The following is a 115343-nucleotide window of genomic DNA, read 5'->3' on the forward strand; positions in this document are numbered from 1 at the left end:
CTCGCCAGCCTCGACCAGTCCCTGACCCGGATGGGCCTGGACTACGTCGATGTCTTCTACTCCCACCGCTTCGACCCGGACACGCCTCTCGAGGAGACCATGGGCGCGCTGGACTCCGCGGTGCGGCAGGGCAAGGCGCTCTACGCGGGCCTGTCCAACTACCCGCCCGAGGCCATCGAGCGGGCGGCCGCCATCCTCAAGGACCTGCGCACTCCGTACCTGATCAACCAGCACCCGTACTCCATCCTCCAGCGCGGGGTGGAGGGCGGGGTGCTGGAGGCCTCCGCGCAGGCGGGCGTCGGCGTCATCGCCTTCTCGCCGCTCGCCCAGGGACAGCTCACCGACCGCTACCTCGACGGGGTGCCCGCCGACTCCCGCATGGCGGTCGGCCACTTCCTCAAGCGCGAGGTGCTCACCGAGCAGCGGCTCACCCTGCTGCACGCCCTCAACAAGCTCGCCGAGGGCCGTGGCCAGACCCTTGCCCAGATGGCGCTGGCCTGGGTGCTGCGCGACCCGCGCGTGGTGTCCGTGCTGATCGGCGCGAGCAGCGTCGTCCAGCTGGAGCAGAACGTGGCGGTGCTCGACTCGCCCGCCTTCACCGACGCCGAACTGGCCGAGATCGACCGGCTCTCGGCGGAGAACGGCGTCGAGATCCCCTGACCAACCCCGGCCGGCGTCCCTCAGCCGGCCGGCCGTCGCAGGTACGTGGCCCCGGGCTCGCCGAGCCCGGCGGTCCACTCCTCGACCAGCCCGACCAGCGCCTCCCGCCGGTCCTCGTGCAGATAGTGGCCGCACCCCGGCCACGCCTCGACGCGGGAGTACGGGTGGGTGAGCGCGGCGCGCTCCCAGTCGGCCGCCGCCCGGGTCGAGTACACGCCCAGCACCGGGCAGCGGCGGCGCGCCAGATACGCCCGCGCCGCCGCCCGCGCCCCGAAGGCGTCCGGCGCCAGATACATCCCGTGGCGGCAGCGGGCGAGCACCTCCGGGTCCATCGCCGCCATCAGCCGCTCATGGCGCGCCCGCACCTCGGGCGGGGTGTGCGGCCCGAAGGCCCCGCGGACGAACCGCACCGCCCACCCGGTCCCCTCGGCGCGCAGCGCCTCCTGCTCGGCGGGCAGCCGGGCCATCTCCGCCTCGTCCGCGCCGTACGCCGGGTCCAGCACCACCACCGCCCGTACGAGGGCGGGGTGCTCGACGGCCAGCGCGGTGACGGCCTGCCCGCCCATCGAGTGGCCGACGGCGACGACCGGACCGGTGGCCAGGCGGTGCAGCAGGGCAGCGAGGTCGGCGGCGAAGTCGCGCGGCCCGTAAGCCCCGCCGCCGGGCGCGGGGGAGCGGCCGTGGCCGCGCAGGTCCGGGGCGAGCACCCGGTGCCGGCGCGACCACGCGGCCAGATGCGGTGCCCACTCCCCGGCGTCACCGCCCCAGCCGTGCACCAGCAGCAGCGGGGGAGCGCCCGTACCGCCCTCGTCGCAGTGGAGCGGCACGGCGGACGGGCGCGTGGTCATGCTGGTTTCCTCCCGGTCGCGGACGGCTGCGCCAGATCCTGCCAGAAAGCGCTTTCCCCCGCGTCTTCGGGGAAACCTGCGGGGAAGCTCGCCTCCTTGCCGGTGCCGTCGGTTCAGCGGCCGGTGAAGTGCGGGGCGCGCTTGTCGAGAAACGCCCGCATCCCCTCGGACCGGTCCTCGGTGGCGAACAGGGCGTGGAACGTCCGCCGTTCGAACAGCAGCCCCTCACGCAACCCCACCTCCAGGGCCCGCTCCACCGACTCCCGGGCGGCCCTGACCGCCAACCTGCCGTACGACGCGATGGCGGCGGCCGCCTCGGCCGCCTCCTCCATAAGCCGGTCGTCCGGCACGACGCGGGAGACCAGACCGCAGAGCTCGGCCTCCTGGGCGTCCATCGTCCGGCCGGTGAGGATCAGGTCCATCGCCTTGGCCTTGCCCACCAGCCTCGTCAGCCGCTGGGTGCCGCCGATGCCCGGGATCACCCCCAGTTTGATCTCCGGCTGGCCGAACACCGCGGACTCGCCCGCGAGGATCAGATCGCACATCATGGCCAGTTCGCAGCCGCCGCCGAGCGCATAGCCGCGGACCGCGGCGAGCTTCGGGGTGCGCAGCGCGGCGAAACCCTCCCAGCCCGCGAAGAAATCCTCCTCGGACATCTCGACGAAGGACTTGGCCGCCATCTCCTTGATGTCGGCGCCCGCCGCGAAGGCCCGCTCGGACCCGGTGATCACGAAGCAGCCGATGTCCGGGTCGAGGTCCAGGGGTGACAGCGCCGCGACCAGCTCGGTCATCAGCTCGCTGTTCAGCGCGTTGAGCACGGTGGGGCGGTGCAGCCGCGCGATGACCACGCGCCCGTGTTGCTCGATCTTGATGAGCTCCATGATGTCTCCCTACGAGTCCCAGATGGCGCCGTACGCGGGGATCCCGCGGCGCTCCATGCCATGGACGACCTGCCAGGTCAGCTTCTTGTTGGAGATGCAGATCACGGCCTCCGCCCCGAAGTCGGTATACGCGGCGTAGGCCAGCGCGACCATGTCGGGCTTGCCGTGCTCGGAGGTGTCCCAGATGAGCGCGTCGGGCTGGACCGCGAGGATCTCGTCGACCAGCCGGTCGCCGTAGGTCCTGCGCGGATCGCGGGTCGCCCAGACCAGGCGGGCCGGGACCTCGCGGGCCAGCAGATGGGGCAGACAGGGACCGATGCCGCTGCCGGTGGCCACATAGACCACCTTGGTGAACAGGGTCTCGATGTTGGCCACGCCCGCAGTGGTGATGCCCTTGACCCAGAGATGGGAAGGCGCGTCGTCGATGAACTTCCCCGTCCAGTCCCCGGCGCGGGAGACGGTGAGGCGGAACCCCGTCTCGCCGGGGGCTGGCACATTGGCGAACGAGTGCCACTCCAGCAGCGGGTTGCGGCTGATGGCCGTGGACGACCCGGCGAACGGTGTCACGCCGTGGTCGAAGCGGACGAGCGCCACATGCGAGGAGGGGCGCTCGATGGCCACCGGCACCCGGCGCAGCCGCAGCCACGGCAGGGCGACACTGAAGGTCAGCACGGCCACGGTCCACAGCTCGGGAGCCGTCAGCAGGGCGGCCGCGGCGGAGGTGCCACCCCGCTCGTCGAGCGTGGTCAGCACGGTCTGCGCCCACAGCAGCGCGAGCGCCGCCCAGCCGCCGAAGCGGTGTGCCTTCTCGAAGTGGTCGTGGAACCGAGCCCGGAAGGGCGGCAGCGCGGTGGCCACGATGGCCGCCAGCAGCCCCAGCAGCGCGTACGAGACGGCGACCGTGGCGGCCGGAGCCCCGTGCCGGGTGAGCGAGCCGACCAGGGCCAGAAACCACAGCGTGCCCGCGGTGGCCCCGCCGACGTGCAGCCCCCCGAAGTGGTAGACCTTGGCCAGCGTCCAGCGGATCCGCAGCGGCCAGCTGGTGGGCGCCGCGGTGGCGAGCCGGAACAGCAGATTGATGACGTACTGCTGGCGGACCACGATCGCCAGCAGGAAATTCGCGAGGGAGGCACGGGAGAGGGTCCGCGGCCCGAGCCCCCCGTCCGTGTGGCAGGCGAGGAACACCAGATTGACCGCCCACACCAGCTCGATCAGCCGGTTGTAGTGCATCAGGCGTGGATGCTTGAGGATCCGCCGCGGCAGCGATGTCGGCGGCGGCAGCGCCACCTTCGCCCGGGGCGCCGGGGCCACGGTGCGGGCGGGGGTCACGACGCCACCTCGCCACTCGCCCGAAGTTCGGCGGCCAGCCGCAGCAGGGCCGCCTTGTCGACCTTCCCACGGCTGGTGAGCGGCAGCGCCGCCATCGGGTGCACCGCCCGCGGCACGCAGTAGTAGGGGAGCGCGGCGGCCACGGCCCGCCGCGCCGCCTCGGGGTCGAGATGGGCGGGCGAGACGAAGGACACCAGGCCGGTGTCGTCCGGCTTCAGCGTCACCGCGCGGGCGCAGCCGGGCAGGGACTCCAGCACCGCCGACACCGAGTCCAGTTCCACGCGGAACCCCCGCACCTTCACCTGGTCGTCGGTCCGGCCCAGGTGTTCCAGCTCCCCGTCGGGTGTCCAGCGGCCCAGGTCGCGGGTGCGGAACATCATCCGGCCCCCGCCCAGGAAGGGGTCGGGCACATAGCGCTCGGCGTTCAGCGCGGGGTTGCGCAGGTACCCGGCCGACACCCCGTCACCGCCGGCCCACATCTCCCCCGGCTCGCCGATGGCACAGGGCCGCCGGTCCGCGTCGAGGACGTACACGGTGTTGTTGGGGGTCGGGCGGCCGATGGTCAGGCGCAGCGCGGCGGGGTCGTGGCGCTGCATGGTGTTCACGATGGTGGTCTCGGTCGGCCCGCACGCGTTGTAGAAGGTGCAGAAGCGGGCCCACCGGTCGGCGAGCCGGCGCGGGCACGGCTCTCCGGCCACGGCCGCCACCTTCACCTGCGGGCACTGGTCGGGGTCGACCCGGCTCAGCACGGTCGGGGTCGCGATGACCACGTCCACCCGCCGCACGGTCTCGGCGATGTCCTTGCCGCGGATGACCAGCGTGGCGCCGTGGCTCAGGCAGCCCAGGATCTCCCACGCGGCCATGTCGAACGCCACATTGAGGATCTGGCTCACCCGCGTCCCGGGGCGCATGCCGAGGTCGCCGGGTTCGGTCAGCAGGATGTTGCAGACGTTCCGGTGGGTGACGGTGACCCCGTTGGGGCGCCCCGTGGTGCCGGAGGTGAAGAGCACATAGCAGCCGTCGTCGCCCCGGACCGGGCGGGCGGGCCGGAACGCGAGGGTGTCCCGGCCGTCTCCCAAGGGCTTTGAGTACTGCAAAGGTTCCAGGGGCTCCAGGGGTTCGGCCAGCACGGTGTCGATCGCGACGAGGACGTGGCCGTCGGGCACCGGGATCCGGTCCGCGAAGCCGGACGTCGTCAGGATCACGCGGGCCTGGGCGGTGCGGATGACGTGGTCCAGCTGGGCGCGGGGGGTCAGCCCGGCGTCCTGCGGTACATACGCGGCTCCGGCCTTCAGCGTGGCCAGCAGGCCGACCAGCATGGGGAGGGAACGCCGCACGCACAACGCGACGTGGTGGCCGGGGCGCACGCCGAGCCGGGCCAGGTGCCCGGCCAGCCGGTTCGCCTGCCGGTCCAGCTCGCCGTAGGTGATGGTCGCGCCGAGGTGTTCGGCCGCGACGGCGAATGGGTCGGTGGCGGCGTGCCACTCGAAGGCGTGGTGGACACCGGCCCAGGGCACGGCCGCCACCGGCCCTCGGCCGAACCGCTGGAAGAGGTGGCGGTCCTCCTCGGACAGCTCGTGCAGCGGGTGTGCCGACCAGGCCGGTGCCGCGGCCCGTTCGCTCGGTTCCTGGTGGGTCGTTTCCGGGTGCATGATGTCGATTCCCTCCGCGGTGATGGGGCCCAACCGCCGGTGTGCGCGATCGTGTCCGGGCATGGGGGCGCGCCGATCGGCGCACCAAGCGGGGTGTTCGGTATTTCGATCAGCGTTCGACTGAACGTGCCGGGACGTGCCAGGACTGGCGGGTGTGGGGGAGAAGTGCGACGAGCCCCGTGTGTCGAAGAGTCGGCGCTCCGGCGCTGAGCGGTTTGCGCGGGGCCCGGCCCGGGTCACACGGGCATCGTGTGGCACAGGTGCATCAGCCGTCTCTCTTGTTGAGAGCTTAAGGACCTGGCGGGTGGCTGCGGAAGACGGCTGACAGGCGCAAGTCGGCCAGGATCCCACTAGAGTCCGGCGGCGCCAAATGGTAGGGCTTGCGGTGTTGATGCCGACCTGACGGCGGCGCGAGCGCGGGTGCGGACGAGGAACCGATCGATGGCTGGGCCGGTGCGCGTGGCCGAGACTGGTCACCTCCCCGGCGAGGGTTACGGTTGCGTCCCATGAGCGGCGAGACGGGCTTGCGGGAGCGCAAGAAGCAGCGGATGTACCGGACGATCTCCGAAACGGCGATCTCCCTGTTTCTGAAACGGGGCTTCGACCAGGTCTCCGTCGCCGATGTGGCCGCCGCGGCCGAGGTGTCCAAGCCCACCTTGTTCCGGTACTTCCCGACGAAGGAGGACCTGGTGCTGCACCGCTTCGCCGACCACGAGGACGAGGCGGGCCGGGTGGTCCGGGGCCGCCCGGCGGAGCAGTCGCCCCTGGCCGCGCTGCACCAGCACTTCCTGGCGGGGCTGGAGCGGCGCGATCCGATCACCGGCCTGAGCGACGAGGCGGGCGTCCTGGCGTTCCACCGGCTGCTGTACGGGACCCCCAGCCTGGTGGCCCGCCTGTTCGAGTACACCAGCAGATCGGAGGAGGCGCTGACCTTGGCGCTGAACGCGGCCGGCGGACCGGATGACCTCACGGCGCCGGACGACCTCACGGCGCCGGACGACCTCACGCCGCGCCTCGCGGCGGGTCAGATCATCGCGGTCCAGCGGATCCTCGCCCTGGACAACTGGCGCCGGATCGAGGGCGGCGCGAGCGCGGAGGAGGTCTACCCGGGCGCGGTGGCCGCCGCCGACCGCGCGTTCGCCATGCTGCGATCGGGGCTCGCCCCGTACGCCGGATAGGATGAGCCGTCTCAGCCGCGCGCCCACGAGTCGCCGCACGCACCATCGCAACGGAATCACTGCAACGGAGTCGCAACCTTGGCCACCAGGCGGATCCCGGTCGTACTCGTCACTGGTTTCCTGGGCTCTGGAAAGACCACCATGCTCAACCACCTGTTGCGCGGCAGCGTGGACACCCGCATCGGCGTCATCGTCAACGACTTCGGAAGCATCAACATCGACGCGATGGCCGTCGCCGGCCAGGTCGACTCCATGATCCCGATCGAGAACGGCTGTCTGTGCTGTGCCGCGGACTCCTCCGAGATGGACGGGATGCTGGACCGGCTCACCGAGCCGTCGCTGGCCATCGACGTCATCGTGATCGAGGCGAGCGGCCTGGCCGAGCCGCAGAGCATGATCCGTACGCTGCTCTCCAGCGAGAACGAGCACATCGTGTACGGCGGACTGGTCGAGGTCGTCGACGCCGTGGAGTTCGAGAACACCCGCGAGCGCCACCCGGAGCTCGACCGGCATGTGGGGGCCGCCGACGCGGTGGTGCTCAACAAGGCCGACCGGGTCCGGGCGCCGGAGCGCACCCGGGTGCTGGAGGTGCTCGCCCGTATCGCCCCGGGTGTCCCCGTCGTCACCGCCGAACACGGGCGCGTCGACCCCGGCTTCCTCTTCGACCGCGGCCCCGGCGCGCCGAGCGAGGAGCGGTTCCACCAGCTCTCGTTCGCCGAGGTGTGCACGGACGGGCACGACTGGGACGAACACCTCCACGCCGCGTACCAGAGCGCGGAGTTCACCGCCGACCGGCCGCTGGATCCGCGCCGGTTCATGGCATTCCTCGACGGCCGGCCGGCCGGGCTCTACCGGATGAAGGGGTTCATCCACTTCGCCGCCCCCGGGCACGGCCAGAAGTTCGCCCTGCACGCGGTCGGCTCCTACCTCCGCTTCCACCCGTCGGACTGGGCGCGCGCCGAGGCGAGGACGACACAGCTGGTGATGATCGGCGCCGGGATCGACGCCGACGCCCTCACCAAGGAGCTGGCGGACTGCGTGGCCGCCGCCCCGGAAACCGTCGGCGACCACCACATGATGGGCGTCCTGCGGTACGTGCGGACCGAGGAGGGTGCCGGCGACGCCCAGGGGTACGTGGCGGACGAGGAGTAATCCGTAGGACGGTGGTGCACAACCGTCATGGCGGGTCACAGGTCCTGTTGTGTGTACGTGGGGTTAACCCCGAACCAACAGCAGGAGGATTTGTGCGTCATCGCTCCCTCTCCAGCATTGTGCGCTGCGCGACGGTGGCCGCGCTCGTGACCGCCCCCGCCTTACTGTCGGCCCCGGCCGCCGGCGCCGCCGAGCCGCAGGCCGCGAGAGGCTCCTCCCTCGCCCATGTCACGCCGCGGGCCGACTTCGACAAGGACGGTTATCCGGACCTCGTCGTCTCGGCCCCGGCCGCGACGGTGGGCGGCAAGGCCAAGGCGGGGTATGTCGCGGTCGTCTACGGCTCGGCCGCCGGCGCGGACACCGCCCGTCGGCAGGTCATCAGCCGGGCGACCGCAGGCGTCCCCGGCGACCCGGCCGCCGGGGCCTGGTTCGGCTTCCGCACGGTCGCCCGGGACCTGGACGGCGACGGCTACACCGACCTGGCCGTGCAGTCCTCCGGCTCGCCCGTCACCGTCCTGTGGGGCTCGGCGGGCGGGCTGACGGGCGGCACCGCGCTGCCCGACTCGACCAGCACCAGCCGCGCAAGCCTGACCGGTGGCGACTTCAACGGCGACGGCCACGCCGACCTGGTCGCGGAAGGCACCGGCGAGAGCGAACTGCGCGTCCTGTACGGCCCGTTCACCCGCCAGGGCGCGGCGGCCACCGCGAACACCCTGAACACGGGCCGTACCTTCGGCCCGACCGACATGATCGCAGGCGACATCAACGGCGACGGCTCCGACGACCTGGTCACCACCCATGCCTTCGAGGAGATGTCCGAGCCGAGCCTGTACTGGAAGGGCGGCGCGAGCGGCCTGGGCTCGGCGCCGACCCGGATCGACCACGCCGCCGTCGGCACCATCGGCGACGTCGACAAGGACGGCTACGCCGACCTGATCATCCGTACCGTGCCCGGCAACGTGGTGGAGAACCTGCCGTACGACCACGGCACCATCAAGGTCCTCTACGGCTCGGCGGGCGGCCCGGGCGTCACCCGCACCAAGGTCATCGACCAGAACACCGCAGGTGTGCCGGGGGTGAACGAGGACGGCGATCAGTTCGGCTACTCGCTCAGCGCCGGTGACGTCAACGGCGACGGATACGCGGACGTCGCGGTCGGCATTCCGTACGAGGACCTGGACGGTGGCAAGGACGCGGGCAGCACCGTGCAGCTCTACGGCGCCGCGGGCGGTCTGAGCGGCACCGGCGCCCAGGCGTTCACCCAGGACACCGCGGGCGTCCCGGGTGCCGCGGAGGCCGACGACCACTTCGGCGCGGCCGTGCGGCTCCAGGACACCGACGGTGACGGCAAGGCCGACCTGGCCGCCGGCGCCCCCGATGAGGACGGCACATACTCCTCGAGCGGTGCGGCCTGGGTGCTGCGCGGCGGCACAGGCGGGCTGACCACCACCGGCGTCGTCTCCTTCGGGCCGAACGCGCTGGGCGCGCCCGAGGCGGGCGCCGAACTGGGCCGCGACTTCGCGCGCTAGCCGACGGGGCGGGCGCACGCCCGAAGGCCGGGGCGCGGGCGCCGCGGGACACGCGGCGCCCGCCCCCAGTGCCTCAGGGCCTCAGGCCGATTCCCGGATCACGAGTTCGGTGGGGAGGATCACCCCGGACGGCTCCTCGCCGCCGATCTGCGCCAGCAGCACCCGTACCATCTCGGCGGTGATCCGCTCCCACGGCTGGCGGATCGTGGTCAGGCCGGGGCTGGTGGCCAGTGCCGCGGGGGAGTCGTCGAACCCGGCCACGGCGACGTCCTGCGGCACCCGCCGCCCGATCCGCCGCAGCGCGGCCAGCACGCCCTGGGCCATCAGGTCCGAGGCGACGAAGACGGCGTCCAGGTCCGGCGCCCGCGCCAGCAGCTCGGCCGCCGCCCGCTCGCCGCCGGCGCGGCTGTAGTCGCCGGAGACCACCAGCTCCTCGTCCGCCGCCAGGCCCGCCTCCGCGAGCTCCTCGCGGTATCCGGCGAGCCGCTCGACGCCGCCGGGGGTGTCCAGCGGGCCGGTGACGGTCGCTATGCGACGGCGGCCGCTGTCCAGCAGATGGCGCACCATGTCCCGGGCTCCGGCCCGGTCGTCGGCGGCGACGTAGGCGATCCCCAGGCCCTGGACCAGCGGTTTGCCGCATGCCACCAGCGGCACCCCGGCCTTGCGCAGCCGCGTGGCGAGCGGGTCGCCGGAGTGGCTGGAGACCAGCAGCACCCCGTCGACATGGCCGCCGGTGAGGAAGCGCATGATCCGCCGCCGCTCCGGCTCGTCGCTCGCGCTCATCAGCAGCAGCGTGATGTCGTGCCCGGCCAGCGCCTGGGTGCAGCCGCGCAGCAGCACACTGAAGTTGGGGTCTTCGAAGAACCGCTCCTGGGGCTCGGTGAGCAGGAAGGCCACCGAGTCCGACCGGCCGGTGATCAACGAGCGGGCATGCCGGTTGACGACATAGCCGGTCCTGCGGATGGCGGCGTTGACCGCCTCCAGCGCCGCCGGGCTCACGTAGTGCCCGCCGTTGAGGACGCGTGAGACGGTGCCGCGCGAGACCCCGGCCTCGCGCGCCACGTCATGGATGGTCGGCGGCCGTCGGCGGCCGGGGGTGCTGTTGCCGGTGCGGCTCATGCGCCTTCGTTCTCTCCAGACATCGCTTCGTCGATCAGGACTTTACGGCCCCGGAGAGCAGATCCAGACTCCAGAACCGCTGGATGACCAGGAACAGCGCGATGAGCGGGATGATCGCCAACAGGGCTCCGGTGATGACGAGGGTGTACAGGGCCGGGGTGGCGGCGCCCTGCCGCAGCAGGGTGAAGAGCCCCAGGGTGACCGGGAACTTCTCGTCGTCGCCCAGCATGATGTAGGGCAGCAGGAAGTTGTTCCAGATGGTGACGAACTGGAAGAGGAAGACGGTGACCAGGCCGGGCCGCATCATCGGCAGCGCCACCGAGCGGAATATCCGCCACTCTCCCGCGCCGTCCATCCGCCCCGCCTCGACCATCTCGGCCGGGACGGCCGCGGACGCGTAGATCCGTGCCAGATAGACCCCGTACGGCGACAGGATGTTCGGCAGCAGCACCGACAGATAGGTGTCGGCCATGTCGGCCTTGGCCAGCAGCAGGTACTGCGGCACGGCGAGGATCACCGGGGGCATCAGCACACCGGTCAGCAGGACGTTGAAGATGGCCTCGCGACCGCGGAAGCGGTAGCGCGCCAGGGCATAGCCGGACAGGGCGGAGACGGCGCAGGACAGCAGCGCGCCGAGCCCCGCGTACAGCAGCGAGTTGGCCATCCACGTCCAGTACACGCCGTCGCGGTACGCGGACAGGTCGGCGATGTTGTCCGCGAATCCGGTGCCCGGCAGGAAGGTGAAGGTGGAGAAGAGTTCGTGTCCGCTCTTGGTGGAGGCGACCACGACCCAGCCGACCGGCAGCAGGCAGTAGACGGCGCCGAGCAGCAGCACGGCGGTGGGGATCCAGGAGGCGCGGCCGCGGACGGCCGTGGTGGTGCTCATCGGAGGCCTCCCTGGCCGGTGCGGGCGTTCGCGACCCTGAGGAATCCGAAGGACAGGACGAGGGTGACGACCGCGATGATCACCGAGGTCGCGGCGGCCGCGTACACATCGCCCTCGACGAAGGCCTTCTGATGGACCTCCATCAGGGGGCTCCAGGTGGTGGAGACCGAGTTGGTGAGCGGCTTGAGGGTGGTCGGTTCGTTGAACACCTGCATGGTGGCGATGATCGAGAAGAAGAAGGTGAGCACCAGCGACGGGATCACCATGGGGATCTTGATGCGCAGCGCGATCTGGAGCTGGGAGCACCCGTCGAGCCGCGCCGCCTCGTAGATCTCGGCGGGTATGGACCGCAGCGAGGTGTAGATCACGATCATGTTGAAGCCGGTGCCGCCCCACACCGCGATATTGGACAGGGACGCATAGAGCCCGCCGCCGTCCAGCAACTCGGGCCGCGGCAGCCCCGCCTTGTCGAGCAGATAGTGGAACGGGCTCACATCGGGCAGGTAGAGGAACCCCCACAGCAGCGCGGCGACCACGCCGGGGATCGCGTACGGAAGGAAGATCGCCAGCCGTGAGAAGCCGCGCAGCAGGGTGTCCTTGCGGCCTCGCCGGTCGGCGTCGAGCAGCAGCGCGAACAGCAGGGCGAGTCCCAGCATCGTGGGCACGACGATCAGGCCGTATCCGAGGACACGCCGGGCGCCGTCGAGCAACTCCGGGTCGTGCAGCGCGTCGGTGTAGTTGGAAAGACCGGCCCACACCTCGTCGCGGGCGCCCTTGCCGAGGCCCAGACCCTTGACGTCGACCTTGCGGAGGCTGAGGTAGAAGGCGTAGCCGATGGGCAGCGCGAACAGGCCTGCGAAGAGGAGGATCGCGGGAAGGAGGAAGACATAGGGGGCGCGGCGCGGACCTTGCCCCGTGGGGCGCAGGGTCACTCGGCGACCTCGAAGCCGTGCTTCTTCAGGTCGGTGACGGTGGCCCGCTGCATGGCCGTCAGCGCGGCGCCGAAGTCGGACTTGTTCTTGGCGGCCTTGCCGAAGTTGTCGTTGAAGGACGCGTATGCGACGTTGACGTTCGGCCCCCAGGCGGCGGGCGCGATGCCCTCGGTGATCTTGGCGGCCTTGGCGTAGAAGTCGGGCTGGTTGGGGAAGAAGTCGGGCGCCTTCTTCAGCGCGTCGCCGCTCTGCGCGGTGGTGGCGGCCGGGTAGACGTTGCTCTCCTTCACCAGCGCGGCGACCGCCTTCGGGTCGGTGTTGAGCCACTTCGCGAACTTCGCGGCGGCGTCCTTGTGCGCGCTGTCGCCTGTGACGGCGGTGGAGGAGCCGCCCCAGCTGCCGGTCCAGTTCGAGCCCTTGCTCCACTGGGGGAGGGGCGCCATGGCCCACTTGCCCTGGGTGTCGGGGGCCGCGGTCTTGAGGGTGCCGGGGGCCCACACCGCGCTGACCCAGGCGATCTGCTTGCCGGTGTTGAGGGCCTTGTTCCAGGCCGGGGTGTACATCGGCTGGTTGTCGATGGCCCCCTCCTTGACCAGGCCGCCCCAGAAGCCGGCGACCTTGCGGGTGGCGGCGCCGTCGATGGCCACCTTCCACTTGTCGCCCTGGGTGGTCCACCAGCTGGCGCCGGCCTGCTGGGCGAGGCCCGCGAAGAGCCCGGAGTCATTGGCGGAGAAGGTGGTGAGCGCCTTGTCCGGGGCCTTCTCCTTGAGCTTGCGGGCGGTGGCCGCGAACTCCTCCCAGGTGGTGGGGACCGTGAGGCCGTATTGCTGGAACAGGTCCTTGCGGTAGTACAGCATCATCGGCCCGGAGTCCTGGGGCAGGGCGTAGACCGCGTCCGAGCCGAGGGTGACCTGGCGCCAGACGCCCGCTGTGAACTCGCCCTCGGCGTCGCCCACCTGGCCGGATATGTCGGCCAGCACATCGTTGCTGACCAGGGTCGGGAGCGCCTGGTACTCGGCCTGCACCAGGTCCGGGGCTCTGTGCGCCTTGGCGGCCGTGATGATCTTGGTGACGAGGTCGTCGCCGGACGCCTGCTTCTTGACGGTCACTTTGATGTCCGGGTGCTCCTTGTTCCAGATCGCCGCGACCTTGTCGAGGCCGGGCGCCCAGGCCCAGTACGTCAGCTCGACCGGACCGTCCGAGTCCGCCGAGTCGTCGGACGAACCGCAGCCGGTGAGCAGGGCGGTGGCCGACAAGGCGGCCGCGACCGATACCGCGACGACGCGAAGGTTGACCGTGCGATGGTTCACGAGTTCCTCCCTGGCGATCTGTGAGCGTTCACAGTAGAGAAACATGGATGACGCTTGTCAACGGTCGGGGCCATGCGGTTATCTGGCAGCGTCCGCTGGCATGTGGTCTGTGCACGTTCCCAGTGATTCCCAGGAGTTCCGATGGCTGGCCTCGCCTACGGCGGCGACTACAACCCCGAGCAGTGGCCCGAGTCCCTCTGGCCCGAGGACATCCGGCTGATGCGCGAGGCCGGGGTGACCATGGTCAGCGTCGGCATCTTCTCCTGGGCGCTGCTGGAACCCGAGCCCGGACGCTATGACTTCGGCTGGCTGGACCGGCTGCTCGCCCTGCTCCACGAGGCAGGTATCGCCGTCGACCTCGGCACCCCCACCGTGGCCCCGCCCGCCTGGTTCTACCGTGCCCACCGCGAGGCGCTGCCGGTCAGCCGGGAGGGCGTGCGCTATGAATTCGGCTCACGCGGCGCCATCTGCCACAGCTCGCCTGCCTACCGCCGGGCCGCGGCCGCCATCACCGAACAGCTCGCCCGGCGCTACGGCGACCACCCCGCGCTCGCCCTGTGGCACGTGCACAACGAGTACGGAGTGCCGGTCAACGCCTGCTACTGCGACACCTGCGCGGACGGCTTCCGCCACTGGCTGCGCGAGCGCTACGCCACCCTGGACGCGGTCAACGACGCCTGGGGCACCGCCTTCTGGGGCCAGCGCTACGGCACCTTCGAGCAGATCAACCCCCCGCGCGCCACCCCCACCGTCGCCAACCCCGCCCAGCTGCTGGACTACGCGCGCTTCGCCGACGCCACCCTGCGCGCCAACTTCACCGCCGAGCGCGACCTCCTGCACCGGCTGTCCCCCGGCATCCCGGTCACCACCAACTTCATGACCGCGCTCAGCCAGTGCGACTCGGTCGACTACTGGGCCTGGGGCCGCGAGGTCGACCTGGTCACCAACGACCACTATCTGATCACCGACGGCCGCCGCACCCATGTCAACCTCGCCATGGCCGCCGACCTGACCCGCTCCGTCGCCGGCGGCGCGCCCTGGCTGCTGCTCGAACACGCCACCAGCGGCGTCAGCTGGCAGCCGCGCAACCCCGCCAAGCGGCCCGGGGAGATGGCCCGCAACAGCCTGGGGCATGTGGCCCGCGGCTCCGAGGGCGCCCTGTTCTTCCAATGGCGCCAGTCACGGCGCGGCGCCGAGAAGTTCCACTCGGCGATGCTGCCGCACGCCGGCACCGACAGCCGCGTATGGCGCGAGGTCGTGGCGCTCGGGGCCGACCTGGAGAAGCTGGGCGAGCTGCGGGGCAGCCGCACGGTCGCCGACGCGGCGATGGTCTGGGACTGGCAGTCCTGGTGGGCGCAGCGGCTGGAGTGGCGGCCGAGCGAGGACCTGGACGCCCGCGAACGCGCCGACAGCTTCTACGAGGTCCTCTACGACCGCCACCTCACCGTCGACTTCGCCCACCCGGAAGCCGACCTGAACCGCTATCCGCTCGTCGTCGTGCCCGCCCTCTACCTCGCCACCACCCGCACCGGGGAGAACCTGCGCGCGTACGTCGAGGGCGGCGGCACCCTCGTCGTCTCCTGCTTCTCCGGCATCGTCGACGAACACGACGCCGTCCACCCCGGCCCCTACCCCGGCGCGCTGCGCGACGTCCTGGGACTTACGGTCGAGGAGTTCTCGCCGCTCGCCGAGGGCGGGCAGGTGCGCCTCACCGGGCCCGGCGGGGCCGAGCTCACCGGCGACGTCTGGTCCGAGATCGTGGTGGAGCGCGGCGCCGAGACCGTATGGACCTACGCCGACGGCCTCGCCGCCGGGCACCCCGCCGTCACCCGCCACCGGCTCGGCCGGGGCATCGCCTGGTACCTCTCCACCCGGCTCGCCCCCCACGACCTGGCGACCCTGCTCGCCCCCGTCTGCGCCGACGCGGGCCTGGGGGACCGCCCCGACCTGCCCCGCGATGTGGAGGTGGTGCACCGCACCGGTGACTTGGGCAGCTACCTCTTCGCGATCAACCACGGCGACACCGACGCCAAGGTGCCCCACCCCACGCCCGGCACCGAACTGCTCACCGGCGAGCGCAGCGCCGGACACCTCGCGGTGCCCGCGGGCGCCGTCCGCGTGCTGCGCCTGGACGGCTGAACGACCGCAACTCCGTTCATTCCCCTCCCTCCCGCTCAGTCTCGGCGCGCTCCAACGCGCGGGCTTCCCTCGTCACTGCTCGCTCCTCCGTCGCTGCGCGGCTCCTCAGTCCAGCCCGCACAGCGCGTCAAGACACGCTCATGCCCCCACTCGCCCATTGTCGAAGGGACTCGACGATGCACGACACCCGGAGCACCACCCGCACCCTGCTGCGAGCCGCCGCGCTCCCCGCCCTCGGCGCGCTGCTGCTGACCGCGCTCCCCGCGCCGGCCGCGCACGCCGCGAGCACCCTGGCCAACACCGGATTCGAGGCCGACGGCACCGGCACCGCCACCCCGTCCGGCTGGAGCACCTACTCCGCCGCCGGCAACAACAACGCGTCCTACACCGAGTCCGGCGGCCACAGCGGCGGCTACCGGCTGTCCCACTGGTCCTCCTCGGCCTACCAGGTGCAGACCTACCAGTACCTGTCCGGCCTCGCGAACGGCACCTACACCCTCAGTGCCTGGGTGCGCTCCAGCGGCGGGCAGAGCGCGGCGTACCTCGCCCTGCGCGACTGCGGCGGCGCCGAGCAGCGCACCGATCTGCCGCCCACCCCGAACGGCGCGTGGATCCGCCTGGTCACCTCGGTCACGGTCACCGGCGGCCAGTGCACCATCAGCCTCAACTCCGACGCGCACGCGGGGGAGTGGGCCAACCTGGACGACCTCACCTTCACTCGAGGCGGCACAGGTCTCGCGGTCAAGGGCGGGGACGTGTCCACCCTCGCCAAGAACGAGGCGTTCGGCGCCACCTACCGTTCCGCGAACGGCACCAGCGGCGACGCCCTGGCCATCCTGCGCGCCTCCGGCATGAACTGCGCGCGGCTGAAGGTATGGGTGAACCCGGCCGACGGCTACAACACCAAAACCAGGGTGCTGGCCATGGCCAAGCGCGCCAAGGCCCAGGGCATGAAGCTCCTGGTCGACTTCCACTACTCCGACACCTGGGCCGACCCCGGCAAGCAGACCAAGCCCGCCGCCTGGGCGGGGCACGACTACAGCCGGCTGAAGCAGGACGTGTACGACCACACCTACGACGTCCTCAGCGCACTCAAGGCGCAGGGCACGACGGCCGACATGGTCCAGATCGGCAATGAGATCAACGGCGGCATGCTCTGGCCCGAGGGCTCCACCAGCAACTTCTCCCAGCTCGCCGGGCTGCTCACCTCCGGTGCGAACGCCGCCAAGGCCGTCTCGTCCGACACCAGGGTCGCGCTGCATCTCGCGAAGGGCGGGGACAACGCGGGCACCAGGTGGTGGTTCGACCAGGCGGTCGCGCAGAAGGTGCCGTTCGACGTCATCGCCCTGTCGTACTACGGCTACTGGCACGGCCCGCTGTCCGACCTTCAGGCCAACCTGGACGACGTGGCGGCCCGCTACGGCAAGCCCGTGCTGGTCGCCGAGACCGCCTACGCCCACACCCTCGCAGGCGACGACGGCCTGGCGAACAACGTCGCCACCGCCGACCAGCTCGTCGACGGCTACCCGGCCACCCCCGCCGGCCAGGCCGCCAACCTCCGCGATGTGATGAACGTGGTGGAGGCGGTGCCGGGCGGCCGGGGCCTCGGCGTCGTCTACTGGGAGCCGGCCTGGACCGCGGTCAAGGGCAGCGGCTGGGACCCCGCCGACCCCAACTCCGGCAACGCCTGGGAGAACCAGGCCCTGTTCGACTACGGCGACAAGGCCCTGCCCGCGATGAGCTGGTTCGGCCACCGCTGACGAGACTGAGCGGGGAGGAGGGGAAGCTCCCCCGCCCGTGTGCCGCCGGATATGTTGACGGACGCTCATGTTTACCCGACGGTAGGTTCATGGCGACCACAGTGACGCACGGGATGAGGGCTCGTCTTCGAACGGGCCGCGCACGACTGCTCGGGGCGGCCGCCCTGCTGCTCATGGCGGCCGTCGCCGCCCCGGGCGGCACGGCGGCCGCCGCCGAGCCGCCCTGGTCCGACGGCCCGGCCGCGGACCGGATCTCCGTCCAGGGCGGCCGGTTCACCGACGGCCACGGGCGCGAGGTCGTGCTGCGCGGATTCAATGTCTCCGGCGAGGTCAAGCTGGCGGAGAAGGGCGGCCTGCCCTTCGCCGACACCGCCGACGCCCGGAAGTCCGCCCAGGCCATGCGCGGCCTCACCGGCGCCAACTCCGTCCGCTTCCTGCTGTCCTGGGCCCACGCCGAGCCCGAGCCCGGCAAGGTCGACGAGGAGTATCTGCGGAAGGCCACCGAGCAGATACGCGCCTTCCTGGACGCCGGGATACGGATCTACCCCGACTTCCACCAGGACCTCTACTCCCGCCACCTGTTCGACAAGGACAGCTGGTACTCCGGCGACGGCGCGCCCGCATGGGTCGTCAAGGCCGGCGGCTACGCCAAGGAGTCCTGCGGCATCTGCGTCCACTGGGGCCAGAACATCACCCAGAACCCGGCCGTCCAGGACGCCACCCGCGACTTCTGGAAGAACCGCGCCCTGGAGACCTCCGCCGGGACGGTCCGGGTCCAGGACGCCTTCCTGGCCACCGCAGAGAAGACGATGGCCTACCTCGCCCGCCACCTGACCGCCGACGAGTTCGCCCGCGTCGTCGGCTTCGACCCGTACAACGAGCCGTACGCGGGCCGCTACGACGACGGCCAGTCCAGCCGCGCCTGGGAGAAGGACGTCCTGTGGCCGTTCTATGAGAGGTTCCGGGCTCGCATGGACGCCGCGGGCTGGGACGACAAGCCCGCCTTCGTGGAACCCAACCTGTTCTGGAACTCCAACATCGACTTCCAGCGCCACGAGGGCGGCCTGCTCGACGCCGGCGCCATCGGCTCCCGCTATGTGTTCAACACCCACTTCTACGACCAGAAGGCCATCTCCGGCATCTTCATGCCCGGCAAGGCCCAGGACGGCCAGTACGCCACCGACTTCGCCACCGTGCGCGACCGCGCCTCGGCGCTCGGCACCACGGCCGTCGTCAGCGAGTACGGACACCCGCTGACCGGCTTCACCTCCGACAAGGCGCCGACCGTGGTCAAGGGCCTGTACCAGGCGCTGGACTCCCGGCTCAGCGGCGCCACCTGGTGGAGCCGGGCCGCCGCCTCCGGCCCGGTCCTCTCCGCCAACCAGTGGCAGTGGGACCTGTACAACGGGCGCCACCACGAGGCGATGAACGGCAACCCCGACAAGATCCTCACCGCCGGCGACGCCTGGAACGACGAGGACCTCTCGGCCGTCCGGCTCGACGACTCGGGAGCGGCCGTGCTCCGCCAGGACGCCCGGCTCCTGGACCGCCTCTACCCGAGCGCGGTCGCGGGCCGCACCCTCGCCTTCACCTTCGAGGACCGCTCGCGCGACGGCTCCACCACCCTGAGCTGGGACCGTGTCCCCAGCAGCCTGCCCAACGTGGCGCGGCTGGTGGGCTCGGGACGCTACGGAATGCTGGTGTGGCGCCAGAACGGCACCACCGAGGCCCCCACCGAACTGCACCTGCCCCGCGACTTCGACCCCGCCACCACCACCGTCGTCTCCGATCTGGGCACCGTCACCGGCCCGCCTGCCTACACCGCGCACGGGCACACCGCCGACCACCCCGTGGCCACCGCGGCGGAGAACGGCGGCACGGACGCCAGGCGGCTGCTGCTGTCCGCGCCGCCCGGCGCCGGAACCCTCCACTACGCGCTGGTCGCCGACGGCAGCGCCGCCCCCTCGGCCGAGCTGCGCGCCGCGGCACAGCGCGAGCTCAGCGGGTGGGCACAGGCCGCCGGCTTCCCGAACTGACCACCCCCACCAGCGCTGTCGGCGCTACCAGCGGCGGTGCACCTGGGCGCGGATCCGCCGGTCGTACAGATCACGGACCGCGTCCAGCGTGCCCCGCTCCAGCGCGGGCAGCGCCGCCGCCTCGGCGTTCGCCCGCGCCTGCTCGGGCGAGCGCGCCCCCGGGATGACCGAGGTCACCCCGGGCTGCTGGACGACCCACCGCAGGGCGGTCTGCGCGGCCGTCGCCCCCTCGGGCGCCAGCTCCCCGAACTCCACCGCCGCCTCGACGCCCGCCGCGAAGTCCACCCCCGAGAAGGTCTCGCCCTGGTCGAACTGCTCGCCGTGGCGGTTGTACGTGCGGTGGTCGTCCTCGGAGAACACCGTGTCCTTGGTGTACCGGCCGGACAGCAGACCGGACGCCAGCGGCACCCGCGCGATGATCCCCACCCCGGCCGCCGCGGCCGCGGGCAGCACCCGCTCCAGCGGCTTGAGCCGGAACGGATTGAGGATGATCTGCACGCTCGCCGTCCCCGGGCGCTCGATCGCCGCCAGCGCCTCCTCGCAGGTCTCCACGCTCACCCCGTACGCCGCGACACGCCCCCGCTCCACCAGTGTGTCCAGTGCGTCGAAGACGGCTTCGGCGGAGTGCACCGACGACGGCGGGCAGTGCAGCTGCACCAGATCCAGGGTGTCCACCCCGAGGTTGGCCCGCGAACGGTCCGTCCATGCCAGGAAGTTGTCCAGTGTGTAGTTCTCCGCGGCCTGCGGCATCAGCCGCCGCCCCATCTTGGTCGCCACGAAGATCCGCGCGTCCGGGCGGCCCTGGAGATAGCGCCCGATGAGCCGCTCGCTGCGCCCGTCCCCGTACACATCGGCGGTGTCGAAGAAGGTCACCCCCGACTCGACGGCCGCGTCCAGCACGGCCAGCGCGTCCTCCTCGCCGACCTCGCCCCAGCCCGCGCCCAGCTGCCAGGTCCCCAGCCCGACGACGGAGACTTTCCGGCCGATCCGGGCGAACTCCCGCTGCTCCATGATCCCTCTTTCTCCTGTGGTGCGGCTCACCGTACCCGCAGGTGTTCGGCGGCCACCACGCCGTACGGGCCCAGCGGCGCCAAGCCCCCTGGGTGCTCGGAAATACTTGTCAAGTACCTACAAAAACAATATTTGACCTGCGGCGATTGCTGTCGCGGTACCTGGCAAGTAGGCTGGGAGCATGTCAGCTCTCAACGTGGAATTCAGCGATCGGGAACTTGAGGACCTCCGCCAGATCGCCAAGGAGCGTGGCACCACGATGAAGGCCCTCGTCCGGGAGGCGACCGTCGCCGACATCGCCCGCCACCGTGCGCTGCAGGAGGGTGCTGAGGTCTTCCGGCGCTTCTTCGCGGACAACGCGCAGGCGTTCGCCGACGCGTTCCCCGACGACGAACACCGCCCCCACGACCCGGGACAGGCCGCCTGATCATGGTCCCGCTACTGCATATCGACGTCCCCTGGCTGCTGCAGCGCCATGAGGAGGTCATGCCCGAACAGCCCTCCATCTCCGACTTCTCCGGACTGGTCGCCGCCGTGGCCCGGCATCGCGTCGACCCGCCGCGCCTGGGTGTCGACCCGGACCCCGCGTGGCGCGCCGCGGCGCTGCTGCACACCATCGCGTTGCTCAGGCCACTTCCGGCGAGCAACGCGCGATTCGCCAGCGCCACGGCCGTCGCCTATATGCACGCCTCGGGCGAGGGCATCGATCCGCCGTACGGCGCGCTGATCGACCTGGTCCGCGACATCCTGTCCAGCAAGGCCGACGTCTACGACGCGGCGGGCCGCATCCGCTCCTGGCGGATCTGAGCACCGCGACCCGTCGTCAGTCGACGTCGTCGCGCGTGGTGCCGACCTTGAGGTCGTCGATGTAGTCGACCACCCTGCTGCCCTCGGCTCCGTACACGCCCCACTTGGGGTCGTTGCTGCTGTCCCAGGTGCGGCAGGCCCAGCGGGTGGAGCCGTCGCCGAAGGTCTGCTGCTTGCCGTTGAAGTAGAGCTCGACCCAGCCGCCCTTGGTGGCGTCCGACAGATGCAGCCCGATGGCGTAGTGGTTCCACTGGTTCGCCGAGACCGGGGCCGACCAGATCGTATGGACCTGATTGCCGGGCTGGCGCTGGATCACGGTGGCCCGGCCGCCGACCATCTTCAGCACCACGGGCCAGTTCTGGATGTGGTCGCCGTAGGACTTCCACTGGAAGTTGGCGTTGTTGTCGACGGTGCTGGAGAGCTTGCTGGACCAGCCGAACCAGTACGTCTTCCCGTTCTGGAAGGCGTACTTGGACCCGTCGACCTTGATGCCGTGGCTCTCGCAGCGGTTGCTGCCGCTCGGCTTGTCGTACTTCCACACCTTGCCGCGCTGGGAGTCCGTGGTGGCGGTGACGCTGCCGGGGGAGTCGCAGTTCATGAGCCCGTAGATGCCGGTGCCGGCGGAGGCGCCGGCGTCCCCGTCCCAGATGAACGCGGCGTCGGCGGGCCAGGCGAGCGCCAGAGCCGAGACCGCGGCGGCGACGGGTGCGGCGAACCAGAGCCTTGTGACACGTGGCGCGGAGCTGCGGGCAGGCATGCGACGCCTCCAGGGTCGGCCCCCGTTCGGTGGTGTGTGCCGGTGGACCGTACCGGATGGTCATGTACAGGTCCATACCTTTGCGGGTCAGCCGAGGTCGAACGCGTTGGGCAGCCCCAGCCGGTAGCGGGTCTCGTCGACGCGGCGCAGCGGCTCCAGCTCCGGCGGCTGGTACAGCGTCCAGATGGCGCACCGCGGGGCGCTCGAGCCCTCCGCGTCCAGGAGCGCGTTGACGGCCCGGCGCGCCGACTCGTTGGCGCCTTCCATCGTCGCCAGGTCGATGTCCGTGGCCACGTAGTCCCCGGCGAGGAAGAGATTGGGCACGGCGGTGGCGGCGGTGGGGCGGTTGTACCAGGTGCCGGCCGGGTGGATCAGGAGCTGCTCGCGGTTGGTGGGCGAGGGCCCGCCGAGCCCCCCGACGGCCGGGTCCATGAACCACGCGTGCACATCCGCGTCGCGCAGCACCGTCCGCCCGGTGTCGTGCAGGCTGTCCTTCAACTGCGCCCAGATCTCGCGGACGACCTCCTCGCGGGTGCACTGCTTGGCGGTCTTCCCGTACAGGATCCCCGGCTTGTCCCACTCGGAGACGATGGTGGACAGGCAGTCGGCGACCTGCCCGTCCCCGTAGTCGGCGGGGAAGTCGCGCCCCTTCCAGAACTGCGCCTGCCCGACGGCGGTGATCGACCAGGGCGAGTCCACGCAGTCCACATGCCCGTTCAGGATCGGGGTGGGGGTGCGCAGGTAGAACTGGACCCCGACCATCCAGTCCGTCCGCAGCCTGTCGCAGCGGGCCAGCTGCGGATCGGCGGCCCGCAGCGACGCGCCCCACGTGGCGCGGGCGTGTTCGACGGGCAGCGCGCTGAGGTAGTGGTCGGCGGTGGCGGTGTGGGTCGCGCCGGTGTCCGGGTCCTTCAGGCGCGCCCCGGTGATCCGCCCGCCCTCGTACGTCAGCTCCGTCACCTCGGCGCCGAGCTCGAACCGCACGCCCAGCGAGCGCAGCTGCGTCTCCCACGGATCGATCCACGCCTCGCTGGTCGGAGCGTTCAGCACCCGGTCCGGCTCTCCGTCGTGGCCCCGCGCGAGGACGTTGTACACGAACGCCTGGAGGATCCGGGCGACGGTGCGGGTGCTGGCCTCCTCCGCCTTGGTGGCGACGATGTTGCGGGTGATGCCGACGGCCAGCAGCCGCTGATAGTCGTGCGACATCTTCTCGGCCTTGACGAAGTCCCACCACGGCATCTGCTCCCACTGCCGCTCGCGGCGCAGGTCGCAGCTGGTCAAGTGGACCAGGACGCGGTTCGCGAAGTACGCGGTCTCGGTGGCGGGCAGGCCGAGCGCGGTGTCCAGGAACCCGATGAGGGTCTGCAGCAGCGCGTCGGGGGTGAGGGAGCCCGGGGCGGGCGGCGCGGTGAGGGTGCGGAACGGCAGCCGCAGATCCGGGGTGCCGCCGTTGCGGGCCAACAGTTCCTCGGTCGCGGCGACCAGGTTGTCCCGGCAGCCGCCCGCGTTGCCGGGGAAGGGGATCCGGCGCAGCGTGTCCGGGAGATTTCGGTAGAAACCCGGGAAAAAGCGGAATCCGTGCTCGCCCGGCAGGGCCCTGCGCCCGCCGCTCCCGGTGCCCGGCACGTCCATGCTGCGGGCCTTGCCGCCGAGGGTGCGGTTGCGCTCGTACACCGTGACCGCGAACCCCCGCTCGGCCAGCTCCTGTGCGGCGCTCAGCCCCGAGACCCCGCCGCCGAGCACGGCGACGGTGCGGGCCGCCTTGGGCGCGGCCGACGCGGGGGAGGCCATCGTGGTGCCCAGCGCGAGGGCGCCGCCGGTGGTTCCCGCCGTGGCCAGGAACTGACGCCGTGTCCTGCTGTCGTTCTCCATCGCGACTCGCGACTCCTCCCCTTGACCCCCATTTGGGCATGTCCGCGTCACGCTAGCGGGGGTGGTCGGAGGAGGGAAGACGGCCCGCGGCCGGGAAACCGTGCGGCGGGTCACCCGCGAGTGGCTCAGCGGAAGACGCCGGTGTGGCCCAGGGAGTAGCGGCCCGGCTGGGGAAAGACGGCCAGCCCGTGCGGGCCGCCGCCCACGGGGATCCGGGCCAGCAGTCGGCCGTCGCGGGTGGCGATCGCGTACACCTCGGAGTGGTAGCGGCCGGAGAGCCACAGCACCTTTCCGTCGGCGGAGACCCCGCCCATGTCGGGGCTGCCGCCGCCGGGCAGCCGCCAGCGCTCCACCAGCTTGCCGGTGGCGAACGACAGGACCGAGACGCTGCCCTCGCCGCGGTTGGTGATGTACATGTGGCGGGAGTCCCGGCTGACATACAGACCGTGGGCGCCCTGGCCGGTCGGCAGCAGTCGCGGGCGGGTGAAGGCGTCCCCGTCCAGCACCCACACCCCGTCGGCCACCATGTCGGCGATGTACCAGGTCCGGCCGTCCGGCGAGATCTTCACGTCCTGCGGCATGGCGCCCGCGAGCGGCAGCCGCTGCTGCCCGGTCACCTTCATCCGGACCGTGTCCACCTTCAGCAGCTCGCCGGAGAACTCGCAGGACACGATGAAGTAGCGGCCGTCGGGGGAGAAGTCCGCGTGGTTGACGCCGTAGCACGACACCGGCACCGACTTCACCACGTGCATGGTGTGCGCGTCCCGGAACACCAGGGCCCGGTCCATGGATGCCATCACCACCGCGTGCTTGCCGTCCGGGGTGAAGTAGAGGTTGTACGGGTCGTGGACGTCCACCGGGCGGCCGGCCTTCCCGGTGGCCGGGTCGATCGGGGTCAGGCTGTTGCCGAGGTCGTTGTTGACCCACAGCGTCTTCAGGTCCCAGGAGGGCACGACGTGCTGCGGCTGGCTGCCGACCTGGAGGGTGCGGATCACCTTGTACGTCTTGGGGTCGATGACGCTGACCGTGTTGGACAGCGTGTTCGGCACATACACCCGCGACGGGATCCCCTTGACCACCGGGGACAGCCTGCCCGGCCGGTCGGCCGCGTACAGGTCGTGCGGGTCCAGCGGCGGTGGCATCCCGGGCAGCAGCCGGGCGGCGTCGGCCTTCGAGGCGGCGGCCGACGGCGGTGCGCTGGTGGCCCGCGACGGCTTCTCGCGGGCCGGCCGCGCCTGCTCGTCGGAGGCGGCACACGCGGAAGCCGCGGCGCACGCCAGCAGCAGCGCCCCGGCCACCCGCAGCCGCACGGCCCGCCGCCGGGCGGGGGAGGGGCGCACCATGGTGAGCGGCAGGGCCCGCGGACCGCCGGCGCGCGGGGCGGTCGCCCCGCCTTCCGGGCGACACGGGCGGATCGGGCCACGGGCCACGGGATTCCTCCAGCGGTGGTGCGGGCGAAGACGCGGTGGGGGACGCGGCCGTGCCACAGGACGCGGCCTTCCGCTGCCCGGTACGGCCGCGGTGGCCGCTCTGCCCGGACCGGCCGGGCCGAGGCTCACACTGCCACCCCCATGGCCCCGCGGCGCGCCCCCGCACCCGACCGGGTGGCGGGCCTCCCCCGCGCGGGGGCACCGCCGGCGTCCGGCCCTCTTCCGTCGGCCCCCGTCGCGCGGCGTAGGATCACGCCCGGCAGCGGACGGGGCGCCGGAAGACAGCGGAGCACCGGGAGACAAAGGGGGCGGCATTGCGGTTCGGACTGCTGGGCACAGGCCACTGGGCGGCGGAAACCCAGGGCGCGGCCCTCGCCGCGCACCCCGAGGCGGAGCTGGCGGGCGTCTGGGGCCGCGACCCGGCCAAGGCGCGGGCGCTGGCCGACCGGTACGGCATCCGGGCCTACGACCGGGCCGACGAGCTGATCGCCGACGTCGAGGCGGTCGCCGTGGCCCTTCCGCCGGACATCCAGGGCGACCTGGCGCTGCGCGCCGCGCGCGCCGGACGCCATCTGCTGCTCGACAAGCCGCTCGCCTTCACCACCGAGGACGCCGATCGCGTGGTGGACGCCGTCGAGGAGCGCCGGCTCGCCTCCGTGGTGTTCTTCACCCGCCGCTTCGCCCAGCCCGTGGAGGACTTCCTCACCCGGGCCGCGGCCGACGGCGGCTGGGACGGCGGCCGGGCGACGGCCTTCGCCTCCATCTTCCGGCCCGGCAACCCCTACGGCCGCTCCGCGTGGCGGCGGGAGCGCGGCGGCCTGTGGGACGTCGGCCCACACGCCCTGTCCGTCCTGCTGCCCGTGCTGGGCCCGGTCGCGGAGGTCACCGCGGTCGGCGGACCGCGCGGGGCGGCGCATGTGCTGCTGCGCCACCGTTCGGGGGCGGTCGGCACGCTCGCGCTCACTCTGGACGCCCGGCCCGCCGCCGTCGCGCACACCTGCGACTTCTACGGCGAACAGGGCGTGGCCGCCGTCCCCGACGCGGGGATCAGCGCCGTCGAGGCGTTCACCGCCGCCGTCGACCGGCTGCTGCGCGGCGCCCGCACCGGCAGCGGCGACCCCTGCGACGTGCGGTTCGGCCGCGAGGTGGTGGCCATCCTGGAGGCCGCCGACGCCTCCCGCCGCACCGGCCGCACCATCACGCCACGCTGATCCCTTTTTTGAGGCTCGGTTCTCCCTCAGCTACCGCTGGCGGGGGCACCTCCCAGCGGTAGCTGGGGGCGCCCCCTCGCCGAGTCGCGGATTCGGCGCATACTCCGGCGACTGCTGGGGAACCGGGAGCCATGACCAAGCTCCGCCTTCCGGAGTCCGTCCGGGCCTGCCTGTTCGACCTCGACGGTGTGCTGACCCGCACCGCGGTGATCCACGCGGCGGCGTGGAAGGAGATGTTCGACGACTTCCTCCGGCGCCGCGACGGTCCCGCCTTCCGCCCCTTCGACAAGGTCGGCGACTACGACGAATACGTGGACGGGCGGCCTCGCGCCGACGGGGTGCGCACCTTCCTGGCGTCCCGGGGGATCGAGCTGCCCGAGGGGACGGACCAGGACCCGCCCGGCCTGGACACGGTGCACGGCCTCGGCACCCGCAAGAACGCCCTGGTCCTGGAGAAGATCAGGAAAGAGGGGGTCGAGGCGTACCCGGGGTCGGTCCGCTTCGTCGAGGCGGTCCGTGCCGCGGGCCTGCGCACCGCGGTCGTCTCCTCGAGCGCCAACTGCCGCGATGTCCTGATCTCCGCGAAAATAGAACATCTCTTCGAGGTCCGTATCGACGGCGTCGTCGCCGCCGAGCGCGGGCTGGCGGGCAAGCCGCACCCGGACACCTTCCTGGAAGCGGCCCGCGATCTGGGCGTCGCCCCCGCGGCCGCCGCGGTGTTCGAGGACGCCCTGGCGGGTATGGAAGCCGGCCGCGCCGGACACTTCGGTGATGTCGTGGGCGTCGACCGGGTCGGCCAGGCCGAGGCGCTGCGCGCCCACGGCGCGGACATCGTGGTGCGGGACCTCGCGGAGCTGCTGGAGGAGGACGCCTCGTGATCACCGATTCCTCGTACGCCGTCGACCCCTGGATGCTGCGCGAGACCGAGCTCCACCTCGATGTGCTGCCGCAGAGCGAGTCCGTCTTCGCGCTCTCCAACGGCCACGTCGGCTGGCGCGGCAATCTGGACGAGGGCGAGCCGCACGGCTGGCCCGGCTCCTACCTCAACGGCGTGCACGAGCTGCGCCCCCTGCCGTACGCCGAGGCCGGCTACGGCTACCCCGAGTCCGGCCAGACCATGATCAACGTCACCAATGGCAAGATCATCAGGCTGTTGGTGGACGACGAGCCCTTCGACCTGCGCTACGGGCGGCTGCGCTCCCACGAGCGCGTGCTCGATCTGCGCGGCGGGCTGCTGCACCGCACCTGCGAGTGGACCTCCCCCTCCGGCACCACCGTGAAGGTGCGCTCCACCAGGCTGGTCTCCCTCACCCAGCGGGCCATCGCCGCCATCGCGTACGAGGTGGAGGCCGTGGACGCCGAGGTCCGGATGGTCATCCAGTCCGAACTGGTCGCCAACGAGCAACTCCCGCAGCGCGCCGGCGACCCCCGGGTCGCCGCGGCCCTGGAGTCCCCGCTGCTGCCCGAGGATCACGCCGCCAGGGACATGCGGCTGCGTCTGATCCACTGCACCGAGGCGAGCCGGCTGCGGGTCGCCGCCGCCGCCGACCACTTCGTCAGCGGGCCGCCGCCCACCCGCACCTCCAGCGAGAGCAGCGAGGACGTCGCCCGGCTCACCGTCACCTCGGTGCTCCAGCCGGGCGAGGTGCTGCGGCTGGAGAAGCTGGTCGCCTACGGCTGGTCCGGCGCGCGCTCGCTGCCGGCCGTACTGGACCAGGTGGAGGCCGCGCTGGCCGGCGCCGCGAGCACCGGCTGGGACGGTCTGGTGGACCAGCAGCGGGGCTGGCTCGAGGACTTCTGGAGCCGCGCGGACGTCGAGGTCGAGGGCGATGCCGAGATCCAGCAGGCCGTGCGCTTCGCCCTCTTCCACGTACTGCAGGCCGGGGCCCGCGCGGAGGAGCGGGCGATCCCCGCCAAGGGCCTCACCGGGGCGGGCTACGACGGACACTCCTTCTGGGACACCGACACCTTCGTGCTGCCGCTGCTCACGTACACCTTCCCCGAATCCGTCGCCGAGGCGCTGCGCTGGCGGCAGTCCACGCTGCCCGCCGCCCGGGAGCGGGCCCGCCAGCTCGGCCACCACGGCGCCACCTTCCCCTGGCGCACCATCGACGGGTCCGAGTGCTCCGGGTACTGGCCGGCCGGCACGGCGGCCTTCCATGTCAACGCGGATGTGGCCGACGCCGTGGTGCGCTATGTCTCGGCCACCGACGACGACGACTTCGAACGCGAGAGTGCGGTGGAACTGCTGGTGGAAACAGCCCGGCTGTGGCGCTCGCTGGGCCACCACGATCACCACGGCCGCTTCCACATCGACGGGGTGACCGGCCCCGACGAGTACAGCGCGCTCGGCGACGACAACGTGTACACCAACCTCATGGCCCAGTCGAACCTGCGCGCCGCCGCCGACGTCGTCGAGCGTCATCCGGCCAAGGGCGCAGTGCTGGGCGTCGACGACGAGGAGGCCGCGGCCTGGCGGGACGCCGCCGAGGCCATGACGATCCCGTACAACAAGACCCTGGGCGTCCACGAGCAGTCGGCCGACTTCACCGACCACCAGGTGTGGGAGTTCGAGAGCACACACCCCGACCAGTACCCGCTGATGCTGCACTTCCCCTACTTCGACCTGTACCGCAAGCAGGTCGTCAAACAGGCCGACCTGGTGCTGGCGATGTATCTGCGCGGCGATGCCTTCACGGCGGAGGAGAAGGCGCGCAACTTCGCGTACTACGAGGCGCTGACCGTCCGCGACTCCTCCCTGTCCGCCTGCGCCCAGGCCGTCATGGCCGCCGAGGTGGGTCATCTGCGCCTGGCCTACGACTACTTGGGCGAAGCCGCCCTGATGGACCTCAGGGACCTGGAGCACAACACCCGCGACGGACTGCACATCGCCTCGCTGGCCGGCACCTGGATCGCGCTGGTGGCCGGATTCGGCGGCATGCGCCACAGCGACGGCACCCTCGGCTTCTCCCCCAAGCTGCCGGAGAAACTGGCCCGGCTGGCCTTCACCGTCCAGGTGCTGGGCAGGAACCTGCGGGTGGAGATCACCGACGACACCACCATTTACACCTTGGTGCGCGGCGCCCCGCTGGAGATCCGCCACTACGGGCGGCCGCTCACCGTCACCGAGAAGTCGCCGCAGACCCGCAAGGTCCCCGAGCACACCGCCCGTCCCGAGCCGCGCCAGCCCCCCGGCCGCCGCCCCGACCGCCGCGCCTGAGGCCGCGAAGCCCTTCCGGGCGGGTGGCATCGGGTGTCAGACTTCTCAGGTGCCCGACTTTGACATGCTCGTGATCGGATCCGGCCCGGGTGGCCAGAAAGCAGCCATCGCCGCGGCCAAGCTCGGCCGCCGCGTGGCCGTCGTCGACCGCCCGGACATGGTCGGCGGCGTCTCCATACACACCGGGACCGTTCCCTCCAAGACCCTGCGGGAGGCGGTGCTCTACCTCACCGGGCTGACGCAGCGCGATCTGTACGGCCAGAGCTACCGGCTCAAGGACGAGATCACCGTCGCCGACCTGACGGCCCGTACCCAGCATGTGGTCAGCCGCGAAGTGGACGTCATCCGCAGCCAGTTGTCCCGCAACCGGGTCGCGCTGTTCGCCGGGACCGGACGCTTCGTGGACGACCATACCGTCGCCGTGCGCGATGCCGGCGGCCACGAACAGCTGCTGACCGCGCGCCATATCGTGATCGCCACCGGCACCCGCCCGGCGCGCCCGGCGTCCGTGGAGTTCGACGAACGGACGATCATGGACTCCGACAGCGTCCTGAACATGGAGCGGGTGCCGCGCTCCATGGTCATCGTGGGCGCGGGGGTGATCGGCATCGAATACGCCTCCATGTTCGCCGCCCTGGGCAGCAAGGTCACGGTGGTCGAGCAGCGCGAGGGCATGCTGGACTTCTGCGATGTCGAGGTGGTCGAGGCGCTGAAGTACCGGCTGCGGGACCTCGCCGTCACCTTCCGCTTCGGCGAGACGGTCGCGGCGGTCGAGCGCCACGCCCGCGGCGCCCTGACCGTGCTGGAGAGCGGGAAGAAGATCCCCGCCGACGCGGTGATGTACTCCGCCGGCCGTCAGGGGCTGACCGACGACCTCGACCTCGGCAGGGCGGGCCTGACAGCCGATCGGCGGGGCCGGATCGCGGTGGACGAGCACTACCGTACGGCCGTGCCGCACATCTATGCCGTCGGCGACGTCATCGGGTTCCCCGCGCTCGCCGCCACCTCGATGGAGCAGGGCCGCAGCGCCGCGTACCACGCCTGTGACGAGCCGGTGAACCCGATCCACGACCTACAGCCCATCGGCATCTACAGCATCCCCGAGATCAGCTTCATCGGCCGCACCGAGGACCAGCTCACCGACGCCTGCGTGCCTTTCGAGGTCGGCGTCTCGCGCTACCGCGAGCTGGCCCGCGGCCAGATCGTCGGCGATTCGCACGGCATGCTGAAGCTGCTGGTGTCCCCGGAGGACCGGCGGCTGCTGGGGGTGCACTGCTTCGGCACCGGCGCGACCGAGCTGATCCACATCGGCCAGGCGGTGATGGGCTGCGGCGGCACTGTCGACTACCTGGTCGACGCGGTGTTCAACTATCCGACCTTCGCCGAGTCCTACAAGGTCGCCGCCCTGGACGCGACGAACAAGATGCGGGAGATCGATCACCTGGGGGACTGAAGCCCTTGTTGTCACAGCCGGGGCGCACACTGGAGGCATGTGCCGCAGCATCAAGACACTCCGCCCGCCCATGACCCCCGAGCCGCACGACGAGGACATCGAGGCGGCTGCACTGCAGTACGTCCGCAAGGTGTCCGGGTTCCGCGCGCCCGCCGCCCATAACCGCGAGGTCTTCGACCAGGCAGTCGAGGCGGTGGCCGAGGCCACCCGCAAGCTCCTCGACGGAATCGAAGTGCGCGGAAGCGCCGGTCGCGCGGGCTGAGCCCGCCGCACCGTTGCGCCCCCCGCCGCGCCGGTGTGGTCCGGCGCGGCGGGGGGAGTGGTGCCGGCTCCCGGCTCAGGCGGTCGGCCGGTCGCAGCTGGTGCGGCCGGGGTGCCAGCGGCAGGCGATGGCCGCGAAGCCGCCGTCCGCGACGACCGGTACGGACAGGGTGTCCCCGCCGCGCGCCACGCGAGCTTCGCGGACCAGGCCGTCCGGGCCGTCGAGGACCAGATCGACCAACCAGGTGCCCGACCCCAGCCGCAGCGGCACCTCGGCGGTGCGGGCGGCACCGGCGAAGGTGCCGCCGATGAACCACCGCCCGCCGCTCGCCCGGGCCAGCACCGCGCTCTCGCCGGGCCGCCCCGCGAGCAGCCGGGTGCGGTCCCAGGCCGCGGGGAGCTGTTCGAGGAAGCCCCGCGCGAGCGGGCGCGCGTCATACGACTCGGGGGTGCCCGCGAGGTTCTGGATGCCCGACTCGTACAGCACGGACAAACCCAACTCGCCAGCATCCGAACCCGCGTTGGGGCGCTGCGGGCGGTGGAAGGCGCCGGGGGTGAAGTCCATGGAGCCGATGACGTTGCGGGTGAAGGGGAGGACGGTCAGGTGCTGCGGGGTGTTGACGCGCTTCTCCTCGCCGTTGACCCCTTCCATCGTCATCACGTGCGGCCAGGTGCGCTGGATGCCCTTGGGGATCGTCGAGCCGTGGAAGTTGACCAGCAGATGGTGGGCGGCGGTGGCCGGGAGGATCTCGTCGTACCAGCGCAGCGTGGACTGGGACTCGGAGTCCATGAAGTCGATCTTCACCCCCTTCACGCCCCACCTCTCCAGCGTGGGCAGCCACTGCTCGCGCTCCTCGGCCGTGTCCAGATCGCGGTGGTGGATCCAGACCTGGATGCCGACGCCGCGCTCCCGCGCGTACGTCGCGAGCTCCGGGATCCAGCTGTTCGTCTGCCAGTTGGGGTCGGTGACGTCCCACTGGTCCGGGTCGAAGTACCAGCCGGCGTCGACCACGACATACGGCCAGCCGCGCTGGGCCGCGTAGTCCACGTACCCCTTCTGCATCGACAGGCTCTGGCCGGCCGGGCGTCCGCCGGCCAGCCAGGTCCACAGGGCGGGCCCCGGCCGGATCCACGAGGTGTCGGCGACCCGCGAGGCGGGCGCGAGGTCATCGGTGAAGGTGGACTCCGTGACGGTCGCGAGATCGCCCACGATCAGCGCCCGCCACGGTGTGCTCAGCCCGCCGTCGGAGGTGACGCGCTCGTCCCACAGCCCGATGCGATAGGTGGGCCGGCCCGCCTCGTGCACCAGACGGGCGGCGGAGTAGCGGCCGCTGAGGTCCGATTCGGCGATCAGGGCGTAGGTGCCCCGCGTCTCGAACAGCGCCTGCGCCATGTACTCGCCGGTCGGCGCGTCGGCCGCCGAGTACTCGGTGAACAGGTTCTCGTTGTCGCGCCGGTAGGCGCCGAGCCACGCGGCCGCGTCCGCCGGAAGCGTGAAGGCCGAGGTCTCGCCGAGGACGTCCCCGCTGCCCTTCGGCAGGACGTAGCGGTAGGCGACGCCGTCGTCCGAGACACGGACCACGAGGTCGAACCGGGCGCCCCCGTCGCCGCGGAAGCGGAACCTCGCCTCGGTCATGCGTACGTCGCGCGAGCGTTGTTTGCCGACGGTGGCCCGGTAGCGCTCCGCGACCACACGGCGCTCGCGCCCCAGGAGCCGCAGGCCCCGCGACAGATCCGCGCCCTCGGTGCGGATGCCGACGGGCGAGGGCTCGAGCACCGTACGGCCGCCCCGCGACACCTGGAGCGTCAGCGCTCCCGTGGTCGCGTCGAGTTGTAGTCGGGCCTGCGGACCGGAGCGCGCCGAGGGGCCGCTGACGGTCCACGTGGAGTCCTTCGCGTGTGCGGGCGCCGTGACGAACAGCGTCATCGCGAGCACGCCGCTGAGCAGAAGAGCCAGGGTGGTGCGTCTGACAGATCTCGCCATGATTGCCTCCCGAGGCGGATACGTTACATAGTCATCCGATAACTGGGGAGGGGGCAGGCGCGATTGAGGGGGAAGAGGGGAAGGTATGGCGTTAAAGATCGGATCTATGGCCGGGTGTCGGCGCGACACCGCAGCGCCGGGGACCGCTGTGCAATCGTTCCCACACATTTCCGCCGGACGGACAGGCCAGACGCCCCGTCACTTCACCCACGACCATTGACGCATCTGCAAACGAATGCAACTCTTCCGTGCAGCTTCAAACAGCCCAGCAGCGGGAGAGGAATCGCATGGCCGCCACCACCACAGCCAGACGCGTCGCCATCGTCGGCACCGGCCACCGAGCACAGACCTTCACCGAAGCCTTCTCCCGCCGCCCGCAGCTGCACGTCGCCGCCCTGTGCGACCCCAACCCGGTGCGGATCGCCCACCACAACGACCTGCTCGCCGCCGCGGGCCGCCCGGCGGCCACGGCCTACGGGGCGGAGGACTTCGAGCGGCTGCTGCGCACCGAAGACATCGACGAGGTGCTGGTCACCACCGTGGACGCGCTCCACGACCACTACATCGTCCCCGCCCTGGAACACGGCGCGCGCGTCGTCACCGAGAAGCCCATGACCGTCGACGCCGAGCGCTGCGCCCGCATCCTGGAGACCGTGGGCCGCACGGGCAACAGCCTCTCCGTGGCCTTCAACTACCGCTTCAACCCCGTCCATGAGCGGGTGCGCCGGCTCCTGGCCGAAGGCGCCATCGGCGATGTGCTGTCCGTGCACTTCGAGTGGCTGCTCGACGTGCGCCACGGCGCCGACTACTTCCGCCGCTGGCACCGCGAGAAGGCCAACAGCGGCGGCCTGATGGTGCACAAGTCCAGCCACCACTTCGACCTCGTCAACTGGTGGCTCGGCGCCCGCCCCGAGCAGGTCTTCGGCTACGGGCGGCTCGCCTTCTACGGCCGGGAGGCGGGGGAGCGCACCGGCTACCGGCGGGACTACGACCGGGCCCACGGGGCGCAGGCCGCGGCCGACGACCCCTTCGCCGTCCACCTGGAGGACAACGAGGCGCTGCGCTCCCTGTATCTGCGGGCCGAGGGAGAGGACGGCTATCTGCGCGACCGCAACGTCTTCGGTGACGACATCAGCATCGAGGACGACATGGCGCTCCTCGTGCGCTACTCCACCGGCGCCACCATGACGTACCACCTCACCGCCTACTCGCCGTGGGAGGGCTACCGGGTGATGTTCAACGGGACGCGCGGCCGCCTTGAACTACAGGTCGAGGAGAGCCTGTGGCAGTCGCCCCGGGCCCGGGTGTCCTCCGCCAAGGGCGCGGTCCACGGTGACACCGCGCTCGCCAACGCGGGCGGCCACCGCATCACCGTCCACCCGCTGTGGGAGCCCCCGCACGAGGTGGCCGTCACCGACTTCGACCACGCCGGCCACGGCGGCGGCGACGCGCGAATGCTGGACGCCCTCTACGGATCCGCCGACCCCGACGCCGCGCCCGACACCGGCGACGCGGCGGGGCTGCGGGCGAACGAGGTCGACGGCGCGCTCGCCCTGGCCGCGGGCCTGGCGGCCAACAAGTCCTTCGCCACCGGAGGTCCCGTGGACATCGCGGACGTGGTGCGGGTGTGACCCGGTAGTCGGCAGCGGGAGGCGGGCCGGACAAGGCCCGCCTCCCACGCCTCTCTCCCGCCTTCCATCGGCCTTTCGGCCGCTCGCGGCGCGCTCGGGCCTCAGGCGGTGTGCAGCCGCAGGCCGTACACCGACAGGATCTCGTTCACCGGCTGGAACCAGGTCTCCCCGCCGCTGCTGCAGTTGCCCCAGCCGCCGGAGGTCACGCCCTGGGCCTGGTCGCCGCTGATGAACGAACCGCCCGAGTCACCCCCCTCGGCGCACACATTGGTCTTGGTCATCTGGTGCACCGCGCCCTGGCTGTAGTTCACCGTCTCGTTCTTGGCCAGCACCGTGCCGCAGTGCCAGTGGGTGGTGGACCCGGAGCGGCAGATCGAGGCGCCGACCGGGGCCTCCGCGGAGCCGCGGACCAGCGCGTCCGGCACCGTGCCCCAGCCGAGCACCACCGGGACGGTCCACCAGCCGCTGCCGACGCTGACATACGCGTAGTCGTTGCCGGGGAAGGACGAGCCCTGGAAGTTGCCGACGTACGAGCCGTCCCAGCCGTTGACGGAGGCGCCGGCCCGGCCGCAGTGCCCGGCCGTGACGAAGCCGCCCTGCACCGAGAAGCCGATGGAGCAGCGGACGTTGCCGGTGTAGTACGGGTCGCCGCCGACCGTGCCCGCGGCGAAGGTGGTCGGCGCCTGCGCGGCGGCCTTCTCGACCGTGACCGGGACCGAGCCCGCCCGCTTGCCCTGGTCCTTCGCCGCGTCGACGAACGTGCGCACGGCGGCGTCGCGCTCGGTCCCCTGACGGACCGAGATCACCACACGGCCCGCCTTCGGGTCGACGTGCCAGCCGGCGACCCCGGCCGGGGCGGCCTTCTTCCCGGCGTTTTCGTCGAGTCTCGCCTTCGCCGCGTCGAGTTCCTTCGCGGTGTGCCGGACGGTCCGGGCGGTGGCGCCGGTCGCCCGTACCGCCGCGGCCTGCTGCCGGCCGGTGACGCCGACGACCAGCTCTCCGGTGTCCGCGTCGAACCAGGAACCGCCGAACGACTTCCCCGCGGCGCGCTCGGCCTTCGGCGCCAGCTTCATGGCCGCCAACTCCTGGCGCAGGCGGGTCTTCGCCTGTCCCTCCGTCAGGCCCAGGTCGCGGCCGAGGGCGCTGACGAGCTTCGCGGACGGCGCCGACGAGTCGGGGCCGGGGGCCGCCGTGGCGGTGGAGAGCGCGGCACCGGCGCCCGTCAGGGTGCCGAGGACGAGCAAGGCGGACAGGCCGACACGGGCAGCGGTCGTGCGTCGCATGGCAGTTCTCCTTCTGTTGCGCTGCGAAACAAGGGCAGAACAGGGGAGACCTGAGAGCGCTCTCATGGCCGATCGCGGAGGAGCCTAGAGCGAGCGGAGGCAATAAGTCCATACCAATGGAGGTGGTGACTTCAGGCTTGAGGGGATCTCCTAGGGGTTTCCCTCAAGTGTCATACGGCCCCACGTACTTCAGCCGGGCCCTCAGCGGCTGATCGGCCCCTGCGGCTCATCGGCCCCTGGGGACGACGAGGCCGGACTCGTAGGCCAGGATGACGGCCTGGGTGCGGTTCTGGGCGCCCAGCTTGGTCAGCAGGTTGCTCACATGGGTCTTGACGGTTTCCAGACTGACCGTCAGGCAACTCGCGATGTCCGGGTTCGACAGGCCGGTCGCCATGAGCCTGAGGATCTCGGTCTCACGGGCGGTCAGCGGGGTGTGGCCGGGGGCAGGGACGGCCGGGGGCAGGGGGCGGGCCGCCACCAGCCTGCGGACGGCGTCGGGGAAGAGCGCCGAGTCGCCCGTGGCCACCAGCCGTATGGCGTGCGCGATCGCCTGCGACGGCGTCCGCTTGAGGATGAAGCCGTCGGCGCCCGCCCGCAGCGCGTCATAGACGTGTTCGTCGCTCTCGAAGGTCGTGATCACCACGACCTTCGGCGGGTCCTCCAGGGCCGACCGCAGTTGCCGGGTCGCCTCGATGCCGTCCATCCCGGGCATCCGCACATCCATCAGCACCACATCCGGCCGGGTCCGCCGGACCAGGGGCAGCACCTCGCCGCCGTCCGCCGCCTCACCCACCACCTCCAGGTCCGGCTTGGCCGACAGCAGGGCCCGCAGTCCGGTGCGGGTGAGTTCCTCGTCGTCGGCGATGAGCACGGTCACGGGCGTGGTGGTCATGGCGCCGACCTTAAGCGGTCTCGGGTAAGTCCGGGCGGCGTCGCGTGCCGATGGGCGGCGCCTGGCCGCACCCCGCTCGTCGCACGCAGCGCCGCTGCGCTCTCCTCCCGGGGCACGCCCATGCTTGCCCCTCGACCCGCTCCTTCTCCCACCCGGACTTACCCAAGACCGCTTAGCGGTATCCGGGCCAGCAGCCGCCACCGGCCGCCCGCCACCGGACCGGCGCTGACCTCGCCGCGCAGCAGCCGCACCCGTTCGCCGATCCCGGCCAGGCCCTGCCCTCGCCGCCCGGGCCGGGTGAGGCCGAGGCCGCGGCCGCCCGCCACCGGGTTGGTGAGCTCCGTCTCCAGCCAGTCGCCCGTCACCGCCACGCGCAGCGTCACCGGCGCCCGGTGGGCGTGGCGCAGGGCGTTGGTCAGCCCCTCCTGGACGATGCGGTAGGCCTCCCGGGACACGGTGGCCGGCACCCGGGCCAAGTCGCCGCTGATGTCGGCGCGCACCTCGGTGCCGGTCTGCCGCACCCGCTCCAGCAGGGCGTGCAGATCGCCGAGCGTGTGCTGCGGGGCCGTCGCGGCCTTTCCCGTCCGCAGCACGCCGAGCACATGGTCCAGGTCGTCCATCGCGCTCCGGGAGGACTCCTCGATGCTGCTGAGCGCGCGCCGGGCCGCCTCCGGCTCCCGCTCCAGCAACTCCGCCGCCACGGCGGCCTGGATGGTGGCGGCTGTGAGGGTGTGCCCGATGGAGTCGTGCAACTCCTGGGCCAGCCGGTTGCGCCCGGCCAGCAGGCGCGTCTGCTCCTCGAGCGCGGCGAGCCGCTCGGCAGGCCGGGGGCCGAGCAGGGCCGGCGCCGACGACCGCAGCACGGCCACCGCGCCCGCGCAGACCCACCCCGCGGCCACGAGGCAGCCCACCACCGCGAGCGGGGCCCACCCGCCCCGCCAGCCGCCCGCCACCCGCACCGACAGGCCCAGCAGAGCGATCCGGTCGCCACCGCCGAGCCAGACACCCGCCAGCGCCGCCGCCACCGCCGCCAGCAGGCCCGTCACGGCCACCACCGCCCAGCCCACCGCCGTGTGCAGCGCCAGCCACGCCGAGGTGCGCACGGCGTCCGGCCGCCCGGCCCCGGGCGGCGCGGCGGGTGCGGGCAGGCCGGTGCGCAGCAGCCGGTTGGCCAGGCGTACCCACCGTGCCCGCGCCGCCCGCGGGAGGCCACCGGCCGCGAGCAGCGCCGCGAACACCGCCCCGAAACACACCCACCGCAGCCCCACCGGCCACGACCGAGCCACCGCCGCCGCCACGGCCAGCGCCACCGCCGCCGGCGGCAGGCTCCAGGCCCAGCCGGTCAGCGCGTACACCCAGCCCCGCACGGTGTCCGCGCAGAACAGCGGGCGAATCGGTCTCCACACAGGGGCCTTGCACACGGGCGTTTTCCACACGGCCGCAAGTATGGCGGCCACCGCACCCCGCCCGCCTCCCCCTCGAGAGCCAGTGGCCCCTTCCCCCGACCGGGGGAGCCGGAGTTCTCTCCCCGCCGTGAACTCGCCCGCACACGCACGTCTTGCGGTCCCACTCGGCTGCGGTCCGCTCGGCTTTCGTGTGCCTCGGCCACGGGATCAGGGACACGACCCCAGGGCTGAGCCGCCATCAGGGCCCGGCGCGCAGCGTACGCACCACGGACCAGACGACCGACACCATCGGCACGGCCACGATCGCGCCGACCACCCCGGCGACGAGGCTGCCGGCGATGACCGAGATCGCGACCACCACCGGGTGCAGCTGCACGGCCCAGCTCATCACCAGCGGATGGAGCACATGGCCTTCGATCTGGCCGATGACGACGATGAGCACCAGCACGGCGGCGGCGATGACCGGGCCCCGCCCGGCCAGCGCCACCACGGTCGCCACGGCCAGCGCGATGGGCGCACCGACCAGCGGGATGAAGGTGGCGAAGAACACCAGCACCGTCAGCGGCAGGGCCAGCGGTACCCGTAGCAGGAACAGGGCGATGCCCACCAGCGTCGCGTTGGAGGCCGCCACGATGATGATGCCGCGCGTATAGCCCGCGAACGTGGACCACGCCGCCCGGGCCGCCCGGTCCCACGCCGACCGGGCGGTCTCGGGCAGTTGGGCGTGGAACCACAGCCACATCCGGTCGCCGCCGTACATGAAGAACACCGAGCAGAACAGCGCCAGGGCCGTGCCGGTGAGGGCCTCCACGACCCGGTTGGCGCCGCTGAGCGCCCGGCTGATCAGCGCCGACCGGTGGGTCGAGATGAAGGTGCCGATCCGTTCGTGCAGCCCTTGAAGCGTGCTGCGCCTGACCCGGAACGGCGGCTGCTCCAGCCAGCGGCTGATCCGGCCCACCCCGCCGCGGAACTCGCCGACCAGCCTGCCCGCCTCGCCGGCCGCCACGCTGCCCACCAGCGCCAGCAGACCGAGCAGCACGGCGATGCTGCCGACCAGGGCCAGTGCCACGGCGAGCGGCCGCGGTACCAGCCGCGCCAACAGATCGGCCAGCGGTCGCAGCAGCGCGGTCACCACCAACCCCAGGAACACCGCGACCGCTACCAGCTCGAAGCGCCCCAGCACCTTGAACGCCGCGTAGATGAGCGCTCCGACCACCAGCAGCCGCCACGCGTACGCGGCGGCGAGGCGCAGCCCGGGGTGCACGAGGTCCTCCGCGCTCCGCCCGGCCGCGGCACGGACCGGTGCGGCGGCGGCGCGGGCCCGGGCCACCGCCCCCAGGGCCCGGCGGCCGGGGCGGCCGCCCCGTACCACGCGCCGCGCGCGTCGGCCGTCCGGAGGGCGAGATGTGCTGCTCACCTGGGCGCCACCGCCTCCTGCGTCCCGGTCCCGCGCGGCCGACACGGAATGTGAATCGTCCCTGTATGGGGCGATTCAATCAGGGACGCGTCGCCCCATGACGGCAATCGGCGGCGGCGTGGCGGAGCGGGCGGGCTTCGCTACGCCTCGGTCCTGCGCAGGATCAGAAAGACGAAGCCGAAGGAGTCCCGGTAGTGGCGCAGCCATTGGGAGCGGTGGGTGGCGGCCGCGTCGAGGGCCTCGGCGCGGCCGGGGTCGTCGGGGTGGTCCAGGGCCCAGGAAGCCAGCGACCCCGTCCAGGCCCATTCGTACGCGTCCAGTTCCTCACGCGTGCTGACGTGCCCCTGGACGGGCGTCCACCCGTCGGCGACGACCCGGTCCACAGTGGTCGCCAGGTCGGCGAACTCGCCCAGCATCTCGACGGCCGCCGGGGACGGCTCACGCTCCCAGAACCCGTCACCGACCAGGACGCGCCCGCCGGGGGCCAGCCGACGGCGCGCCGCCGCGAGGGTGGGGAGCAGGCCGCCGAAGGCATGGGCGGCCCCGACGCTGACCACCAGGTCGAAGGGGTGCGGGGAGGAGAACCCGTCGGCGTCCCGGTGGTGGAGGGCGAGCCGGTCCGAGGCCCCGAGGTCCTCGGCCGCCGCCCGGGCGTCCGCCAGGGCGCGCTCGGAGATGTCCACGCCCTCGGCCCGCACCCCGGGATACGCGGCCAAGGCGCGCAGCAACCACTCCCCGCCGCCGCAGCCGAGGTCGAGTACCCGTTCGTCGCCGCGCGGCAGACCCGCTTCGAGCAGCCGGCGCACCGCGTCGTCGCCGATCGGGGCGGCTATCGGATGGTCGGCGTGGGCGAGTCTGGAGATCAGTTCACGATTCACCGCGGCAGCCTCGCAGCTCCCGCGCCGCGCCCGCACCTGGTTTTCCCCCGCGGGCGCGACGCCGCCGGTGAGACCTAGCCCGGGATCATCCGGGTGCTGATCGCGATGCGGTTGTACGCGTTGATGACGACGGCGGCCCAGATGATCGCCGCCACCTGCGGCTCGTCCCACACCTCGCGTGCGGCCCGGTAGACGTCATCGGGCACATGTCCGTCCTGAACCGAGGTGACCGCCTCGGCCAGCGCGAGGGCGGCCCGCTCCCGGTCGGTGAAGAACGGCGTCTCCCGCCAGGCGCTCAGCGTGTGGAGCCGCTGGTCGCTCTCGCCGTGGGCGCGGGCGTCCTTGGTGTGCAGGTCCAGGCAGAAGGCGCAGCCGTTGAGCTGCGACGCGCGGATCCTGATCAGCTCCAGCAGCTCGGGCTCGACCCCCGCCTCGGAGGCCGCCAGGGCCGCCGCCGCGTGCAGTTCGCCCATCGCCGCCGAGACCTTGGGCGTCAGCTGCTTCAGCTTCATCCGGGGAGTCGGTGAGGTACCGGGAGCCATGGTCATCGGGAAACTCCATTCGTCTCGTTCAGTGGTTCCGCTGCCGTGTCGAGCCAGGTCTGCCAGGAGGCCGCGCGCCGGGCCGGCCCCGCGCGCAGCGGGCTGCCGAGCCATTCGGTCACCGGCCGGATGCCGTGCAGGGCGTTGACGAACCACACCTCGCGGCCGTCCAGGTCCGCCGCGGTGGGCCGGCGGTGCTCCACCGGCACGCCCAGCCGCACGGCGCGCTCCTCGATCAGGGCCGACGTCACGCCCGCGAGCACCGGCAGCTCGGGGGAGGGAAGACACAGGACGTCGCCCTCCCACCACAGGACATTCGCCGTCGTCCCCTCCAGCACCAGCCCGTCCGGAGTGGTGAGCATCAGCTCCTGTGCCCCCCGCTCGGTGGCCCGCCCGCGCAGCTCGGCCAGGAGGGACAGATCGGGCCCCTTACGGCGGGGAAGGACCCGCGGGTCGGCCTCCTCGCCCACCCACACGGCCACGCTCTCGGTGCGCGGCGGCGCGGGCCGTATCCGCAGAAACAGCCGGGCCGGTTCCGGACCGGCGAGTTCCACCCGCGGGAACCACGCACCGGCGCGCGGCAGCATGTCGACCGACTCCCGCCAGAACCTCTCGATCCGCGCCGGAGAGTCGCCCGTCGCCTCCGCGCAGGCCGCGACGAACCGGCGGCGATGCCGGTCCAGGCCACGCACCCGCCCCTCGTCGACCAGCCAGGAATCGGCCGCCAGCAGCGCGGTGTCCGGGACCGGCCGGCACGGCGTCAGACCACGGTCCTCGCACCACATCAGCGCACGGATGTCCGGCTCCCTTCCCACGTCCTGGCCGACCTGCCACACCGCGGCCATCTCCATCCTCACGTGCTCCTTCATGTCCGAGCCGGGTTCAGTATCTACCCGGCGAGGGGCTGCCGGGCGAGGCCCCCGGCGGTCCATGGCGCGGCCCATAGGGCGCATGCTCCAGCCACGCCCCGCACCGGGGCACCACGGGGGCCAGCGTCGCCGCCGTGCGCTGTCTGACCCGCCCCCAGCGCCGGGGCCGCAGATGCGCCAGCGCCGCCCCGGCGGCCGCGCTGTTGAACACCGCCGCGGCGCGGCGCACCGCGGCGAACTCGCCGACCGCCGCCGTCGCCCGCGACGGATCGCGGCATGCCACCGCCACCGCCTCGGCCGCCGCCACCGCGTCCGCCATCCCGCTGTTCATCCCCCGCGCCCCGAAGGGCGGGAACAGGTGCGCCGCCTCTCCGACCAGCAGCACCCTCCCTCCCGGGTCCGTGAACGACGCGGCCACCTTGCGCAGGAAGTGATACCGCGACACCCACAGGACCGTGTCCCCGTACCGCTCGCCGACCAGCGGGGGCAGCCACCGGCGCACCGCCTCCTCGCTGCCGTAGGACTCCGGCGGGTCGTCGGCGTGACACTGCAGATCCACCTGGAAGCCGCCGGTGAACGGCACGCGCAGCACACTGCGGCCGCCGGTGCCCGGATGCTCGTAGTGGAAGACCCGCTCCACCGGCAGCCGGTCGTCGCCCGGCTCCGCCACGTCCACGACCACGTGGTATCCCTCGGACCGGTCGCCCTCCAGCGGGATGTCCAGCGCCCGGCGCACCGCGGACCGCGCCCCGTCGGCCGCCACCACATGGCTTGACGTCCAGGTCCGGCCGTCGGCCGCGGCCACCGCCACCTCGCTCCCGGCCACCCGGGCGCCACTCACCTCCGCGTCCCAGCAGAACTCCACGCCCGCCGACAGACACGCCTCGTACAGGAACCGCTCGGTGTCCACCTGGCGGAGGCTGGTGAACGCGGGCAGCTCTTCGCCGCCGGTGGCCGGGGTGGCGGGCGCGGCGGTTCGGGCGTACACCTCGCGGCCGCGGTAGAGCGTGCGCCGGGTGCGCCACGTCGTCCCGTACGCCGCGATGCGCGCGCCCAGTCCGGGCCGCGCCCGCTCCAGCAGCCGCAGCGACTGCCGGTGGACGAACAGCGCCCGGCTGCCGGGCCGCACCCGCCCCCGCGGCCCGGCCTCCAGCACGGTGACCGGCACTCCCCGGGCGGTGAGGGCCAGCGCGGCCGTCATCCCCACCGGCCCGGCGCCCACCACCAGGACCGGCCGCCGCCCCTCGGCCACCTCAGCTCCCGGCCCGCGCCGGGGAGAGCGTGGGCAACTCGCCACAGGCGAGCAGCCGGGCAATCTCCAGGCGCTTGATCTTCCAGGTGCCGGTCCGGGGCAGGTCCTGGAACCGGCAGTGCACCGGTGCGGACAGCCCCGGCAGGTCCGCGGTGGCCCGCCGCCACCTGCCGTCCTCCAGCGCCTTGTCCCCGCGCGTGCACACCAGGGGCACGGGCCGCTCGTCCGGCCCGGGCACGATGACCACCTCGCGCAGCTCGCCCAGCCGCGACAGCAGCGCGTCCTCGATCTCCAGGCTGCTGTCGAGCGCGGGGATCTGATCGACTTCCCGGTCGATCAGATACAGCCCGCCCCACCGGTCCTGGTAGCCCATGTCGCCCATCCGCCACCAGCCCCGGTCCACCTGCCGGGCGTACAGCTCGGGCGCGCCGAGGTAGGTGAGGATACGGCCGCGGGTGCGGGCCTCGATGGCCCCGGGCGTGCCGGGCGGACACTTCCTGCCCTGCTCGTCCACCACCCGGATCCGGGTGAACCCGGGGATCGCGTTGCCGACCCGCCGCCCGTCTTTGTCCACCCGCCGCCCGCCCAGCTCTACCCGCCGCCCACCCAGCTCTACCCGCCGCCCGCCCGGCCGTGCCGTGCCCCCGCGGCTGTGCCGGCGGAAGACCACCGGGCCCGTCTCGCTCTGCCCGTACAGCTGCACCAGGTGCGGCGCGCGGCGCCGGGACGCGCCCAGCAGCCGCCGGACGGTGCGCGGATGGATCGCGTCGAAGGTGGAGCCGTAGGCGCGGACGTTGGACAGCGGCGCGCCGGGGGCGGTGGCCAGGTCCTCCCACAGCACAAAGGTGTTGGGATGGGTCTCGACGATGCCGGGGCGGTGCGCCGCCAGCAGCGGGCCGGCGTGGGCCGGGTCGGGGTCGACGAGCAGTAGCAGCGGGCTGCCGAAGTGCAACAGCACGCCCAGCAGATGGTAGAAGCGGGAGTGCACATACGACATGTGGAGCGCGGCGGGCTCGCCACGGGTCGGCCGGCCCAGCGCCTTCTGCGGCACCAGCCGGTTCCACATGGCGTACGGGCAGTGCACCGCCAGCTTCGGGATCCCGGTGGTCCCCGAGCTGTGGGTGATCAGGGAGGGCTCCCTGGGGTGGAGCCGTACGGCGGGACGCCGCGGCGCCCCGTCATACCTCGCCAGCGCGACGGCGTGCCCCGGCGTGTCGGGTGCGCCGTCCACCGTGAGGACACCGCGCGCCAGCCCCGTGTCCAGCCCGCTCAGGGCGCCCTTCAGCGTCGCGCGGTCGGTGAGCAGCCAGGGCGCGTGCAGCCGGTCCAGCAGCACCCCGGTGACCGCCCCGTCCAGCGACGGCGACAACAGGGCCGGCACCGCGCCGATCCGGGAGGCCGCGCAGGCCAGCAGCGCGATGTCGACGTTGTCCGACTTGTGGATGGCCACGTGCTCGCTCGGCCGCACACCGGCCGCCCACAGCCGTCCGGCCAGGTCGTCGACCAGATCCGCGAGTTCGGCGTAGCCCAGCTCCGTACCGGCGTCCGGGGCGATGTCCAGCGGGCGGTCCAAGGTCACCGGCACATTGCCGTGCCGGGCCGCGGCCTCCCGGAACATCAGCCCGATATAGAACCCGTGCTCGGGCATCAGCTGTCGCAACATATCCGGTTCCTTACGTGCTCGATGTGCGTCACGAAAGCGGGACCCGCCGCGGGGCGCCCGCCGTTCACCAGGCCCCCTGCCGCACCACATGGCGGCGCAGCTTGCCCGACGGCGTCCGGGGCAGGGAGGGCACCAGATGCACCGCCCTGGGGGTTTTGAAGGAGGCGAGCTGCCGCCGGGCCAGGGCGATCAGATCCGCGCTGAGCGCCCGCCCGTCGATCCCGGAGCCTTCCCCCGCGGGCGCGGCCGGGACCACGAACGCGTGCAGCCGGGTGGCCCCCCGGTCGTCGGGCACGGCGGCCACCGCGACCTCCCGCACCGACGGATGGCGCCGCAGCACATTCTCGACCTCCAGCGGCGAGACGGTGATCCCGCCGACCATCTCCAGGTCGTCCACCCGCCCCAGATGCCGGTAGGTGCCATCCGGCTCGCGGCGGGCCCGGTCCCGGGTGCCCAGCCATCCGCCGACCAGCCTGGCCCTGGACTCCTCCGGCAGCCCCAGATAGCCGGGGGTCACCGTCGGGCCGCGCACCCACAGCTCTCCCTCCGCGCCGTCCGGCACGACGGCGCCGGTGCCGTCCCGCAGCTCCAGCTCGAAACGGGGCACCGGAAGGCCCACGGTGCCCGGAGAGTTGGCCCACACCGAGTTGGCGCAGAAGGCGTGCCCGGCCTCGGTGGAGCCGATCTGCTCCAGGACCGGCGCCCCGAGCAGCTCGCCCACCCGTTCCCCCAGCGCGGCGGGCAGCCCCTCGCCGGCGCTGATGGCCGCGCGCACGGAGGAGAAGCAGGCCGCGTGCCCGGCGCCGCGCTCGTCCACCAGCGCCGCGTACGCGGACGGCACGGAGTACAGCACGCTCACCCGGTGCCGGGCGATGACGTCGTCCGTCAGGGACGGGCCGGGGCGGCTGGAGGTCAACACCGCGGACGACCCCGAGAAGAGGGGGAAGACAAAGGCGTTGCCGAAGCCATAGGCGTAGAACAGCCTGGACACGGAGAACGCCACGTCCTGCGGGCCGATGTCCAGGACGTCCTTTCCGACCAGCTCCCAATAGGCCGCCGGGTCGCCGTGGCAGTGCACCACCCCCTTGGGCCGGCCGGTGGTCCCGGAGGTGTACTGGATGTACAGCGGGGCGCGGGCGGTCACCGGCTCCGCGGCGGTGGCCGGGGGAGCGGTGCAGGCCAGCGCCGACAACTGGTCCGCCCCCAGCCAGCGGTCCGCCTCGAAGTGGTCCTCGATGCCGGGCCCGGAGACACAGAGCACGGCCTTGGAGTTCTCGGCCATGAAGCGGTGCTCGTCCGCGGTGAGCGCGGGGTTGACCAGCACCGCGATCCCACCCAGGCGCGCCGTGGCGAGGAACGCGCTCACCCAGGGGACCCCGTCGGGCAGGGCGATCAGGATCCGGTCGCCCGCCGTCACCCCCCGCCGCGCCAGTACGGTGGCGACGCGCGCGGCCAGGTCGTGGATCTCGCCGTGGGTCCACACGCGGTGGCCCTCCACAAAGGCGGGCCGGGCCGACCACCCCTCCCGTTCGGCACGCACCGCGAGGTGTTCGGCCAGATTGGCCGGCGCGGGTGCGGCGGTCACCGGTCCGCCTCCTCGGCGGGCGCGGAGGCGCTCACCAGCGCGGCCGCGGGTTCTGAGGGTTCCGCGGGCCGCAGGTCGCCGACGGAGTGGTAGGCGCGCATCGTCGCGGCCGTCTTCAGCAGCATCTCCTGGTACTCCTCCTCCGGGTCGGACGCCAGGACGATGGCCCCGCCCGCGCCGATGTGCATCCGGCCGTCGGTGAACACGGCGGTGCGGATGACGATGTTGAGGTCCGCCGCGCCGTTGCAGCTGAGGAAGCCGAGCGCCCCGGAATAGACGCCGCGCGCCTCGGTCTCCAGCGTGTCGATGATCTCCAGGGTCCGCGCCTTGGGCGCGCCCGTCATGGAGCCGCCGGGGAAGCAGGCCCGTATGCAGTCGACGGCGTCCCTGTCCTCGTGGAGCCGGCCGCGCACGGTGGACACCAGTTGGTGCACGGTGGCGTAGGTCTCGGTGTGCATCAGGTCGGGGACGCGTACGGTCCCCGGTGTGCAGACGCGGCCCAGGTCGTTGCGGAGCAGGTCGACGATCATCAGGTTCTCTGCGCGGGTCTTCGGGCTGGTGGCCAGGGTGGCCCGGGCCCGGGCGTCCTCGTCGGCGTTCCGGCCGCGTGGCGCCGTGCCCTTGATCGGCCTGGCCTCGGCCGTTCTGTCGGGACTGACGCGCAGAAAGCGCTCGGGGGAGGCACACGCCACATCCGCCTCCCCGAACCGCAGGAAGGCCGCATACGGCGCGGGGTTGAGGCGGCGCAGCGCGCGGTAGAAGGCGTACGAGTCGTCCGGCGCGGGCAGCCAGGCCGAGTCGGTGAGACAGATCTCGTAGCTGTTGCCTGCCCGCAGTTCCCGCTGGCAGGCCTCGATGTCGGCCAGGTACCGCTCGCGATCGCGCACCAGCCAGGGCTCGACGGCGGCCGTGGTGGCCGCCGGGGCGGGCGGGAGCGGGGCGAGCTCGCCGCCCACCGGGACGCCGGTGAGCGTGGTGATGGTGTCGTCCAGCCAGGCGGCGGCCTCCCGGTGGCCCTCGGGAGTGTCCTTGGCCAGACACAGGACGTAGGTGACGCCCTCTTGGTGGTCGACCGCCAGAAACCGGTCCGCGAACAGCCAGCAGGCGTCGGGGGTCTTCGCCTCGTGCCGGTTGGCGGAGCCGCAGTCGGCCTTGAGTTCGTAGCCGAAGTACCCGATGTAGCCGCCGGTGAAGTCGAACGGGAGGGTCGGGGCGTCGACGCGGCGGCGGGCCAGCTCCCTCTTGAGGTAGTCGAAGACGCTGCCGGGGACCCGGGTGACGGGCCTCCCGGCGCGCTCGACCTCGCACTCGCCCCGGCTCACGTCGTAGCGGACGAACTCGGCCAGCGGCCCCCGGCCGTCGCCCAGGAAGGAGAAGCGCGCCTCACCGGACCGCGTCCGCGCGCTGTCCAGCCAGAACGCGCGCGGCGCGTCCGCGTACAGGCGGGTGAAGGCCGCTTCCGTGTCGATCGGGACGGCGAGCCACCGGGAGTGCAGCCGGTAGCCGACGCCGTCCTCGGCAACCGCTTCCTGCTTCGCCGGCGCGGCAGTGGCCGCGGCCGCCGCCGTGTCAGCGGTGGCAGCACTGTGTGAGAGCTTCGGGTGTTTCACCGGGCCGGCCGCGGGGCGGGCCGCCGCACGCCGGGGCGAGGACGACTCGTCCGAGGTCATCGCCGCGTATTCGAGGGTCAGATCGCGGAAGTTGGCCAGGATCCGGTGGCCGTATCCGGTGAGGACGGACTCCGGATGGAACTGCACCCCCCACAGCGGCCGGCTGCGGTGCCGCAGCCCCATCAGCACGCCGTCCTCGGACCAGGCGATGGCCTGTAGGGGCAGAGGCAGCGGTTCCGCCACGCACAGCGAGTGGTAGCGGACGGCGGTGAAGTCCTGGGGGAGTCCGCGGAACAGCCCGCGCTCGCCGTGCCGGATCCGGGAGAGATGTCCGTGGCGGGGCTCGGGGGCGGGCACCACCCGGGCCTGGGCGCCGAGTGCGATGCCCTGGTGGCCCAGACACACCCCCAGGACCGGTATGGGGGACCGCTCGATCACCTGGGCGGTGGCGCCGAAGTCACGCGGGTCGGCCGGGTGGCCGGGGCCGGGTGACACCACGATGTTGTCAAACTCCGACAGGTCCAACAGGTCCGGATCCAGGCACTCGGGCGTGTCGTGGAGGACCACCACCGGCTCCTCGCCATTGACCTCCGTCAGCAGCTGGAAAAGGTTGTAGGTATACGAGTCGTGATGGTCGATCAGGAGCGTCTTCAGCGCGTCCATCTGTATTGCCTCCTCGCTTTACAACCGGCCGGGTCGATCGCCTCGGCCAGGACCCGCGTGGTTCGCGTGCTTTACCGGCGCGAACGCGGGCCGTTCGCCGCCATCCGCTTGTGGCGCCCCCGAATCGACTGAAGCGGCGGGTAGAGCCACTTCTTCAAGAGCATTTGCAGGCGCGGCATGACAAGCCAGGTCACCATCGCGGTCACGCCAAGACAGAGAGCGAGGGTCCGCAGCAGGAAATTAGTATCTCCCAGAAACGGGATCACCAGCACATTGAAAATGAGGACGGGAGGGAAAACCGCACTCAAATTCACCAGCCAGAGTTTCCATTTGGGGGGCGGGGGCAGTGGCCGTACCGGCCCTTCGAACCAGTTTTGCAGACCGGCCGTGCGCTGCACCCCGGTCTCCTGTACGAAGGACCCTGCCCGGGTCGCCCAACGGGCGCGCTCGAGCGAGTACTCCCAGGCCTGGGCGGATTCTTCTCTGTCGAATCGGTAGATGACATGCCACTCCGCGCTGCCCCGCCCGGAGCCCAGCACACCGCCCCCCAGATATCCCGGAAGGCGGGCCGTGACATTCAGCATCGCGATGGCCCAGGCATAGAACTCGCTCTCCTGGCCGGGGTCCACCCGATATGCGGCAGTCACCGTGACCGGTTCACTGTCCACTCCAGCCGCAACTCCTTTCCGGGCAGCGCACGGCCCGCGTGCGGACCGTCCCCGAAGGGCCGTGCCGACGGCCGCTCCCGTCGTGCGACTCGAAGTTTCGCACATCGGGCTGGCTTTGCGAGCGAAATGCTCACAAGAGATACAAATATCTGAAGGAAAGCCCGTGGCCTGGGCGTTACCCGGGGTTTACGGATATAGCCGCTCATGGAAAAGGGATTTCACGAGACCACCGAGCCTTGCGCGGTGTATATTTCAACTGCAAGCGCCACGCATCACAGACGCGGCGTGCCCGCCGACGCCATGCGCCGGCGGGCTCCGGGTGTCCGCGTGTCCGTCAGGACCGTTCGGCCACGGTGTCCAAGTGCGGCAGGTGATGATCGAGGCGGTCCGCCTTGGCCCGCAGATAGGCGAAGTTCTCCTCACGCGGAGGTATCAGCAGCGGCACCTGCTCGGCGATCTTGATGCCATGCCGCAGCAGCGCCTCGCGTTTGCGCGGGTTGTTCGACAGCAGCCGCACCGACCGCACACCGAGGTCATGCAGGATGTCCGCCGCCACCCGGTAGTCACGGGCGTCGACCGGGAGGCCCAGCGCGAGGTTCGCCTCCACGGTGTCCAGCCCCTCCGCCTGGAGTTGCATCGCCCGGAGCTTGGCCAGCAGCCCGATGCCACGCCCCTCGTGCCCCTGGAGGTAGACGAGAACGCCGCGCCCTTCGCTCGCGATGGCGCGCAGCGACGCGGACAGTTGATCGCCGCACTCGCAATGCCGGGACCCGAAGGCGTCCCCGGTCAGACACTCCGAATGCACGCGAGTAAGCGCCCGGTCTCCCTCGACATCGCCGTAAACCAGCGCTATTTGTTCATCCCCGCGAATGCTGTCCAAGTAGCCGACCGCCAGAAAAACGCCGTACTCGGTGGACAGTTGGACCTGCGCCACTCGCTGGACGCCTGACGATCGAGCGTTCTCGCCGAACGGGCCATCGCTTTCTGTCATGTTCTGATCCTAACTGGAAATCCGCAGAATATTCGCGGTGTGCGTGAAAATGACAAAGGAAACCAAGTCGCTGTCCGGTTCGTCACGTTCGGCCGGTGGAAGTGCGCCCGACCGCGTAGCCTGGCACCCCGCACACAAACACGGAACGCAGAGCGAAAGGCCTGAGAGATATGACCGGTTCGGGAACACGACCGCAGGCCCCGAGCCTGCTGCCGCCGGACACCACCGAGGACGTGCGCGCCGCGCAGGCCCACGTCGCGGTCCTCCCCATCGGCAGTTTCGAGCAACACGGGGCGTTTCTGCCCCTGGTGACCGACACGGTCATCGCCTGCACCATCGCCCGGGAGATCGCCGCCGCGTACCCGGTCCACCTCCTCCCGCCACTGACCATTTCCTGCTCGCACGAGCACGCGGCATGGCCGGGGACCGTCAGCATTTCCGCCGCCACCCTCCACGCCGTTGTGCGGGACATCGCCGAATCGCTCCGCCGGTCCGGTGTCGGCTCCCTGATTCTGGTCAACGGGCACGGCGGGAATTACGTACTGCGCAACGTGGTTCAGGAATCCGCCTCCACCGGTACCCGCATGGTGCTTTTCCCGGGATCGGCGGACTGGGATGCCGCGCGCACCGAAGCCGGAGTCCGGACCCCGTCGCAGAGCGATATGCATGCGGGGGAAGTCGAGACATCCATCCTCCTGCACGCCCACCCGGAACTCGTCCGGCCCGGTTATGAAACATCTGATTTCCTCGCCGACGATCGCAGACATCTCCTCACCCTCGGTATGCCGGCCTACACCGAATCGGGAGTCATCGGCCGCCCGTCCCTGGCAACCGCCGCAAAGGGAAAGGAAATCCTCACCGCGCTCGTCGACTCCTTCGCCGAGTACTTCTCGCTGCTGACCCCGAAGGAGTCCCGATGACCGTGCTCGACGAGACGGCGGCCTGGGAACGGCTGCGCGCCATCCGGACCGAGGCGGACGCCGAGGCCGGCGGCCTGATCCGCGGCCCTGACGGCGGCCGGCGGTGGCGGCAGGAGGCCTCGCCCGAGGCGCGCATACTCACCGACCGCTATCTGCCGCTGTGCCTGGCCGGCCCCCGCCTCACCTTCGCGCAGCTCGGGCAGAGCCTGGACGGCTTCATCGCCACCCGTACCGGCGACGCCGACTATGTCACCGGCGAGGAGGACCGCGCTCATCTGCACCACCTCCGTGCCCTCGCCGACGCGGTGGTCGTCGGAGCCGGCACCGCCGCCGCCGACGACCCCCAGCTGACGGTGCGCGCATGCACGGGGACCAACCCGGTGCGCGTCGTGCTCGATCCGCACGGCCGGGTGCCGCCGCAACGCCGAGTGTTCACCGATGGCTCAGCTCCCACCCTGTGGGTGGTGGCCGAGGGCAGTGGCCGCGGCCAGGACGGGTCGGTCGGTGTCGGCGGCAGTGGCGGCCACAGCGGCCTCGGCGGCCACGTTGACGTGCTGACCCTGCCGGACCGTGAGGCCTTCGCGCCCCGGCGCCTGATGGAGGCCCTCGCGCGACGCGGCCTGGGCCGGGTGCTGATCGAGGGCGGCGGCGTCACCGTGTCGCGGTTCCTGCACGAGCGGGCGCTGGACCGGCTCTACGTCACCGTGGCCCCGGTCCTGCTCGGCGACGGCGTCCCCGGGCTCCGCTTCGCCGGCACGCCGGTCATGCGGGACGCGCTCCGCCCGCCCATGCGCCGCGCCCACCTCGGCGAGGACACGCTCTTCGAGATCGACCTGCGGACGTCGCATCCCGGCGAACCACTGCCCCACGAGCACGGCGAAACCGGGCAGGCTCGCCGCGAAGGTGAGCACTCCGTAGACCACGGCGACGGTCAGCCCCTGGGCCGCGCCCAGGCCCGCGGCGCCGAAGGCCCACGCGGTGACGCCCTCCCGGGGCCCCCAGCCGCCGACGTTCAGCGGCAGCACCATGGCGAGCAGCGCCAGCACCATCAGGGGCAGCAACTCGGCCAGCGGCGCCCTTGAACCGGCGGCCCGGGCGGCCAGCAGGAACATCCCCAGATGCCCCGCCAGCACCGCCACGGACGAGACCACCACCCCCGGCCAGCTTCCCCGGGCCAGCAGTCCGCGCCGCGCCTCGCCCAGCGCGGCGCGGACCGCGCGGCGCCACCGCGACGTACGGGGCCGCCCGCGCAGCCGTACGGCGGCCACGGCGGCCACGGCCATCAGGGCGCACACCGCGGCGAGGACCGCCACGGCGCCCGGCGCCGCGGCCAGATGGCCGACGAGGCGACGGGTCTCCGCCACGGCCAGGGACGGCCGGGTCAGCAGAATCCCCACGCCGACCGCGGCCAGCACGACTTGGCCCGCGGCCCGCTCCAGCACCACCGCGCGCACCCCCCGGCCGACGTCACCGGCGTCGCGCCCGTGCCGCACCGCGCGGTGCACATCACCGAGGACACCGCCGGGCAGCGCCGCGTTCAGGAACAGGGCCCGGTAATAGTCGGCGACGGCCGCGCCCAGCGGCAGCCGGATGTCCAGCGCCCGGGCCACCAGACACCAGCGCCAGGCGCTGAAGACCGTGGTGAGCAGGCCCAGAGCAAGCGCCGCCAGAAGAGTCGTGGCGTCGATCCGGCGCACGCCGTCCAGGAAGGCGCCGGTGCCCACGCGCCACAGCACCACGGCGAGGATGACCGCTCCGGCGATCGTGCCGAGCCGCGCCCTGAGCGCCCGCGCGTTCACGACGCCCCGCCCGTCGTCTTGGGCAGCGCCAGCAGATCGCTGTGGTGCACCACCACCCGCAACTCGCCCGCCGCGCACGCCGCCAGGCGGGACCGCAGATACGCCTCGGCGTGCGGCGCCAGATCCGGCCGCTGTTCGCAGGCCGCCTCGACCCAGCCGCGCAGCCACTGAGCCGTCAGCGCGGACTCGCCCGCGCCGAGCCGCCACGGGCTGCTGTGCACCCGCACCGCCGCGCCCTGCTGTACGAAGGCCTCCGAGGCCACCGTGATCGCGTCCGGCCCCAACAGACCACCGCGGCGCTGGTGGGCGTTGAACGCCTCCGCCATCTCGCCATCCAACGGGTCGGCCGGGGCCAGCTCGACCCGCCCCACCACCGACAGTGACAGCAGCGCCGGGCAACCGGCCCCGGCGCAGGCGGCGACCAGCACGTCCACCTCGTCCCGGGTCAGCACGTCCAGCAGAGCGGAGGCCGTCACCAGCGAGGCCCCGGCCAGATCGTCCGCGGCCAGCCCGCGGAGGTCCCCGCGCCGGGTCAGGACCGTGACGCCGCCGCCGTCAGCGGTCGTGGCGGGCGCCTGCGCGGCGGCCCGGCCCAGCAGCGCCGGATCGCGGTCGTACAGCACCCAGTGCTGGGGTCCGGGCAGCCGGGGGGCGAGCCAGCGGCCCATGGAACCGGTGCCGCAGCCCAGGTCATGGATCACCAGCCCGCCGGCCCGCCCGGCCTCCGCCAGCCACCCCCGCAGCGGGTCGAGGAGTTCCACGGCGCGGGCCGCGGCGTCGGCGCCCTCCCGCAACTCCAGCCACTCCGGCTGGTACAGCGGCACGTCGGTGGTGCTCATGCGGCCCTCCGTGGTTCACATCGAAGCTGTTCCAGCACCTCGGCCATGCGCCGCGCCGTCGTCTCCCACCCGTCCAGAGCGGCGCGCCGCGCCCGTGCGGCCGCCTGCAACCGCCCCCGCACACCCGGCTCGACGAGCCAGCGGCGCAGCGCCTCCACGAGCGCCGCCGGGTCCCGCGGGGGGACGAGGACGCCCGGCAGTCCGCCGTCGGGAGCCCGCCCCAACGCCTCCGGGACCCCGCCCACGGCCGTCGCCAGCACCGGAATGCCCCGCGCCAGCGCCTCGGTCACGGCCATGCCGTACGTCTCGGCGTACGAGGTGAGCACCAGCAGGTCGGCCGCCGCATAGCTCGCGTCCAACTCCGCACCGGCCCGCGGGCCGGTGACGCGCACCCGGTCGCCGAGGCCGTGCTTGTCGATCAGTTCGCGCAGCCCGGTCACATAGCCGGGGTCCTGGCCGAGGCCGCCGACGCACAGCAGGCTCCAGGGCAGGTCGGCCACCTCGGCCAGGGCCTCGACCAGCAGGTGTTGCCCCTTGCGCGGGGTCACCGAGGCGACGCACAGCAGCCGTGAGGCGCCTTCGGTGCCGGGCGCCAGGGGCGCGAGATCCGCGCCGGGCGCGGCGACGTGCACCCGGCCGGGGGCGAGCCCGTGGTGCGCCACCAGCCTCCGGGCCGCCCAGTCACTGGTCGCCACCACCGCCGGGACGGCGCGGAGTGTCTTGCGCTCCAGCGAGTCCAGGTCCGCCGCCCGGCCGGGGGCGAGCCCCGTCTCGTCGCCCAGCGGCAGATGCACCAGCACCGCCAGGCGCAGCCGCCGCGTCTCGGGCACGACGAGGTACGGCACGGCGCAGGCCACCAGCCCGTCGAGGAGGACGACGCTGCCGTCCGGCCGCTCGGCGAGGACCCGGGCCAGCTCCGCGCGGGCGTCGGCGTCCGGCTGCGGCCAGGTGCCCGCGACGGCGTGCTCGTGGACCTGCCAGCCGACACCCGGCAGGTCCCGGCACACCCGGCGGTCATAGGTGTTGCCGCCGCTCGGCGCGGCCGGATCGGCCACGCCACCGGGCATGACGATGTGCACGGAGCGCAGGTCCGTCGCGGTGGCGTCGGCGCGGCTCATCGGGCGCGCCCTCACAGATCCCGCTCGTAACTCGCCCAGGCGATGTGCGACTCGTGCAGCGTGACCGTCAGCCCCGAAAGCCCCCGCGCGCCCTCGCCCAGCGCCCCGGCGGCCACCCGGTCGGCGAGGCGGTCGGCGATGACCTTCGCCAGGAACTCCGTACTGGTGTTGGTGCCCGCGAAGGCGGGCTCCTCGTCGAGATTGCGGTAGTTCAGCTCGCCGACCACCGCGTTCAGCTGCTGGGTGGCGAGGCCGATATCGACCACGATGTTGTCGGCGTCCAGCTCGGTGCGGCGGAAAGTGGCGTCCACCAGGAATGTCGCCCCGTGCAGGCGCTGCGCGGGCCCGAAGACCTCTCCATGGAAGCTGTGAGCGATCATCAGGTGATCACGGACGGTGATGCTGAACAACGAACGACCCTCCAGGTACGGCACGTCTGGCGGCCCTCGGCCGGGCCACGTCATGTAGTACGGCCGACTCGTCGCCCTGGTTCAGAGCCGCGCTGGATTGTGCCGGATCATGCCGGATCGTGCCGACTGTCGAGGCCGCTCAGGCCTCTCAGGCCGCGCAGATTGCTTTTCGGACAGCTCAGGCCGGATCCCCGGCGGGCCCGTACCGCACGCGGTGGCACAACCCCGGCAGCTCCCCGGACGCGAGGCGGGGCAGCACCTCCGGCAGCTCCTCGAAGGCACACTCCCCGGTCACCAGCGCGTCGAGGGCGGGATCGGCGAGCAGCTCCAGCGCCAGCGCCAGCCGGTCGGCGAAGGTACGGCGCGAGCCCCTGGCCGGGGACACCGTCCCCACCTGGCTGCTGCGCACCACCAGACGGCGGGAGTGGAAGGCCTCGCCCAGCGGCAGACTGACCCGTCGGTCGCCGTACCAGCTCAGCTCCAGGACCGTCCCCTCCGGCGCGAGGAGTTCGAGGGCGCGCGCCAGCCCGGCCTCGGTCGCGCTGGCGTGGACGACGAGATCGCAGTCGCCCGCGGCCTCCTCGGGGAGCGCGAAGTCGACCCCCAGGGCCGCCGCGATCCCGGCGCGCGCGGGCTGCGCGTCGACCAGCTGGACGCGCACGGCCGGATACCGGGCGAGGACGGCGGCCACACTCGCGCCGACCATCCCGGCCCCGATCACCGCGATCCGGTCACCGATCAGTGGCGCCGCGTCCCACAGGGCGTTCACCGCCGTCTCCACCGTCCCGGCCAGCACCGCCCGCGCCGCCGGCACCGACTCCGGCACCGGCGTCACGGCGCTCGCCGGGACCACATACCGAGTCTGGTGCGGATACAGACTGAAGACCGTACGGCCCAGCAGCGCGGCCGGGCCCTCTTCCACCACGCCGACGTTGAGATAGCCGTACTTGACCGGCCCGGGGAACTCGCCCTCCTGGAACGGCGCCCGCATCGCGGCGTACTGGCTCTCCGGCACCCCACCGCGGAAGACGAGGGTCTCCGTCCCCCGGCTCACCCCGGAGAACAGGGCACGCACCACGACGTTGTCGGGGCCGGGCTCCGGCAGGGGGACGTCCCGCAGCTCGCCGTGGCCGGGCGAGCGGAGCCAGAAGGCGCGGGCGACGCGCTCCATCGACGTCCTCCAGAAAGACCGGGTCCGACAACGGGCTGAACACTTTGCCCGTGACGTACGTACTGACCATTATCAAGCCGCGAACACGGTACGCGGCACTCAACGACTCCGCCACAACAGCCGGAGGGTGCACGGTGGCTGCCCTGAACAACACATATGACACGACGCTGTTGCGGCAGGAAACGGCCGTGGGAGCGGTCGCGCAGGTACTCCTGCTGACACTCCTCGGCACCGCACTCGGCCTGGGGCCCGCGGGATGGCTGACGGGTCTGGCGTTCGCGTTCGCCACCTGGGCCGTGCTGACGCGCGCCGTATGCCGCTCCTGGCTCAGGTCCTTCGGCGCGGCCAACCGCGTCACCCTGGCCCGCGCCACGCTGGTCGGGGGCGTGACCGCGCTGGTCGCCGACTCCTTCCAGAGCCCGCCACGCGTCCCGGCCCTCGTCGCCCTCACCACGGTGGCGCTGATCCTCGACGCCGTCGACGGCAAGGTCGCCCGGCGCACCGGAACGGCGTCCCCCTTGGGGGCACGCTTCGACATGGAGGTCGACGCCTTCCTCATCCTGGTGCTCAGCGTCTACGTCGCCACCTTGCTGGGCCCGTGGGTGCTCACCATCGGCGCCATGCGCTACGCCTTCGTCGCGGCCGCCCGGGCCCTGCCCTGGTTGAACGAGCCGCTGCCCGTGAACACCGCCCGCAAGGCGGTCGCCGCGTCGCAGGGGATCGCCCTCCTGGTGGCCGCCGCCGCGATCCTCCCGCACCCGGTGTCGCTCGCGGTGGTCCTGGTGGCGCTGGCGCTGCTCATCTGGTCCTTCGCACGCGACATCAGGTGGCTGTGGCACACGCGGACCCGCCCCGCCGTCACCGGTCGGCCCGCCACCGTGGTCCGACGCATGACCCACGCGGACGCCTGACGCGTGCGGCCGACGCCGCCTCGGTGGGCCACTGGCCGGTTGGTGTCATCCGCCGAAGAGGCATGCGGCAGGATGGCAGACCGCGTCGGGGCCCTGATCCGAAAGCCTCGGCGCAGCCCGACATCCCAGGCACGAGCAGGTGACACGGTGACAAGACAGCACTCCGAACTCCCCGGCAGACCCGGCCACGAGGGCGCCCCCGGACCGCGGCCCGCCATCACGTACGGCAGGACCTGCCGCACGTCACGGCACACGTCGCGGCGTACGGGGAGCGGCCGGTGACCCGCGCGCTCACCCTGCACGACCTCATCGTCGTCTGCGCCGCCTTGGCCGCGGGCATGGCGATGGGCCTGTTGTCCCGTATGGCACTGCGCTGGCTGGGCGAACGGGCGCGCAGGACCCGGTGGACCGGCGACGACATCATCGTCGACGCGCTGCGCACCATCTCCCCCTGGGCGGCCCTGGTCGCCGGCGTGTCCGGGGCGGCAGCGGCCCTGCCACTGACCGCGTCCATCGACCACAGCGTCAACCAGGTGATGACCGCCGTGCTCATCCTGGCCACCACCATCGCGGTGGCCCGCGTGGTCGCCGACCTGGTGCGCACACAGGCGCTGTCCCGGTCCGGAGTGGCGGGCAGCGCCACCATCTTCGTCAACATCACCCGCATCGCGGTGCTGGCGATGGGCGTCCTGATCCTGCTGGAGACGCTCGGCATCTCGATCGCCCCGCTGCTCACCGCGCTCGGCGTGGGCGGCCTCGCGGTCGCCCTGGCGCTCCAGGACACGCTGGCCAACCTGTTCGCGGGCGTCCACATCCTCGCCTCCAAGACGGTGCAGCCCGGCCACTACATCCGGCTCGGCAGCGGCGAGGAAGGCTACGTGGTCGACATCAACTGGCGTAACACCACGGTGCGCCAGCTGCCGGACAACCTCGTGATCATCCCGAACGCCAAGCTCGCCGGCTCCATCACCACCAACTACCACCAGCCGGAAGAGCAGATGTCGATCATGATCCAGGCGAGGGTCGACTACGACAGCGACCTCGAGCACGTCGAGCGGGTGAGCATCGACGTCGCGGAAGAGGTGATGGCCGAGGTGTCCGGCGGCGTCCCGGACCACGAACCGGTCGTCCGATTCCACACCTTCGGGGAGGCCGGCATCGACTTCTCGGTCATTCTGCGCGTCCAGGAATTCAGCGACCAATTCCTGATCAAACACGAATTCCTGAAGCGGCTCCACCAGCGCTACCGGACCGAGGACATCGAGATCCCCCTGCCGGTGCGTACGGTCGTCCTGCACCAGCCGGGCCAGATTCCGCTCCCCGGCCCCCGAACCCCGGAGGCCGACCCAGGCCCCGCGACCAAGTCACCGGTGCCGATGTCGAAGGCCGGCCACTGAAAAGCGTCCGGCTCCCTGGGGCCCTGGGGCAGCAGGGAGCCGATTGGGAAGTCATCCCCCGCCGCCTTCAGCCTGCCGCGCGCACCAGGCGAGAGCCGCTTGCCGGGCCAGGCGACGACAGGCGCGCTCCTGGGCCCTGTCCATGCCCAGCGCCCGATTGTGATGCATGTGCAACAGCGATTCCAGTACCGCGCCCATGTCGGCGCTGTCCGGCAGCAGGCCGCGGTAGCGCGCCAACGCGGCCGCGCGGGCCTGTCGCGCCTTCGTCACCTCGACGGACCGGAAGTCGCGATCCTCGGCATCACCCATCCGCGCCCGCCCTTGGATCACCTGATCGGCCACCGCCCGCTGCACCACCTTGCCGGCGGGCGCGGGACGGGCGGCCAGCCACCTCATCGCCTCGTCCGGACTCCCCAGCAGCCCCTCGGCGATCTCGACCATGTTGAGCGCCACCCGTGCGACGGGGGCGATGACGGCTGGGGGAAGGCCCCGCAACTCGGCGGCGACCACCGAGGTGTCGGCGGCGAACACCGCCTCGGCCGCCACGATGCTCTCACCGGCCCCGTAGCGACCGGTCTCGGGGCGATAGGTGTCGAACACGATGTGCCCGGCCAGGCCCCGCTCACGCAAGTCGTCAGCCCAGGAACCGACGGCGCCCGCGTAAGCCCCGAACCGCCCCTGAGCCGTACGGATCCGCACCCGCAGGTGGTCCGTGTCGTGCGAGCCGCGATAGCGCACGAACCACCACAGCGGATCGCCCTCGAGACCGGCGACGAGTCGGGGCAGCGCATCCGCCACGATCTCGTCCTGCCGCTCCGGATGGGCATAGACCTTCACGTACAACCAGCGGGCGCCGGGCGAACCGGGCAGATCGCCGTGGCGCGGGTTGACCACCACGGGCAGCGGCCCGGTCAAGGGCGACGGGCTGCACCCGTGCCTTCTGAAGAGCGGGAGCACGATCTCATGGACGTGTCCGCCGGCCCAGCCGTACGCGTCCGCCGATATGGCGGTTTCGGTGAGTGTGGCATGAGGAAAGCGGCGCAGGTGAGCGCGGAGGACGGCACCATGCGCCGGCTTGTCGAGATCCAGGCGCAAGGCCCGGTCGGCGTCGCGTAGTTCGCTCACGGCCGGGCAGCGCCATCGGGCGCGCCATCGGGTGAGGGCGTGCTGCCATTGCCCGTCGTCGGCCTCCTCGCCCGGCACATCGGCGCGCGTCAGATGCCAACGCGCCGGGGACAGGACGCTGCGACCGTGCCGTACCCGAGGCAGGTACGGCAGCCGGGCGGCATGCGGGCCCCAGTCGAACTCGTGCCAGGCGGCGGTGAACGCGCGGGGCAGTCGGGCGATGAACCGTGCCGTTGGAGGAAGCTGATGATCGAGCGCCAGCGGGTGGAAGACCTGCGGTTCGATGATCCGCCGGTGCGCCATGCTGACCAGATGAAGGCAGTCCCAGGTCGCGGTCACGGCCAGGTCGTCCACCGTGAACACGTCCGGATCCTCTCGCGACGCCCGACCGTCCCGCCGCCCGGGTGCCGCGGGCCGCGGGCCGCGATGCTCACCGAGCGAGAGGACATGCGGCAGATACGCTGGGACGCGGCAGACGTTCTCGGCGTCCACGGACACCGGCGGGCACGAAAGCTGCACGGGCAGGGCCCCGGCGGTGGCAGTGGGGACGGCCCCATAGACATCCTCCAACCCGGAGTCGGGCACTGCGGGGGTGAAGCGGGCGGTCAGCGTTCCCGCGGCCCGAGCAGGGGCGACGACCAGCGTGAACTCACCACGTCCCAACGCATCGACGTCGGCGGCATGTACCCGGGCGGACAACTCCACATGCGGCGGGACACGCCTCGGGGGCAGCGGCTCGTCCCCGGCCAGCCCCTCGATAGTCTCCTCGGTCAACACGATCTCATGGCTGCCGTCGGTGACGGCCTGCCAAGCGAGTGCCAGCAACCGTTGATCGCGGTCGCCGGCGTCCTCGACGACCGCTTCGGGCAGCACGCTTCCCGGGTAGCCGGCCGGATAGCCCAGCCCGGCGTCCGGATCGACGACGTCGCGCAACGGGACCAGCGTGTCGGTGCCGTACCGGTCGACGAACGCGGCGTGATACTCCCGCCACTCAGGACGGCCGGTGTGCTGCCGGGTCAAGCGCAGCAGCGCTCCCGCGGCCCGCTCCATCTCCTCCGCGACGCCCTCCGGGACCTGTATGCCGCAGTCGAGGCGCAGATCGACGGCCAGCGGTGTGGGCCCCGCTTCGGACACCTCGCGCATCTCGCGGGTCAGGGCCCCGCGCAGGCCGAGCCGGTCGGTCGCACCGAGGCCCCCCTGGTTGTGCCGCTCGACATCGGCGTGGACGGCCTCCAACTGCCCGAGCAGTGGCGCGACGGATGCCACCGCGTCCGCTCCGGCCGTGTGGAGCCGGCCCAGCAGATGAGCGAGGGGATCGGTGGCGGTGAACGGGGCGCGCAGGGACGTGAGGAGGAAGCCGTGTCGCACAAGCCGGGTGAGCAGACTCCGGACCTTGGCCGGCTCGGCTGAGGGGAAGGCATCGGCCACCTTCTCGACAAGGGACGAGAATCGCACGGGCGCCGCGGCGGCGTCCCACACGGCCTGCACGGGCGGAGTGCGCCGCATCGTGGTGCGGTTTCGACCGCGCGGTACCTCCAGCCGGCTCCCACGCCGCACCGCGAGGTCGTTGAACACCACGTCGAGGCGTCCCAGCAGTTCCGGACATGCCTCCAGGCGCCCGATGACATCGGCCAGCCATTGGGCATCGGCCCGAGCCACGGGCAGATGCCCGTCGCCCCAGCGGATCAGAGCGTCGGAGCCGAGTGTCACCGGCGCGACCCCGGCGAACAGCCCGAACGGAGTGGGCCGTCCGGTGCCCCGCAGGACGTAACCCACCAGGGCGGTCGTGGCACGGCGCACCTGGCGGTCCCGGACGCTCCGCCCCGCGAGGATGTCGTCCACCCGGGCGGCCAGCGAAGGGCTGGCTTGTCTGACGGCATCCGCGATCCCGGGCCGGGCCCACACCTCCCGAAGCCAGATCCGGCACGCCGTCACATCGCTTGGATCGGGCCACACGTCAGGCGCACGGGTCAGCGGCACGGACGCGGACCTCAGCAGCGCGACCCCGGTGTGCCGATACATCGGCGTCATCACGTTACCTCTGGGTTCCAGGTGTCAGGCGTCGCTCGACGGGTTTGTCAGCTGTGTTTGCCGAGGATCATCGGCTCCTCCGCCCAGAGAGCGATAAAGACCGCTGGAGGCGGCAAGTTCCTCATGGCTTCCCACCGCGGCGATTCGCCCGTCGGAGAAGACCACGATCGAATCCGCTTCGCGGATGACGGACAGCCGGTGGGTGATGACGATCAGAGTGCACCCCAGAGCCCGAACCCTGGAAAATATCTCCTCTTCCGTCCCCTGATCCAGCGCGCTGGTGGCCTCGTCCATAATCAGCACGAGAGGGCCTCTGACCAATGCCCTGGCCAGTGCGATCCGCTGCCGTTGACCGCCTGAGATCCCTGCCCCGCCGACGCCCAGGAGCGTTTCGTATTTCATCGGCATGGCCATGATCTCGTCGTGGACGAGAGCGGCCGCTGCCGCCGCGTGGACCTGTGTGTCGGACACCTCCGGAAGACCCATGGCGATGTTGTCACGGATGGAACCGGCAAAGATACGGGAATCCTGGTTGATGAACCCCATGGACTTTCTGACCGACACCCTGTTGTCGTCCCGCATGACCGTCTCGCCTATGGAATATTCTCCGCGGGACGGGGGGACCAGGCCGGCCAGTACGGTGGCAAGGGTGGACTTTCCGCAGCCGGACCTTCCGATGATGGCGAAGAAGCTTCCCTCGGGAATACGCAGCGAGACATCGGCCAAGGCCGGTCCGGCCCCGCCCGGGTAACTGAAGTGGACATCCCGGAGCCGGATGTCGCCCAACCGGTGCGCCGGACTCGAGTGAGCGGACGGAACAGGTTCCGGCTCGGTGGTGAGGACATCCCCCAAGCGTGCAAGAGTTCCTCTGAGCCCGGCGACCTGTACGCCTGCCTGAATCAAGCTCGTGAGGGGAGCGAAGAGCCCGATGGAGAGAGAGGTGAACGCGACGGCGTCACCGATGGAGATCTCCGATGCCTGGACGCGATGGACCGCGAGCAGCAGCACGAGGAGGGGAGCAGCCATCTGGATGCTCGTGCTGAGCGCCGAGACGGTTGAAAGATGCCTGCGGCTGCGGTTGCGAGCGTTGACCTCATCCGCGAACGAATGGGACCAGTTCTCGCCCTGGTTTCCCTCGAGGCCGGCCGATTTCAACGTCACGATGTTCTCCAGTATCTCGTGAAGTTGACTTTCTGCCTGGGCCTGGCTTTCCAGGGCATCCGCCGTGAGGTATGCCTGCCGTTTCCACGCCGATATCAGGAGGAGGACCTGCAGTGCTGCCAGCGTGAACACCAGCAAGGCGATATGGTGATCGGCCAGGATCAGCAGGACCAGATAGACGGAGACCAGGATTCCGTCACAGATCGCCGACATGGTGGAATTGGTGAGGACCTGCCGCACGGCCGTGCTGGTACGCACACGCAGCGCCAGGTCTCCCGGGCTGCGTCGGGTAAAGAATTGATAAGGGAGCGAAAGAAGGTGATAGAAAACCCCGAGCGTCACACGTTTGTCAGCTGCGGTCTGCAGGTTGAGAATAGCCAGGCCACGAATGAGCTGCAATATGAAATAGAATCCTACAAGTCCCGTGATTGCGAGGGCGTACTGCCATGTGCTGGGCCGGTATGAATCGGATCCGATGTGGTCCACTGCATAGGCGGAGGCGAACGGAGTGGCGAAGCTGAAAAGCAGCAGAGCCAGCGATGCCATGACGAGGGGAAACCAGGAGCTGTGCCGGGGAAAGAAATGCCGGAGAAAGCTCCAAGGAGTCGGTGTTCTGGTGACCGGCGGGATCGTGGCGGCGCCGGCAGCGGCATGAAGCGACGACTCGAACTCCAGCGCGACACCGGTGAACATCCTTCCGACTTCTTCCCGCGCCAGGCGCCGCCTGCCGTGCGCGGGGTCGACTATGTAGACATGGTCACGGGTCGCTCTTTCAAGGACCACGAAGTGGCGGAAGTTCCAGAAGAGAATGGAACCGGGGGAGAGGCTCCGAAGGCCGGGCAGCGTGACACGGACTCCCCGGCCGGTCAATCCGAAACGCCGGGCCGCTTCCAGTAAGGCGCGGGCCGACACGCCGTCGCGGCCGGTGTTCGTCTCTTCTCGCAGCTGGTCGACCGTCACGTTCAGGCCGCGGTGGGCCAGTACCATCGAGAGGCATGCGGCCCCGCAGTCCGTCATCTCCGTCTGAAGACGGACGGGAACTGAGTTCCGCCGGTAGGGCTCGCGGGACGTCAAGCGCCGCAGGACGTGCTTGCCGTGGACCTTCCGCAAACCGGACGGGAAGAGACGAGAGGTCTCGACCAACGGCCCGAGTTCGCGGGTTCCGCTCTTCTCGGCAAGGGCTTCGCTACGGAATCTGGACGCTGACGTGAACTCGGGCGGCGACGACATCGACTATCCGAGCTCATTCGAACGGGAAGAAAGCGCCTGGAAGAATCCGGTGACGGACATCCTGACATTCTCACCGGCGTTGACTTCGACGCGCTTGACCGCATGTGGTGTCCCCGCCTTGATGACGACCAGTCTGTTGGGCAGGGGCCTGACGTAGTGTCCGAAGTCCGTGATGTTCATCGCATCGGAATCAGCGCTCGTGTCATCGGCGCGGTCACGGCTCGCGATGAGTAGTTCCGCTCCCCAGGATGCCTTCCACTCACCATGCAGATAGAACACGTACGAGGCGGCCCTGTCTTTCGCGTCATCGTGCCAGGAGAGTCCGGCCCCGAGGGGGTAGAGATAAGGCGTGCAGGTGAAGAAGTCCCAGGAGTTCCCCCTTTCACCGCACCACGGAGACAGGGATTCTGCCGCCTCGTCGATGGCCTCCACGAACAAGTCCATCGCAGTGCCGGCCGGATAAGGAGCGGCGCCTTTGGGAGCATCGGGATGGTGCTGGATAACCGAAGGCCCTACGAGTGGATCTCCATCGAGAAAACCGAACACGCGGGATCGTGAGCGGAAACTTTTGACATAAGCGAAACGTTCACTCCTGAGGTGATCCCTGAGCTTGTCCAGACTTGCCGACGACAGAAAGTCGTCGAAAATCACGAAGTCGTCCGTGCTGAACGTTGGCGACATCTACTCTCCGCTAGTGATGCTGTCGGTCAGGTGATACCGACTCATAAATAATCGACTTCGGAACCATGATGAAACGACTGCCGTTCGAGGAATCCTTCACGTGCGCACGGAGGACGTGCTCGGGTACCTCCCGATCCGTGGCTACACGTGCCTGGAGCACATCGAGGCCATGTTCATCCTTCAGGACGATGGCCTCGGCAGCGACCACTCCTTCGACCTGTAGCAGGGATTCAGCGATTCTTCGTGTGTCCACGGCGACGACGACTTTTCCGTCCGCATCTGTAATGAGGTCGAACCCGGAGCCTTCGACAACGGACCGATCTTTCGGAATGGGCTCATCCGGGGTGAGGCCGCCACCCTCCGCCAGGGCAGCTTCGAACGATGCCGAGAATTGATCCTGCAACCACGGAGGAAAAACGGCGTCATGAGCCAGAAAATGATAATGCAGGGCATCTGGACTGCTGAAAACTTTCAGGTCCAGTCCGTAGGGCTCGAATTTCAGTTCCGGGGAGTGCGGAGATTCGTACGCCGATACGGTGATGCCGTCCGTACCCATGGTGGGAAGAGCGTCGCTCATCACCCGGTAGTTGATCGACACATCGTCCACTGTCGATGTCCCGAGCTTCTCCCCGTCGTCCCTGAGTGCGTGATTCAACTCCTCTGGATCCATGCGCTTGTAGGCGGCGATAGAACTGATCAGCTCTCGATGTACATGCGCGATGGCGTTCGCCCGCGTACTTTGCCGTTCAATGATGACCGGGATGCGCATGGCAAACATTCCAACGGCCTCACGTTCCGCGCTCCCACGTATGTCTACCAGGACGGATATCTTTATTCTGTCCTGCGGGGAAAGTGAGAACAAGGTAGCGGCGAAGACTGCCAGAATCCACTTGAATTCGGTACAGCCGCTCGTTCGGACATGGTTTCGCATAGTATGCAGCGGGGTGCCGGCCACCTTGAATACCCGGTAAGGCTTGTCAGCTTGGGCGAGCCCCGCCGATTGGTCGTGCACCGGCGGGGGACCGTTTCTTCCCCATATCTGGATAAAGGGAGGAACGCTCGCGAACCGCTTGGACCAATAGGTAGCCGCCTGCTTCCGGATATCTTCCCGTGTGTTTTCCACACCCGGGACAGGAGATTTCCCCGGGCGTTGGGAAGATTCCTCGGCGCACGGAGCTGGGCCGACGTCGCGACACGCCTCGTAGGTTCTCCACAAGTCCCTCAGAATGATATCGCAAGACCTGCCGTCGATGGCCGCATGCGTGAATCCCGCCAGGAATACATGCAGATCCGGCGAGTGCCGGAGTAGAAAGAACCTGAAAGGATACTCGCTCCCGAGGTCCCATGACCTTCTCATTTCCGAGGCCAGGAAGCGCCCGACGTACCGATCGAATTGACCCTGAGATGACGACCTTATGTTCTGGGCGGCAATCAAATGCTGAGCCGAGGGGGTGTCCCGGACCCATTGATGTAGCACACCCTGAGCCGGGATGAAGCTCAGTCGTAGGGCTTCGTGTTCCCGGACGACGTTCCGGAGGGCCTCCTTGAAGGAGCGGACATCAAGCGGCCCCGCGATCTTCTGCTGCCTCCATATCGCCGTGCGTGACTCGGAATCGGGAGGAAACCGCCTGAAGTGAACTCTTTGCGGGGGTGTTAATTGACGCAGTCGAGGTTCCGTGGAATTCCGCATCGGAGGGTTCCTTCAGGAAGTCGATGAGCTTGCCAGCAGACACTGGCAGTGGGTGCAGAGAACGAATACATCTCTGCACCCACCGATGGGAACAAGGAATCGCCTTACAACTGGGCCGATAAATTATCAGCTGGGTGACGTCTTGTTGATCCCCACGCCGAAGCCGCCGACAACATCGTCCAGCTCGGCCTCGTCCAGAGTGCGGATGTCGAGGTCCTCGAACTCATCATCGAAATCGAGAGGCATAATTCACCTCCAAACATGTGAGAGATTTACCGGGCGAGATCACTCTATGATCTCGCTTGGTCCTGGAGCAAGGGGATTGCGGAAAAAGCAAAGAAGTTCTCCGGACCCTGGAAGATCATGCTCATTCGGACCCCACCAGCCGAACCTCACGATCGAGCAGGGTCAAAGTGCCATTTGCCACCCACAATCGGTCATTGGAATAATTGATGCTCGCTGAGCGTAGATCCCTGAAGGTGCGTTCCAGCGACAACGACGAGTCCTTCGAGTAGCCCGCCGACAGGCCGGCGAGCTCGACCATGCGGTCCGCGGCCCGAAAGGTGAGTTCCGACGCGGCGAGCTTCAACGAGTTGAGGTGAATCTGGATCGCCGGTCGGTTCAGGCTCTCATGCTTGTTGCGCGCCTGTTCGACCTCTTCGCACACTTTCCGCAGATACGCGTGCACCAACTCCAAGTCGAGCCGGATACGGCCCAGGCGCTCCCTCAGCAGATCCGACGACAGGTCTTTCCGGCCCTTTCGTGCAGCCGCGGTCAGATGGCCGACCAGCTCCGCGAAGGCGGCACGAGCCGCGCCGAGCCAGCAGGCGGACCATCCCAGATGAGCAAGCGGCACCATGCTTTCGACCGCCACTGCATTGAAGCGGCCGCGCTCGCCGACCACGTTGGTCCCCGGGACCCTGCCCTCGAGACGGAGCGCCAAGCTGTGCGTTCCGCGCATCCCCATCGCGTTCCAGCTGCCTGATTCCTGGATCTCCAACTGCGACCGCTCGGCGTAAACAAGCAGGACGTCGTCCGCCTGGGCGTCCTCGTCGGCGCGCATCGTGATCAGAAAGCTGTCGGCGTGGGCCCCACCGGTCACCACGGGGGCCTCCCGGCTGATGCGCAGACCCCCCTCCTCGGCAGTCAGCGGGGAGGACGCGCTGAGCAGGTGACCACCCTTGGCCGACTCCGTGGTGACCGAGGCGATATAGAGGTGACCGGCCGCGACTCTGGGCAGCACCGCATCCCGCAGTTCTTCCGTCCCGTAACGGGCGAGCACGTCCACCTGCTGACAGTGCATCGCCCAGGCAGAAGCCGTGGACAGACAGGCCGAAGCCAGCTGTAGCGCCGTGTCCACAAACGTGTGCAGCCTCGCGCCCATGCCTCCGTGCTCGACGGGGACCAGGAGCCCCATCAGACCGGAGTCCCGCAGAGCGGCCAGGCTTTGGACAGGGAAAATCCCCTCCTCGTCGACCCCACGAGCATGCTTCCGCAGTACAGGCAGGGCCGATGCCAGGGCATCCGTGAGGTCCGTCACGCCGCATCATCCGCATTCAGCAGACCGTGAATCACCTTCCAGAAACCTGCGGGAGTCGCGAAGGTCTCCGGCACAATGAGTTCGTCAGGGACGACGATGCCGAACGCACCTTCCACCGCTACCAGCAGCTCGACACTGGCCACGGAGTCCAGGCCGGCTGAGCTGGTGTTCAGATCGGGTTCGAGCTCTTCGTCGTCGGGAAGGAAACGCAGCGTTTCACGCATGATCGATTCGAACTGCGGATCCCAGGCATCAGTCACTGTGCTCGCTCCATAATGTCGGTCTCTTGAATCGTCAACCTGACCACACGGTGACGGCCTTCCGGCCATGCGCAGCCCTGTGCCGCCGCCCCGAAGCGCCACGTCAGACGCGGCGTGCTCACGTCTGCCGCCGACTGGCGCGTGCCTTTGCCGACCGGCTGACGAAGAAGTCGCTTGAGCGAACCGGTTCATACCTGGGTGCCTCGCCCGCGTCGAGCAGCGGCGCGATGGGGCGAACGATGACATCAGGGCTCGGATGGAAGAAGAATCCCACACTGATCCGGTGCCGATGAGCCACTTCCCTGGGCGGGTTGACCACCCGGTGGACAGTGCTGGCCCATCGGTCATTCGTCCAGACAGCCATGAGACGTCCCAGATTGACCACGAACGAGCCGGAAATGGCCGGCACATCGACCCAGCGGCCGCTGTGATGGGCGACTTGCAGTCCCCCTGGAGCATCGTCCTGGTAAAGAATCGTCAGGGCGCTCCAGTCGCGATGCTTCTCGTTGCGTAACTCGTCGTCTCCGGGCGGAACCGGCTGAGGCGGGTAGTAGTTGGTGGTGAGCGGGCTCATATGAAATTCGAACAGGTCGACGAGCCAACCCTCCGGAATCCCGAGCGCGATCGCGAAGAGGCGCAGCACGTCTCGGGAAAGCTCCTCGACGGCCGCATGGTAGGCGAGGTAGGCCCGTCTGAACTCTCCATCGTCAGGCCACTTGTTCGGCACGAGCAGACGCGGATCCCCCCACGGGGGCTCGGCGTCCCTTGAGTCTTCTCCAAGGATATTGGCGTAGAACTGTTCATGGCGGGAGCTCCGGACATGGTAACCGCGCATCAGTGGATCGGAATCGTCCGCGGCGACACGCGACTTTTCCGCTGTCGACCGGGCAAAGAACGATTCCATGACCCGGTACATGTCCGTGATGACGCCTTCTGGGATGCCATGCCCCACTATCACGAGAAAGCCGCTCGCTTCGCATGCCCGCGCGATGGCCCTCGCCACGGCCGCCCGGCGCTGGACATCTGAACTCTTGTCGCGGCCCAGATCGATGACCGGGACGTACCCCTCGGTGAGCGTCACCACATCGCCATCGCGCGAACAGGTTGCTGTCACATGGTCCGGCATTAAAAAACCATCCTCAAAAATCCAGCCGCTGTCGTCTCAATTCGATGGAATGAGCCACGGAAATGCGCGGCACACCTCCGGTAGTTCGACCTCCTCGGGAGGCACGGAAGGGACCATGCGAACGTTCTCCGGTACCCTCGACTCGCGCTGGTCCTCCGGCAGCAGTACCGACCAGTCCGGCAGCTTCGGATAGAACGCCGGCTCAAGCGCTGACGCGCAGAGCGGACTTGCCACCGGCTGGAATCTGACGTCGGCGGACAGCCTGATCTTCTCCGAGGTGTTCGGACGGGCCCGATGCACGGTCAGGCTGGTGAAGACGAGCACGTCCCCGGGAGACAGATCCCCGCCGCGCCAAGCGGCACTCGCGGCATCGACGGACGTGGCCGCACACCGGTACTCGGTGCCGCCGAATATCTCGCGGGATCCGGATCGATGCGAGCCGGCCATTATTTCGAGAGAGCCGTTGGCTCTGGAGGAGCCGTCCAGCGGAATCCACACGGTGAGAGTGTCCAGCGCCCCCTGACCGTAGGGATAGTCCTGGTGGGCCGGCGACTCATAAAAACCCTCGCCGGTGGTGGGAAACGCGATGCGAGGAACCGTCCGAGGGTGAGCGAAGAACGGCATGCCGAACAGATCGCCCAAGACGGATGTCAGACCGGTGTCCCGCTTCAGCGCATAAAGACTGGGCAGCCGGAGCATTGCTTCCAGCCCTTTCCAGTATGCGGCCTCGCCGGGATAGATATTTGCGTTGGCGCAGGGAAGCTGCGACTTGTCCGAGACGACCCAGCCGAGACCGTGCAACGCCGACAGGACATCGCTGCGCGCGGTCTGGAGAGCACCGCTGTTGACGCATCCCTGAAGATATAGATAGCCGTCTTCTCGCAGACGCGACCGGAGCCGGTCGGGATTTCCGATCAAATCATTCGAGGGAGTGAAGTCGGCTGATTTCGGGGCGCGGGCCGCGCTGATCCGTGTCGTCCTCATGGTCACGTTGAAATTCCTCCAGGGAGCCCCTGAACGCGCGGCTTATGGCATCGGCCCAGATTCTGTATCGTTGCTGGCGAGCGGTGAACGTTCCGTCATAGGGAGGATAGACAACGCGTGGTGTCCAGCCTACGAACCTGTTCCCCACCCGCCGGGAAAGTTCTGCCACCGTCACGGCTGTCGATTCCTCGTCGATCACGCCATTCACCATGAAAGCACGGATGAGCTGTGAGAGTTGAGGGTCGAGGCGGCAGGCGTATTCAGGGATCAGATCGAGTCCCTGCAAGCCGGACACCAGAACTATGGGAAGTCCGGCGATCAGGGCCGGCGTGCGGTTCGCCAGATCAGAGTCTTCCTTGTGCTGATCCACGGCGCCTGCGCCCTCGATCACTATCCTGGAGCCGCGCGACTGAAGGATCTCCAGCCCTTCCAGAATCGCGATCTCACATTCGGAAAACATGTGCGGACTCATTGATTGAAAATCGACGCAGTCGCTTCCGGTGAGCGCGACAACTCCCCTCGACTGCCCCTTGATGAACAGCTCGCCGCTGAGTGCGTCGGAATGTGGAACAACTGCGACCGGATTATGTGTCCATTCCCAGTCCACTCCGGCTGCCGAGCAGTGATGGTAAACGCCGTGCCGCCATAGGTCGGGGTGATCGCAGCTGGGGTCCTGAAGGTCGACGACGGTTACAGCCTTGAACGGTTCGACCTTCCAGCCGAGGTCTCTCCACAGCCTCAGCACTCCCACGGAATAGCAGGATTTTCCGGAGCCGGCACCGTTCCCGAGGATCGTCAGTCCCTTCATATGGAACCTGCCTTGCCGATCTCGGAGGAAGTGGCTGCGATCTCGAACCTCCGTAGCTCACCGGCCTCAGCCGCTCGAGCCAGGCCGAGGAAACGGTTGGAAAACTCCTCAAGGCTCTCTGAACCCATCTCGTGCCGCAGCTCTTTCCGATAGGAGTCGATAGCAGAGTTCCAGGCGCTCAGCCAGGAAATGAAACGATCGGTACGGTCGGTGCTGGTCACCTCAAGTCCGTGACATGAGAAGAGTTGCACCCAATCCACTTCGTCGGCTTCGGCCGCCGTTCCCGGCAAAATGCTGGAGGTCGCACCGGGACGGATCGACTTCACGATGTAGGTCAGGATTGTCCCCCCGGGCCTCAGGAGCCGACGCCACGCGGCGACGGTGGAACGAGGAGACCGGGACCAGTACAGGCTGCCGATGCTGAGCACCAGATCGAAGCGCCCTTCGTACCCTGACACATCGTTCATGTCTCGGAGTTGGAACGAGCATCTGTGGGGTCGGGTATTCGACAGTTGAGCGGACGCTACGTTTGTCGGGCTGATGTCCCACCCCATGCTCTGGCAGTCCAGGGTCTCCGCCAGTAGCTGAGATGCCCAACCGTTGCCGCACCCCATATCGACGACCTGTGACCCCTCGGCTATGCCGAGAGCCTGCACGGAGCGCAGGAGATCCTGCGGCCACAGACTGCTCTTTTGATGCCGGTACTCATGCCCGAAGACCGCCCTTCCCACGAGTTCGAGGGCGGGTACGGAATTGTATGTGTCGTACTCCTGTGAGACTGAATGCGCTTCTGACATCCACGCCTTCCCGTTGCTGACGTTTAACATTCGGCAACCGACTCGTGCAGCGGACGGTGTCACCCGGAACGATCCTCGATGCGCACGACTCCCATTTCGCCGTCGCTTACGCATCGGACCCTGGACCCGATCAGGTCCGCTTTCTGCGGCCATCCGGCGACCGAGACGTATCGGAAGCTGTTCCTCAGCGGGCCGGCCGGTGGCAGGAGCGCCTGGTCGTGAGAGAGGTGGAATCCCGAATCCATGTCCACGATGAGCGGGAGCTTGCGCCCGAGTTCACGAGGAATGTTCTCCCAGCCCTGGGCGCGCTCATGATCCGTCCATGTGACAAGCGGGCTGCCCGAGGTGATGTCCGGCGCGATCCTGCCGGTGAGATCGAATGCCCCCCAGACAAAGCGTGTGAAGTGATGGATTCCGTCTCTGAGTGACTCCACGGTCGAGGTGAAATCAGAATCGACGGGCAAATCGGAGGGGATCGGCCTGAGCTGGAGTACTACGAGCCTTCCTCCCGTCCAGAAGCCCTCGATGTCAAGGTCGAAACCAACGGCCGAGCGCATGGCACGAGCGGTCCGCAGCACGGACCTTATGGCGATGTCTTCATCACCCTGGGTAGGGTGGGCGATGTCGGTGACTTCATCGTGACAAGAGTCGTCTCCGGTCTTGTGGATCAGCCTGCCCGCATGTCGGCGCCGTATCTCAAGAGTGATGTCGTGATCGCGGCAGTAGCAGTGAACCGGGCCGATGAAGTCGGAACCTGTGATCATCTCTTGTAGGACGAGTGACACCGTTCCGCGAGGCGCACGTGCCAGCAGACCACTGGCCGACAGAAGGTCGAAATGTCCTTGGAGGATCATTTGGTGTGAGTACCTGAGGCCGGTGCTGTTGACCCCTCTGCGACTCTCACGCGAAAAGGCCTCGCGGAGCCCCGAATAGCGTAGTGCGATACCTGCGTTGAAATCACTGGCCGTCGCTGCTACCTCTTGGACTAATTTTCTCGGGGTTACGTCGATCGGAATGATGCGAAAATTTGGGATCGAGACCTCATGTTCCGTGGCGGCGAACTCCCGCATGAGATGCATGCCCAGGGCGACTCCACCGAGCTCCCGGTAGATCGCGGTGGCCATGGGGGAGGGGTCGGGGAGGATCGCCAGATGGTGCGTCATCGTGCAGCCCTCCCGCGGAGGCCGTCCTCGATTCTTACCTGGACGCCTTCACGGTCTTCATAGAAGTAGTACGGCTGACCGCTTCCGCTGAGGTAGTCCAGTATGGGTTCGTACATGGCCGGCCAGGGAAGGAGCGCCAGATGCTTTTTTGCCTGGTTAATCGGCATGAACTCTGCTGATTGCACTTCCCCTGCGGGGTCACCGACTCTGTTGAGGCCCGTGGAGGGCTGCCATCCCGACACCTCGAAAACGGTGGCGATCACGATGGAATCAAGCGATCGGATTTCCGTGACATGAGCCATCGCTTTGACTTCGGTGATGCGGAGCCCGGCTTCTTCTTCTACCTCGCGGATGAGTCCCTGTGTTGCTGTCTCGTCGGCTTCCACGACTCCGCCGGGCAGGCTCCAGTATCGCATTTCATTGGACTCCTGCTCAACGAGGAGGAGCTCACGGCCGGACCAGAGAATTCCTGCGGACACACGCGTGAGATTCATTGTTCACGCACCAGTTCCGACGTGGAGTGATCGACTGCGCTTGACTCGATCAACGGAGCGTTTCGATTCCATAGGATGGTGACCGCTTCGGTGCCGAGCATCCCGGCTAAAATGGATGCCGCAGGCATCGGATCCGTGGTGAAAATGGAGAGAATTATCGGCCCTGCGTAGTACCGAAGACGTAGCCTGAGGAATTTTTGAAGGCGGATGTGTGACACGTACTTCTGTTTCAGCCAGGTGTTCGCATAACCGCTGGCGACAAGCCAGGCGAGGAGGAACAGAAATCCCGTTGAGTCGACCCGGCCGTGAGTTGCTGCCAGTATTCCGCAGCCGCTTATGCATACACCGGCAAAGGCATGGTTGAAATGATCGAGCTTTCGCCGCAAGAACCAGTAGAGCACCGTGGCGAGCCATAAAGCGGCCACTCCGTTGTCAAGGAAAACGAGAGCCGAACCAGTGATGGCCCACACAATCCCGGAGAGTTCACTCGCACCGGTGAACGAACGCAGTCCGTCATCGTTGAAGAGATCCGAGATTTTACTGACAATACCTGTGGTGAGCGACAGGAGGATGATCAGCAGGAGAGCCGCCGTATCGGTCATTGCTCACATCCTTGTCTTGGCCAGGTAGTAGGAGTCGTTGTAGATGTGGTTGGCGATCGATCCCAGGCCGAAGATTACCGAATTACGCTCCTTTGATACGAGGCCGCTTGTCAGGGTGCGCGCGCCGTACCCGGTGGCGAAGCGCATTAGCTCCTGGCTGCTGATATCGATGTTTCCGATCTTGCTGTGTCCGTTCGTATGATAGATCGTGAACAGCGGTACGACCCCGCGATCGGTCAGGCCCTCGGTGGCCTCGAGACAGAGATCGGTTTCCTGTTCCGCATGAAACCTCCGACCGTCCGGCACTCCTCCAAGCGATTGGATGCCGTAGACCAGATTGCTGTAGACCTCACCTTGGCCAAAGATTTCGAGCGCTGCCTCCAGCATTCTGAGGAACCCGTCCCGGCCCAGCCAGCGAGTCTTTCCAGGAACCATTCCCGCATAGTGCTCCGGGTCCCACACTTCGATATCCAGAAGAACCGAGGTGAATCCGGATTCCTTGATCAGTTTGAGAGCGGCTACGTCGTCCGGGGGCATGAAACAGGCGTAGCTGCGTTTGACTGAGGGGGGTACTCGCAATTGTGACCTGACATCGTAGTAATGCTGAACGGTCTGCGAGTTTTCGAGATCATAGTTTCCCGTGGTGAAAACTATGTAATCGACGGGATCTGTTGCCAGGGCATGGTTCATGGCGGAGATCTGTACGTCATCCGGCTTTATGCTTCGCCGGTACTCTCTGGCCAGAGCGTAGTGTGGAATGATCTCACAGAAGGTGCATTCCTCTTTTGTGCTGAAGAGCGCACAGTAGTTGCTGGGTACCAGCCCGAGCAGATCGGTACCCAGCAGTTGGGTGACCGAACTGACCTTCACACCGCTCTCGAGCGTGTCCTTGTAGTAGTCCGGCTCCGGTATGAGCTCGATGGGAACCGTCTCGCCTCCCGTGGACAAGGCCGGTCCGTCCGGCGTCCAGATGAGGCAATGCGGGGAGTTCTCGTTGTACCTCACCTGGGCGACGACGGCTTCGGTGGGGCGGAGGCCCGGCGGGCGATGGAGGATGATCTCCTGGGGTATCTTCCGCTTGGGAGCCGCACCTTTGTGGTGGCCGTAGATGGCCTCGATGCGGCCCTTGTAACCCTGAGCATGCTCATAGAATTCATCGCTGATGTTCAGCCCGTCCACCAGAAGTTGAATTTTGTGGCTGAGTGCAGCGTGCATGTCCAATCGTTTACTGTGTGCCATGTGCGGCATATTCAATTCCAGGCTCCTTTTACTTCCGTGATTCGGTTCGGTTGTCGATCTGCGCCAGATCACCGTACGGAGGTCGAAGGGCCGGGACGAACTCTGGGGAGCCCGGGTTGTTGAGTCGTTCGACCATGTCTCCGGACCATTCCAGATAGGAGCCGTCAAGAGCGCCAGTGCTGCAGAGCCATGACCTTTCGCAGTAGGGTTCGAGTCCGAGTCCCTCGATGATCCGGCTCTTGAATATCTGGTCGGTGAAGGAGCAGACCCATGCGAGAGGGGGCGCGATGTCATAACGGCGAATCAGGTCCGACAGCATGGTGATATCACCGGCGTCCATCCGGTGCCAGAGCCGCCAGATGTCCGCGAATTGCCCGAGCCGTAGATCCTTGGCCCGGACCGCGCGCTCGAACCAGCCCTCCCTGAAGAGGTGCATGGCAGTGAAAATGAAGGAATAAGGCGGGGTGAGGGAGGGAAGTTTGATCTTGCCGTCCCCGACTTCCACCTCGTCCAGGTCTGTCAGGGCCTCGACCATGGGAACCTGCCACCCACTGCTGTACCAGGTGAGGCTGAAGGCGACATCCGTAATATGGTAGGGAATTCCCTCACCGGTGATCGGCCGGAAGAAGTGCGGGAGGTGGTCCGGCCGCAGGAGATACATGGCCAGCCTGCGGCGTGGCAGCTCCGTCAAGGTGTCCGTACGGAAGTCGTAATCTTTCCCCGCGTGATATCCCGCGGAGATCATCACATCCTTTACGATATCTTTGTGGGCGGGGTCTATCATGAGATCGATGTCGTTGAAGGTGCGGACCCCGCGCCCTCCGTAGAGCGAGTGTTGGAATATCACCCCTTTTGTGCACGCGACGGTCATGCCGCATTCTGTGATCGCCTGCACCAGGCGAGCAGCCTCATCCGTGGCGAGAGCGCTCAGGTGTCGGTTCCAGTAGAGGGATTCGATGAGCTCGCGGCGGAACTGATGAGGGGCCAAGTCCAGATAATTCGCCTGGATCAGAAAATCCGCGACCTGCGGCAGCATGCGGTGACGCCTCGCCTGAACCGAAAGATCATCCCACGTAAGAGTCTCGAGGACCTTCTTGACGTCTGCTAGGGCTTCCGGGTTGCAATCATGCATGCATATGTGTTTCAGTAAATGCCAGTGATCAGGCTGTTCGCGCATTGCCACGTGCGATCTCCGTGACTGTCGGGCTGTCTTGTGTGGGCCATCGATAATTGCTGGACGCTTGCCAATAGGGCCATTCCGGTTGAGTGATCCCGAATCGAAGAGGCCGCCGGCGCCTGGCACCGCAGTCGGTCGTGTCGTCTCCTTGGTCGCGGAGTGACATGGCTGGCTCCTTGGAGAGAGCAGAACAGCGATCGATGCCGCAACCTGCGCTCGCTGTTTGTACGCGGGGCATCGTTAAAGCACTGACTTGATCACCGACTTAAGCAATCAGGATATTACCGATTGCCTCCAGCCTGTCAACCACTACGCCCTTGAAAGTTCGCATGGCCGGAGGTCGCCGAACGGAAGTTTCCGACACTTCCTCCTTATGCTTCCCATATTCGTCGAAGCGCAAGTCGGGGAGTGGGCCACGAGCCCCATTCGTATATTTCAGGTCGATTCACGTGCTGAAGCCGTTCGCCAGGTGCGGGATGACCGATCCGCGTCCGGCTGGTGAGGCACTGTTGTAGCGTTCGGGGCATGAACACCGCTGGGGTCCAGGTCTCGGTCCGCAAGTACGACGGCAGCCTGCACTGGCACTACCGGATGATCCGGCTTGGCGAGGACGAGCACGGAGTCTGGCTCGGAGCGCCAGTGGGCACCGTCTACAGCAAGGGTGCCGAAGGCCCCGTCTATGCCTCGCAGGAACCACGGGTCATGCTCTTTCCCCGCGAGGCCTGGTGGACCGCCCTCTTCCAAGCGGATCCCGCGCGCCTGGACGTGTACTGCGATGTCACTACCCCGGCCCGGTGGCCGCACGCCGGAGCGGTCACCATGATCGACTTGGACCTCGATGTCTGCCGTGTCCGGGAGGGGGGAAGCGTCTTCGTCGACGACGAGGACGAGTTCGCCGAGCACCGGATCCGATATTCCTATCCCTCGGAAGTCATCACTCGGGCCACCGGCGCGGCCGAGTGGCTGCGGACCGCGCTCAGAGGAGACACGCAGCCGTTCGCCGGCCGCTACCGATTCTGGCTGGCCGAGATTGAAAGTGGTTCACACGAAGCCCAGTAAGCCCCGCACTGAGAATCCTGGCTCGCTCGGCCCGGGCACCGTCAGCGAACGAAGTGACGGAGGGGACCTGGCACGGTCGGTGTGTCACGTCGGTCCGTAGTCCCGGGCACGAGCGTGGGATGATCTCCTCCGCAGTGTGCGCCGGTTTCGACGTGGAGGCGACCATGTACGCGATATCCCTGGGCGACGACGGTGCTGAGCTGCGCCCGCTTGAGCCGTGGCGGGCCGAGGAGTTCCTGGCCCACATTGACCGGGGGCGGGAATTCATCGGGCAGTACATCGCGTTGGCCGACGCCGTGACGGACCTGGCGTCGAGCCGCTCCCTCCTCCAGGCCTACGCGGAGAAGGCCGCGGCCGACGCCGGGCGGATCTATGGCATCTGGACGGACGGCAAGCTGGTCGGGGGAGTCCTCTTCAAGACGATGGACGTGGGACAGGGCGTCGCCGAGGCGGGCTGCTGGCTGGAGCCGTCGGCCGTCGGCGGGGGACTGGCGACCCGGGCCGCCCGCGTGATCATCGACTGGGCCATCGAGGAACGGGGCATCCACCGCGTGGAGTGGCTGGTTTCGGCGGCGAACGGGGCCAGCGCCGCCGTGGCCCGGCGGCTGGGGATGACGAAAGACGGCGTGCTGCGCGAGAGCTACCTGTACCGGGGGAAGCGGTACGACATCGAGGTCTGGTCGGTGCTCGCACCGGAGTGGCGGGCAGCCAAGCAAGCCCCGTCGTAGCCGGCACGCCCCCACGGCCCGCAGCTCCCGTGCCGCCGCCCGAGCCTGTGGCCGACGTTGGCCGGCCACGCCCCCAATCGCTCTATGCGGGCCTTCGCGATGTGGTCGTAGGGATCGAGGCCAAGTGGGGCGGCCAGGTCGGGTGCTCGTCGGGGCGGACAGCGGCAGCCACCGGACCGGAGTGCCGCCTCTGGGGAGGTGGGGAAGGCGGCTGCCGAGGCGGCACTGCACGTCATCGGCGTCGAAGGCCTCCGTGCGGTGCAGTCCTGGACAGCTCCACCACACGAAATAGCTCAGCCGCTCTTCCCAGTCGATTCCGCGTCCTTCCGGGGTGAGGTCGAACATGTTCCACAGCGGATCGAGGGTGTCCACGTGGCGGGGGCCGTAACCGGGTTCCATGGGCGCGTAGAGCATTTCCGAACCCCAGAAGTGGCGGATGTCCTCACCATCACGGCGGAACACGTTCAGCATGGGCTTCGATGAGCCGTCCGCTGTCTCGGCCAGGTAGTCGCGGCTGTAGCTGTTGCCCGCCGCGGAGAACAGACGCAGGTGTCACCAGCCGCGCTCTTGGGCGAATGTCATGAGCCGTGACAGCGGCGTCCTCGCCACGACCGCGAAATTGACGGCTGGCCGCTGTAAATGATCAGTGAATCCTTGCCGGGCACGAAGACCTCCGACAGCCTGACGTCGATGGCAGCTCCGTCAGACCCTGCCCCCTGGAAGATGTAGTCCTCCGGGATCACTCCGCCGGGCGGCAGCGCGCGCCTCGCGGCAGTCGCCGCCTCGATGGCGCGGCGGAGCTCGATTTCCTGCTCGAGTAGCTGGTCGCGTGCCGCGGCCGACTCTCCTGGAAAGCCATGCTGACGGTACCTTCCGCCGAATTGGTCCACATGCAGCGTGCGGCACGGAAGGTTCACCGGCAGGGATGTCTGATGGCAGGCGCCGCGCGATGCCCGTCGAGCGGCTGCTGTCCGCCTACGGTGAGCTCGCGGTACGGCTCGCGCGTCCGGGGAACATCGCCCCGCCGAAGTATCCGGTGCTCGGCGGCGCCGGTGTTCCCCGCGCCCGGCAGCGGGCGCTCGCGGACGTCGGGCGCGGTTCCCTGGGGCGGCCCACGCGAGTTGAGCGAGACCGCCCTCGCGCCCGTGGGCCCGATCGGGTGCCGGATCGGGCCGGATCAGGGCGGGGTGAACAGAGTGGGGAAGCGCGGGGCAAGCCAGGGCTTGCGGCCCCAGGCCAGGACGCGTCCCCGGGCGAGGGCGCCCCACGGGCCGAGACGGCCCAGCGCCACGAGGAGAAAGGCGACGGGCTCCATGAGGATGGTGCACTCCGGGCGGACCGGCGGCCGCGGGCTGACAGCCACCGCGCCGTTGGTGAACGTGGCACCGAAGCAGACATCGCCCCCAAGGCGGACGGTGTAGCGAGCCGTGTGCCCGGCGGCGGTGGGGCTGACGACGCGGGGCATGGCCACCATCAGGAACGGCAGGGACAGTTCGGCCCGGGCACGGCTGACCATGTGCGGACGGCCCAGCGCACGGGCGAGGTCATAGCCGTGGCCGAGCATGTGCGTCAGCAGATACGACCCCAGTACGTCCATGCTCATCGGGCCCATCGGGCTGACCAGTTCGTCGTGCGGGGCGGGCCGGGCCGCCGCCTCGAGAAACGCGTCTGCCTGGTCCACGATCATGGCGGCCAGCGGCTCGGCCCCGCGCTCGGCGAACGCCGCGAGCGCGACCTCGTTGGCCTCGGCCAGCCCGTCCGGCGTGCCATCACCGTAGGGGCGCGGCCTCCCGGCCGCGACATCCGCCATCAGCTCATTGGCCTGCGCCAGATGCGCCGCCACCTCCCCGACCGACCACCGCGACCCGGGCACCGGAACCCCGGTGTCGGCCGCACCGCGCAACAGCACGGCGATATCCCCGGCGGTGGCCCGTATCGCCTCACTCAGTCCCGCGGGCCATATGCCCGCGCCGTCCTGCCCACTCACGGATCCCACCGCTCTCCCTCACTCAGCCGGACTGCGCCCCGGCACGTACGGTCCCGCCAACCACGGCCACCGTCCACGGCCGCCGGCCATCCAGGCCGTCGCCCACCACCCGGGGTGGCGAACACCCCACTCCTCCCACACACGGACCAGGACCGCTACCGGCTGGACGTATAAAGGAACCGCGCGTGAACTCAAGGGACCGGGAGGGTCGGCCATGGGTCTGTGGGGCAGGGCACTCGACGCCGCGGGGATCAGCGATCCGACGTTGCGTGAGGACTACGCACGCCAGCGGAAACTGGTCGCGAGATACCGACGCAGCTCCTACCTCGCGGCGCGCCTGCTTCTGCCCCGGCCGCTGCTGCCGCACCTGATCACGGCGACCGCCTTCATGCATCACACCGACACCCTCCTCGACAGCGGTCCCGAGGCCGGGCGCGCCGCAGCCTACACACAGTGGGAGAAGGAAGTCCGCGAAGGCCTGGCCACCGGCGAAAGCGATCTCCCGGCCATCCGGCCGCTGCTGTCCACCGTCTCCGCTCACCCCCATTTCCGCGGCCGCGTCGAGGACTTCCTCGACGCGGCCGCCACGGAGCTGGAGTTCACCGGCTTCGCCACCGAAGCGGACTACCAGCGCTACCTCGACCAATACGCGCTGCCCGCGTTCATGCTGATCGCGGGCCTCATCGCCGGGGAGGACCCTCCGGCGGCCTACCGCGAGGCGTGCCGTACGTACATCGACGGCAGCCAGCGCCTCGACTTCGCCAACGACCTGTCCGAAGACCTCGCGGACGGGCGCCTCAACTTCGTACGCAGCACGCTCGACGCCCACGGTGTCACCCGCGCCGACCTGGAGAACGCCCGGGACACCACCGGAACCCGGAGCCTTCTCGAACACCTCCTCGACCAGGCCCGCCAGAGCCTGGCCGCCAGCCGACACCTGGTCGACCTCGCACCCCCCGAGGGCCGCCCACTGTTCCGCGCCGTGATCGAAATCGAGGACATCACGGCCACCGCAGCCGCCGCCAAGGGCCCGGCCCTCCTCCACGCCCCCGCCCGTCCGCCCGTGCCGGCCACCGCGCGAGTGCTCCTCCGGGAGCGCCGCAGCATTCGCCGGAGCCGGTGACGCGGTGAAAGGGCGACATCGCAGCCGACCACTCCTCGCTCATCGAGCGTCAAGAATCGGCTCGGTGCCGGTACTAGACCGCCCTGGTCTCGGCGCCTGGCACGCCTTCCTCATGCCCCAACCGGTCGCCGACGGCCGGCGGCGGGATGAACCTCTGGTCCAGCCACTCCTGCGGCCTTCCCTCCGCCTCTCCGTATGACTTCTCCCGAAGCCTGCGATCCAAGACCGGTTTCACACCGAACAGCTCGGCAACCTTGTCCGCCGTCTGCCGGGTGCGACGCAGGTCCGAGGAGAACAGCTCCACTTCGGCGCCGTCCGGGACCTGTGCCCGCAGCGCCTGGGCAATGGAGCCCGCTGCGCGAACTCCGACGGGCGTGAGCTGCGAATCATGCCATCCGCCGACCACTCCCTCCACGTGGTGTGTCGCCTCAGGATGGGTGACGACGTACAGAGTGCGCATGAGTGTGTGGCCTCTCTTGTCGGTAGCGTTCTGCCGGAATCCAGTCCGCAACTGTGGAAGAGACAACTCAGGCGCCCGAGACGGCGGTGCGCCTGGCCGCAGGTCTCGCCGCTGCCCTGGTCGAGATCCACCGGGCCGGGCTGATCCATCGCGACCTCGAGCCGTCGGAGCGTACTCGCCCCCACCCGCACTGCAGGCGGCGATTTCAGCAGGTGCTAGCGTGAAACGGACCCGGCCGGTCCGCCCGGCGAACCTGTGTCCTGACGGGGGACCTTCCGCCATGCACCACCTTCCTCGCGGCGCCGCGTTCGGCGCGCTCGCCGCCTCCGCCCTCCTCGCCCTCTCGGCCTGCTCCAGCGGCGGCTCGGATGACGCATCGTCCACCGTCGATGGGAAGAACGGGAAGGGGAGCGCGAGCAGCAGCGGAGCGTCGAGTTCCAAGGCCACGTCGTCGCCGTCCGCCACGGCGAGTGGCCCGGCCAACGGAACCGGCGCCGCCCAGCCCGTCACGTCCAAGGTCGAGGTCAGCATCAAGTCGTGCCAGCTGCGCGACGCGTCCAAGCTGTTCGCGGTCGTCCAGCTCGACAACGTGAAGGGCGCGGCGGACTACGCGTACACCGTCAAGGTCCGCTTCCTGAACTCCGCGCACCCCGACAAGGCGGTCTACGCCACCCTCACCGGCCAACCCGTCCAGGCCGGAGCCCTGAAGAGCGCACTCGCGTCCGCCGCCTGGAAGGGCGACTCCGCCGCGATGCCGCAGACCTGCCAGATCGCCAAGGCGACCAAGGTGAAGATCGCCGGCTGACCCCGGCCGCGGTCGCGGCCCGCGAAGCCGTGCTCGGCCGCCGCGCGGCCGGATCGCCGGCACAGCACCGGCATCGCCGAACTCCTCGGCGTCGGCCCGGCACCCTTTACCACCACATCCCCGACCTGAGGGAACCGCGGGCCGCCGCCGTCCCGCGCCGACGCTCATCCGGCGGGTCGGTTCCTCGTGCCGGACTGCGCGAGGAGGCGCTGGAGCCAGCGGGTACGGGCGTTGCGTGCGTCCCGGCTGAGGGCCGCCTGCGGTGCCAAGCTGTCGAAGCCGTGGTAGGCACCGGGCCATACATGCAGTTCAGCCTGGCCGCCGGCCTGCCAGATCGCGTTCGCGTAAGCCACGTCCTCGTCCCGGAACATCTCGGCCGACCCGACCTCGATATAGGCCGGAGGGAGTCCGGACAGGTCCGTGGCGCGGGAGGGGGCCGCGTAGGGCGGCAGGTCCGCAGCGCCGTAGCGGTCACCCAGCAGTGCCTTCCACGCGGTCGCGTTGGAGGTGAGGTCCCACATGCCGAGGCCCGTCATCTGATGACTGGAGAAGGTGCTGCCGCGGTCGTCGATCATCGGGCACAGCAGCAGTTGCCCCAGCGGCCCGGGACCGCCGCGGTCACGGGTCAGCAGGGCGAGGGCCGCGGCGAGCCCGCCGCCGGCGCTCTTCCCTCCGATGATGATGCGGTCCGCGTCGATGTCCAGTTCGGCCGCGTGCCCGGCCGCCCAGACGAGTCCGGCGTAGCAGTCCTCCAGCGGTCCCGGGTACTGCGCCCGCGGTGCCAACCGGTACTCAACCGAGATGACAGCCAGTTCCAACGGGAGGGCCCACTCGCGAAGAATCCGCGGAAGCACGGACCACGCGTTGCCCATGACCATTGCGCCCCCGTGCATGTAGTACAGCAGAGGCAGCGGCCCGACGAGCCCGGACGGCCGCGCGCTCACGAGCGCGACGTCCGGTCCGTCCGGCGGTCCGGACACACAGAACTCCGCCACCTCGAAACGGCCGTCGGCGCGAAGGTCCTCGGCCGTTGGCCTGGGCCGGGTCGCGGCATCCCGCTCTTGCCGGGCCTCAAGATTGTCCGGGGTGAGCGGCTCCCTCGGCTCTTTACCCAAGGCCGCCGGCACGACGCTCAGTTCGGGGTCGAAGGGGGGCACTGCCTTCGGTGTCGGGACACGGCCGGACTTTGACGGCGTACGGCGGACACTCATGACCCACCTCCCGGTCGGACGGCGGGATTCCGCCCGGTATCCCCGCTGAAACAGCTCGGCCGCACACACGCGCACTGGGGGAACACTCGCCTGAGACCCATACGGCGTAGCCAATCACACCGTCAGGCGGCACCGCCGCCCAGACCACAGGCCCAGGCCGTGGCCTGGCGCTCCCGCGCCCGCCACGCGTGGCCACCACTTCTCCGAGCGGTCCGTGAACCGCCCTCCGAGTGCCGACATCTGCGGGACCCGTCCCGGGGAGGCGGCCGAACAATGGGGAACGGCCTATGCCCGTTCCGCGCCAGGGGGAGATCAGTATGGATGAGCCGACCACAGACAGCGCCTCGTCTGCGGAAGCACAGAGAACATCAACGGTCCAACTCAGGGCCCAGGTGGCATGACGACGTCTCCACGACTCGAGGGAATCGAGAGTCGCTGTGCCCCCCAACAGGAAGGGAAACCCCATGCCGCGCATACGCATCATCGTCCTCGCGGGCATTACGGCGGCCGTCTCGACGGCCGCCCTCGTGCTCCCCGCGCAGGCCGGCACCCTCACCCGCGACGACGCCACGGCCGCCCGGTGCAATTACCCCGCCGACGTCCTCGACCTCACCAACTGGAAGATAACCCTCCCCACCGGAGACGACGAGGACCCAACCGAGATCACCCAGCCCGGCCTGGCCACTTTCTCCGCCAAGCCGTGGTTCCAGGTCAACGAGGACTGCGACGCGGTCCAGTTCCGGGCGGCCGTCGACGGCGTGACGACGGGGGGCTCCGGCTACCCGCGTGCCGAGCTGCGGGAGATGACAGATGGTGGGGAGGAGAAGGCCAGCTGGTCGACCACCGAGGGCACCCACACTCTCGTGGTCACAGAGGCGTTCCTGGCCCTTCCCAACGACAAGCCGCACCTGGTCGGCGCCCAGATTCACGGCGGGGACGACGATGTCACGGTCTTTCGCCTCGAAGGCAGCAAGCTCTACATCACCGACGGTGACGACTCCCACCACCACCTTGTCACCGACGACTACGAGCTGGGCACCGAGTTCGAGGCCAAGTTCGTGGCGCAGGACGGGGAGATCGACGTGTACTACAACGGGGAGTTGGAGACCACGATCTCCCATGACGGCGACACCAACTACTTCAAGGCGGGTGCCTACACGCAGGCCAACTGCGGGAACTCGGACCCGTGCGACAGTGACAACTACGGCGAGGTCCGCATATCCAACATCGAGGTCACCCACTCCTAGCCAGGGGATCACGGTGCCGGGCCCCCGTGGTGGGAGGTCCGGCACCACCGCGACTACCTGGACCCTCGGCGGCGTACCGGCCAGGCGCGACAGGCCGTAGCCGCGGATGCATGTGACTGCGGCACCTGCCCATATCGCGTGCACCCCCGGGCGCCACAACCTCCACAGAGGTGATGATTTCTGGAGCGGAGCGTGAATCCCCTTCTCAACCGGCCGTGTCCGGCCCACCACGGACACGCGCCGAGCCCGGGGTCGCCCTCAAGAGCGCCGGAAACGGTGTGTGCCTCTTCCGCTACGCAGTAAATTCAGACCGCGTGCCTGGCAACAGTAGGGGTTCTGGTCTTGTGCGAGGGGAGTGTCGTTGTGCGCCGGGGGGAGAAGGTGGGCAAGTACCGGCTCACGAAGGGGCCCGTCGAAGGAGGAAGAGGCGCGGTCTGGTTCGCCGTCGACACGGAGCTGGGCCGGCCCGTCGTCCTGAAGCGGGCCTTGCTTGAGGACAACAGCCAGGCCGACTTCGACCAGTTGCTGGCCGAAGCGCGCGCTCTGGCGAAGTTCAGCCACCCGCACGTGGTCACCCTCTACGACGCCGTCCGCGCGGGCAAGGGCAAGAGGGCGACGTTCTGGCTGGTGATGGAGCATGTGACCGGCGGGAGCCTGGACGTCCCGGTGAAGATGGCTCCGGAGCTCGCGGCGCACATCGGCACGCAGATCGCGGCCGCGCTGGCGGCCCTGCACGCCAAGGGGATCGTGCATTGCGACGTCAAGCCCGGCAATGTCGTGATCACTCACGACAGAGTGGCCAAGCTGGCCGACTTCGGCGCGGCGTACCGGGTGGACGGCAGCGAGACGATCACGCCCAACGGACCGATCAGCCTCACCCCGGCCTACGCCGCCCCCGAGTCGTTCCGGGCGGCGCCCGAGCGGGCATCCGACGTGTTCTCCCTCGGTGCCACCCTGTACTGGCTGGTTACGGGCACTCCGCCGCTGCGCGGCCCCGGGCGCGTGGTCCGGATGGAGTCCATCAGCCCCCAGGTCGGGCCGCTCGGCGGGGTGCTCACCGCGATGCTCCAGCGTGACCCCGGGGCCCGGCCCACCGCCGCTGAGGCGCTCGGCGCGCTCGCGGGCATCGCGGGATCGCCGGACCGGCTCCCGACCCTCCCGCTGAACTCGGTGACCACGCCCTATACGGACACCATTTCTGGTGTCGAGGACCCGCCGGGAGGACAGCGGCACCGGACGACGACCCTCGTCCGGCGCCGCCCGCTGCTCACGGCCGGTGTCGCCGCCGTCACGGCACTGGCCATCGCCGTTCCGTTCATCGTGATGCGCCTGGGTGGCGAAGCCGGAGCGGACAAAGCCGCTCCGTCGCCGGGCAGTACGCGAACCAGCGCGTCGGGCTTCATCGGCGACCCCCGTACGGCCGACCCTTGCGCCTTGCTGAACGCCTCCGTGTTCGATCGGTACGAACTGGCCGAGCTGAAGCGTGACGAGGGAAACTTCAACCGATGCGACGTCAACCTGAAGGAGGGCGACGAGGAGGTCGTGGGCGTCAGGGTGGAGCTCGACGCCGACCCGCTGCCGGAGGCCGTGACGAGGAAGACCACGGGCAGGGTGACCGTCGTGGAGCGTGCGGCCGAGGGCGACGCGTGCGAGCGGGCCATCGCGGTGACCGGCGCTCGCGACAACAGCCTTCGGGTCACCGCGGTGGCGCGACGGCCTGCCGACGTCAGGCAGCCGCTGTGTGACACCGCCGATGTCGCCGCGCGATTCGCCGTCAAGGTGCTCAACCGCGGTGAGATCCCCCGGCGTTCCCCTGGCTTCCCGTCCGATTCGCTGGCGCGCCAGGACGCGTGCACGCTGCTCGACATCAAGGCGCTGGAGCAGGTGCCCGGTATCGACGCCAAGGACCCGGACGTCGGATTCGGCCGCTGGGACTGCCAGTGGAAGAGCACCACCAGCGAGTTCGAGGTGGACTTGCGATTCGAGCAGGGCAGCCTGCCGAGCGACAAGAACGCCGGGTTGACCGCGCTCGGCAAGCGCCAGGCCATCGTTCTGTCGGGGTATGAGGGCTCGGGGAGCTGCCGTGTCGAGGTGGTCTATCGCGACTACCCCAGCGTGGACCGGGTGAAGGGGACCGAGCGGGTGGCCCTCGTCATCAAGGGGGCGGCCTCCAAGGGCAAGGCCTGCGAACTGGCCACCGATCTCGCCGAGTCGGCCGCCGCCGCGCTGCCGTCCGTCTGACCGCCGCCGTCGAGTGAGGAAAGCGCCGGTCTGAGCAGCCGACGGCGGACATCGACGAATCCTGCGTTCTCGCGGCTAGCTTGCTAGGATGCTAGCATCGGCTCGTGGGTGATGAGGAAGTCAAGCAGTTCAACGTGTACCTGCCGATCGGGCTGATCAAGCAGGTCAAGTACCGCGCCATCGAGTCGGGCATGTCGTTGTCGGCGCTGGTCGCCGAAGCGCTGCGCGCCCACCTCGACGACGCCCAGAGGCAACAACAGCCATCAACTGAGAAGGAGAACCGGCATGACGACTGAAGGAATCGAAGCCGTGTTCCTGGAGACCCACAACTGGGGCAAGGCGGCGAAGTTCTTCCAGGCACTGGGCTTCGACCTGGAGTTCTCGACCGACCACAACTCCGGCCAGCTTCGCAACGGCGACGGTCCGTACGTCTTCATCGCCGAGATCCCCGAGGACCGAAAGCCCCAGATGCAGATCGTGCTGAAGGTGCCGGACGCGGATGGGTTCCGTCCCGATCCTGCCGTCGAGGTGGTCACACCGTTCGAGGACACCCATTACGGGACCAAGGAGATGACGGTCCGCGACCCCGACGGGCGTCTGTGGAGCCTCCAAGCCCCCGCCAAGAACTGACCGCAACGGGAGGAAACACCATGGCAGACGAGCAGACCGAGGCGCCGGACAGCACCGCGGTGCGCGTCGCCCTCTGGCGGGCGATGCACGTCCAGGTCGACCCACCGCCCCACGTAATCGAGGACGAGATCGGCCGACAGCTGGCCGCCCCCGACGATGACTGGCGCCGCCGCCCCGACATGGACCCGCGTGCCACCAGCTCGTTCCGGGCAGCCATTGTGGCCCGCGCTCGTTTCATCGAGGACCTGGTCACCGAGCAGGCCGACCGCGGGGTCGCCCAGTACGTCATCCTGGGAGCCGGCCTGGACACCTTCGCCCAGCGCAAGCCGGAGATCGCCTCCCGCCTGCGGCTCTTCGAGGTCGACCAGCCGGGCCCCCAGGCCTGGAAGCGCCACCGCCTGGCCGAACTCGGCTATGGCATCCCCGACTGGCTGCACCTGGTGCCGGTCGACTTCGAGGCGAGCGGGTCCTGGTTGGAGCGGCTGGCCGCGGCCGGCTTCGACCCCGGCCGGCCGGCGGTCATTGTCTCCACCGGCGTCACCATGTACCTCACCAAAGACGCCACCGCGGCCACCCTGCGCCAGATCGCCGGGCTCGCACCCGACTCGACGCTCGCCATGACCTTCCTGCGGCCGGCCGACCTTGTCGACGACGCCGATCGCCCCGGCTTCCTGGCGAGCGAGGAAGGCGCGCGGGCATCCGGAACGCCGTTCATCAGCTTCTACACCCCGCAGGAAATGCTCGCACTGGCCCGCGAGGCCGGTTTCAAAGACACCCGACACGTATCGGGAGCTTCGCTGGCCGAGCGCTACTTCGCCGATCGCACCGACGGCCTTCGCCCGTCAAGCGGAGAGGACCTGCTGTTGGCCACCACCTGATCCCTCCGACCACCGTGCTCAGCACCCACACTACGGCCCGATCGACATGGCTCCCAGCATCGCGGATGCCGGGTGGTGCGGTGTCCGCTCGTGCGAGCGGAGCCATATTTCGCAGCCCACCGTGGACATCAGCGGTGCCAGGTCGGCGATCGAGGCATGTGAGTGCGCGACGCCGCGCAGGTGGTCGGGGTCGATCAGGCCGGCCTCGGCCAGCAGCGAACCGTCCAGGAGAGTGAGGATTTCGCCTCGCTGCCGACGCAGCGCGCGGTGGAAGTCCGCGCAGTAGCGGCCTTTCGTGGTGCGCCGCAGGACCTTCTGGGGAACGATGCCGGCCACCGCGGTTGTCAGCAGTGGTTTGAAGCGTCCCGGGGCCGCGGCCTCCCACGGGCGGGCGGACGTCGCGGCGGCCACCACGGCGTCGTCGGTGTAGGGCAGTGCGAGATCGGGACCGGGCAGGGACTTGTTGATCAGGCGTACGGTGTTGCCACCTTCCCTTATTTGGTGCAGTACGCCGTGGACGCTGCGTTGGGGAGCGAGCGGCGCGGGGGAGCGCTCGGCGGCCTCCCGCAGCACGTCCCGCGCCGACCGGGCGGCTTGCGGGGAGGCCCACGCGGGCATGCGGGGCATCGGCTGCCAACCGAGTTGATGCGCCGGCTCATGCGCGTATGGGGTGGTCAGGTGGTCGGCCGTCTCCAGCAGCCACCGCGGGTAGCCGCGCCGGTCCGCCAGCGCCCGCAGCATGGCCCAGCGGCTGACGCGCCAGTCGAGGCGTTGACGCCGGGCCCGCTTGAGCGCCATCCCCGGACGCAGTGTCAAGGCGTCGATCCAGTGGGAGGGGGAGGGGGTGAACAACTCGTCGCCGCCTCCGCCGCCCAGATGCAGACGGGATCCGCGTGCTTGCACGCGGCGCAGAATATCGCCGAGCTTCGCGACATCCCGCGTCCAGGAGCCCGGCTCCTGCGCGGCCAGGTGCAGCGACCCTGTGCCCGCGAACCAGTCGGGTGTCTCATGCTGCCCGACCACCAGATGCGTGGCCTCAGGCAGTGCCCGAGCGGCCTGGGCTGCCCATACGGCATCGTCATTGCGCGCGTCCACACCCTCCCAGCGCGCCGTCACCAGCGCGGCGTCACCGCGGGTGGCCAGGAAGCACAGGCTCGTCGAACCCAGCCCGCCGGACAGGTCGGCGCTGACCGTCCCCCCGCCCGCCGTGCACGTGGCCACCGCCTCCACCAGCGCGGCGCGCACCGCCTGCGCCGCCTCGCCCAGAGGGAGGACGGGTTCGGGGGGATACCACCAGCGCACCGTACGTCCGCTGCCGTCGCGGTGCCACATCAGCGCCTCATCCGGCCGTACGGCATGCACTCCCTGCCACATCGTGCGCCCGCCCAACGCCGCCCAGGACACGGCGGGTTCCAGCAGCCGCGCTGCCAGCACCTCCATGTCCGGCGCCGAACCGAGCAGCTCGGCCAGCACATCCGCGTCCGAAGCCGCCACCGGCACGCCGTCCACCAGCGCGGTGAAGACGCGACACACCGCCGAAGCCGTCCCCCGTGCCCACACGCTTCCGCCAACCGAGGCCAGCACGTGATAGCTGCCCGCCAGTCCGGCGACCGCCTGCTCCGCCTCCTCCGCGCTCCGCACCCGCGCGACTTTCCGCCGCAGCACCTCCGGGGAAACGGTGAACCTGCCCGACAGGGCGAGCCGGGTGGCCCCCGCCTCGACGACGACCGTACGCCTGCCGGCCCGCCGGCCGATCAACCACGGCCTGCCCGACGCGTGCCGCAGACAGCCCGGCGCGCCTTCGTCGGGTTCGCCATGCCGTAGCCGCCCCGCCAACGCAGCGGCGGCCTCCGTGTCCGGCAACGCCACCCACCACCCGTCCACCGCAGAGCTCCTCCCCCTCGACCGAAACCACGACCTGGTTCCGCCCGCTCCAGGTGTAGCGGCTCAGGCATTGTTCGGGTTCGGACCCTGGTGCCGAACAATCAAGTCCTGAAAAATGTGACGACCGCCATGCGGGCTATGACCTGCGGGAACGAGGGGGAGGTGCGGGGATGCCGCGCAGAGAGCGACCGCTGGAGTCGGAGGAAGGTCCGTTACTGGAGTTCGCCTCGGGCCTCCGGCAGTTGCGGCAGAAGGCCGGCAATCCGCCGTACCGGAAACTGGCGGAGCAGGCGCACTACTCGATTTCGACCTTGTCCTCCGCGGCGTCCGGGCAGCGGCTGCCGACCCTGGCGGTGACGCTGGCGTACGTGCGCGCCTGTGAGGGCGACGTATCAGAGTGGGAGCAGCGTTGGCGGGACGCGGCGGAACGCCTCGGTGAGGGGAGTCCCGCCCTCGGCCCGGCGGAAGAATCCGACAAGGCCTCGCCGTACGCGGGTCTGCGGCCGTTCCGGGAGCAGGACGCGGAGTGGTTCTTCGGCCGGGAGCAGCTGGTGGACGAGCTGGTTGAGCGACTGGAGCGACAGCCGTTCGTGGTGGTGATCGGGGCATCGGGTTCGGGCAAGTCGTCGCTGTTGCGGGCGGGGCTGGTGCCGCGCCTGGGGGCCGTGGCGACGACGGTGGTGTTGACGCCGGGGCCGCGCCCGCTGGAGGAGTGTGCGGTGCGGCTGGGTGCGCTGGCGGGAGTCACGCCAGGTGGACTGTACGAGGAGTTGAAGGAGGATCCGGAGAACCTGGGCCGCGTGGTGCGGCAGATCACCGCCCGTTCCGGTGCGGTCGGCGGCGACGTGGTGCTGATCGTCGACCAGTTCGAGGAAACCTTCACACTGTGCCAGGACGACGACGAGCGGGACTGCTTCATCGAGGCACTGGTCACCGCCGCCTCGGCCGAGGCCGGCCGGTGCCGGGTGGTGCTGGGGGTACGGGCCGACTTCTACCCGTACTGCACCCACAACGCCCCGCTGGTGAAGGCGATGCGCGATGCGCAGGTGCCCGTCGGGCCCATGAGCCTGGACGAGCTGCGCCGGGCGGTGGTGAAGCCGGCGCAGCGGGCCGGACTGAGCGTCGAGGGCGCGCTGCTCGCGACGCTCGTGGCCCAGGCACACGCCCAGCCCGGGATGCTGCCGCTGCTGTCCCACGCGCTGCTTCAGACCTGGCGGCGGAGGCGTGGCAACGCGCTGACGCTGGAGGCGTTCGAGGCGGCGGGCGGGCTCGAGGGCGGCCTGGCGCGCACCGCCGAGGACTTCTACCGGCAACTGGACGGGCAACACCGGAAGCTGGCCCGGCGGGTGTTCGTGCGGCTGACCGCGCTGGGAGAAGGCACGCAGGACACTCGGCGGCCGGCCCGCCTGGAGGAGTTGGAGGGACTGGCCGAGGCCGGTGGCGGCGGTATCGGTGCCGTACTGGATCATGCGGCCGGTGCGCGGCTGCTGACGCTGGACCGCGAGCGGGTGGAACTGGCCCACGAGGCTCTGATCCGGTGCTGGCCCCGGCTGCGCAGCTGGCTGACCGAGGACCGTGAGGCCATGCGGACCCTGCGCCAGCTCACCGACGCGGCACAGGTCTGGGAAACGCTGGGGCGGGACCCCGGCGCGCTGTACCGCGGTGCCCGCCTCACCATGGCCACCGGACTGGACCGCGCCTCTCTCTCCGCGCCGGAGCGGGAGTTCCTCGATGCGAGCTCGGCCGCTCAGGCGGCCGAGCATGCGGCGGTGCGGCGTCGCGCCCGGCTGCGACACCAGGCGGTGGCGCTGCTGGGCGTCCTGCTCGTCCTGGCGATCACGACCGCGGTCCTCGCTGTTGTGGCGCAGCGGACGGCGGATCGGCAGCGCGACGCGGCCAGTTCACAGCGCGACGCCGCCAGTTCACAGCGGGCCGCCGAAAAGGCCGCGGCGGTTCGGGCGGCCAACCCCGCTCTGGCCGCCCAGGTCAGTCTGGCCGCCTACCGACTGTCGCCGACCCCGGAGGCGCGCAGCAGTCTGCTCAGCACGTTCGCCACCCCGTACGCCACACAGCTGACCGGTCGGCGGAGCGTGGTCACCGCGGTGGCGTTCAGCGCCGACGGCCGCATACTCGCCACCGGCGACACCGACCGGACCGTGCGATGGTGGCGGGTCGCGGATCCGCACCGGCCGCGTGAGCTCGGCGCGCTGCCCCGCCTGGCCGGTCCCGTCCGCACGGTCGCCGTCAGCCCCGACGGCCGTCTTGTGGCCGCGGGCGGCGAAGACGGCGCGGTGGTGGTGTGGGACATCGGCGATGTGCGGCAGCCCCGGCTCTTGGCGCGTCTGTCGGCCGGCGCCGGTCCGGTCGTCGGACTGGGGTTCGACCCCGGCGGGCGGACGCTGGCGACGGTCGGCCACAACAGGATCCGGCTGTGGCAGCTGTCGGGTGCTCAGCGGCCACGCAGCCTTGCCACGTTGGACATGCCTGCCGCCGTGACCGCGGTGGCGTTCAGCCGGGACGGGCGGATGCTGGCCACGGGCCATACCGACCGCACCGTGCGGCTGTGGGCGGTGACCGCGTCGGGCGCGCGACTGCGGAAGCTGTCGGCCGCGGTCGGCCACAGCGGCGCGGTGAACGCGATGGCGTTCGCCCCGGACGGCCGCAGACTGGCCACCGGCAGCAGCGACTTCAAGGTGCGGCTGTGGGACGTGGCCGCGCCACGCCATGTCCGTCCGGTGGAGGTGCTCACCGGGCACACCGATGCGGTCAACGCCGTCGCCTTCAGCCCCGACGGCCGCACGCTGGCCAGCGGCAGCACTGACGCCACCGTACGCCGGTGGGCGGTGACCGTTCCCGGCCCCGCCCGTGAACTGGGAGTTCTCTCAGGCCACACCAGCAGCGTCGGATCGCTTGCCTTCAGTCCCGACGGCCGCACTCTGGTCACCGGCAGTGCGGACCAGACCACACGTCTGTGGGATCTCCCCGGACCGGCCCTGACCGGCCACAGCAGCTCGGTCTACTCCGTCGCCTTCAGCCCTGACGGAAGCCTGCTGGCGACCGGCAGCTACGACCGCAGCGTGCGCATGTGGAGCCTCGCGGACGTGCGCCGCCCCAGGGAGCTGCCGCCACTCACCGGCCACACGGGTCCGGTCAACTCAGTGGTCTTCCGGCCGGACGGGCGCGCCCTGGCCACTGGCAGTGCCGACGGCACGGTACGGCTGTGGAGCCTGGCGGAATCGTACCGTCCCCGCCTGCTGAGCGTCGTGCCGTCTCGTGTCGGCCACGTCAACACGGTCGCGTTCAGCCCGGACGGCCACACCCTGGCCACCGGCGGTGAGAGTGGCACCGTGCGACTGTGGGATGTGACGAATGTGCGGCATCCCCGTCTGCTGGCCACTCTGCGGAGAGCCGACGCGGTGGACTCCGTGACGTTTGCCCACAACGGCCGCACCCTCGCCGTGGCCGACCGCAACCGCACGGCCACCTTGTGGAACCTGACCGACCGACGGCACCCCAGACGCCTGGCCGTCCTCGTCGGCCACACGGACGCGGTGAAATCGGTCGCGTTCAGCCCCGACGACCGCACCCTGGCCACCGGCAGTGAAGACCGCACCGTACGGCTGTGGGATCTCACCGATCCACATCGTCCGGTCCTACGGAACCGGCTTTCCGGCTACGCCGACGGCGTCATGTCCGTCGCCTTCGCCCCAAGCGGGCACATGCTGGCCACCGCAAGCTCGGACAACACCGTGAGGCTGTACAACGTCATCGGGCACGGTGGCGCCCAGGAACTGGCCATCCTGGCAGGCCACACCAAGCCGGTCGACACTCTCGCCTTCAGCCCCGACGGCCGAGCCCTCGCCACCGGCGGCGAAGACTGGACCGCACTCCTGTGGGACCCCAGCGTTGAGCGCGTCGCCTCCCGGATCTGCGACACAGCCTCCCCCGCCATGACCCGTGCCGAATGGCGCCATTACTTTCCCCAGCACGAGTACCAGCCGCCATGTTGAGAGGTTGTGGGGTACCAGAACGAGGCGGTGGCACGCGCGCGGTCAGGACGCCGGCTGTGTCACCTTGGTGGCGGGCTTGCCGTCGACGGCGGCGGCCAGTTGCGGGACCAGGCGGTCGAGCGTGTACGGCAGGCTCAGGACCGTCACGAAGGAGATGGCGTTCCCGTAGTCGCTGGACTCCTTGACGTAGACCTCGCGGTCCTGTTTCGCCACCTTCAGGTCGGCGTAGAGGGGGTTCTCGTCGAGCTTGGCCCCGTCCTTGGCCGGGTCGGTGACGATCCACACGATCGCGTCGGTGTCCAGCAGGTCGGTGCGCTCCTTGCTGATGTTGGCGCCGAACTCGTCACCGATCACCTTGTCCAGGTCGGCCGGGAGGGTGAAGCCGAGGTCGGTCAGGACGCGGGAGCGGGGGTCCTGGCTGCCGAAGACGAAGATGCCGTCGTAGGGGGTGGCCATCACCGCGCTGGCCCCGGCGAAGGCCGGGTGCTTGGCGGTCACGGTCTTGAAATGGGCCTGGACGCCCTTGACCAGCTCCTTCGCCTTGGCCTTCTGCCCGAGGGCGGTCCCGATGATCTCGGTCTGCCGCTGCCACGGCACGCCGAAGTCGTTGTACTCCTTGGGCTGGGCCACCACCGGCGCGAACTTCGACAGGGTCTCGTACTGATCCTTGGTGAGGCCGCCGTAGACCGCGAGGATGAGGTCCGGCCGGAGCGCGGCGATCTTCTCCGTCTGCGGCCCCGTGCCGGTGTCCTTGAGTACGGTCGGTGTCTTCGCGCTGCCCAGTTCGTCCTGGGCCCAGGGGCCGATGGCACCCTTGTAGCCGCCGTTCCACTCGGTGGTGCCGACCGGAACCCTGCCCAGGGCGAGCACGGCGTCCTGGTCGGTCAGGCCGACCGTGACGATCCGCTTGGGCTCGTTCTTGATGGTGGTACTGCCGTACTTGTGCGGGATGGTCACCGGAAAGGCGTTGCCCGGGGCGGCCGACTTGCCGTCGTCGGTCCCGGAGTCCTCCCCGGAACCGCAGGCGGTGGCGGTGCCGAACAGGAGCAGTACGGAGGCGAGTATCGCGGCGAGCCGGATGCCTCTCAAAGAGCCGTGCATCAGTGGTCCTTCATGGTCGAAGTTGATGTATGAAGCCCAGGGCCGGACCCGGGGGTAGGATGCGCGGCTACCTCACCGCACGCCCCTGAGCCTTCCGCTCGCGCCGCTCCCCGTGGTGGCGCCCCATCGGGATGACCATCGGGGTGCCGCTGACCGGGTCCAGGGTGACCTGGCAGCTGAGGTCGAAGACGTCCTCGACGGTCTCGGCGGTGATGACCTCGGCGGGCGGGGCCCTCGGCGGCGATCCGCCCCGCCTTCATGGCCACCATGTGGTCGGCGTAGCGGCAGGCCTGGTTGAGGTCGTGCAGCACCATCACCACGGTGCGGTTCTCCCGCCGGTTGAGGTCGGTGACCAGGTCCAGGACGTCGATCTGGTGCGCCAGGTCCAGGTAGGTCGTCGGCTCGTCCAGCAGCAGCACCGCGGTGCCCTGGGCCACCGCCATGGCGATCCAGGCGCGCTGGCGCTGGCCGCCGGACAGTTCGTCCAGCGGCCGGTCCGCCAGCTCCGTCATACCGGTGGCGGCCAGTGCCCGATGGACGGCCTGCTCGTCGGCGCCCGACCACTGCCGCCACCACGTCTGGTGCGGTGAACGGCCGCGCCCCACCAGGTCGATGACGGTCAGCCCGTCCGGCGCGGCCGGGCTCTGCGGCAGGATGCCGAGCCGCTGGGCCAGCTCCCTGGTCGGGATGGAGCGCAGATCCCGGCCGTCGAGGTGGACGGCGCCCTCGCGCGGCGCGAGCAGCCGGGCGAGGGCGCGCAGCAGGGTGGACTTGCCGCAGGCGTTGGCGCCGACGATGGCCGTGATCCGGCCGGGAGGTATGGCCAGGTCGAGGCCGTCCACCACCAGCCGGTTGTCGTAGGCCAGGCGCAGCCCACTCGCCCGCAGGTCAGGGTCGGGGGCCGACAGGGGATCAGCCGACATGGATCAACCTCCTGAGCCCGCGCGGTTGGCGCGGACGAGCAGCCAGAGCAGGATGGGCGCGCCGAGCACGCCGGTGACGATTCCGACCGGCAGTTCCGTGTCGGAGATCAGGGTGCGGGCGATGAGATCGCTGCCGAGCACCATCAGCGCCCCGGTCAGCCCCGAGGCGACCGTGGGCGGCCAGGCGGTGCCTGCCAGCCGCTGGGCGATCTGCGGTGCGGCGAGCGCCACGAAGGCGACCGGGCCGGCCGCCGCGGTGGCGAAGGCGATCAGTCCGACACCGGTGAGCAGGATGGCGAGCCGCACCGGCTGCACCCGGGTGCCGAGGCCGGTGGCGACGTCGTCGCCGAGTTGCAGGGTGCGCAGCAGTCGGCCGAGCAGCAGCGCGGTCGGCAGCAGCACCGTCAGGGCGGCGCCGAGCGGCACGGTCTGGGCCCAGGTCCGGCCGTTGAGGTTGCCCACCAGCCAGCCGAGGGCGGCCTGCGCCTGGAAGTTGCCGCCCTTGGCCACCAGGTAGTCGGTGGCGCTGGTGCAGATCCAGGCCACGCCGATGCCGACCAGGATGATCCGGTAGCCGGTGGCGCCGCGCCGCCAGGCGAGTGCGTACACGGCCAGCGCGGTGACGAGCGCGCCGAGCAGTCCGAGCGTCTGGGTGCCGAGGCCGCCGTCCCACCCCAGCACGATGCCGGCCACCACGGCGGTGCCCGCGCCCTGGGTGAGGCCGATCATGTCGGGGCTGGCGAGGGGATTGCGAGTCATGGTTTGGAAGAGGCCGCCGGAGACGCCGAAGGCGATCCCGGCCAGCAGACCGACCAGGGCCCGCGGCAGCCGCAGTTCCTGGACCACCAGGACGGTGGCGGGCTCGCCGGAGCCGGTCAGGGCGCGTACGACATCGGTGAAGGCGATCGGGTAGTCGCCGATCGACAGCCCCCAGCAGAACAGGAGGAAGACGGCGGCGGCGAGCAGCGCGCACAGCGTCACCAGCCGGGGGCGGAGGATCCCGGACACGGGTGGCACGGCGAGCCGGTAGCCGCGGAAGGATCGCACGGGCGAACGTCCCTCGGCCGCGGGAGACTTCGGCGGCTGGGGCGCGGGGCGGAAAACGGCCATCGTCACACCTCCGCCAGACGGTGCCGGCGGACCAGGGCGATGAAGAACGGCCCGCCGATGAAGGCGACGATGACCCCGGCCTGCACCTCGGTGGGTCGGGCGATCATCCGGCCGACGATGTCCGCGGCGAGCAGCAGACCGGGTGCGAGTACGGCGGACAGCGGCAGTAGCCAGCGGTGGTCCGGGCCGAGCCCCGCCGACCGGGCGAGGACGCGGGCGAGGTGGGGGACCACCAGGCCGATGAAGACGACCGGCCCGATGGCCGCGACCGCCGCGCCGGTGAGCAGGGTGATCGCGCCGACCCCCTGGAGCCGGACCAGGCCCAGCCGCCGCCCCAGCGAGGCCGCCACGTCGTCGCCGAGGGCCAGGCTGTTGAGGGCCGGTGCGCAGGCGAGGGCCAGGACGGTGCCCGCGACGAGGAAGGGCAGCAGGCGCAGCACCGTGGCACCGTCCTGGTCCGACATCGAACCGGCCGACCAGAAGCGGTAGCGGTCCAGCGCGTCGGGGTCGGTCAGCACGACGGCGCTGGTGAGCGACGAGAGCAGCGAGGTCACCGAGATCCCGGCGAGCGCCAGCTTGACCGGTGTCGGGCCGGAGCGCCCGAGCCCGCCGAGGAGGTAGACCAGGACGCTCGCGGCGAGCGCACCGGCGAAGGCGAACCAGACGTACCCGTGGAACGAGCCGAGCCCGAACACCCCCACCGCCAGCACGATGGCGAACGACGCGCCCGCGCTGACCCCCAGCACTCCGGGATCCGCGAGCGGATTGCGGGTCAGGGCCTGCATGACGGCGCCGGACAGGCCGAGGGCGGCGCCCGCCGTGAGACCGAGCGTGGTACGCGGCACCCGGGCCGACCAGACGATGTTGTCCACGAGCCGGCTCGGCGGGTCGCCGATCAGCGCCCGCACCACCTGGTCCGGCGGGATACTGGCGGCGCCCAGGGCGAGTGACAGCAGGCAGATCACCCCCAGCGCCACGACCAGCAGTGTCATGAGCAGAATGGGGCGGGCTCTCTTGCCCCGCCTCACCGTGCGGTCTCCAACGGCCAACTCCCTTGGGTCCGGGGCAGCTTCATCGTGGTGCTGAACAGGGGACGCCCCGCCCAGAGGCCTTTGTGTTTAGGTAAACCTTACCTTAGCGCGACCGCGATCTTCCGGTCTCTGCGGCTGGTCGGCTCGGCCCCCGACACGCGTGGGGGGCCCTGTCACTCCCCGGAACAGCGCTCCCCGGAACACCGCGGTCTGCCACACGACGCGCCCGCGCGGGAGTGTCGAGTGCGTCGGGAATGACCCCGTGCGGCAGAGGGAGGCCGTAGACCTTGGCGTCTTCCCCCCAGCCGGTCGAGGCGACAACGACACGGCCGCGACGCCACCTACAACGCACCCCGCACCACCACCCGCTGACCCCTGGGAGCAACCCTCATGCGAGCAACACTGATGTACGGCGCCGGCGACGTCCGGGTCAAGGATGTCCCGGACCCGAAGATCCAGCAGCCCACCGACGCCGTCGTGCGCGTCCTGCGCGCCTGTGTCTGCGGCAGCGACCTGTGGCCCTACGGCTCCATGCCGGCCACGGCGCACGGCGAGCGCATGGGCCACGAGTTCCTCGGCGTCGTCGAGGACACCGGCGCGCACGTGTCCGGCCTCAAGCGGGGCGACCTGGTCGTCGCCCCCTTCGTCTGGTCCGACAACACTTGCGACTTCTGCGCCGAGGGCCTGCACACCTCCTGCCGGCACGGTGGCCTGTGGGCGCGGGACGGCATCGACGGCGGCCAGGGCGAGGCGGTACGGGTGCCGCAGGCGCAGGGCACGCTGGTGAAGCTGCCGGTGGCCGAGGACTCCGCCCTCCTGTCCTCCCTGCTCACCCTCTCCGACGTCCTGTGCACCGGCCACCACTGCGCGGTCACGGCCGGGGTCAATCCCCGTACGACCGTGACGGTGATCGGCGACGGCGCGGTGGGCCTGTCCGCGGTCATCTCCGCCAAGCGGCTCGGTGCCGAGCGGATCATCCTGATGGGCCGGCACGAGGACCGCACCGACCTGGGCCGGGACTTCGGCGCCACCGACGTCGTGGCCGAGCGCGGCGAGGAGGGCATCGAGCGCGTACGGGAGCTGACCGGCGGCGACGGCACCCACACCGTGCTGGAGTGCGTCGGCACTCTGCCCGCCCTGGAGACGTCGCTTGGCGTGGTCCGCGCGGGCGGCACGGTCAGCCGGGTCGGCGCTCCGCAGTACGGCGAAGTCCCCCTCGGCTTCCCGGAGTTCATGAACAACATCACCCTCACTGGCGGCGTGGCCCCGGCCCGTGCCTACATCGAGGAGCTGCTGCCCGACATCCTGGAGGGCCGCATCGAGCCCGGTCGTGTCTTCGACCGCACGGTGGGCCTGGGCGACGCCGCCGAGGGCTATCGGGCGATGGCGGCCCGCGAGGCACTGAAGGTGTTGGTCACTCCGTGATGGCCTCCACCTCGGGCGGATCCCGCCAACACGAAGCAACCGATCCTGACGTGAGCAAGGAAATCGCTGTCATCATCGGCGCGGGCAGCATCGGCCGCGCGATCGCCCGCCGTGTCGGCGCCGGCCGCCTCCTGCTGCTGGCCGACTCCAGCGACAAGGCGCTGGCCGAGGCCGCCGAGCGGCTCGCTGACGAGGGCTACGAGGTGACCACCAGGGTCACCGACGTCTCTGACCGTGCCGCGGTCGAGGCCCTGGCCGACGCGGCGGCCGAGTTGGGCCCGGTCACCCAGGTGGTGCACAACGCCGGTGTTTCGCCCACCCAGGCGAGTACGGAGCGGGTCCTGCACGTCGACCTCCTGGGCACGGCGCTGGTCCTCGACGCGTTCGCCCGTGTCATCGCCCCGGGCGGGGCCGGCATCGTGATCGCCAGCATGGCCGGGCACCGCGAGAGCCCCTACGCGCGCGACATTGAGCACGCCCTGGCGACCACCGAGACCTCGCAGCTGCTCGCGCTGCCGTTCCTCCAGCCCGACCAGGTGGGTTCCTCCGTCCACGCCTACGCGCTCTCCAAACGGGCCAACTCGCTACGGGTCCAGACCGCCGCCGTCGCGTGGGGCAAGCGCGGAGCCCGTGTCAACGCCGTCAGCCCCGGAGTGATCATCACGCCGCTGGCCAAGGACGAGCTCACCGGTCCGCGCGCCGAGTGGTTCGAGCGCGTACGCGAGGTGTCGGCGGCCGGCCGCTTCGGCACGCCCGACGAGGTCGCGGAGGCATCGGCCTTCCTGCTCGGCGAGCACGCCGGATTCATCACCGGTGCCGACCTGCTGATGGACGGCGGCGTGACCGCGGCCCTGCGCGTCGGGGAGCTGACGACCCCCTGACCGCGGGTACGAGGGCTTCGGGGCAACCAGCTCATGCTGAACCTGGCCGACGCAGAGCGCGGCGAGCCAGACCGCTCGGAGCTCGACACCGATGACGATCATCGCGACGAGATCGCTCCGGCGCCGGCAACGAGGACCGGACGGCGCCCCGTCACCCTTATGCTGAGATCGGTGTAGATGGCATTGAGTGGCGCGGTCCGAGCTGCGGGCGGCCGAGTGGTGCCGCTGTGTGTCGTACCGAGCGGAGAGAACGTCGTTGACCGAGGACGTGTGGACCGTGCCGAGTTACTACGAGCGCATCGACGAGGGGCGGTACAAGCCGACCGCCCACGCGAGCGGCGCCTGGAGTACGGACGAGCAGCACTTCAGCCCGCTCGGCGGCCTCGTCGTCCACGCCATGCAGCGCCACCTCGACTCCGCGGCGCCGCAGGGCAAGCTGATCAGCCGTTTGAACTTCGACATCCTCGGGCGGATCGCCCTCGACGAGTGTCACATCTCCGTGGAGACGGTCAGGCCCGGCCGCACCATCGAACTCGTCGAGGCGACCGTCACCATCGCCGAACGTACCGTGGTGCGCGCCCGCGCCTGGCTTCTGGCCGCGCAGGACACCAGCGCCGTGGCAGGCGGTGAACCCGCCGCGCTGCCCGCCCCGGAACCACTCGACCCCTGGGCGCTGTCCGAGCGGTGGCCGGGCGGCTACATCGCGTCCCTGGACGTGAGGCCCGTCGGTGAGCCGCGACCCGGCCGCACCACGGCCTGGGTCTCCACGCCGCTGACCCTGGTCCACGGTGAACACAGCAGCGCGTTGGCGAACTACATCGCACTCGTCGACACCGCCAACGGCATCGCCGTACGGCAGCCGCCCACGCAGTGGATGTACCCGAACGTCGACATGTCCGTGTACCTCTACCGGCGGCCCGAGGGGCGCTGGACCGGCCTGGACACCACGGTCGTCTTCGGCGCCACAGGACAGGGTGTGACCAGCACGGTTCTGCACGACGTTCACGGTCCCGTCGGATACGCGCAGCAGGCGCTCACGGTGCGCCCGCAGCCCGCGGCGGAGTAGCGGGGGTCGGTCGCACGGCCCCTCGCGGAAGCTCGGCGGCCCGGGTGGTGTTGGCGTGGCCGGTGACCCGGCACGCGGGCAGGCTGGTGGCGCACGCGTGTCCTTCCCTGGGCCGTTCAGCAGCACAGGCGGTGGCCCTGTCCGCCGGTGCCGCGGGCCAGTTGGGCCAGATCGCTCAGGAGCTTGGTCGCTGTCTCCTGGCCAAACACCTCGCCGCCCACCGCCTGCTCCCGGACCCACACCTGGCTGACTGCGACAAGCCGGGAACCACCTCGCCAGCGCCCGGCCGCGGCACGCCCGGTGGTCTGATCACTGGGGGGGCGGCCGGTGTGCGGTCGTGTCGTTCCGGCCCGAGGGCGGGGACTTCGATCGAGGCATACAGGTGCCGTCCGCCGGTGGCTGTGCACTCGGTGGCGAGTGCGGTGATCAGCCGTCCGGGGGTGGTGGCTGAGCAGGCACGGCCCCACAGGCGGAACCAGGTGCGGATGTCGCAGTCCTCGATGGTCAGGTTCGGGCCGTGGGCGGCGACCAGAGCGGCGGCAATCTTCTTCGCACGGTGGCGGGATGCCTCGGCCGCGCTCGCGGCCGCGGCACTGTGGCGGGCCCGCAGATTCCGGTAGCCGGTTTCGGACGCCGTGCGAGAAAGACGAATTCCCTGGCCGGCCGGTCAGGCGCGTCGCGGACGTCCTCCACTATGTATCCGTGCGCGGTCAGGTCCGTCTCAATCTCCTGCCGCTCACGGAAACGCAGCGTCGAATCCGAGGTCAGTACCTGCCCATCCGTAGCGAACACGTAGGTCCAGCGGAACGTCACGAGTGGCGAACTGACCTCGATCAGCTGAACCCAGCTTTCGACGGCGCCGACGCCTGGGATCTCCGTCACCCTGTAGGAGGTCTCGCGGTTCCACTCTTCCCAGGCGCGCCTGGCTGGATCGCGGGTCTCGAACATCAGGTGTCCACCGGGGCGAAGAGCTTCGTAGGCACCCCGCAGGGTCTTCTGCCATGCCGACGGTTCGACGATTGCCTGGGCAACGTTCGCCGTCATCGTCGCAAGGTCGACGTGCAGCGGCGGGAGCGCCGTCGCGTCTCCGCGGATCCAGCGCACTCGCTCGCCGCCGGGTTTGGCTTGGGCCACATCGATGGAGGCCTGGGCGGGATCGACGCCGACGACCTCGATCCCGCGATCAGCCAGCAGGAGCGCGAACACTCCTGTTCCGCAGCCAATGTCCAGTACGTGACGCGCGCCGAACTCCTCTGCCATCCGGACGTATGCGTCGAGGTCGCTGCGATCAGGGTCGAGCGGGTCGTAGATCGCGGCGAGCCGTGGATGCCCGAAACACTCGTCAGCCATGCTGCCGAAGGTATGCGGAGCTGGGGTTGAGCAACTACTGATTTTGCTGCTGTCAGGCGGGGTTGGTGTTCTGAGTGAGCAGAACGCCAGGAAGGGCTCGGCTTCGCGGCCGAAAGTTGCGCGGAACCAGCCGATCTCGGCACCGCCCAGGTGCTTGACCAAGCCCAGCAGGTTCGTCCCCGACGGCGTCAGCGGCCGCCGCAACTCACCCACCAGGTCCGTGCGCGCCACAAGCCGGCTCGCGACATACGCCACGGCAAGCGCGGCACCGCCCACCAGGCGTATCGGGACGGCATGGTTCCTCCGCGTCCGGCACCGGTGAGATCGTTGCACCGGCCGACAGCAGTCTCTCCGCCAGCGCGCGACAGCGCCCCCCGAGCTCCGGAGGGTCGAGTACCTCGAAGTCGTGCCCCAGCAGGAGCACGTGCATGAGCACGAAGTCGAGGCTGGCGGCGCCACTGAGCACCTCGCAGAGCTCGCTCCCTCGCCGTCGTACGACGGCCGCCGACGCCGGAATCTGCGCGCGCACCGTGTCGGCCGGCGCGTGTACGAGGAAACGCGCCTGGTGCGGGTAGACCCGACTCGCGACACTCTCCTGAACGTACCTCGCCGCGTCGGGCGCCGGGCGCGGGCGGAAGCGCCAGGTCCGTGCGGACGCAGCGGCCATCCGGTCGACACGGAAGCTGCGCCAGCCGTCGCGATCGAGGTCATAGGCGAAGAGGTACCAGCGCCGGTCGGAGGCGACCAGGCGGTAGGGCTCGACCCGCCGCCGTCGCACCTCGCTCCCGGACGGGTAGTCGAAGCCGGTCTCGACCTCGTCGCGGCAGGCTCTGGCCAGCGTCATGAGCACCTCGGGGTCGACCGGCGTCACGCCTCCGCCGAAGGACTCCACCGAGCCGGAGAGCGCGCGCACCTCGTGCCGCAGCCGGGTGGGCAGCACCCGGTCGAGCTTGGTCAGCGCCCGGAGCGTGGCGTCGCCCGCGCCGACGACCGCGCCACCCGCGCCGGCGAGCAGTGAGACCGCGGTGGCGATCGCCTCCTCGTCGTCGAGAAGCAGCGGCGGCAGGTCCTGCCCCGGGCCGAGCCGGTAGCCGCCGCCGACACCCTGGGTGGCGTGCACCGGATAGCCGAGCGTGCGCAGCCGCTCGACATCACGCCGTACCGTGCGCGGCGTGACCCCGAGCCGGTCGGCGAGCTCGGGGCCGGTCCAGACCTGGCGCTGCTGTAGCAGCCCAAGCAGGGTGAGCACCCGCTCCGTCGTACCGCGCTCGTCACCACTCGCCGCATCCATGTCGCCCACCCTGCCAGAGATAGCGGACCGATTCTGTCCGCTAGAGGTGTCAGGGTGGCTCCATGGACGCAGACGAACTCCACCGGAACCGGACGCTGCGCGAGCAGTGGGACGTCCATCGGAACCATCGACTCCGAGACCGGATCGACGGCCTCACCGACGACGAGTACTTCGGGGCGCCGGACGCCCGGAGCCTTAGGCCGCGCGGCAGCTCGACGGCGCCCGTGCGGTTCGGTGCCGGGGACTTCACGATGGACCACGCCTTCCTCCTGTTCCTCCTGTATACGAATCCCGCTACGAACGGAGCAACCCGATGAGCCGCCACATCCAGGTCACCTTCGACGCCCACGACCCGCGGGCGCTGTCGTCCTTCTGGCGCGACGTACTGGGCTACGTCCACCCCGGCCCGCCCGGAGTCGACCTGCCCGAGGAGGCCGACCCGCTGGCCGCGTGGGACGACTTCCTCGCGCGGGTCGGCGTACCGGAGGAGCAGCGCAACACGAAATCGGCCATCGAGGACCCGGACGGGCACGGCCCACGGCTGTTCTTCCAGCAGGTGCCGGAGGGCAAGACCGCCAAGAACCGCGTCCACCTCGACGTCCGTGCGGCTCCCGGGCTACAGGGGGAGGAGCGGATGGCGGCGCTGGAGGCCGAGTGCGACCGGCTCGTCGCGCTGGGAGCGACGCGGGTGCGCCGCTACGAGCCCGCTCCCCCGATGAGCGCCGGCTTCATCGTGTTGGCCGATCCCGAGGGCAACGAGTTCTGCCTGGACTGACGCGGCTCTGCTGTAGTCGCGGAAGCCGCGGCCCGTCTTGTGGCCGAGGTAGCCGGTGGTGACGAGATGCTCCAGCTGCGGGGCGGGTGCGAAGCCGGACTCGCGGACCGCGGGCTTCGTCACTACGACGAGGCGGTCCGCCCGCCTGCCCCGCATCGGTGAGCGGCAGTCATTTCCAGATTCCGTTGAGGACGAGTGCGGGCGCGCGGACAGAACAATGTCGCGTCAGCGAGTGGAAGTCCTTGACTACCCGTGCACCGCGCTTGTCGATTCCTGCGTAAAGCGGTGCTGAGCGTAGTGGCGATAATCCCTCGGGGTCATGCCGTGGGCAGCGCGGAAAACGCGACTGAAGTGGGCGGGGTCGGAGAAGGCCCAGCGCGCGGCGATGGTCTGGATCGAGCGGGACAGCTGGCGAGGGTCGGCGAGGACGGGGTGGCCTTCGGTGTCCACCGGGTCCTGGCCTCGATCAGGGACGACGCGCAGCGGTGGGCGGCGATCGACGACCCTCCGTTCAACCAGCGAACCGGTCAGCGCCGGTGGACCCACGACAGCGCCAATCGCCTGGTGGGACAGCGGGTCGACCGGCCGGTCACCGTCGAGGAGAAGGTCCAGGCCGTTACGGATCTCACCCGGGATGAGGAAGTCGCCAGCAGGTCGCTTCGGATCTGCCGCGACGGCCCACAGTGACCGGCCAGGTCAGCCCGCAGGACGAACTGCGGTTTGTCGGCGAGCTGACCCGGGACGAGGACGTCACCCATCAGGCCACCGCCGATCTGCTGCGGCGGCCCACCGTCGCCAGGGCGGCCATGCCGGACGATTATCCGGACTGTTCTGCAGACGGGCTACTCGTGATGACCGCCTTACCGGGCCATGCCTCGGGTCAAAGAGTGATGCGTGTGCCTGGTTCGCGAGACCCACGGGATGATCGCGGCGGCAGAATCAGATCTATGGCCACGTCAACTGATCCCGCTGCTCTGTATCCCGACGTTGCTATAGAAGGGAGCCTCGCCGCGGCGCTCCGAGCCGCCGCAATCAAGGACGGCTTCTCGGTCCCGTTCACCGCCTCGGAATCCGACCCGCTGCGCCATGCCACCGTCGCGAGCACCGTTCCGCAACGGACGACCTTGGAGATCACCGCGTGGGTAGCCGAACGGCGGTGGTCAATCCGCGGCTGTGAGTCATTCCAAGGCATGGCACTGATCGACGGAACCACGCAGGACCTGGCCCCGGTCGCCCGGGCGGCGCAAGCCTGGCACGACGGGGCAGCGCTGACCGACATCTCTCGAGCCGCGCCGTTCGTACACCTCACCGGCCGCTTCGAGGTGGCCGACCAGGATCCGGTGCGACTGGCCGAGTCCGAGTGGCAGCACCTGCTCACGGAGGCAGACGAGGTGGACTGGCCCGAGTACCGCGCGCTTGTGGAGGCGGCATACGCTGAACCGGCACTGCGGGGGCTCTACCCGGTCACGAGCCACTGGACGCTGCGATTCTCCACCAGTACCCGCCCTCGCCTCACGGTCATTCCGCTTTGCCTGGACGCGCATCGAGACAGCCGCTACACCCTCAGTGCCAGCATCATGGGTGAGGTCCTTGTCGATACGATCACGGTGGCGGACGCCGTGTCGACAACCGTGCGCCATCTGCCCTCCGGCCTTGGGCCTGTCACTTCTGGAGCCACCGGAGAAGCGCCTGGTCTCGGGTGAAAGGATGATGACGTGCATGGACTTGCCTCAACCTGATGAGCTGACCTCGCTGGTCCTGCCGCACCGACTTCAGCAGCGAGGCGGCCTGGGAAGCGGTGCAAGCAGCGGTCGACGGCTCGCGCGACTACCGTAACGCGACCCACGAGTTTCTCCTTGGCTTTGGTGAGACTGACTTGGAGTCCTTGGACTTCGCCGAGCTCCAGCTTGCGGGTGTGGAAGCGTTCCTGGAACTTGCGCCTCCGTGGTGCTCGTACTGGTATGGCCGAGCAAGCGGGCGGCGATATGGATGGGCAGTCCGCCGGCGACGGCCTCGGTCGCGAAGATTCTGCGGAAGTCGTGCGGCGTGAAGTGCAGGGGCTCGCCCGTCTCGTCGGTGAGGGCGGCTCGGGCCAGGGTGTCGTTGAGCAACTGGTAGAGCGTGTCAGTGCTGATGACGTCGCGTTTCCAGCCGATCCGGCGCTGGAAGAGGTGCGGCAGCGGCGGCCTGGTGACCAGTTCGTGGTAGTCGTAGCGCGCGACGAGAGGGATCGTGCCGGCGTTTCTCCGCGGGGCCGGGTGATCACGGTGGCGAGGACCAGCAGTGCCTCTAGTGCCGTGACCACGAATGTTCACGGTGTCGGCGGCCATGCCGTCGGCCTGCCGGTGTGGCGGTGGGAGTTCAGCCGACCTCGTTGCGGACGGCGGTGTCGAGGTCGGTGGCGGTCAGGCCGAAGGTCTCGGTGGTCTCCGTCGCGTCCATGTGGAACGGCGCGTACCACTGGTAGTCCATCTCGGCCATCTCGCGGGCGATCGGCACGATCAGCCCGGCCGTACGCGTCACGGAGCGCGGTATCTGGATTAGTTTGATCGGTGGCCGCCCTGCCGCGACGGCGTAGCGCCGCGCCAGCTCGCGAATGGTGACAGCCGGCGCGGACGGCACGTGCCAGGGTCGGCCCCACGCGCGTTCTTCCGAGGCCAGCGTGATGAGGGCCTGTGCCATGTCGCCGTTGAAGGTGAAGGTGTGCGGCATGTCCAGGTGGCCGGTGATCCAGGCCGCTTTTCCCTTCTGCAGGGCCGACTTGATGAGCAGGGAGTAGATGCCGTTGGCGTCCTTGCCGATGTAGTCGGAGCCGCGGACCTCGACGGTGCGGATCCCCCCGGCGAGGGCCTGTTCCCACATGCGTCTGCGCAGGCGGCCCTTGTGCCCGGTGGCGGCCATGGGGGTGTGTTCGTTCATCCGGCCGCCGGGCTGCGGACCGTAGGCGTAAAGGCTGCCGGTCAGCGCGAGGACGGCGTCGTTCGCCTTGGCGGCGGTGATGGCCGCCGTCTGCAGGGGCGGCAACAGGCGCTCCCACACCGTGTATGAGGGTGGATTGGCGCAGTGGTAGATCACTTCCGCGCCGCAGGACAGCTCGGTCAGGCGGGAGGGGTCGGACGCGTCCGCGGCGACCCGGTCGACCAGCGGGTGCTCGGGGCCGGAGCCGCTGCGGGTGACGATCCGGACGCTCTCGCCGCGCTCGGCGAGCAGACGAGCGACGTTGGTACCGATGGAACCGGCACCGATGATGACGTGCTTGGCCATGACGGTTTCTCCTTCTCCGGGGTATCGGTCAGTCGTCCACGCCGGAGCCGGTGTAGGTGGGCACGTCTGCGAGCATGCCGGCGATCTGCGGGTTGAGCTCGTTGCGGCGCCGGTGCAGTTCCTGGATCTTGGCGTTCAGGTCAGGGTCGTCGTCGTCACTGACGTCGAAGATCTCCAGCCGTTCGACCAGGTGCAGCCCGAGGTGGTCGGTCTGGTAGGTGGTCGGGTGCGTCAGGTAGGCGAAGAGCCCGTCGAGATGTTCGACGACGAACACCGCGCCGTACGTGTAGTCGCCGCCGTGGTCGCGGCCGACGACGAAGGACTTGATGGCGGGGTTCGACCGGCCCTGATTGCGCCAGCTCTCCAGCACCCCTTCGATCTGCTCAGGCGTCGCAGTGGCCTTCATCGTGACTCTGTTGATGTGGTAAATCATGACTTACTACTCGTTCCTAACGTCGTTATAATTCCTAACGGCGTTAACTATGACGCGCGTCGCCGGCGCGGTCAAGGCGGTGACTAGTGTTCGAGGACACCATCGAAGCGAAGTGACGGACCATGCCGACCAGCACGAGACGGGCCCGCGAACGGGCGAACACCCGGGAGCGGATCATCGAGGCCGCGCTGCACGTCCTCGAGACCGAGGGCATCGCGGCCCTGACGATCCGGCGCATCGCCACCGATGTCGAATATTCCGCGCCCGTCGTCTACCAGCACTTCGCCAACAAGGACGCGCTCGTACTGGAGCTGGTCGCGCACGGTCACCGCCTGATGCTGAGCGAGTTCCGCCAAGCCGCGCAGGAGCCCGATAGGGACCGGCGCATGACGCGCATTGCGTCGCAGTACGTCCGGTTCGCCGGCGAGCACCCCCACCTCTTCCAGGTCATGAACGACCCGATGGTCGACGCGGACGAACGCCGGCGCGTCGCGGAACCGGTCATCGACGTCCTCAAGGAGCTGCTCACCTCCTGGTCGGCTGCACACGACGTGGTCCTGGCCGATTTCGACCAGGCTTGTGAGATCCTCTGGGGCACGCTGTACGGCATCGCGTCGCTCAGTTACCTCGGCAGCGTCGGCAACGATCGCGCCCGCTACCTCGCCGAACAGGCGCTTCGCACGATCCTCCTCGGCTGGCGAACCGAGACGCCGGCGAACGGTCGACCGGCGAGCAGCTAGGTGCTCTGACCGCTGTGGTTCGCCGGGTTTAGAGGGAGGACCGGAGTGTTCGTCGAGATCGTCTTCGTGGGGCTGCCGATCGATCGTGACGACGTCGAGGAGGCTCTGGAGACGGCGTTCGAGCTCGACGGCGAGGTCACCGGCGCGGGCAGCGGCATGGGTCGTTGCCATTTTGACCTTGAAATCGCGGAGAGCCGGACACGACCGCGGCCCTGGAGCGGCTCCGGGCGGTGCTGTCCGAACTGGAGTCGCGGACTGCGCGACGTTGAACGTCAGCGAATGATCAGGCCGCCGTCCTCGCTCGTCCGCCCCATCGGATGCCCTTCTCACTGCGGCTGCGGGCGCGCTCTCGACGCTGGGCGGCAAGGACGTCGGGGTGGCGGGCGTTGGCGTTGCGCCAGCGGAGATAGGCGTGGAGGGCCCGGGTCTGTGTGGTGTGGTTGCGGTGGTTGGAGTTGGCGATGGTGAACTGTCGCAACGGCCCGAAGTGGGCCTCGATCGGGTTGGCCCAGGACGCGTAGGTCGGCGTGAAGCACAGCTCGACCCTGTTCTTCTTCGCCCAGCGGCGGATGGTGTCGCCCTTGTGGGCGGACAAGTTGTCCAGGATGACGTAGATCGGGGCGCCGTCCGGGCAAGCGGCCCGGATCGACCTGAGCGCGGCCAGGGTAGTCGCGGCGCCCTTCTTGCGACGGTTGACGCCCCACAGGGTGTCGTCGCCGATCGAGTAGCAGCCGTGGAAGTACCTCACTCCGTGAGTGCGGTGGTACGTCGCGGGATGGCGCTCGGGGTGACCAGCAGCAGCCCAGCACGCGCCAGCGGCGGGCCGGATACCAAGCGGGCCGAACTCGTCGAACGCGAACACCCGGTCAGGGAAGCGTTCCAGCACGTGCTCGATGCAGTCGAGCTTGGCGTCGCGCTCGGGGTCCGGTGACTCCTTCCAGGTCTTGGTGCGCTGGAAGGTGATGCCGCGGCGGGCGAGCAGGCACCGTAATGCCTCGCGGCCGATCCGGATCATGCGGCCGTGCACTTTCCGCAGGTAGGTGGCGAGTTTGCGGATGGACCAGCGGGTGAAGGGCTGGCCGAGCTTGGTGGGGCGGGTGGTGGCCGTCTGGATGACGAAGTCCTCGTCGTCAGGACTGAGCAGGCGGGGACGGCCTCCCGCCCACTGAGGGTCCAGGCAGGCCAGGCCGATCTCGTTGAACCGATGGATCACGTCCCGGACGGTGTCCTCGTCGGCCTGCACCAGCTTCGCGATCACCGGCACCCGGTTCCCGCCGGCCGAGGCCAGCAGCATCATCGCCCGCCGGAACCGCACCGAACTGGTGCTGCCCCGGCGCACGATCTGCTGTAGTTTCTGCCCCTCCTGATCGGTCAACCTGCGCACACGGACAGGCTCTGCCACCACACCCCCAGCGGTCGGGACGGACGTCAGTGCACATCCAACCGCCACGACCACCAACCCGGCGAACCTACGCGGTCAGAGCACTAGCCGTACGCCGGTGTGCCGGAGCGTCTCGATGATGGCCCAGGCCCAGAACGCCTCGTCCTCGTCACGGGTGACGTCGAACTGCTCCGCCGTGGCCATGTCCTCGATCAGTACCATCTCCGGCCGGTACTGAAAGCGCCTCTTGGTTCGGTCCGCGTCCGGCGGTCGTACTGTGGAACCCGTTACCGAGGAGGACTGCTGATGCGCAGCGTGACCTATTCGATGGGCGTCTCACTTGACGGCTACATCGTCGGGCCGGACGGCGGCTTCGACTGGACGGCGCCCGACGTGGAGGTCTTTCGCTTCTGGATCGACGAGATTCGAGAGGTCGGCGTCCACCTGTTGGGACGACGGCTGTACGAGACGATGCTGTACTGGGAGACCGCCGACCAGGATCCATCGCTCGACGACTCAATGCTCGAGTGGGCCGCGATCTGGAAGCCGCTGCCAAAGGTGGTGTTCTCCACCACGCTGTCGGCGGTGCAGGGCCATGCCCGCCTGGCCTCCGGCGGCCTGGCGGAGGAGATCGAGCGGTTGCGAGCCGAGCCGGGGGAGGGCGACATCGCGATCGGCGGCGCGACTCTCGCCGCCGAGGCGGCCGCGTTGGGTCTGATCGACGAGTACCGGGCCATGGTCTACCCGGTGCTGGTTGGCGGTGGCATTCCGTTCTTTCCCCAGCGCGAGCGCCGGGTGGATCTCGAACTCGTCGAGACCCGCACCTTCAGCTCGAGAGTCGTCTACCTCCGCTACCGGGTGGCGCGTTAGCCGGCTCGTCCGCCGAGCCCTGGGAAGAACGGGCCGGCCAGTGACGTTTTCTCGGCGAAACGACCTGCGCGAAGCGGCGTGAACTACCGTCTGGCGAAGGCGAGTCGGACGGACCACACCCGACCGCAGACGCACGCAAAGCCACTGGTAGGACAGGTCTCACCACAAGATCATGTCCGCAACCACCAGAGGCTTCACGTTGGTCACCTATGTCGCCACGCTCGACGTCCCGCGCCACGTCGTGGACCACCTCTCACGCTTGCTGGCCGCACACCGGCGGCGGATCGGCACCCCGCGCGGCAGCCGGGCACTCGGCCCGTTCCGCCAGGCCGTCCTGGTTCTGCGCTGGTTCCGCGAACGCGGCTGCGTGCACTGCCTGGCGCGCGACGCCGGCATCTCCCAGGCCACCGGCTACCGCTACCTCCACGAGGCCATCGACATCCTCGCCGACCAAGCCCCGGAACTGCACAAGGTCCTGGACCGGTGCCGACGCGAGGCCATGACCCACGTGATCCTGGACGGCACCCTGATCGAGTCCGACCGCCTCGCCAGCGTCCGCGACAACGGCAACGACCTATGGTTCAGCCAGAAGCACAAAGCATTCGGCGGCAACGTGCAGTTCCTGGCCGCACCCGACGGCACCCCGCTGTGGGTCTCCGACGTCGAGCCCGGCTCCACCCCTGACATCACCGCCGCCCGCATCCACGCACTCCCCGCGCTGTACGGCGCGGCGGCCAACGGCCTGCCCACCCTGGCCGACAAGGGTTACATCGGCGCCGGAATCGGCATCCTCGTCCCGGTCCGGCGCCCGAAGGGTCGCTCCGAACAGGCCCTGCATGCCGACACACGCACCACGAACAACCTGATCAGAGGCGTCCGCGCCCTCGGAGAACGCGCTGCCGCCGAGCTCAAGCAGCGCTGGCGCACCCTGCAACACATCACCCTCAGCCCGAGCCGAATCGGCGACATCGCCAGGGCCGCCCTCGTCCTCAACCGAATCTGGAAATGATCGTCACTGAGAAGACGTCACTGCCCCACAAAGGCCCCCGCAAGGACAGCTGGTCCAAGCGTCCCCGGCATTCCCACTGAGCCCTCCACGCTCACGGCGCTGATCATTTGCCGCAATTGCGCCTTCTTGGAACTCGTCCAACTCAAGCTCGTCCGGCTTCGGCGGAGCGGCGACTGGTTCGTCTGAGTGCACTGCCGGACGCGTCGGTCCAAGCCGCTCACAGGAACATGGAGTTGTAGCCATATGTGAGGTATCGGCCGCGCGCCTCGAACAGTTCCTCAGGGTCGTCGTCCGGGCCGATCTCGCCCTCGACCGCGACGGCGTCTTTCCACCGCTCTCCCCGCTCGTCCTGCCGGATGAAGACGCCCTTTCCTTCCGGCAGTACCGGCTGTGCCAGCTCGGGGAGCGCAAGGAGTGCCCAGTCGATCGTCACCTCGATATCTTCGGGGCGTTCTTCCGCTGTCTCCGCGAACGCGTGGACAAGAAAGTACTCAACCCACTCGCGCCTGTCCTCGTGCTCGTACTCGGTCCACTCCTCCTCGTACTCGCTCCCCGGCTCGGGGACTCCCCCTAGAGGCTCTCCACCGCCCTGAAATCTGATGGTAGTGAGCCCGGACACTTTGACCTGAAGGAACGGGTAAAGGTCCTCCTCCACGGCCAACTTGCCCTCCTGATACGTCCTCACCACGAAGTCGTCGCGCGAGTCGGCCCAGTTGCCGAGCCGTATGTATTCGATGGCTGCCTGCTTGATCTCTGCGAGGCTGTGACTGACCTCGATGTCCTCCCATCCGCCTCCACCCTGGTGGAACGACCCTTCGAACACGTAAAAGCTGTACATACCGTCTCCCCGTGGCTTTGCATGTCGCAGGTGCGCTGAACCGAGGCGGCTTGTCTACCAGATCGCGCTGTCACGTGGCGGACAAGAATCATGAGGGCCTGGGACCGTCCTTGCCGACCGATCTCGTATCTGCTGCTGGAGGGACCACGAGG

The 115343-nt window shown here is 69.9% G+C and carries 99 protein-coding genes and 6 pseudogenes (1 of these 105 only partly in view); 39 read left to right on the forward strand and 66 right to left on the reverse strand.

The annotated features are described in order from the left end of the window. Positions 1-660: the 3' portion of an aldo/keto reductase gene (locus ACWY4P_RS52055; protein WP_456207825.1), read on the forward strand. Its footprint begins 348 nt before the window's first position; 660 of the gene's 1008 nt are visible here — the last part of the coding sequence; its start codon lies off the left edge, out of view; its stop codon occupies positions 658-660. A gap of 20 nt (positions 661-680) precedes the next feature. Here ACWY4P_RS52055 and ACWY4P_RS52060 read toward each other — a convergent pair whose 3' ends face one another. From ACWY4P_RS52060 to ACWY4P_RS52075, 4 genes are all read right to left on the reverse strand, one after another. Beyond that, a complete protein-coding gene (locus ACWY4P_RS52060) occupies positions 681-1508 on the reverse strand; it encodes an alpha/beta fold hydrolase (RefSeq protein ID WP_456207826.1) in 828 nt (275 codons plus the stop codon). A gap of 113 nt (positions 1509-1621) precedes the next feature. Continuing rightward, positions 1622-2389 carry an enoyl-CoA hydratase-related protein gene (locus ACWY4P_RS52065; protein ID WP_456207827.1) on the reverse strand — a complete coding sequence of 256 codons (768 nt, stop codon included), beginning with the start codon at positions 2387-2389 and terminating at the stop codon, positions 1622-1624. Between the two features lie 9 nt (positions 2390-2398). After that, positions 2399-3718, reverse strand: a complete 1320-nt coding sequence (locus tag ACWY4P_RS52070; protein ID WP_456207828.1) for a hypothetical protein — start codon at positions 3716-3718, stop codon at positions 2399-2401. Further along, positions 3715-5370, reverse strand: a complete 1656-nt coding sequence (locus ACWY4P_RS52075; RefSeq protein WP_456207829.1) for an amino acid adenylation domain-containing protein — start codon at positions 5368-5370, stop codon at positions 3715-3717. The genes ACWY4P_RS52070 and ACWY4P_RS52075 overlap by 4 nt, the downstream gene beginning before the upstream one ends. 506 nt (positions 5371-5876) lie before the next feature. Between ACWY4P_RS52075 and ACWY4P_RS52080 the strand changes: the two genes are divergently transcribed. The 3 genes from ACWY4P_RS52080 (at position 5877) to ACWY4P_RS52090 (ending at position 9229) form a co-directional block, all read left to right on the forward strand. Further along, a complete protein-coding gene (locus tag ACWY4P_RS52080; protein ID WP_456207830.1) occupies positions 5877-6548 on the forward strand; it encodes a TetR/AcrR family transcriptional regulator in 672 nt (223 codons plus the stop codon). A 78-nt stretch (positions 6549-6626) separates the two neighbouring features. Further along, a complete protein-coding gene (locus tag ACWY4P_RS52085; RefSeq protein ID WP_456207831.1) occupies positions 6627-7700 on the forward strand; it encodes a CobW family GTP-binding protein in 1074 nt (357 codons plus the stop codon). A 92-nt stretch (positions 7701-7792) separates the two neighbouring features. Further along, positions 7793-9229, forward strand: a complete 1437-nt coding sequence (locus ACWY4P_RS52090; protein ID WP_456207832.1) for an FG-GAP-like repeat-containing protein — start codon at positions 7793-7795, stop codon at positions 9227-9229. 81 nt (positions 9230-9310) lie between these two features. Here the strand turns inward: ACWY4P_RS52090 and ACWY4P_RS52095 are convergent, their stop codons facing one another. The 4 genes from ACWY4P_RS52095 to ACWY4P_RS52110 are packed head-to-tail and all read right to left on the reverse strand — an operon-like array spanning position 9311 to position 13476. Further along, complete coding sequence (locus ACWY4P_RS52095; protein ID WP_456207833.1) at positions 9311-10348, reverse strand: LacI family DNA-binding transcriptional regulator; 1038 nt, start codon at positions 10346-10348, stop codon at positions 9311-9313. A 34-nt stretch (positions 10349-10382) separates the two neighbouring features. After that, positions 10383-11234 carry a carbohydrate ABC transporter permease gene (locus ACWY4P_RS52100; protein ID WP_456207834.1) on the reverse strand — a complete coding sequence of 284 codons (852 nt, stop codon included), beginning with the start codon at positions 11232-11234 and terminating at the stop codon, positions 10383-10385. Beyond that, complete coding sequence (locus ACWY4P_RS52105) at positions 11231-12166, reverse strand: carbohydrate ABC transporter permease (protein ID WP_456207835.1); 936 nt, start codon at positions 12164-12166, stop codon at positions 11231-11233. The genes ACWY4P_RS52100 and ACWY4P_RS52105 overlap by 4 nt, the downstream gene beginning before the upstream one ends. Next, positions 12163-13476 (reverse strand): ABC transporter substrate-binding protein, encoded by a 1314-nt coding sequence (locus ACWY4P_RS52110; RefSeq protein ID WP_456207836.1) that lies wholly within the window; start codon positions 13474-13476, stop codon positions 12163-12165. The genes ACWY4P_RS52105 and ACWY4P_RS52110 overlap by 4 nt, the downstream gene beginning before the upstream one ends. Before the next feature lie 141 nt (positions 13477-13617). Between ACWY4P_RS52110 and ACWY4P_RS52115 the strand changes: the two genes are divergently transcribed. From ACWY4P_RS52115 to ACWY4P_RS52125, 3 genes are all read left to right on the forward strand, one after another. Further along, complete coding sequence (locus ACWY4P_RS52115; RefSeq protein ID WP_456207837.1) at positions 13618-15615, forward strand: beta-galactosidase; 1998 nt, start codon at positions 13618-13620, stop codon at positions 15613-15615. Between the two features lie 176 nt (positions 15616-15791). Beyond that, a complete protein-coding gene (locus ACWY4P_RS52120; RefSeq protein WP_456207838.1) occupies positions 15792-17375 on the forward strand; it encodes a glycosyl hydrolase 53 family protein in 1584 nt (527 codons plus the stop codon). Between the two features lie 89 nt (positions 17376-17464). Beyond that, on the forward strand, positions 17465-19411 hold the full coding sequence (locus tag ACWY4P_RS52125; RefSeq protein WP_456207839.1) for a cellulase family glycosylhydrolase: 1947 nt from the start codon (positions 17465-17467) through the stop codon (positions 19409-19411). 24 nt (positions 19412-19435) lie between these two features. Here the strand turns inward: ACWY4P_RS52125 and ACWY4P_RS52130 are convergent, their stop codons facing one another. Beyond that, positions 19436-20422, reverse strand: a complete 987-nt coding sequence (locus ACWY4P_RS52130) for an aldo/keto reductase (RefSeq protein WP_456207840.1) — start codon at positions 20420-20422, stop codon at positions 19436-19438. Positions 20423-20603: 181 nt separating this feature from the next. Between ACWY4P_RS52130 and ACWY4P_RS52135 the strand changes: the two genes are divergently transcribed. Continuing rightward, on the forward strand, positions 20604-20849 hold the full coding sequence (locus tag ACWY4P_RS52135) for a hypothetical protein (protein WP_014174261.1): 246 nt from the start codon (positions 20604-20606) through the stop codon (positions 20847-20849). Between the two features lie 2 nt (positions 20850-20851). Next, on the forward strand, positions 20852-21229 hold the full coding sequence (locus ACWY4P_RS52140) for a toxin Doc (RefSeq protein WP_456207841.1): 378 nt from the start codon (positions 20852-20854) through the stop codon (positions 21227-21229). A gap of 16 nt (positions 21230-21245) precedes the next feature. Here ACWY4P_RS52140 and ACWY4P_RS52145 read toward each other — a convergent pair whose 3' ends face one another. The 3 genes from ACWY4P_RS52145 to ACWY4P_RS52155 all read right to left on the reverse strand — a co-directional run bounded on the left by ACWY4P_RS52145 (position 21246) and on the right by ACWY4P_RS52155 (position 25201). After that, on the reverse strand, positions 21246-21986 hold the full coding sequence (locus tag ACWY4P_RS52145; RefSeq protein ID WP_456207842.1) for a heparin lyase I family protein: 741 nt from the start codon (positions 21984-21986) through the stop codon (positions 21246-21248). An 87-nt stretch (positions 21987-22073) separates the two neighbouring features. Beyond that, on the reverse strand, positions 22074-23858 hold the full coding sequence (locus ACWY4P_RS52150) for a hydroxysqualene dehydroxylase (protein WP_456207843.1): 1785 nt from the start codon (positions 23856-23858) through the stop codon (positions 22074-22076). A gap of 125 nt (positions 23859-23983) precedes the next feature. Continuing rightward, the gene (locus tag ACWY4P_RS52155) at positions 23984-25201 is read right to left on the reverse strand and encodes a YVTN family beta-propeller repeat protein (protein WP_456213336.1); all 1218 of its coding nucleotides are present in this window, start codon (positions 25199-25201) and stop codon (positions 23984-23986) included. A gap of 401 nt (positions 25202-25602) precedes the next feature. On the opposite strand from ACWY4P_RS52155, the gene ACWY4P_RS52160 reads away from it, so the two are divergent. From ACWY4P_RS52160 to ACWY4P_RS52180, 5 genes are all read left to right on the forward strand, one after another. Next, positions 25603-26499, forward strand: coding sequence for a Gfo/Idh/MocA family protein (locus ACWY4P_RS52160; RefSeq protein ID WP_456207844.1), 897 nt, complete (start codon positions 25603-25605; stop codon positions 26497-26499). A 131-nt stretch (positions 26500-26630) separates the two neighbouring features. Beyond that, complete coding sequence (locus tag ACWY4P_RS52165) at positions 26631-27377, forward strand: HAD family hydrolase (protein WP_456207845.1); 747 nt, start codon at positions 26631-26633, stop codon at positions 27375-27377. Then, entirely contained in the window at positions 27374-29719 is a 2346-nt protein-coding gene (locus ACWY4P_RS52170) for a glycoside hydrolase family 65 protein (protein WP_456207846.1), read from the forward strand. The genes ACWY4P_RS52165 and ACWY4P_RS52170 overlap by 4 nt, the downstream gene beginning before the upstream one ends. Before the next feature lie 49 nt (positions 29720-29768). Beyond that, positions 29769-31172, forward strand: a complete 1404-nt coding sequence (gene sthA / locus ACWY4P_RS52175; RefSeq protein WP_456207847.1) for a Si-specific NAD(P)(+) transhydrogenase — start codon at positions 29769-29771, stop codon at positions 31170-31172. 37 nt (positions 31173-31209) lie between these two features. Then, a complete protein-coding gene (locus tag ACWY4P_RS52180) occupies positions 31210-31434 on the forward strand; it encodes a DUF2277 domain-containing protein (RefSeq protein ID WP_456207848.1) in 225 nt (74 codons plus the stop codon). A gap of 75 nt (positions 31435-31509) precedes the next feature. Here ACWY4P_RS52180 and ACWY4P_RS52185 read toward each other — a convergent pair whose 3' ends face one another. Further along, positions 31510-33417 (reverse strand): glycoside hydrolase family 97 catalytic domain-containing protein, encoded by a 1908-nt coding sequence (locus ACWY4P_RS52185; protein WP_456207849.1) that lies wholly within the window; start codon positions 33415-33417, stop codon positions 31510-31512. 287 nt (positions 33418-33704) lie between these two features. Between ACWY4P_RS52185 and ACWY4P_RS52190 the strand changes: the two genes are divergently transcribed. After that, positions 33705-35048: a Gfo/Idh/MocA family protein gene (locus ACWY4P_RS52190; RefSeq protein WP_456207850.1), complete on the forward strand. Its 1344-nt coding sequence runs from the start codon at positions 33705-33707 to the stop codon at positions 35046-35048. A gap of 101 nt (positions 35049-35149) precedes the next feature. Here the strand turns inward: ACWY4P_RS52190 and ACWY4P_RS52195 are convergent, their stop codons facing one another. From ACWY4P_RS52195 to ribA, 13 genes are all read right to left on the reverse strand, one after another. Beyond that, positions 35150-36331 carry a S1 family peptidase gene (locus tag ACWY4P_RS52195; RefSeq protein WP_456207851.1) on the reverse strand — a complete coding sequence of 394 codons (1182 nt, stop codon included), beginning with the start codon at positions 36329-36331 and terminating at the stop codon, positions 35150-35152. 226 nt (positions 36332-36557) lie between these two features. Continuing rightward, positions 36558-37223, reverse strand: coding sequence for a response regulator (locus ACWY4P_RS52200; protein WP_456207852.1), 666 nt, complete (start codon positions 37221-37223; stop codon positions 36558-36560). A gap of 158 nt (positions 37224-37381) precedes the next feature. Continuing rightward, positions 37382-38629: a sensor histidine kinase gene (locus ACWY4P_RS52205; protein ID WP_456207853.1), complete on the reverse strand. Its 1248-nt coding sequence runs from the start codon at positions 38627-38629 to the stop codon at positions 37382-37384. Positions 38630-38867: 238 nt separating this feature from the next. Then, positions 38868-40046, reverse strand: coding sequence for an AI-2E family transporter (locus ACWY4P_RS52210; RefSeq protein WP_456207854.1), 1179 nt, complete (start codon positions 40044-40046; stop codon positions 38868-38870). A gap of 140 nt (positions 40047-40186) precedes the next feature. Continuing rightward, entirely contained in the window at positions 40187-40924 is a 738-nt protein-coding gene (locus ACWY4P_RS52215; RefSeq protein WP_456207855.1) for an SAM-dependent methyltransferase, read from the reverse strand. Positions 40925-40998: 74 nt separating this feature from the next. After that, positions 40999-41472, reverse strand: a complete 474-nt coding sequence (locus ACWY4P_RS52220; protein WP_456207856.1) for a carboxymuconolactone decarboxylase family protein — start codon at positions 41470-41472, stop codon at positions 40999-41001. Continuing rightward, positions 41469-42311, reverse strand: coding sequence for an aminotransferase class IV (locus ACWY4P_RS52225; RefSeq protein WP_456213337.1), 843 nt, complete (start codon positions 42309-42311; stop codon positions 41469-41471). Before ACWY4P_RS52225 ends, ACWY4P_RS52220 begins: the two co-directional genes overlap by 4 nt. A 37-nt stretch (positions 42312-42348) precedes the next feature. Beyond that, the gene (locus ACWY4P_RS52230) at positions 42349-43536 is read right to left on the reverse strand and encodes an FAD-dependent monooxygenase (RefSeq protein ID WP_456213338.1); all 1188 of its coding nucleotides are present in this window, start codon (positions 43534-43536) and stop codon (positions 42349-42351) included. Between the two features lie 52 nt (positions 43537-43588). Continuing rightward, on the reverse strand, positions 43589-45250 hold the full coding sequence (locus tag ACWY4P_RS52235; RefSeq protein WP_456207857.1) for a class I adenylate-forming enzyme family protein: 1662 nt from the start codon (positions 45248-45250) through the stop codon (positions 43589-43591). Between the two features lie 64 nt (positions 45251-45314). Beyond that, on the reverse strand, positions 45315-46835 hold the full coding sequence (locus ACWY4P_RS52240; protein WP_456207858.1) for an AMP-binding protein: 1521 nt from the start codon (positions 46833-46835) through the stop codon (positions 45315-45317). Further along, the gene (gene pabB, locus ACWY4P_RS52245) at positions 46832-49108 is read right to left on the reverse strand and encodes an aminodeoxychorismate synthase component I (protein ID WP_456207859.1); all 2277 of its coding nucleotides are present in this window, start codon (positions 49106-49108) and stop codon (positions 46832-46834) included. Before pabB ends, ACWY4P_RS52240 begins: the two co-directional genes overlap by 4 nt. A 71-nt stretch (positions 49109-49179) precedes the next feature. Further along, on the reverse strand, positions 49180-49776 hold the full coding sequence (locus ACWY4P_RS52250) for an antibiotic biosynthesis monooxygenase (protein ID WP_456207860.1): 597 nt from the start codon (positions 49774-49776) through the stop codon (positions 49180-49182). Between the two features lie 334 nt (positions 49777-50110). Next, entirely contained in the window at positions 50111-50767 is a 657-nt protein-coding gene (gene ribA, locus ACWY4P_RS52255; RefSeq protein ID WP_456207861.1) for a GTP cyclohydrolase II, read from the reverse strand. A gap of 170 nt (positions 50768-50937) precedes the next feature. Here ribA and ACWY4P_RS52260 point away from each other — a divergent pair, with 170 nt between their 5' ends. Both ACWY4P_RS52260 and ACWY4P_RS52265 read left to right on the forward strand, forming a co-directional pair. Beyond that, entirely contained in the window at positions 50938-51687 is a 750-nt protein-coding gene (locus ACWY4P_RS52260; protein ID WP_456207862.1) for a creatininase family protein, read from the forward strand. Further along, positions 51684-52358 (forward strand): annotated as a pseudogene (locus ACWY4P_RS52265) (RibD family protein); the annotation flags it as partial. The gene ACWY4P_RS52260 and the pseudogene ACWY4P_RS52265, both read left to right, overlap by 4 nt. A gap of 276 nt (positions 52359-52634) precedes the next feature. Here ACWY4P_RS52265 and ACWY4P_RS52270 read toward each other — a convergent pair. From ACWY4P_RS52270 to ACWY4P_RS52290, 5 genes and pseudogenes are all read right to left on the reverse strand, one after another. Then, positions 52635-53564: pseudogene (locus ACWY4P_RS52270) on the reverse strand (lysylphosphatidylglycerol synthase transmembrane domain-containing protein); the annotation flags it as partial. After that, positions 53483-54325 (reverse strand): methyltransferase domain-containing protein, encoded by an 843-nt coding sequence (locus tag ACWY4P_RS52275; RefSeq protein WP_456207863.1) that lies wholly within the window; start codon positions 54323-54325, stop codon positions 53483-53485. The pseudogene ACWY4P_RS52270 and the gene ACWY4P_RS52275, both read right to left, overlap by 82 nt. Continuing rightward, positions 54322-55443: a glycosyltransferase family 4 protein gene (locus tag ACWY4P_RS52280; protein ID WP_456207864.1), complete on the reverse strand. Its 1122-nt coding sequence runs from the start codon at positions 55441-55443 to the stop codon at positions 54322-54324. Before ACWY4P_RS52280 ends, ACWY4P_RS52275 begins: the two co-directional genes overlap by 4 nt. Before the next feature lie 11 nt (positions 55444-55454). Beyond that, a complete protein-coding gene (locus ACWY4P_RS52285) occupies positions 55455-55853 on the reverse strand; it encodes a 6-pyruvoyl trahydropterin synthase family protein (protein ID WP_456207865.1) in 399 nt (132 codons plus the stop codon). Positions 55854-56031: 178 nt separating this feature from the next. After that, the gene (locus ACWY4P_RS52290) at positions 56032-57024 is read right to left on the reverse strand and encodes a zinc-dependent alcohol dehydrogenase (RefSeq protein WP_456207866.1); all 993 of its coding nucleotides are present in this window, start codon (positions 57022-57024) and stop codon (positions 56032-56034) included. A 134-nt stretch (positions 57025-57158) separates the two neighbouring features. Between ACWY4P_RS52290 and ACWY4P_RS52295 the strand changes: the two genes are divergently transcribed. Next, positions 57159-57935 carry a CDP-alcohol phosphatidyltransferase family protein gene (locus ACWY4P_RS52295; RefSeq protein ID WP_456213339.1) on the forward strand — a complete coding sequence of 259 codons (777 nt, stop codon included), beginning with the start codon at positions 57159-57161 and terminating at the stop codon, positions 57933-57935. A 278-nt stretch (positions 57936-58213) separates the two neighbouring features. After that, positions 58214-59332 (forward strand): mechanosensitive ion channel family protein, encoded by a 1119-nt coding sequence (locus ACWY4P_RS52300; RefSeq protein WP_456207867.1) that lies wholly within the window; start codon positions 58214-58216, stop codon positions 59330-59332. Between the two features lie 51 nt (positions 59333-59383). On the opposite strand, the gene ACWY4P_RS52305 is transcribed toward ACWY4P_RS52300, so the two are convergent. The 15 genes from ACWY4P_RS52305 to ACWY4P_RS52375 form a co-directional block, all read right to left on the reverse strand. After that, the gene (locus ACWY4P_RS52305; protein ID WP_456207868.1) at positions 59384-62488 is read right to left on the reverse strand and encodes a lantibiotic dehydratase; all 3105 of its coding nucleotides are present in this window, start codon (positions 62486-62488) and stop codon (positions 59384-59386) included. A 24-nt stretch (positions 62489-62512) separates the two neighbouring features. Then, positions 62513-64636, reverse strand: a complete 2124-nt coding sequence (locus ACWY4P_RS52310) for a peptidase domain-containing ABC transporter (protein WP_456207869.1) — start codon at positions 64634-64636, stop codon at positions 62513-62515. A 246-nt stretch (positions 64637-64882) separates the two neighbouring features. Next, on the reverse strand, positions 64883-65560 hold the full coding sequence (locus ACWY4P_RS52315) for a 2OG-Fe(II) oxygenase (protein ID WP_456207870.1): 678 nt from the start codon (positions 65558-65560) through the stop codon (positions 64883-64885). A 10-nt stretch (positions 65561-65570) separates the two neighbouring features. Next, the gene (locus ACWY4P_RS52320) at positions 65571-67250 is read right to left on the reverse strand and encodes a condensation domain-containing protein (protein ID WP_456207871.1); all 1680 of its coding nucleotides are present in this window, start codon (positions 67248-67250) and stop codon (positions 65571-65573) included. A 367-nt stretch (positions 67251-67617) separates the two neighbouring features. Then, complete coding sequence (locus ACWY4P_RS52325) at positions 67618-68790, reverse strand: acyl-CoA dehydrogenase family protein (protein WP_456207872.1); 1173 nt, start codon at positions 68788-68790, stop codon at positions 67618-67620. After that, a complete protein-coding gene (locus ACWY4P_RS52330) occupies positions 68787-69050 on the reverse strand; it encodes a phosphopantetheine-binding protein (protein WP_456207873.1) in 264 nt (87 codons plus the stop codon). The genes ACWY4P_RS52325 and ACWY4P_RS52330 overlap by 4 nt, the downstream gene beginning before the upstream one ends. Positions 69051-69168: 118 nt before the next feature. Beyond that, on the reverse strand, positions 69169-70176 hold the full coding sequence (locus ACWY4P_RS52335; protein ID WP_456207874.1) for an isopenicillin N synthase family dioxygenase: 1008 nt from the start codon (positions 70174-70176) through the stop codon (positions 69169-69171). A 36-nt stretch (positions 70177-70212) separates the two neighbouring features. Then, positions 70213-71160: a phytanoyl-CoA dioxygenase family protein gene (locus ACWY4P_RS52340; RefSeq protein WP_456213340.1), complete on the reverse strand. Its 948-nt coding sequence runs from the start codon at positions 71158-71160 to the stop codon at positions 70213-70215. Continuing rightward, complete coding sequence (locus tag ACWY4P_RS52345) at positions 71096-71968, reverse strand: hypothetical protein (RefSeq protein WP_456207875.1); 873 nt, start codon at positions 71966-71968, stop codon at positions 71096-71098. The genes ACWY4P_RS52340 and ACWY4P_RS52345 overlap by 65 nt, the downstream gene beginning before the upstream one ends. Then, on the reverse strand, positions 71965-72918 hold the full coding sequence (locus ACWY4P_RS52350; RefSeq protein ID WP_456207876.1) for a class I SAM-dependent methyltransferase: 954 nt from the start codon (positions 72916-72918) through the stop codon (positions 71965-71967). The genes ACWY4P_RS52345 and ACWY4P_RS52350 overlap by 4 nt, the downstream gene beginning before the upstream one ends. Then, a complete protein-coding gene (locus ACWY4P_RS52355) occupies positions 72825-73889 on the reverse strand; it encodes a hypothetical protein (RefSeq protein ID WP_456207877.1) in 1065 nt (354 codons plus the stop codon). The genes ACWY4P_RS52350 and ACWY4P_RS52355 overlap by 94 nt, the downstream gene beginning before the upstream one ends. 35 nt (positions 73890-73924) lie before the next feature. Continuing rightward, positions 73925-74407 carry an NUDIX hydrolase gene (locus tag ACWY4P_RS52360; RefSeq protein WP_456207878.1) on the reverse strand — a complete coding sequence of 161 codons (483 nt, stop codon included), beginning with the start codon at positions 74405-74407 and terminating at the stop codon, positions 73925-73927. Positions 74408-74418: 11 nt separating this feature from the next. Next, positions 74419-75024, reverse strand: a complete 606-nt coding sequence (locus ACWY4P_RS52365) for a hypothetical protein (RefSeq protein ID WP_456207879.1) — start codon at positions 75022-75024, stop codon at positions 74419-74421. A 3-nt stretch (positions 75025-75027) separates the two neighbouring features. Beyond that, positions 75028-76239, reverse strand: coding sequence for a radical SAM protein (locus ACWY4P_RS52370; RefSeq protein WP_456207880.1), 1212 nt, complete (start codon positions 76237-76239; stop codon positions 75028-75030). 52 nt (positions 76240-76291) lie between these two features. Then, entirely contained in the window at positions 76292-77440 is a 1149-nt protein-coding gene (locus tag ACWY4P_RS52375; protein ID WP_456213341.1) for a nucleotidyltransferase family protein, read from the reverse strand. Positions 77441-77965: 525 nt separating this feature from the next. Between ACWY4P_RS52375 and ACWY4P_RS52380 the strand changes: the two genes are divergently transcribed. Continuing rightward, entirely contained in the window at positions 77966-78499 is a 534-nt protein-coding gene (locus ACWY4P_RS52380) for a DUF402 domain-containing protein (protein WP_456207881.1), read from the forward strand. Positions 78500-78663: 164 nt separating this feature from the next. Next, entirely contained in the window at positions 78664-79227 is a 564-nt protein-coding gene (locus tag ACWY4P_RS52385; protein WP_456213342.1) for a GNAT family N-acetyltransferase, read from the forward strand. A 360-nt stretch (positions 79228-79587) separates the two neighbouring features. Here the strand turns inward: ACWY4P_RS52385 and ACWY4P_RS52390 are convergent. The 3 genes and pseudogenes from ACWY4P_RS52390 to ACWY4P_RS52400 form a co-directional block, all read right to left on the reverse strand. Further along, positions 79588-79698: pseudogene (locus ACWY4P_RS52390) on the reverse strand (hypothetical protein); the annotation flags it as partial. A gap of 107 nt (positions 79699-79805) precedes the next feature. Then, positions 79806-80495, reverse strand: a complete 690-nt coding sequence (locus ACWY4P_RS52395) for a DUF899 family protein (RefSeq protein WP_456207882.1) — start codon at positions 80493-80495, stop codon at positions 79806-79808. Further along, the gene (locus ACWY4P_RS52400) at positions 80405-81223 is read right to left on the reverse strand and encodes a maleylpyruvate isomerase family mycothiol-dependent enzyme (protein ID WP_456207883.1); all 819 of its coding nucleotides are present in this window, start codon (positions 81221-81223) and stop codon (positions 80405-80407) included. The genes ACWY4P_RS52395 and ACWY4P_RS52400 overlap by 91 nt, the downstream gene beginning before the upstream one ends. Before the next feature lie 205 nt (positions 81224-81428). Here ACWY4P_RS52400 and ACWY4P_RS52405 point away from each other — a divergent pair, with 205 nt between their 5' ends. After that, on the forward strand, positions 81429-82337 hold the full coding sequence (locus ACWY4P_RS52405) for a squalene/phytoene synthase family protein (RefSeq protein ID WP_456207884.1): 909 nt from the start codon (positions 81429-81431) through the stop codon (positions 82335-82337). A 73-nt stretch (positions 82338-82410) separates the two neighbouring features. Here the strand turns inward: ACWY4P_RS52405 and ACWY4P_RS52410 are convergent, their stop codons facing one another. Beyond that, positions 82411-82752: a histidine phosphatase family protein gene (locus ACWY4P_RS52410; RefSeq protein ID WP_456207885.1), complete on the reverse strand. Its 342-nt coding sequence runs from the start codon at positions 82750-82752 to the stop codon at positions 82411-82413. Positions 82753-83077: 325 nt separating this feature from the next. Between ACWY4P_RS52410 and ACWY4P_RS52415 the strand changes: the two genes are divergently transcribed. Then, on the forward strand, positions 83078-83602 hold the full coding sequence (locus ACWY4P_RS52415) for a hypothetical protein (RefSeq protein ID WP_456207886.1): 525 nt from the start codon (positions 83078-83080) through the stop codon (positions 83600-83602). 164 nt (positions 83603-83766) lie between these two features. Here the strand turns inward: ACWY4P_RS52415 and ACWY4P_RS52420 are convergent, their stop codons facing one another. After that, positions 83767-84813 carry an alpha/beta hydrolase gene (locus tag ACWY4P_RS52420; RefSeq protein ID WP_456207887.1) on the reverse strand — a complete coding sequence of 349 codons (1047 nt, stop codon included), beginning with the start codon at positions 84811-84813 and terminating at the stop codon, positions 83767-83769. A 464-nt stretch (positions 84814-85277) separates the two neighbouring features. On the opposite strand from ACWY4P_RS52420, the gene ACWY4P_RS52425 reads away from it, so the two are divergent. The 5 genes from ACWY4P_RS52425 (at position 85278) to ACWY4P_RS52445 (ending at position 89809) form a co-directional block, all read left to right on the forward strand. After that, on the forward strand, positions 85278-86060 hold the full coding sequence (locus tag ACWY4P_RS52425) for a polysaccharide lyase family 7 protein (RefSeq protein WP_456207888.1): 783 nt from the start codon (positions 85278-85280) through the stop codon (positions 86058-86060). 363 nt (positions 86061-86423) lie between these two features. Next, entirely contained in the window at positions 86424-88301 is a 1878-nt protein-coding gene (locus tag ACWY4P_RS52430; protein WP_456207889.1) for a serine/threonine-protein kinase, read from the forward strand. Positions 88302-88405: 104 nt separating this feature from the next. After that, the gene (locus tag ACWY4P_RS52435; RefSeq protein WP_456207890.1) at positions 88406-88597 is read left to right on the forward strand and encodes a ribbon-helix-helix domain-containing protein; all 192 of its coding nucleotides are present in this window, start codon (positions 88406-88408) and stop codon (positions 88595-88597) included. Beyond that, the gene (locus ACWY4P_RS52440) at positions 88587-88931 is read left to right on the forward strand and encodes a VOC family protein (protein ID WP_456207891.1); all 345 of its coding nucleotides are present in this window, start codon (positions 88587-88589) and stop codon (positions 88929-88931) included. Before ACWY4P_RS52435 ends, ACWY4P_RS52440 begins: the two co-directional genes overlap by 11 nt. A gap of 20 nt (positions 88932-88951) precedes the next feature. Continuing rightward, positions 88952-89809, forward strand: coding sequence for a class I SAM-dependent methyltransferase (locus ACWY4P_RS52445; RefSeq protein WP_456207892.1), 858 nt, complete (start codon positions 88952-88954; stop codon positions 89807-89809). Between the two features lie 30 nt (positions 89810-89839). Here the strand turns inward: ACWY4P_RS52445 and ACWY4P_RS52450 are convergent, their stop codons facing one another. Next, a complete protein-coding gene (locus tag ACWY4P_RS52450) occupies positions 89840-91693 on the reverse strand; it encodes an asparagine synthase-related protein (protein ID WP_456207893.1) in 1854 nt (617 codons plus the stop codon). A 170-nt stretch (positions 91694-91863) separates the two neighbouring features. Between ACWY4P_RS52450 and ACWY4P_RS52455 the strand changes: the two genes are divergently transcribed. Continuing rightward, positions 91864-95703 (forward strand): nSTAND1 domain-containing NTPase, encoded by a 3840-nt coding sequence (locus tag ACWY4P_RS52455; RefSeq protein ID WP_456207894.1) that lies wholly within the window; start codon positions 91864-91866, stop codon positions 95701-95703. Between the two features lie 42 nt (positions 95704-95745). Here ACWY4P_RS52455 and ACWY4P_RS52460 read toward each other — a convergent pair whose 3' ends face one another. The 4 genes and pseudogenes from ACWY4P_RS52460 to ACWY4P_RS52475 all read right to left on the reverse strand — a co-directional run bounded on the left by ACWY4P_RS52460 (position 95746) and on the right by ACWY4P_RS52475 (position 99829). Then, positions 95746-96804, reverse strand: coding sequence for an iron-siderophore ABC transporter substrate-binding protein (locus tag ACWY4P_RS52460; RefSeq protein WP_456207895.1), 1059 nt, complete (start codon positions 96802-96804; stop codon positions 95746-95748). 67 nt (positions 96805-96871) lie between these two features. Further along, positions 96872-97727, reverse strand: a pseudogene (locus ACWY4P_RS52465) (ABC transporter ATP-binding protein). A 3-nt stretch (positions 97728-97730) separates the two neighbouring features. Continuing rightward, positions 97731-98837: a FecCD family ABC transporter permease gene (locus ACWY4P_RS52470; RefSeq protein ID WP_456207896.1), complete on the reverse strand. Its 1107-nt coding sequence runs from the start codon at positions 98835-98837 to the stop codon at positions 97731-97733. Between the two features lie 2 nt (positions 98838-98839). Further along, complete coding sequence (locus tag ACWY4P_RS52475; RefSeq protein ID WP_456207897.1) at positions 98840-99829, reverse strand: FecCD family ABC transporter permease; 990 nt, start codon at positions 99827-99829, stop codon at positions 98840-98842. Positions 99830-100258: 429 nt separating this feature from the next. Here ACWY4P_RS52475 and ACWY4P_RS52480 point away from each other — a divergent pair, with 429 nt between their 5' ends. The 3 genes from ACWY4P_RS52480 to ACWY4P_RS52490 all read left to right on the forward strand — a co-directional run bounded on the left by ACWY4P_RS52480 (position 100259) and on the right by ACWY4P_RS52490 (position 103240). After that, complete coding sequence (locus tag ACWY4P_RS52480; RefSeq protein WP_456207898.1) at positions 100259-101293, forward strand: zinc-binding dehydrogenase; 1035 nt, start codon at positions 100259-100261, stop codon at positions 101291-101293. A 50-nt stretch (positions 101294-101343) separates the two neighbouring features. After that, positions 101344-102174 carry an SDR family oxidoreductase gene (locus ACWY4P_RS52485; protein ID WP_456207899.1) on the forward strand — a complete coding sequence of 277 codons (831 nt, stop codon included), beginning with the start codon at positions 101344-101346 and terminating at the stop codon, positions 102172-102174. Between the two features lie 256 nt (positions 102175-102430). Further along, complete coding sequence (locus tag ACWY4P_RS52490; RefSeq protein WP_456207900.1) at positions 102431-103240, forward strand: thioesterase family protein; 810 nt, start codon at positions 102431-102433, stop codon at positions 103238-103240. Positions 103241-103744: 504 nt separating this feature from the next. On the opposite strand, the gene ACWY4P_RS52495 is transcribed toward ACWY4P_RS52490, so the two are convergent. From ACWY4P_RS52495 to ACWY4P_RS52505, 3 genes and pseudogenes are all read right to left on the reverse strand, one after another. Further along, on the reverse strand, positions 103745-104590 hold the full coding sequence (locus tag ACWY4P_RS52495) for a class I SAM-dependent methyltransferase (protein WP_456213343.1): 846 nt from the start codon (positions 104588-104590) through the stop codon (positions 103745-103747). A 144-nt stretch (positions 104591-104734) separates the two neighbouring features. Further along, positions 104735-104845: pseudogene (locus ACWY4P_RS52500) on the reverse strand (hypothetical protein); the annotation flags it as partial. Beyond that, a complete protein-coding gene (locus ACWY4P_RS52505) occupies positions 104796-105881 on the reverse strand; it encodes a helix-turn-helix transcriptional regulator (RefSeq protein WP_456207901.1) in 1086 nt (361 codons plus the stop codon). The gene ACWY4P_RS52505 and the pseudogene ACWY4P_RS52500, both read right to left, overlap by 50 nt. A gap of 62 nt (positions 105882-105943) precedes the next feature. Here ACWY4P_RS52505 and ACWY4P_RS52510 point away from each other — a divergent pair, with 62 nt between their 5' ends. Both ACWY4P_RS52510 and ACWY4P_RS52515 read left to right on the forward strand, forming a co-directional pair. Beyond that, positions 105944-106198, forward strand: a complete 255-nt coding sequence (locus ACWY4P_RS52510) for a hypothetical protein (protein WP_456207902.1) — start codon at positions 105944-105946, stop codon at positions 106196-106198. Continuing rightward, the gene (locus ACWY4P_RS52515; RefSeq protein WP_456207903.1) at positions 106195-106656 is read left to right on the forward strand and encodes a VOC family protein; all 462 of its coding nucleotides are present in this window, start codon (positions 106195-106197) and stop codon (positions 106654-106656) included. The genes ACWY4P_RS52510 and ACWY4P_RS52515 overlap by 4 nt, the downstream gene beginning before the upstream one ends. A gap of 246 nt (positions 106657-106902) precedes the next feature. On the opposite strand, the gene ACWY4P_RS52520 is transcribed toward ACWY4P_RS52515, so the two are convergent. Continuing rightward, on the reverse strand, positions 106903-107202 hold the full coding sequence (locus ACWY4P_RS52520; protein WP_456207904.1) for a helix-turn-helix domain-containing protein: 300 nt from the start codon (positions 107200-107202) through the stop codon (positions 106903-106905). On the opposite strand from ACWY4P_RS52520, the pseudogene ACWY4P_RS52525 reads away from it, so the two are divergent. Together ACWY4P_RS52525 and ACWY4P_RS52530 are read left to right on the forward strand one after the other, a co-directional pair. Further along, positions 107089-107414, forward strand: a pseudogene (locus tag ACWY4P_RS52525) (DUF6192 family protein); the annotation flags it as partial. The gene ACWY4P_RS52520 and the pseudogene ACWY4P_RS52525 sit on opposite strands and share 114 nt — an antisense overlap. Before the next feature lie 432 nt (positions 107415-107846). Beyond that, a complete protein-coding gene (locus tag ACWY4P_RS52530) occupies positions 107847-108359 on the forward strand; it encodes a DUF6193 family natural product biosynthesis protein (RefSeq protein WP_456213344.1) in 513 nt (170 codons plus the stop codon). A gap of 69 nt (positions 108360-108428) precedes the next feature. Here ACWY4P_RS52530 and ACWY4P_RS52535 read toward each other — a convergent pair whose 3' ends face one another. Genes ACWY4P_RS52535 through ACWY4P_RS52545 form a run of 3 tightly spaced genes read right to left on the reverse strand, consistent with a single transcriptional unit; the run spans position 108429 to position 110326 of the window. Next, the gene (locus ACWY4P_RS52535) at positions 108429-108986 is read right to left on the reverse strand and encodes a tyrosine-type recombinase/integrase (protein ID WP_456207905.1); all 558 of its coding nucleotides are present in this window, start codon (positions 108984-108986) and stop codon (positions 108429-108431) included. A 31-nt stretch (positions 108987-109017) separates the two neighbouring features. Continuing rightward, positions 109018-109920 (reverse strand): SDR family oxidoreductase, encoded by a 903-nt coding sequence (locus ACWY4P_RS52540; RefSeq protein ID WP_456207906.1) that lies wholly within the window; start codon positions 109918-109920, stop codon positions 109018-109020. A 28-nt stretch (positions 109921-109948) separates the two neighbouring features. After that, complete coding sequence (locus ACWY4P_RS52545; RefSeq protein WP_245970625.1) at positions 109949-110326, reverse strand: Dabb family protein; 378 nt, start codon at positions 110324-110326, stop codon at positions 109949-109951. 149 nt (positions 110327-110475) lie between these two features. Between ACWY4P_RS52545 and ACWY4P_RS52550 the strand changes: the two genes are divergently transcribed. Then, entirely contained in the window at positions 110476-111093 is a 618-nt protein-coding gene (locus ACWY4P_RS52550) for a TetR/AcrR family transcriptional regulator (protein WP_456207907.1), read from the forward strand. A gap of 283 nt (positions 111094-111376) precedes the next feature. Here ACWY4P_RS52550 and ACWY4P_RS52555 read toward each other — a convergent pair whose 3' ends face one another. After that, entirely contained in the window at positions 111377-112495 is a 1119-nt protein-coding gene (locus tag ACWY4P_RS52555; protein WP_456207908.1) for an IS630 family transposase, read from the reverse strand. Between the two features lie 75 nt (positions 112496-112570). After that, positions 112571-112696 (reverse strand): hypothetical protein, encoded by a 126-nt coding sequence (locus tag ACWY4P_RS52560; RefSeq protein WP_456207909.1) that lies wholly within the window; start codon positions 112694-112696, stop codon positions 112571-112573. Positions 112697-112780: 84 nt separating this feature from the next. Between ACWY4P_RS52560 and ACWY4P_RS52565 the strand changes: the two genes are divergently transcribed. Then, entirely contained in the window at positions 112781-113344 is a 564-nt protein-coding gene (locus tag ACWY4P_RS52565; protein WP_456207910.1) for a dihydrofolate reductase family protein, read from the forward strand. Between the two features lie 199 nt (positions 113345-113543). Next, a complete protein-coding gene (locus ACWY4P_RS52570; RefSeq protein WP_456213345.1) occupies positions 113544-114353 on the forward strand; it encodes a transposase family protein in 810 nt (269 codons plus the stop codon). A 217-nt stretch (positions 114354-114570) separates the two neighbouring features. On the opposite strand, the gene ACWY4P_RS52575 is transcribed toward ACWY4P_RS52570, so the two are convergent. Beyond that, positions 114571-115191: a hypothetical protein gene (locus ACWY4P_RS52575; RefSeq protein WP_456207911.1), complete on the reverse strand. Its 621-nt coding sequence runs from the start codon at positions 115189-115191 to the stop codon at positions 114571-114573. Between the last annotated feature and the right edge of the window lie 152 nt (positions 115192-115343).

Source organism: Streptomyces sp. LZ34 (assembly GCF_053890475.1).

Coding starts and splice junctions, on each gene's coding strand:
- ACWY4P_RS52260 (WP_456207862.1), top strand. CDS start 50,938: ATGACCGGTTCGGGAACACGACCGCAGGCCCCGAGCCTGCTGCCGCCG.
- ACWY4P_RS52155 (WP_456213336.1), bottom strand. CDS start 25,201: ATGGTGCGCCCCTCCCCCGCCCGGCGGCGGGCCGTGCGGCTGCGGGTG.
- ACWY4P_RS52505 (WP_456207901.1), bottom strand. CDS start 105,881: ATGGATGCGGCGAGTGGTGACGAGCGCGGTACGACGGAGCGGGTGCTC.
- ACWY4P_RS52140 (WP_456207841.1), top strand. CDS start 20,852: ATGGTCCCGCTACTGCATATCGACGTCCCCTGGCTGCTGCAGCGCCAT.
- ACWY4P_RS52060 (WP_456207826.1), bottom strand. CDS start 1,508: ATGACCACGCGCCCGTCCGCCGTGCCGCTCCACTGCGACGAGGGCGGT.
- ACWY4P_RS52455 (WP_456207894.1), top strand. CDS start 91,864: ATGCCGCGCAGAGAGCGACCGCTGGAGTCGGAGGAAGGTCCGTTACTG.
- ACWY4P_RS52575 (WP_456207911.1), bottom strand. CDS start 115,191: ATGTACAGCTTTTACGTGTTCGAAGGGTCGTTCCACCAGGGTGGAGGC.
- ACWY4P_RS52510 (WP_456207902.1), top strand. CDS start 105,944: ATGGACGCAGACGAACTCCACCGGAACCGGACGCTGCGCGAGCAGTGG.
- ACWY4P_RS52440 (WP_456207891.1), top strand. CDS start 88,587: ATGACGACTGAAGGAATCGAAGCCGTGTTCCTGGAGACCCACAACTGG.
- ACWY4P_RS52445 (WP_456207892.1), top strand. CDS start 88,952: ATGGCAGACGAGCAGACCGAGGCGCCGGACAGCACCGCGGTGCGCGTC.
- ACWY4P_RS52335 (WP_456207874.1), bottom strand. CDS start 70,176: ATGCCGGACCATGTGACAGCAACCTGTTCGCGCGATGGCGATGTGGTG.
- ACWY4P_RS52470 (WP_456207896.1), bottom strand. CDS start 98,837: ATGGCCGTTTTCCGCCCCGCGCCCCAGCCGCCGAAGTCTCCCGCGGCC.
- ACWY4P_RS52545 (WP_245970625.1), bottom strand. CDS start 110,326: ATGAAGGCCACTGCGACGCCTGAGCAGATCGAAGGGGTGCTGGAGAGC.
- ACWY4P_RS52195 (WP_456207851.1), bottom strand. CDS start 36,331: ATGCGACGCACGACCGCTGCCCGTGTCGGCCTGTCCGCCTTGCTCGTC.
- ACWY4P_RS52220 (WP_456207856.1), bottom strand. CDS start 41,472: ATGACCATGGCTCCCGGTACCTCACCGACTCCCCGGATGAAGCTGAAG.
- ribA (WP_456207861.1), bottom strand. CDS start 50,767: ATGACAGAAAGCGATGGCCCGTTCGGCGAGAACGCTCGATCGTCAGGC.
- ACWY4P_RS52480 (WP_456207898.1), top strand. CDS start 100,259: ATGCGAGCAACACTGATGTACGGCGCCGGCGACGTCCGGGTCAAGGAT.
- ACWY4P_RS52540 (WP_456207906.1), bottom strand. CDS start 109,920: ATGGCCAAGCACGTCATCATCGGTGCCGGTTCCATCGGTACCAACGTC.
- ACWY4P_RS52425 (WP_456207888.1), top strand. CDS start 85,278: ATGCCGCGCATACGCATCATCGTCCTCGCGGGCATTACGGCGGCCGTC.
- ACWY4P_RS52345 (WP_456207875.1), bottom strand. CDS start 71,968: ATGAAGGGACTGACGATCCTCGGGAACGGTGCCGGCTCCGGAAAATCC.
- ACWY4P_RS52515 (WP_456207903.1), top strand. CDS start 106,195: ATGAGCCGCCACATCCAGGTCACCTTCGACGCCCACGACCCGCGGGCG.
- ACWY4P_RS52280 (WP_456207864.1), bottom strand. CDS start 55,443: ATGAGCCGCGCCGACGCCACCGCGACGGACCTGCGCTCCGTGCACATC.
- ACWY4P_RS52190 (WP_456207850.1), top strand. CDS start 33,705: ATGGCCGCCACCACCACAGCCAGACGCGTCGCCATCGTCGGCACCGGC.
- ACWY4P_RS52185 (WP_456207849.1), bottom strand. CDS start 33,417: ATGGCGAGATCTGTCAGACGCACCACCCTGGCTCTTCTGCTCAGCGGC.
- ACWY4P_RS52385 (WP_456213342.1), top strand. CDS start 78,664: ATGTACGCGATATCCCTGGGCGACGACGGTGCTGAGCTGCGCCCGCTT.
- ACWY4P_RS52305 (WP_456207868.1), bottom strand. CDS start 62,488: ATGACGCCGATGTATCGGCACACCGGGGTCGCGCTGCTGAGGTCCGCG.
- ACWY4P_RS52340 (WP_456213340.1), bottom strand. CDS start 71,160: ATGAGGACGACACGGATCAGCGCGGCCCGCGCCCCGAAATCAGCCGAC.
- ACWY4P_RS52130 (WP_456207840.1), bottom strand. CDS start 20,422: ATGGAGCAGCGGGAGTTCGCCCGGATCGGCCGGAAAGTCTCCGTCGTC.
- ACWY4P_RS52560 (WP_456207909.1), bottom strand. CDS start 112,696: ATGGTACTGATCGAGGACATGGCCACGGCGGAGCAGTTCGACGTCACC.
- ACWY4P_RS52125 (WP_456207839.1), top strand. CDS start 17,465: ATGGCGACCACAGTGACGCACGGGATGAGGGCTCGTCTTCGAACGGGC.
- ACWY4P_RS52065 (WP_456207827.1), bottom strand. CDS start 2,389: ATGGAGCTCATCAAGATCGAGCAACACGGGCGCGTGGTCATCGCGCGG.
- ACWY4P_RS52320 (WP_456207871.1), bottom strand. CDS start 67,250: ATGCGGAATTCCACGGAACCTCGACTGCGTCAATTAACACCCCCGCAA.
- ACWY4P_RS52365 (WP_456207879.1), bottom strand. CDS start 75,024: ATGACCGATACGGCGGCTCTCCTGCTGATCATCCTCCTGTCGCTCACC.
- ACWY4P_RS52475 (WP_456207897.1), bottom strand. CDS start 99,829: ATGACACTGCTGGTCGTGGCGCTGGGGGTGATCTGCCTGCTGTCACTC.
- ACWY4P_RS52225 (WP_456213337.1), bottom strand. CDS start 42,311: ATGGCCGCGGTGTGGCAGGTCGGCCAGGACGTGGGAAGGGAGCCGGAC.
- ACWY4P_RS52370 (WP_456207880.1), bottom strand. CDS start 76,239: ATGCACGCTGCACTCAGCCACAAAATTCAACTTCTGGTGGACGGGCTG.
- ACWY4P_RS52290 (WP_456207866.1), bottom strand. CDS start 57,024: ATGGAGCGCGTCGCCCGCGCCTTCTGGCTCCGCTCGCCCGGCCACGGC.
- pabB (WP_456207859.1), bottom strand. CDS start 49,108: ATGGACGCGCTGAAGACGCTCCTGATCGACCATCACGACTCGTATACC.
- ACWY4P_RS52115 (WP_456207837.1), top strand. CDS start 13,618: ATGGCTGGCCTCGCCTACGGCGGCGACTACAACCCCGAGCAGTGGCCC.
- ACWY4P_RS52310 (WP_456207869.1), bottom strand. CDS start 64,636: ATGGTACTGGCCCACCGCGGCCTGAACGTGACGGTCGACCAGCTGCGA.
- ACWY4P_RS52380 (WP_456207881.1), top strand. CDS start 77,966: ATGAACACCGCTGGGGTCCAGGTCTCGGTCCGCAAGTACGACGGCAGC.
- ACWY4P_RS52415 (WP_456207886.1), top strand. CDS start 83,078: ATGCACCACCTTCCTCGCGGCGCCGCGTTCGGCGCGCTCGCCGCCTCC.
- ACWY4P_RS52565 (WP_456207910.1), top strand. CDS start 112,781: ATGCGCAGCGTGACCTATTCGATGGGCGTCTCACTTGACGGCTACATC.
- ACWY4P_RS52275 (WP_456207863.1), bottom strand. CDS start 54,325: ATGAGCACCACCGACGTGCCGCTGTACCAGCCGGAGTGGCTGGAGTTG.
- ACWY4P_RS52535 (WP_456207905.1), bottom strand. CDS start 108,986: ATGGCCGCCGACACCGTGAACATTCGTGGTCACGGCACTAGAGGCACT.
- ACWY4P_RS52375 (WP_456213341.1), bottom strand. CDS start 77,440: ATGCGCGAACAGCCTGATCACTGGCATTTACTGAAACACATATGCATG.
- ACWY4P_RS52200 (WP_456207852.1), bottom strand. CDS start 37,223: ATGACCACCACGCCCGTGACCGTGCTCATCGCCGACGACGAGGAACTC.
- ACWY4P_RS52120 (WP_456207838.1), top strand. CDS start 15,792: ATGCACGACACCCGGAGCACCACCCGCACCCTGCTGCGAGCCGCCGCG.
- ACWY4P_RS52180 (WP_456207848.1), top strand. CDS start 31,210: ATGTGCCGCAGCATCAAGACACTCCGCCCGCCCATGACCCCCGAGCCG.
- ACWY4P_RS52095 (WP_456207833.1), bottom strand. CDS start 10,348: ATGAGCCGCACCGGCAACAGCACCCCCGGCCGCCGACGGCCGCCGACC.
- ACWY4P_RS52350 (WP_456207876.1), bottom strand. CDS start 72,918: ATGGCCGCAGAAAGCGGACCTGATCGGGTCCAGGGTCCGATGCGTAAG.
- ACWY4P_RS52355 (WP_456207877.1), bottom strand. CDS start 73,889: ATGGCCACCGCGATCTACCGGGAGCTCGGTGGAGTCGCCCTGGGCATG.
- ACWY4P_RS52235 (WP_456207857.1), bottom strand. CDS start 45,250: ATGTTGCGACAGCTGATGCCCGAGCACGGGTTCTATATCGGGCTGATG.
- ACWY4P_RS52100 (WP_456207834.1), bottom strand. CDS start 11,234: ATGAGCACCACCACGGCCGTCCGCGGCCGCGCCTCCTGGATCCCCACC.
- ACWY4P_RS52135 (WP_014174261.1), top strand. CDS start 20,604: ATGTCAGCTCTCAACGTGGAATTCAGCGATCGGGAACTTGAGGACCTC.
- ACWY4P_RS52405 (WP_456207884.1), top strand. CDS start 81,429: ATGGGTCTGTGGGGCAGGGCACTCGACGCCGCGGGGATCAGCGATCCG.
- ACWY4P_RS52165 (WP_456207845.1), top strand. CDS start 26,631: ATGACCAAGCTCCGCCTTCCGGAGTCCGTCCGGGCCTGCCTGTTCGAC.
- ACWY4P_RS52075 (WP_456207829.1), bottom strand. CDS start 5,370: ATGCACCCGGAAACGACCCACCAGGAACCGAGCGAACGGGCCGCGGCA.
- ACWY4P_RS52230 (WP_456213338.1), bottom strand. CDS start 43,536: ATGACGGCCGCGCTGGCCCTCACCGCCCGGGGAGTGCCGGTCACCGTG.
- ACWY4P_RS52550 (WP_456207907.1), top strand. CDS start 110,476: ATGCCGACCAGCACGAGACGGGCCCGCGAACGGGCGAACACCCGGGAG.
- ACWY4P_RS52495 (WP_456213343.1), bottom strand. CDS start 104,590: ATGGCTGACGAGTGTTTCGGGCATCCACGGCTCGCCGCGATCTACGAC.
- ACWY4P_RS52460 (WP_456207895.1), bottom strand. CDS start 96,804: ATGCACGGCTCTTTGAGAGGCATCCGGCTCGCCGCGATACTCGCCTCC.
- ACWY4P_RS52145 (WP_456207842.1), bottom strand. CDS start 21,986: ATGCCTGCCCGCAGCTCCGCGCCACGTGTCACAAGGCTCTGGTTCGCC.
- ACWY4P_RS52315 (WP_456207870.1), bottom strand. CDS start 65,560: ATGTCGCCAACGTTCAGCACGGACGACTTCGTGATTTTCGACGACTTT.
- ACWY4P_RS52420 (WP_456207887.1), bottom strand. CDS start 84,813: ATGAGTGTCCGCCGTACGCCGTCAAAGTCCGGCCGTGTCCCGACACCG.
- ACWY4P_RS52530 (WP_456213344.1), top strand. CDS start 107,847: ATGGCACTGATCGACGGAACCACGCAGGACCTGGCCCCGGTCGCCCGG.
- ACWY4P_RS52150 (WP_456207843.1), bottom strand. CDS start 23,858: ATGGAGAACGACAGCAGGACACGGCGTCAGTTCCTGGCCACGGCGGGA.
- ACWY4P_RS52080 (WP_456207830.1), top strand. CDS start 5,877: ATGAGCGGCGAGACGGGCTTGCGGGAGCGCAAGAAGCAGCGGATGTAC.